93 protein-coding genes and 18 pseudogenes (1 of these 111 running past the window's edge) are annotated in these 115,343 nt (G+C 33.7%); 45 read left to right on the forward strand and 66 right to left on the reverse strand.

Going from position 1 to position 115,343, the window contains the following annotated elements; all coding sequences use genetic code 11:
* Positions 1-49: 49 nt before the first annotated feature.
* Entirely contained in the window at positions 50-553 is a 504-nt protein-coding gene (locus tag QRE67_RS26100) for a MepB family protein (protein ID WP_286125499.1), read from the reverse strand.
* A gap of 299 nt (positions 554-852) precedes the next feature.
* On the opposite strand from QRE67_RS26100, the gene QRE67_RS26105 reads away from it, so the two are divergent.
* Complete coding sequence (locus QRE67_RS26105; RefSeq protein WP_255258781.1) at positions 853-1,002, forward strand: hypothetical protein; 150 nt, start codon at positions 853-855, stop codon at positions 1,000-1,002.
* A gap of 347 nt (positions 1,003-1,349) precedes the next feature.
* On the opposite strand, the gene QRE67_RS26110 is transcribed toward QRE67_RS26105, so the two are convergent.
* From QRE67_RS26110 to QRE67_RS26120, 3 genes are all read right to left on the reverse strand, one after another.
* The gene (locus tag QRE67_RS26110) at positions 1,350-2,915 is read right to left on the reverse strand and encodes a thiol-activated cytolysin family protein (protein ID WP_286125501.1); all 1,566 of its coding nucleotides are present in this window, start codon (positions 2,913-2,915) and stop codon (positions 1,350-1,352) included.
* A 951-nt stretch (positions 2,916-3,866) separates the two neighbouring features.
* Positions 3,867-4,199: a DUF1904 family protein gene (locus QRE67_RS26115; protein ID WP_286125502.1), complete on the reverse strand. Its 333-nt coding sequence runs from the start codon at positions 4,197-4,199 to the stop codon at positions 3,867-3,869.
* Positions 4,200-4,551: 352 nt separating this feature from the next.
* Complete coding sequence (locus QRE67_RS26120; protein ID WP_286125503.1) at positions 4,552-5,112, reverse strand: recombinase family protein; 561 nt, start codon at positions 5,110-5,112, stop codon at positions 4,552-4,554.
* A 473-nt stretch (positions 5,113-5,585) separates the two neighbouring features.
* Here QRE67_RS26120 and QRE67_RS26125 point away from each other — a divergent pair, with 473 nt between their 5' ends.
* Both QRE67_RS26125 and QRE67_RS26130 read left to right on the forward strand, forming a co-directional pair.
* Positions 5,586-6,470, forward strand: a complete 885-nt coding sequence (locus QRE67_RS26125; RefSeq protein WP_286125504.1) for a WYL domain-containing protein — start codon at positions 5,586-5,588, stop codon at positions 6,468-6,470.
* Between the two features lie 471 nt (positions 6,471-6,941).
* Positions 6,942-7,946 (forward strand): J domain-containing protein, encoded by a 1,005-nt coding sequence (locus QRE67_RS26130; RefSeq protein WP_286125505.1) that lies wholly within the window; start codon positions 6,942-6,944, stop codon positions 7,944-7,946.
* A gap of 855 nt (positions 7,947-8,801) precedes the next feature.
* Here the strand turns inward: QRE67_RS26130 and QRE67_RS26135 are convergent.
* Positions 8,802-9,389: a GrpB family protein gene (locus QRE67_RS26135; protein WP_286125506.1), complete on the reverse strand. Its 588-nt coding sequence runs from the start codon at positions 9,387-9,389 to the stop codon at positions 8,802-8,804.
* A 658-nt stretch (positions 9,390-10,047) separates the two neighbouring features.
* Here QRE67_RS26135 and QRE67_RS26140 point away from each other — a divergent pair.
* A complete protein-coding gene (locus tag QRE67_RS26140; protein WP_286125507.1) occupies positions 10,048-10,203 on the forward strand; it encodes a Phr family secreted Rap phosphatase inhibitor in 156 nt (51 codons plus the stop codon).
* A gap of 160 nt (positions 10,204-10,363) precedes the next feature.
* On the opposite strand, the gene QRE67_RS26145 is transcribed toward QRE67_RS26140, so the two are convergent.
* From QRE67_RS26145 to QRE67_RS26185, 9 genes are all read right to left on the reverse strand, one after another.
* Positions 10,364-11,455, reverse strand: a complete 1,092-nt coding sequence (locus QRE67_RS26145; RefSeq protein WP_286125508.1) for an AcrVA2 family anti-CRISPR protein — start codon at positions 11,453-11,455, stop codon at positions 10,364-10,366.
* A 33-nt stretch (positions 11,456-11,488) separates the two neighbouring features.
* Positions 11,489-12,082, reverse strand: a complete 594-nt coding sequence (locus QRE67_RS26150) for a recombinase family protein (protein WP_286125509.1) — start codon at positions 12,080-12,082, stop codon at positions 11,489-11,491.
* A gap of 272 nt (positions 12,083-12,354) precedes the next feature.
* The gene (locus tag QRE67_RS26155; RefSeq protein WP_286125510.1) at positions 12,355-12,924 is read right to left on the reverse strand and encodes a dihydrofolate reductase family protein; all 570 of its coding nucleotides are present in this window, start codon (positions 12,922-12,924) and stop codon (positions 12,355-12,357) included.
* A 770-nt stretch (positions 12,925-13,694) separates the two neighbouring features.
* Complete coding sequence (locus QRE67_RS26160) at positions 13,695-14,225, reverse strand: YsnF/AvaK domain-containing protein (RefSeq protein WP_286125511.1); 531 nt, start codon at positions 14,223-14,225, stop codon at positions 13,695-13,697.
* Positions 14,226-14,301: 76 nt separating this feature from the next.
* Positions 14,302-14,778 (reverse strand): YsnF/AvaK domain-containing protein, encoded by a 477-nt coding sequence (locus tag QRE67_RS26165; RefSeq protein ID WP_002139618.1) that lies wholly within the window; start codon positions 14,776-14,778, stop codon positions 14,302-14,304.
* Positions 14,779-15,486: 708 nt separating this feature from the next.
* Positions 15,487-15,858, reverse strand: a complete 372-nt coding sequence (locus tag QRE67_RS26170; protein WP_286125512.1) for an ATP synthase subunit I — start codon at positions 15,856-15,858, stop codon at positions 15,487-15,489.
* 37 nt (positions 15,859-15,895) lie between these two features.
* A complete protein-coding gene (locus tag QRE67_RS26175; protein ID WP_286125513.1) occupies positions 15,896-16,351 on the reverse strand; it encodes a MarR family winged helix-turn-helix transcriptional regulator in 456 nt (151 codons plus the stop codon).
* Between the two features lie 151 nt (positions 16,352-16,502).
* Positions 16,503-18,032, reverse strand: coding sequence for a cardiolipin synthase (locus tag QRE67_RS26180; RefSeq protein ID WP_286125514.1), 1,530 nt, complete (start codon positions 18,030-18,032; stop codon positions 16,503-16,505).
* Between the two features lie 314 nt (positions 18,033-18,346).
* Complete coding sequence (locus QRE67_RS26185; RefSeq protein WP_286125515.1) at positions 18,347-19,531, reverse strand: YhgE/Pip domain-containing protein; 1,185 nt, start codon at positions 19,529-19,531, stop codon at positions 18,347-18,349.
* Between the two features lie 185 nt (positions 19,532-19,716).
* Here QRE67_RS26185 and QRE67_RS26190 point away from each other — a divergent pair, with 185 nt between their 5' ends.
* A complete protein-coding gene (locus tag QRE67_RS26190) occupies positions 19,717-20,331 on the forward strand; it encodes a TetR/AcrR family transcriptional regulator (protein WP_286125516.1) in 615 nt (204 codons plus the stop codon).
* A gap of 520 nt (positions 20,332-20,851) precedes the next feature.
* Here QRE67_RS26190 and QRE67_RS26195 read toward each other — a convergent pair.
* The gene (locus QRE67_RS26195) at positions 20,852-22,285 is read right to left on the reverse strand and encodes an IS4 family transposase (protein WP_286125517.1); all 1,434 of its coding nucleotides are present in this window, start codon (positions 22,283-22,285) and stop codon (positions 20,852-20,854) included.
* A 106-nt stretch (positions 22,286-22,391) separates the two neighbouring features.
* Here QRE67_RS26195 and QRE67_RS26200 point away from each other — a divergent pair.
* Positions 22,392-23,554, forward strand: a protein-coding gene (locus tag QRE67_RS26200) for an IS3 family transposase (protein WP_286125462.1) whose coding sequence is annotated in 2 segments (ribosomal slippage) — positions 22,392-22,659 and positions 22,659-23,554 — 1,164 coding nt in all. Because the reading frame shifts where the segments join, the coding sequence is not laid out codon by codon here.
* A gap of 108 nt (positions 23,555-23,662) precedes the next feature.
* Here QRE67_RS26200 and QRE67_RS26205 read toward each other — a convergent pair.
* A complete protein-coding gene (locus QRE67_RS26205) occupies positions 23,663-24,541 on the reverse strand; it encodes a hypothetical protein (protein WP_286125518.1) in 879 nt (292 codons plus the stop codon).
* Positions 24,542-24,836: 295 nt separating this feature from the next.
* On the opposite strand from QRE67_RS26205, the gene QRE67_RS26210 reads away from it, so the two are divergent.
* On the forward strand, positions 24,837-26,267 hold the full coding sequence (locus QRE67_RS26210) for an IS4 family transposase (protein WP_286121019.1): 1,431 nt from the start codon (positions 24,837-24,839) through the stop codon (positions 26,265-26,267).
* A 266-nt stretch (positions 26,268-26,533) separates the two neighbouring features.
* Here the strand turns inward: QRE67_RS26210 and QRE67_RS26215 are convergent, their stop codons facing one another.
* Entirely contained in the window at positions 26,534-27,964 is a 1,431-nt protein-coding gene (locus tag QRE67_RS26215; protein ID WP_286125519.1) for an IS4 family transposase, read from the reverse strand.
* 193 nt (positions 27,965-28,157) lie between these two features.
* Between QRE67_RS26215 and QRE67_RS26220 the strand changes: the two genes are divergently transcribed.
* Genes QRE67_RS26220 through QRE67_RS26230 form a run of 3 tightly spaced genes read left to right on the forward strand, consistent with a single transcriptional unit; the run spans position 28,158 to position 29,703 of the window.
* The gene (locus tag QRE67_RS26220; protein ID WP_286125520.1) at positions 28,158-28,610 is read left to right on the forward strand and encodes a helix-turn-helix transcriptional regulator; all 453 of its coding nucleotides are present in this window, start codon (positions 28,158-28,160) and stop codon (positions 28,608-28,610) included.
* A 24-nt stretch (positions 28,611-28,634) separates the two neighbouring features.
* Positions 28,635-28,952, forward strand: coding sequence for a hypothetical protein (locus QRE67_RS26225; RefSeq protein ID WP_286125521.1), 318 nt, complete (start codon positions 28,635-28,637; stop codon positions 28,950-28,952).
* Positions 28,953-28,995: 43 nt separating this feature from the next.
* Positions 28,996-29,703 (forward strand): hypothetical protein, encoded by a 708-nt coding sequence (locus QRE67_RS26230; protein WP_286125522.1) that lies wholly within the window; start codon positions 28,996-28,998, stop codon positions 29,701-29,703.
* A 347-nt stretch (positions 29,704-30,050) separates the two neighbouring features.
* On the opposite strand, the gene QRE67_RS26235 is transcribed toward QRE67_RS26230, so the two are convergent.
* Together QRE67_RS26235 and QRE67_RS26240 are read right to left on the reverse strand one after the other, a co-directional pair.
* The gene (locus tag QRE67_RS26235) at positions 30,051-30,650 is read right to left on the reverse strand and encodes an undecaprenyl-diphosphatase (protein ID WP_242274723.1); all 600 of its coding nucleotides are present in this window, start codon (positions 30,648-30,650) and stop codon (positions 30,051-30,053) included.
* A 444-nt stretch (positions 30,651-31,094) separates the two neighbouring features.
* Positions 31,095-31,262: a type 2 periplasmic-binding domain-containing protein gene (locus QRE67_RS26240; RefSeq protein WP_033708081.1), complete on the reverse strand. Its 168-nt coding sequence runs from the start codon at positions 31,260-31,262 to the stop codon at positions 31,095-31,097.
* 244 nt (positions 31,263-31,506) lie between these two features.
* Between QRE67_RS26240 and QRE67_RS26245 the strand changes: the two are divergent.
* Positions 31,507-31,593 (forward strand): annotated as a pseudogene (locus QRE67_RS26245) (DNA-binding protein); the annotation flags it as partial.
* A 541-nt stretch (positions 31,594-32,134) separates the two neighbouring features.
* Here the strand turns inward: QRE67_RS26245 and QRE67_RS26250 are convergent.
* The 11 genes and pseudogenes from QRE67_RS26250 to QRE67_RS26305 form a co-directional block, all read right to left on the reverse strand.
* Positions 32,135-32,842: an IS6 family transposase gene (locus QRE67_RS26250; protein ID WP_286125523.1), complete on the reverse strand. Its 708-nt coding sequence runs from the start codon at positions 32,840-32,842 to the stop codon at positions 32,135-32,137.
* Positions 32,843-32,933: 91 nt separating this feature from the next.
* Positions 32,934-34,026 (reverse strand): annotated as a pseudogene (locus tag QRE67_RS28750) (Tn3 family transposase); the annotation flags it as partial.
* Between the two features lie 54 nt (positions 34,027-34,080).
* On the reverse strand, positions 34,081-34,788 hold the full coding sequence (locus tag QRE67_RS26265) for an IS6 family transposase (protein WP_286125525.1): 708 nt from the start codon (positions 34,786-34,788) through the stop codon (positions 34,081-34,083).
* Between the two features lie 286 nt (positions 34,789-35,074).
* A complete protein-coding gene (locus QRE67_RS26270; RefSeq protein ID WP_286125526.1) occupies positions 35,075-36,748 on the reverse strand; it encodes a M4 family metallopeptidase in 1,674 nt (557 codons plus the stop codon).
* Between the two features lie 730 nt (positions 36,749-37,478).
* On the reverse strand, positions 37,479-37,619 hold the full coding sequence (locus QRE67_RS26275; protein WP_286125527.1) for a hypothetical protein: 141 nt from the start codon (positions 37,617-37,619) through the stop codon (positions 37,479-37,481).
* A 416-nt stretch (positions 37,620-38,035) separates the two neighbouring features.
* Positions 38,036-38,965, reverse strand: a complete 930-nt coding sequence (locus QRE67_RS28960) for a hypothetical protein (RefSeq protein ID WP_286125528.1) — start codon at positions 38,963-38,965, stop codon at positions 38,036-38,038.
* 824 nt (positions 38,966-39,789) lie between these two features.
* Complete coding sequence (locus tag QRE67_RS26285; protein WP_286125567.1) at positions 39,790-40,098, reverse strand: Tn3 family transposase; 309 nt, start codon at positions 40,096-40,098, stop codon at positions 39,790-39,792.
* A pseudogene (locus QRE67_RS26290) lies at positions 40,077-40,232 on the reverse strand (transposase); the annotation flags it as partial. The pseudogene QRE67_RS26290 and the gene QRE67_RS26285, both read right to left, overlap by 22 nt.
* Positions 40,233-40,554: 322 nt before the next feature.
* On the reverse strand, positions 40,555-41,955 hold the full coding sequence (locus QRE67_RS26295) for a zinc dependent phospholipase C family protein (protein WP_286125529.1): 1,401 nt from the start codon (positions 41,953-41,955) through the stop codon (positions 40,555-40,557).
* A 204-nt stretch (positions 41,956-42,159) separates the two neighbouring features.
* Entirely contained in the window at positions 42,160-42,297 is a 138-nt protein-coding gene (locus tag QRE67_RS26300) for a hypothetical protein (protein ID WP_286125530.1), read from the reverse strand.
* A 342-nt stretch (positions 42,298-42,639) separates the two neighbouring features.
* Entirely contained in the window at positions 42,640-43,200 is a 561-nt protein-coding gene (locus tag QRE67_RS26305; protein ID WP_258248402.1) for a recombinase family protein, read from the reverse strand.
* A gap of 247 nt (positions 43,201-43,447) precedes the next feature.
* Between QRE67_RS26305 and QRE67_RS26310 the strand changes: the two are divergent.
* Positions 43,448-44,017 (forward strand): annotated as a pseudogene (locus QRE67_RS26310) (IS6 family transposase); the annotation flags it as partial.
* Positions 44,018-44,211: 194 nt separating this feature from the next.
* On the opposite strand, the gene QRE67_RS26315 reads toward QRE67_RS26310, so the two are convergent.
* The 6 genes from QRE67_RS26315 to QRE67_RS26340 all read right to left on the reverse strand — a co-directional run bounded on the left by QRE67_RS26315 (position 44,212) and on the right by QRE67_RS26340 (position 49,142).
* Positions 44,212-44,424, reverse strand: a complete 213-nt coding sequence (locus QRE67_RS26315) for a hypothetical protein (protein WP_286125532.1) — start codon at positions 44,422-44,424, stop codon at positions 44,212-44,214.
* Between the two features lie 80 nt (positions 44,425-44,504).
* Positions 44,505-44,705: a helix-turn-helix transcriptional regulator gene (locus QRE67_RS26320; RefSeq protein WP_286125533.1), complete on the reverse strand. Its 201-nt coding sequence runs from the start codon at positions 44,703-44,705 to the stop codon at positions 44,505-44,507.
* A gap of 13 nt (positions 44,706-44,718) precedes the next feature.
* The gene (locus QRE67_RS26325) at positions 44,719-45,135 is read right to left on the reverse strand and encodes a DUF2178 domain-containing protein (protein WP_286125534.1); all 417 of its coding nucleotides are present in this window, start codon (positions 45,133-45,135) and stop codon (positions 44,719-44,721) included.
* Between the two features lie 201 nt (positions 45,136-45,336).
* The gene (locus QRE67_RS26330) at positions 45,337-46,023 is read right to left on the reverse strand and encodes an IS6 family transposase (RefSeq protein ID WP_098929416.1); all 687 of its coding nucleotides are present in this window, start codon (positions 46,021-46,023) and stop codon (positions 45,337-45,339) included.
* Positions 46,024-46,487: 464 nt separating this feature from the next.
* Positions 46,488-47,108 carry an IS6 family transposase gene (locus QRE67_RS26335; RefSeq protein WP_483298650.1) on the reverse strand — a complete coding sequence of 207 codons (621 nt, stop codon included), beginning with the start codon at positions 47,106-47,108 and terminating at the stop codon, positions 46,488-46,490.
* Positions 47,109-47,189: 81 nt separating this feature from the next.
* Positions 47,190-49,142: a bifunctional metallophosphatase/5'-nucleotidase gene (locus tag QRE67_RS26340; RefSeq protein WP_286125535.1), complete on the reverse strand. Its 1,953-nt coding sequence runs from the start codon at positions 49,140-49,142 to the stop codon at positions 47,190-47,192.
* 234 nt (positions 49,143-49,376) lie between these two features.
* Here QRE67_RS26340 and QRE67_RS26345 point away from each other — a divergent pair, with 234 nt between their 5' ends.
* Complete coding sequence (locus QRE67_RS26345; RefSeq protein ID WP_286125536.1) at positions 49,377-50,084, forward strand: IS6 family transposase; 708 nt, start codon at positions 49,377-49,379, stop codon at positions 50,082-50,084.
* 458 nt (positions 50,085-50,542) lie between these two features.
* Here QRE67_RS26345 and QRE67_RS26350 read toward each other — a convergent pair whose 3' ends face one another.
* On the reverse strand, positions 50,543-50,803 hold the full coding sequence (locus QRE67_RS26350) for an SEC-C metal-binding domain-containing protein (RefSeq protein WP_286123147.1): 261 nt from the start codon (positions 50,801-50,803) through the stop codon (positions 50,543-50,545).
* 97 nt (positions 50,804-50,900) lie between these two features.
* Between QRE67_RS26350 and QRE67_RS26355 the strand changes: the two are divergent.
* Together QRE67_RS26355 and QRE67_RS26360 are read left to right on the forward strand one after the other, a co-directional pair.
* Positions 50,901-51,908, forward strand: a pseudogene (locus tag QRE67_RS26355) (IS4 family transposase); the annotation flags it as partial.
* Between the two features lie 294 nt (positions 51,909-52,202).
* On the forward strand, positions 52,203-52,394 hold the full coding sequence (locus QRE67_RS26360) for a hypothetical protein (RefSeq protein ID WP_286125537.1): 192 nt from the start codon (positions 52,203-52,205) through the stop codon (positions 52,392-52,394).
* Between the two features lie 1,742 nt (positions 52,395-54,136).
* Here QRE67_RS26360 and QRE67_RS26365 read toward each other — a convergent pair.
* Complete coding sequence (locus QRE67_RS26365) at positions 54,137-54,832, reverse strand: IS6 family transposase (protein WP_286125538.1); 696 nt, start codon at positions 54,830-54,832, stop codon at positions 54,137-54,139.
* A 774-nt stretch (positions 54,833-55,606) separates the two neighbouring features.
* On the opposite strand from QRE67_RS26365, the gene QRE67_RS26370 reads away from it, so the two are divergent.
* From QRE67_RS26370 to QRE67_RS26385, 4 genes and pseudogenes are all read left to right on the forward strand, one after another.
* Positions 55,607-56,305, forward strand: coding sequence for a DUF4145 domain-containing protein (locus QRE67_RS26370; protein WP_286125539.1), 699 nt, complete (start codon positions 55,607-55,609; stop codon positions 56,303-56,305).
* 1,073 nt (positions 56,306-57,378) lie between these two features.
* On the forward strand, positions 57,379-57,909 hold the full coding sequence (locus QRE67_RS26375) for a DUF3967 domain-containing protein (RefSeq protein ID WP_286125540.1): 531 nt from the start codon (positions 57,379-57,381) through the stop codon (positions 57,907-57,909).
* A 311-nt stretch (positions 57,910-58,220) separates the two neighbouring features.
* Positions 58,221-59,087 (forward strand): annotated as a pseudogene (locus tag QRE67_RS26380) (Rpn family recombination-promoting nuclease/putative transposase).
* Positions 59,088-59,277: 190 nt separating this feature from the next.
* A complete protein-coding gene (locus tag QRE67_RS26385; protein WP_000625960.1) occupies positions 59,278-59,445 on the forward strand; it encodes a hypothetical protein in 168 nt (55 codons plus the stop codon).
* An 85-nt stretch (positions 59,446-59,530) separates the two neighbouring features.
* Here the strand turns inward: QRE67_RS26385 and QRE67_RS26390 are convergent, their stop codons facing one another.
* A complete protein-coding gene (locus QRE67_RS26390) occupies positions 59,531-60,691 on the reverse strand; it encodes a tyrosine-type recombinase/integrase (protein ID WP_286125568.1) in 1,161 nt (386 codons plus the stop codon).
* Between the two features lie 357 nt (positions 60,692-61,048).
* Here QRE67_RS26390 and QRE67_RS26395 point away from each other — a divergent pair, with 357 nt between their 5' ends.
* Positions 61,049-62,032, forward strand: a complete 984-nt coding sequence (locus tag QRE67_RS26395; RefSeq protein ID WP_286125541.1) for a DNA-binding protein — start codon at positions 61,049-61,051, stop codon at positions 62,030-62,032.
* A gap of 275 nt (positions 62,033-62,307) precedes the next feature.
* Here the strand turns inward: QRE67_RS26395 and QRE67_RS26400 are convergent, their stop codons facing one another.
* Positions 62,308-63,015 carry an IS6 family transposase gene (locus QRE67_RS26400; RefSeq protein ID WP_286125542.1) on the reverse strand — a complete coding sequence of 236 codons (708 nt, stop codon included), beginning with the start codon at positions 63,013-63,015 and terminating at the stop codon, positions 62,308-62,310.
* Between the two features lie 145 nt (positions 63,016-63,160).
* On the opposite strand from QRE67_RS26400, the gene QRE67_RS26405 reads away from it, so the two are divergent.
* Positions 63,161-63,472 carry a heavy metal-binding domain-containing protein gene (locus QRE67_RS26405; protein ID WP_286125543.1) on the forward strand — a complete coding sequence of 104 codons (312 nt, stop codon included), beginning with the start codon at positions 63,161-63,163 and terminating at the stop codon, positions 63,470-63,472.
* 150 nt (positions 63,473-63,622) lie between these two features.
* Here the strand turns inward: QRE67_RS26405 and QRE67_RS26410 are convergent.
* The 11 genes and pseudogenes from QRE67_RS26410 to QRE67_RS26455 all read right to left on the reverse strand — a co-directional run.
* Positions 63,623-63,784: pseudogene (locus tag QRE67_RS26410) on the reverse strand (helix-turn-helix domain-containing protein); the annotation flags it as partial.
* A gap of 134 nt (positions 63,785-63,918) precedes the next feature.
* The gene (locus QRE67_RS26415; protein WP_286125544.1) at positions 63,919-65,157 is read right to left on the reverse strand and encodes a YcaO-like family protein; all 1,239 of its coding nucleotides are present in this window, start codon (positions 65,155-65,157) and stop codon (positions 63,919-63,921) included.
* An 831-nt stretch (positions 65,158-65,988) separates the two neighbouring features.
* Positions 65,989-67,188, reverse strand: a complete 1,200-nt coding sequence (locus QRE67_RS26420; RefSeq protein ID WP_286125545.1) for an ABC transporter permease — start codon at positions 67,186-67,188, stop codon at positions 65,989-65,991.
* The gene (locus QRE67_RS26425; RefSeq protein ID WP_286125546.1) at positions 67,185-67,865 is read right to left on the reverse strand and encodes an ABC transporter ATP-binding protein; all 681 of its coding nucleotides are present in this window, start codon (positions 67,863-67,865) and stop codon (positions 67,185-67,187) included. The genes QRE67_RS26420 and QRE67_RS26425 overlap by 4 nt, the downstream gene beginning before the upstream one ends.
* Positions 67,862-69,052, reverse strand: a complete 1,191-nt coding sequence (locus QRE67_RS26430; protein ID WP_286125547.1) for an efflux RND transporter periplasmic adaptor subunit — start codon at positions 69,050-69,052, stop codon at positions 67,862-67,864. The genes QRE67_RS26425 and QRE67_RS26430 overlap by 4 nt, the downstream gene beginning before the upstream one ends.
* A 900-nt stretch (positions 69,053-69,952) precedes the next feature.
* Positions 69,953-71,383, reverse strand: coding sequence for an IS4 family transposase (locus QRE67_RS26435; protein ID WP_286121019.1), 1,431 nt, complete (start codon positions 71,381-71,383; stop codon positions 69,953-69,955).
* A gap of 163 nt (positions 71,384-71,546) precedes the next feature.
* Positions 71,547-72,815, reverse strand: a complete 1,269-nt coding sequence (locus QRE67_RS26440) for an ABC transporter permease (RefSeq protein WP_502874006.1) — start codon at positions 72,813-72,815, stop codon at positions 71,547-71,549.
* A 20-nt stretch (positions 72,816-72,835) separates the two neighbouring features.
* Positions 72,836-73,343, reverse strand: a pseudogene (locus QRE67_RS28965) (ABC transporter ATP-binding protein); the annotation flags it as partial.
* A complete protein-coding gene (locus QRE67_RS26445) occupies positions 73,343-75,301 on the reverse strand; it encodes an ABC transporter ATP-binding protein/permease (protein ID WP_286125550.1) in 1,959 nt (652 codons plus the stop codon). The pseudogene QRE67_RS28965 and the gene QRE67_RS26445, both read right to left, overlap by 1 nt.
* A 184-nt stretch (positions 75,302-75,485) precedes the next feature.
* Positions 75,486-75,920, reverse strand: a pseudogene (locus QRE67_RS26450) (sensor histidine kinase); the annotation flags it as partial.
* Between the two features lie 48 nt (positions 75,921-75,968).
* Positions 75,969-76,676 (reverse strand): IS6 family transposase, encoded by a 708-nt coding sequence (locus QRE67_RS26455; protein WP_286125551.1) that lies wholly within the window; start codon positions 76,674-76,676, stop codon positions 75,969-75,971.
* A 448-nt stretch (positions 76,677-77,124) separates the two neighbouring features.
* Here QRE67_RS26455 and QRE67_RS26460 point away from each other — a divergent pair, with 448 nt between their 5' ends.
* Entirely contained in the window at positions 77,125-77,313 is a 189-nt protein-coding gene (locus QRE67_RS26460) for a hypothetical protein (RefSeq protein WP_286125552.1), read from the forward strand.
* A 32-nt stretch (positions 77,314-77,345) separates the two neighbouring features.
* Complete coding sequence (locus tag QRE67_RS26465; RefSeq protein ID WP_286125569.1) at positions 77,346-78,281, forward strand: IS3 family transposase; 936 nt, start codon at positions 77,346-77,348, stop codon at positions 78,279-78,281.
* A gap of 187 nt (positions 78,282-78,468) precedes the next feature.
* Here QRE67_RS26465 and pgtP read toward each other — a convergent pair whose 3' ends face one another.
* Positions 78,469-79,827: a phosphoglycerate transporter PgtP gene (gene pgtP / locus QRE67_RS26470; RefSeq protein ID WP_286125553.1), complete on the reverse strand. Its 1,359-nt coding sequence runs from the start codon at positions 79,825-79,827 to the stop codon at positions 78,469-78,471.
* Between the two features lie 412 nt (positions 79,828-80,239).
* Here pgtP and QRE67_RS26475 point away from each other — a divergent pair, with 412 nt between their 5' ends.
* The 3 genes from QRE67_RS26475 to QRE67_RS26485 are packed head-to-tail and all read left to right on the forward strand — an operon-like array spanning position 80,240 to position 83,209.
* Entirely contained in the window at positions 80,240-81,130 is an 891-nt protein-coding gene (locus QRE67_RS26475) for a substrate-binding domain-containing protein (RefSeq protein WP_286125554.1), read from the forward strand.
* A complete protein-coding gene (locus tag QRE67_RS26480) occupies positions 81,127-82,590 on the forward strand; it encodes a HAMP domain-containing sensor histidine kinase (protein ID WP_286125555.1) in 1,464 nt (487 codons plus the stop codon). Before QRE67_RS26475 ends, QRE67_RS26480 begins: the two co-directional genes overlap by 4 nt.
* On the forward strand, positions 82,559-83,209 hold the full coding sequence (locus QRE67_RS26485; RefSeq protein WP_286125570.1) for a response regulator: 651 nt from the start codon (positions 82,559-82,561) through the stop codon (positions 83,207-83,209). The genes QRE67_RS26480 and QRE67_RS26485 overlap by 32 nt, the downstream gene beginning before the upstream one ends.
* A gap of 125 nt (positions 83,210-83,334) precedes the next feature.
* Here the strand turns inward: QRE67_RS26485 and QRE67_RS26490 are convergent.
* Positions 83,335-83,522, reverse strand: a pseudogene (locus QRE67_RS26490) (IS6 family transposase); the annotation flags it as partial.
* A gap of 208 nt (positions 83,523-83,730) precedes the next feature.
* On the opposite strand from QRE67_RS26490, the gene QRE67_RS26495 reads away from it, so the two are divergent.
* The 4 genes from QRE67_RS26495 to QRE67_RS26510 all read left to right on the forward strand — a co-directional run bounded on the left by QRE67_RS26495 (position 83,731) and on the right by QRE67_RS26510 (position 88,970).
* The gene (locus QRE67_RS26495) at positions 83,731-86,517 is read left to right on the forward strand and encodes an SH3 domain-containing protein (protein ID WP_286125557.1); all 2,787 of its coding nucleotides are present in this window, start codon (positions 83,731-83,733) and stop codon (positions 86,515-86,517) included.
* Between the two features lie 17 nt (positions 86,518-86,534).
* Positions 86,535-87,080 (forward strand): hypothetical protein, encoded by a 546-nt coding sequence (locus tag QRE67_RS26500; protein ID WP_286125558.1) that lies wholly within the window; start codon positions 86,535-86,537, stop codon positions 87,078-87,080.
* A gap of 533 nt (positions 87,081-87,613) precedes the next feature.
* Complete coding sequence (locus QRE67_RS26505; protein WP_286125559.1) at positions 87,614-88,564, forward strand: tyrosine-type recombinase/integrase; 951 nt, start codon at positions 87,614-87,616, stop codon at positions 88,562-88,564.
* 211 nt (positions 88,565-88,775) lie between these two features.
* Positions 88,776-88,970, forward strand: a complete 195-nt coding sequence (locus tag QRE67_RS26510; protein WP_003205237.1) for a hypothetical protein — start codon at positions 88,776-88,778, stop codon at positions 88,968-88,970.
* Positions 88,971-88,987: 17 nt separating this feature from the next.
* Here QRE67_RS26510 and QRE67_RS28970 read toward each other — a convergent pair.
* From QRE67_RS28970 to QRE67_RS26520, 3 genes and pseudogenes are all read right to left on the reverse strand, one after another.
* Positions 88,988-89,119: pseudogene (locus QRE67_RS28970) on the reverse strand (transposase); the annotation flags it as partial.
* A gap of 158 nt (positions 89,120-89,277) precedes the next feature.
* Positions 89,278-90,447 (reverse strand): serine hydrolase domain-containing protein, encoded by a 1,170-nt coding sequence (locus tag QRE67_RS26515; RefSeq protein ID WP_286125560.1) that lies wholly within the window; start codon positions 90,445-90,447, stop codon positions 89,278-89,280.
* Positions 90,448-91,154: 707 nt separating this feature from the next.
* Positions 91,155-91,346: a hypothetical protein gene (locus QRE67_RS26520; protein ID WP_286125537.1), complete on the reverse strand. Its 192-nt coding sequence runs from the start codon at positions 91,344-91,346 to the stop codon at positions 91,155-91,157.
* A gap of 378 nt (positions 91,347-91,724) precedes the next feature.
* On the opposite strand from QRE67_RS26520, the gene QRE67_RS26525 reads away from it, so the two are divergent.
* The 4 genes and pseudogenes from QRE67_RS26525 to QRE67_RS26540 all read left to right on the forward strand — a co-directional run bounded on the left by QRE67_RS26525 (position 91,725) and on the right by QRE67_RS26540 (position 94,767).
* On the forward strand, positions 91,725-92,591 hold the full coding sequence (locus QRE67_RS26525; protein ID WP_286125561.1) for a recombinase family protein: 867 nt from the start codon (positions 91,725-91,727) through the stop codon (positions 92,589-92,591).
* 74 nt (positions 92,592-92,665) lie between these two features.
* A complete protein-coding gene (locus QRE67_RS26530) occupies positions 92,666-93,580 on the forward strand; it encodes an Rpn family recombination-promoting nuclease/putative transposase (protein ID WP_286125562.1) in 915 nt (304 codons plus the stop codon).
* A 122-nt stretch (positions 93,581-93,702) separates the two neighbouring features.
* Positions 93,703-93,969: pseudogene (locus QRE67_RS26535) on the forward strand (DDE-type integrase/transposase/recombinase); the annotation flags it as partial.
* 306 nt (positions 93,970-94,275) lie between these two features.
* On the forward strand, positions 94,276-94,767 hold the full coding sequence (locus tag QRE67_RS26540) for a hypothetical protein (protein ID WP_286125563.1): 492 nt from the start codon (positions 94,276-94,278) through the stop codon (positions 94,765-94,767).
* 167 nt (positions 94,768-94,934) lie between these two features.
* Here the strand turns inward: QRE67_RS26540 and QRE67_RS26545 are convergent, their stop codons facing one another.
* On the reverse strand, positions 94,935-95,777 hold the full coding sequence (locus QRE67_RS26545; protein ID WP_286125564.1) for an NPP1 family protein: 843 nt from the start codon (positions 95,775-95,777) through the stop codon (positions 94,935-94,937).
* Positions 95,778-96,515: 738 nt separating this feature from the next.
* Here QRE67_RS26545 and QRE67_RS26550 point away from each other — a divergent pair.
* Together QRE67_RS26550 and QRE67_RS26555 are read left to right on the forward strand one after the other, a co-directional pair.
* Entirely contained in the window at positions 96,516-97,754 is a 1,239-nt protein-coding gene (locus QRE67_RS26550) for a YcaO-like family protein (protein WP_286125544.1), read from the forward strand.
* Between the two features lie 134 nt (positions 97,755-97,888).
* A pseudogene (locus QRE67_RS26555) lies at positions 97,889-98,050 on the forward strand (helix-turn-helix domain-containing protein); the annotation flags it as partial.
* 150 nt (positions 98,051-98,200) lie between these two features.
* Here the strand turns inward: QRE67_RS26555 and QRE67_RS26560 are convergent.
* Complete coding sequence (locus QRE67_RS26560) at positions 98,201-98,512, reverse strand: heavy metal-binding domain-containing protein (protein ID WP_286125543.1); 312 nt, start codon at positions 98,510-98,512, stop codon at positions 98,201-98,203.
* 1,380 nt (positions 98,513-99,892) lie between these two features.
* Between QRE67_RS26560 and QRE67_RS26565 the strand changes: the two genes are divergently transcribed.
* Positions 99,893-100,435 carry a stress protein gene (locus QRE67_RS26565; protein WP_286125565.1) on the forward strand — a complete coding sequence of 181 codons (543 nt, stop codon included), beginning with the start codon at positions 99,893-99,895 and terminating at the stop codon, positions 100,433-100,435.
* 396 nt (positions 100,436-100,831) lie between these two features.
* On the forward strand, positions 100,832-101,518 hold the full coding sequence (locus QRE67_RS26570; protein WP_098929416.1) for an IS6 family transposase: 687 nt from the start codon (positions 100,832-100,834) through the stop codon (positions 101,516-101,518).
* A 273-nt stretch (positions 101,519-101,791) separates the two neighbouring features.
* Here the strand turns inward: QRE67_RS26570 and QRE67_RS26575 are convergent, their stop codons facing one another.
* From QRE67_RS26575 to QRE67_RS26605, 7 genes and pseudogenes are all read right to left on the reverse strand, one after another.
* Positions 101,792-102,499, reverse strand: coding sequence for an IS6 family transposase (locus QRE67_RS26575; RefSeq protein ID WP_286125542.1), 708 nt, complete (start codon positions 102,497-102,499; stop codon positions 101,792-101,794).
* A 79-nt stretch (positions 102,500-102,578) separates the two neighbouring features.
* A pseudogene (locus QRE67_RS26580) lies at positions 102,579-102,728 on the reverse strand (IS4 family transposase); the annotation flags it as partial.
* 437 nt (positions 102,729-103,165) lie between these two features.
* Complete coding sequence (locus tag QRE67_RS26585) at positions 103,166-104,563, reverse strand: M60 family metallopeptidase (RefSeq protein WP_286125427.1); 1,398 nt, start codon at positions 104,561-104,563, stop codon at positions 103,166-103,168.
* 1,148 nt (positions 104,564-105,711) lie between these two features.
* Positions 105,712-106,314: pseudogene (locus QRE67_RS26590) on the reverse strand (transposase); the annotation flags it as partial.
* Positions 106,315-106,572: 258 nt separating this feature from the next.
* Positions 106,573-107,259: an IS6 family transposase gene (locus QRE67_RS26595; protein WP_098929416.1), complete on the reverse strand. Its 687-nt coding sequence runs from the start codon at positions 107,257-107,259 to the stop codon at positions 106,573-106,575.
* A gap of 56 nt (positions 107,260-107,315) precedes the next feature.
* Positions 107,316-107,714: pseudogene (locus tag QRE67_RS26600) on the reverse strand (DUF2953 domain-containing protein); the annotation flags it as partial.
* 381 nt (positions 107,715-108,095) lie between these two features.
* The gene (locus tag QRE67_RS26605) at positions 108,096-108,239 is read right to left on the reverse strand and encodes a hypothetical protein (RefSeq protein ID WP_286125428.1); all 144 of its coding nucleotides are present in this window, start codon (positions 108,237-108,239) and stop codon (positions 108,096-108,098) included.
* 261 nt (positions 108,240-108,500) lie between these two features.
* On the opposite strand from QRE67_RS26605, the gene QRE67_RS26610 reads away from it, so the two are divergent.
* The 3 genes from QRE67_RS26610 to QRE67_RS26620 all read left to right on the forward strand — a co-directional run bounded on the left by QRE67_RS26610 (position 108,501) and on the right by QRE67_RS26620 (position 111,689).
* Positions 108,501-109,118, forward strand: coding sequence for a DUF2238 domain-containing protein (locus tag QRE67_RS26610; RefSeq protein ID WP_286125429.1), 618 nt, complete (start codon positions 108,501-108,503; stop codon positions 109,116-109,118).
* A gap of 592 nt (positions 109,119-109,710) precedes the next feature.
* Entirely contained in the window at positions 109,711-110,022 is a 312-nt protein-coding gene (locus QRE67_RS26615) for a hypothetical protein (RefSeq protein ID WP_286125430.1), read from the forward strand.
* 230 nt (positions 110,023-110,252) lie between these two features.
* The gene (locus tag QRE67_RS26620) at positions 110,253-111,689 is read left to right on the forward strand and encodes an IS4 family transposase (RefSeq protein ID WP_286125407.1); all 1,437 of its coding nucleotides are present in this window, start codon (positions 110,253-110,255) and stop codon (positions 111,687-111,689) included.
* Positions 111,690-111,839: 150 nt separating this feature from the next.
* Here the strand turns inward: QRE67_RS26620 and QRE67_RS26625 are convergent, their stop codons facing one another.
* On the reverse strand, positions 111,840-112,487 hold the full coding sequence (locus tag QRE67_RS26625) for an SPL family radical SAM protein (RefSeq protein WP_286125431.1): 648 nt from the start codon (positions 112,485-112,487) through the stop codon (positions 111,840-111,842).
* A 52-nt stretch (positions 112,488-112,539) separates the two neighbouring features.
* Between QRE67_RS26625 and QRE67_RS26630 the strand changes: the two genes are divergently transcribed.
* The 4 genes and pseudogenes from QRE67_RS26630 to QRE67_RS26645 all read left to right on the forward strand — a co-directional run.
* The gene (locus QRE67_RS26630) at positions 112,540-113,226 is read left to right on the forward strand and encodes an IS6 family transposase (RefSeq protein ID WP_098929416.1); all 687 of its coding nucleotides are present in this window, start codon (positions 112,540-112,542) and stop codon (positions 113,224-113,226) included.
* Positions 113,227-113,285: 59 nt separating this feature from the next.
* Positions 113,286-113,540 (forward strand): annotated as a pseudogene (locus QRE67_RS26635) (DUF2953 domain-containing protein); the annotation flags it as partial.
* A gap of 438 nt (positions 113,541-113,978) precedes the next feature.
* Positions 113,979-114,548: a recombinase family protein gene (locus tag QRE67_RS26640; RefSeq protein WP_286125432.1), complete on the forward strand. Its 570-nt coding sequence runs from the start codon at positions 113,979-113,981 to the stop codon at positions 114,546-114,548.
* A gap of 132 nt (positions 114,549-114,680) precedes the next feature.
* Positions 114,681-115,343, forward strand: a pseudogene (locus tag QRE67_RS26645) (DUF4158 domain-containing protein) (its annotated part continues 790 nt past the right edge of the window); the annotation flags it as partial.

Raw genomic sequence — 115,343 nt, forward strand, 5'->3', positions numbered from 1 at the left:
AGCAACGATTCCTTCTTTTTGGAGCCACTTACAAAATTAAAACAAGAAGCTATGAATATAAGTTTAATAATTTATCTATGGATAAATTATTAGTATCACTTAAATTAACAAAATATTGAAGTTGCCACATTTGGCTCTTCTTTGCTTGATCACTAACAGGATTATCCCAAATAGGATAAATTCTCATAGCCATCTTTCCTTTTTGACTTTGAGTTTTCAATATTTTTTCTTTTAGAAGAATCTCTTTTGGGAAAATAAATTGTCCTAGTTTATTTTCATCAATACAAGTGATAACTAATAAGTCAGGAGCAGGGTCGTAAGAGAAGGATTGATTTTGCATGTTTTCATTTTTCTCCCAAAAAGAAACAAATTGTCCAATTTTATTAGGAGTAATTTTTGATACCCTAAAACGTATGGTTTTGTTATTTAACTGGAATATTCCTCCTGCATATTCTGAATTTTGTTTTTCTTCTTTTAGATTAGTGATCATTAAGTTATTAGGTTTATAAACTATTTTATCTAAATTTTTGATTATATTGTTAAAATTGTTCATGCGAATCCCCCTTTATTCATATCTTAGTTTATCACAAACATTAGTTCTCATATATCGTATAGTATACGATCTTTAAAAGCGATCAATCTCTTAACATACAATTTTCTTTTTTGGGTCGTGTCGGGCCTCTAGAAGTAGAATCCATTGACTTGATTCTCATGAAAAGAATCATAACTTAAGAAGAAGGTACTCAGGGTTTCACTATCTATCAGTCAGAAATAAAGGATAAGAATAAAGATCCATGGAGTGAACGAGATTTTGATGAAATTTAAGAATATCAGCTGAGGAATAACAAAGTTATGTTGGGTCAATTGAATGTCAGCAGTGTAAAAGGAATGAAGATGATTGTTTCGACAAAAGATGGGAAAAGCGCGTATCAAATTGTAATCTTCAGCAGTATTTTAAACAAAACTGAATTAGAAAAAATTATGCTCTCCATGCTGAATTAAAAAACAGAGTTCTTAAGATAAGCATCTTAAGAACTCTGTTTTTTTGAGAAGAGCTTCTATCTTGAACTGAAGAAACTTAGGATTTCTAAAATAACTGAGATCTAATTAACCATAGAGATATAAAATTTTCATTTTGGGGGTACTTCAGAATCTTAGCTTGATGGGCATGGCGTGCTACCCCAATATAAAAGTAAACCGCCTTTTTGGGCGTTTTTTCTTTACTTAAAATAGCATGTTGACTCTCCAATTAGATGAGTATGATATATTTAACAAAGCGCCGATATACTTGCGACCAAGTAAAAAAGCGCCCTGTAAACAGGGCGCTTCGGACATATATTAGGCTTTAATTAATGACTAATATTAGCACTTGGATATAATGTTGTTCCTCCAATTGAAACTTTCATTTCATTTGTTAATGGAACATTTTGTTCATTAATAATTGTTCTCCACCATTCCCATGCAAGACCTGTACATTCTCTTGCTACGACTTTTACATTTTTTGAATTCGGTGGAAGTGGTATGACTGTATTGAAATGAGCAGTTCTGTCTCTGCCGTTTCCTTCCCAAGTTTTATGGGTTAGTACTTCTTTGCCATTTTGATCATATGAGAATTCATCCCAAGATACATCAAATTGAGCAACATATCCACCAGTATGATCAAGCGTCATTTTAGCACTAGAATATTCTGTAGTTGTAGTCTCAATATAATCTGTATTGTTATGAACAGCAGCCGTTGCGTTATCTTTTAAGAAAGTGCTTGTATATGAAATTGGGTATGCTGGATTTTTAGGACTTAATTCTGCATTATCTTTAATGATATTTCGGATTTCATTAAAATCTTTTGTAACAACCTTGTTATGCTCTTTTGCATCTCCGCCTAATACTACAGCGGTAAAGGTACTGTCTTCAAAAATATCTTTGTACTGTCCACTCGCTTCAACGCCTTGACCCTTAATTAAGGCTTTAAAAGCAGCTTGTACATCTTTGCTCTTAGATGATGTTTCTAATTTCACATAAACTGTTCTACCATAAGCTACATTTGACACCATAACAGGCGGAGCCGCATTACTTATCCCTTTACGAGTTAACTCATCAAAAGTAACACTATTATCAAAAAGATCTGATGGATTGTTAGGTAGTTCTGCACTTACGGTATAAAAGATTTGCTTATATGCCGCAACCATTACTTTTTTCTCTCCATTTGCAACAGCATTAAAGTCAATATTCAGTGAATTGTCAAGGTATTTAGCGTTAACATTAAGAGCACTTGCGATTTGAGATTTACTATACACCATAGATTCTGTATACTGCATTCTTGCAGGTAACGTATGTGTTTTTGAATACTTTTCATTCCAAGTAGATACTAATTCATCTACTGCTCCAGACACATTACCATATGTAGGATTTTGGACAGTAATTGTATTGTCTTTTCTCATGCCAGGTAAGTCTATACTAATATTCAAAGGTTTTCTCTTAGCTACTAACAAACTAGGTTGATTATCTGCAAAAGCTTTATTTGCAAGTTGTACTGCTCCTGGATAAGTACGATTAGCCACAGAATCAATAATCGAAATATCGACTGGTGAAGTTGTAAGTGATTTTTTCTCATGTTCAACTACTACAAATTTACCATTTGAATTTGTACTTTCTTTCGGAACAAAACTCTCTACTTTATCACCATTTACTGCTAAAACCTCTTGATTATTATACTTAAGATTTGCTATGCCAGTATCAATGTTAATAGCTTTTTTTGTTGCATCAGCTGAATTACTTGTATGTGTTTCAGCGAAAGAAATAGAAGAATAATTAAAAGTGCATAAGCCAATTGATAAACATGCTAGTAATTTTATTCCTTTATTATTTTTCTGGATTTTCAAAAAACCAACCCCTTCCTTTTTTTTCGTATGATTCATGTTATCTCTTCCTTTCTTTCATCATTTCTATAAAATCACAAAAAATAGAATTGCACTGTACATGCTTATACTTTTACTTTGGAATAAAATCACTTTTGCTATATTTATCTTAGTTTAAGTATCTTTCAATACACTTTCATAAATGTTACAAAAGTCTTTCATTAATTTTATTTATAAATGCAATAATTTTGTGATTATAGACTGTTTTTGAGACTTTTATCATATTATTAATATAATACAATAAAAATAATGTTACTCATAACTTTACCGAACTTATATTAGCGTAATCTTTTCCTTCCTTAGTGGTCATACCAGTTATGTTTTTATTAAATCATTAAACTTCCAATGCGTAAATAGAAGAATTTTGTCGATTATATCAAAAAAATTCAATATTGTGCATTAACGAAAATGAAAATATTATACTACAAAAATTATCATTTGATTTTATATAAGTAACTATAAAAGTTACAACTTGATGTATAAGGTTAAAAAATAACTATTTTAATCTGCAAAAAATAGTTAATATAAATTAAATATTATTAATATAATTTAATTACACTCCGCATATCAATTCCCTTTATTTGGATATGTGAAATTGCATCAAGATATTGGTTTAAATAAGACGCGCTCTTATAAATAACTAGCTGTAGAGAAAGAAAAGTTTTGTTTAGGTCTACTTAAGGGGTTCTGGTGCGAAAACATCAAGATAATTGCAAGTAATCTCTAAATCTTGGACATATTGATACTATTACTCTAAAAAAGGTGCGTGATCAGTATGGGGTACCGCCACATCGCTATCAAGTTAAGAAATACAAATACCTCAAAACAAAAAAATTGACATCTTCATGTGAAAATGTACAATTTTTTTGTTTTGAGGTGTTATAAAATTCTTAGGTTGATGGGCATGTGGCGCTCCCCCTTATAAATGTTACAAAAATCTTTCAAATAGCTCTAACTTGCACAATGCTTCCCGTTAATATAATACGCTGATTCTGTGAAAACCGTAAATACAACCTCTACTTCTGGAAGTCCAAAATCCATTACATATGTAGTAATGGCCTTGGCACATCGATCACGAATTTCCTGTCCACGCTCGAACCATTTCACTTCAATAAGAGGAAACGCTTCTATTTCTTCTCCATTGAATATAAACGTAGAACTTGGTAGTTCCAACGTAAAATTATCCGTACCACACTCACAAATCTCTGCGAGCTCTTCTACTAATGGCTTGCTTATGCGTTTTAATTGTTCAGTAGTAATTCCACGAAACACAACATGCGGCATGTGAATCCCTCCGTTAGATAGCTTTATATTTGCTCACATCATAGCACAATTTATTTTGCTGCACTAGAATCTATTGGTACATTTCAATGACATTCTTAAGTTGATAGGCATGTATGGTGACCCCTAACAATATGTTTTTAAATTTATTTAGACAAAAGGAATGGAACTACAAGGGGCACTTAATTTTGATATGAAAACAAATATGAAGAGCATGTTTTGAGTAATTTTTTTCAAAACATGCTCTCATTTTTATTGTTTTAAAGGAGATCGAGGGAAGCCCTTCTGGGGTACGGAAACGATTCTGGGTATGAGGGGCCACTCTGGGATTTAATTACAAATATAAAAAAGAACTTTATTCAAGTTCTTTTAATCTACGATATAGAGCGGCCTGACTCACTCTTGTAATCTGGCATATTTCCTTTACTGTTTTATTGGTATGTTTTCGTAATTCAATTGCATGGTTCATGCCAGGATGTTTATCCGTGTATTTCTTCACTCTTCCTCTATATACGCCTTTTTGTTTTGCTAGCTTTATTCCCGCATGTTGTTTTTCCTTAATCATTTCACGATCTAACTCACTAAAGGCAGCCATGACAGTTAAGAAGAACTTGCCCGTTGGAGTTCTTGTATCAATTCCTAAATTTAAAATTGCAAAGTGAACATCCTTTTCCCGAAATTGTTCTACTAACTGTAACAGTTGAATGGTATTTCTACCTAAACGATCCATTCTAGTTACGACTAAGGTATCCCCAGTAGTTAGTTTTGAAAGTAACGTGTCTAACTCCGGCTTTTGTTTTGTTACTCCACTAATTTTCTCTTTTATGATTTCATCTACTCCATATTTTATAATTTGTTCAATTTGTGTATCTAAATTTTGATCTTGTGCACTTACACGTGCGTATCCATAGACCATTTACATCCCTCTTTTTGTACATATTTTTGATAAGTATTATTGAGAGTCTATGAGACTAATAATATCAAGGAAATGATTTCTTCTCAATAGGGTACACTCTATTGGGATGGCGGACTATTTATTGATTTTCCTAAGGTGAAAGTGTCTCAAATGACTTGTACCAAAAGTTAAATTGGAAAATTTTTCAGATGCGGCGGGTTATTCCTTGAATCGTTGCCGTATGCCATCTAAGGATTTTCTGAAGGGATTCTTTTAGATTCCTAGATACATTGAATACCGATAATGACGTGTTATGTTAACTTGACATGAATATGATATACAGAAATGGATGATTAATAATTATTGGTTATCCATAAATTATGCTTACTTAATAAAATAGCTAAATTATTACATTAAGTACTCGTATTAGTCTATGAAACACAATAAAATATTAATATAAAAAAGTATAACAGAGGAAAATAGAGGTGAGTAGATTGTCAACACGACAAAAAGTAGAAAGGGCAATATCCAATCGAAAAAAAGTGTATATGCACTATAATAATAAAAACCGTATTACAGAACCGATCCATTTATTTTCGTTTCACAGAAAAAATTACATGATTGCATACTGTTATTACCGTCGTGAATGGAGGATCTTTCGATTAAGTCGACTGGAGATTTGTAAAGTCTTAGATGAATCAGCAGAACAAATACCGATTGCATGGAGTCAAGTACCATTGGAAAAAATTAATCGTCAAGAAACTTCTCTTCTTTTATCCGCCACATCAAGCGTAAATTCCAATCAACAGCAATCATCATCAAGAAACGATTATCCCAAAATCATAAAACTAAGCAAAATGGAAAAAGAAGCCTATTGTCGAAGTCCCTTAGAGGAAAAGGTGTATCATACCATTAACCGTAGTCGAAATGTAGTAAAATTTGTTGTAGAACCATGTTCCATTCCTTATACATATTTCGGGAAATCACATTATTACGTTCCTGATGCTCTCGTTTACTATAAAGAGGATGTTACAGCATTAATTGAAGTAAAACTTTCGGGAGAAATGAATCTTTCAGTTAATCAAGCTAAATTTCAAGCAGCCAAAGCCTTTGCAGAAAAGAAAGGATGGAATTTTTTCGTTATGGGAATTGAATCCTTTTCATCTGATTCGGGATACGAATATCGTCACAGTTGGGGGTGGGGGGAACAACAAGAACAAGCAAAAGTGAAGAAATTTAATCCATTTGAGACTCCAAAGGAAACGGCAGCGTCAGCTAGTTCTAGTCGTTCCTCTTTCACCCAAGACAATGGGTCCTATACATGGATGTGGATTGTAACTATTATGGTTATCATTTGGTTTCTTGCTAATAGTTATTAATTTCTCCTAAACATAAAAAGAGTACCATCAACCCAATGATATAAAACTCATGTTAAGACAATTTTTAGGAATAAAAGGTCATTTCTTACTACGTGCTCTTAAACATCTTTATGTGTATCCATTGTGTTTTTGTAGTTGGGGTTCGACCGAGATACATGTAATTTTGAGTCATAGTCTGTATTTCATTTCCAATATCTATATTTTGTTGTAACAAAAAGGTCTAAAATCAATAATGTTACAAATTATTTTTGATACGGTATTTTGTTACATCTCACTTCTAACACCTCTTGCTATGATTGTATGGAAAAAATGATAAGAAAAAAGCTACTGCTCTTCCTTAAGTTTTGAAATATAGCAGAAACTTGCAGGAAATGTATGAGAGAACGGCCAAAAAGAATTTGTTTCCCAACTTCTGCATATCTAAGTACAATAAATAGTATATGACGTTTGGGGGATTAAAGGAGAGATAGTGTGGAAGATTTCATTGATTATTATGCGATATTGGGGATACCTTTTCAGGCGAGTACCGAAGAGGTGAAAACAGCCTATCGAAAACAGGCAAAACGACATCATCCTGATATGGGAGGGAGCCAGGGTGATTTCCTTTTAGTTAAGGAAGCGTATGATACATTACACGATCCCTACAAGAGAGGACAATACGATGTTCTTTGGTCCCTGTATTATGCGGAGATGGAAGAAATGAACGAAAGAGATACCAAACCGTATTCGTCACCGCGCACAACATCCACGAGTTCCGTTCCTATACGTTTTCGCTGGAAACCGTATGTTGTGATTCTTTGCATGACCTCCCTTGTCATCATTATGTTGAATATTGTAAATGCAACAAAGGATGAATCTGTAGGAGAAACAGAAACCACTATGCAAGACACACATGCTGTTTCGGATGAAACGAATGATGAAGAACCAACAGATGTCACTGCTACCCCTGACGAAGTGTCGGGGGCCAATGGAGAAGAGGAATATGGAGAAGAGGTATGGGGAGGTGATGGGTCACAGGATGTAGATTCCTATGGTTTCCCTCCTAATGGTATTCATACGGTGACCTATGATGAAACCTCACAAATCCCGAATGCAGACGGTCTACAAACGTTCGTGAAGTCAGTTGTTTTAACGAATGCTTCGAGGAATGAAGATATTGGCAGACATACGAACTTTCTAGGAAAACCAATGATAAAAGTTCGGCTTGAACTCCGCAACTACCGGGACACGATTGCACGGAGTAACATTGGTAAGGCTACACTTCATTTGAATAACGGAACAAGCGCACATAGTGAGTTAAAAACATCAACGTTCTACGGTACAGTTAGTCCAGGAAAGACAGAAGAGGTAGAGGTTCTCTTTTTCCCAGATGTACCAATTGATTTACAGGAAGTCAATCACGCAAAACTGACGTGGAGTGATCCTTTGGATAATGGACGGCGCTACTATGATGCGTACTATGTCTTCCATTTTTAAAAAAGGGATAGAGGAACAATAGACATTAGGGGTCCTGCCATCAAAACGCGGATAAAGGGGTAGCACGCACATTTTAACGTTTTTATACGCTAAGGTATTCTCAAAACTCAATAACATGATTTGAATTGAGATTTTGATTTAAAGACGGGTTTTGAGACATTATTTAAGCTGTTTTTGGCATCTTTTATATTGAAGGGGTCACCATATCAAAAAAAGAAAATTGTACGTTTAGACACAATTTGGATAATACATAATTGATATGTAAATATTCCCCTACATTAAATTGTATGAATATAAACTATAATAGTAAGTAATACTCTTATGTTATATATTTGTAATTCCCTGTTTAAGAATCCTTACTGTAATAGGATTCTTTTTTTGTTCCAAAAGGTATACCTTTTGGAACTACGCAAATTAATGCTAACATGGGGTTCAGCCGAGATACGTGTATTATCTTAACTAAGAAAATTAAAAAACGAATTTAAAAGGGCCCTTACGTTGAATACATGTACTCAACGTAAGGGCGGATTATGTAAAATGACAATAAAGTTATTTAATTTTAAAACCTAAAACACGTATAACCCCGTTCTGATTTTAAGACGGGGTTAAAATAAAGTTGTTTAATTTTTGATGTGAAATACTTCACTGCACTTAAAAATACAACAATAAAGTCGTTTAAATCTAAGTGTTATTGCACAATCGCGCCCGATTGCTGAAGATCAGAACTATAAAATTGTTATAAGAAATAGATTAGTCCTTCTTGAACTAACGCCTCCGTTACTTTAAGTACACCCTTTCACAATCTTTGATACATAAAATATAAATAATGTGCAATAAATTTACTCTAGATTATATTTATTTTTCGGGGTTGTATTTGTCAGCATATTCTTCTTTTGCTTTTTCTGTATGTTTCAAAATAAAATTAGATTTAGCATCTGTATATCCATCTCGGTCATGTTCATATTCTTCTATAAGTCCTAATTTAAGTTTACCATATTCTTTAGCAACTTCTTCATGTTCAATAAGGTAGTCTCTAAAGTACAATTCATTCCAGTTGTGGTAGTAACGAACATGTAGATGATACACCTTTTCTGCAAATCCTTCTTTTGTATATCCTTTATTAAATGCTATTTTCATGCATGGATTACTTTGGGATGACATCAATAACCAACCATTATGTAGTAAAGTATTTGTTAATTGTTCAATATTGCTTCCATTATCTATTTCCAATAAAATATCGACTATTGGCTTGGCAATTAGTCCTTCAACAGCTGTACTTCCTATATGACTAATGCGCATAATATTTTTTTCGTCAAGACAACTTAAAAGTTTCCGTTTTTCAATTTCATACCAATCTTTATAATCTGTATTATGTTCTTTCAAAATGATGGGGAATAACTCCCACAATTCTTCTAGCGTCATTTCTGACAATTCTTTTCCCATATATAGTATCTCTCCTTTACATATAATCTCTACTTCGCATTTTACTACGAATGTGAACTAACTAATGTAAAAATATTGTTGAACAATACTGCCCGGTAGTTCAATTAGCCTTACTCCAGAATTTGGCCCTTTAACGGAATAACATGACTGGCGTTTTTAAACATTTTTATTGTAAATATAACAATTTTATTTATAATTAAACAATTTTATTGTTACTCCAGTAAAATTCATTAATACCACATCCCCACCTTAAAATACTTTAAATAATTTGAAAAATCAATATAGTTATTCTTTATTTAAAGATAAATAAAAACCATAAACCTTACTTAAAGAACTATAAGGACTATGGTTTTATTTAGTATAGTTAATACACGTATCTCGGCTGAACCCCAACATAGCATTCCAAAACATCAAAAATATATTTTAGGAACGTTCTTAAAATATCAATACCTTTCGGTACATGCTTGCTTCTTCCTTAAAGAAATTAACCGTTTATAAAGGTATACCTTTAAGGACATAACTTGTATCCTTATAAAATTAAGGTTTATAGCGTTTATAAACATGTTATACAATATTTATAAACGTTTATTAAGTTTACGCAACCTTTATAAACCCCTTAACGTACAATTTTCTTAAAATGATATGGTGACCCCAAATAATGAAAAAATTCACAGGAATAATAATGGGATTATCTCTTTCAGCTATTTTGTCTCTTGGATTAACATTTCCTTCACAATCAGAACAAGCAACTCATGGTGATTTATCTAAAACAAGCCCTGTAATTGATCAATATAGTCACGCTGACACCTGGTAAACTAAAAATCATAAAAAACAGCAACATAAAATCTGTTGCTGTTTTTTTATGAGCTGAAATTTCGAATTTCAAAGACCCTTTATATATAAAACTAAAATTAAATGCCTTAAAATGCGTCTGATGGTATCGCGGTTTTTGAATATATATGTAAATTACGGTTCTATTTAACGATATATTCTATTTCTTCTAATTTACCGACACCTTTTACATAGGGTTCAATCCAAATTAATTTACGTTTTGACAGTCCTTCTCCATATGGCTGATTTCTCCAATGGCCTCTAACAATCCATTGTCCGTTAAATTCCTTCCTTTTTCTAGGTTGATCTTTAAGGTAATTAAACTCTCTATATACTTGTTTATGTTTATTATCAATAGTTACTTTTTTTCCAATACGAATATAAGAAGTTCTAAGCGATTTCTTATTTTGTTTCTCTTTCTTTTTTATTTTCCTGTTTTTATGATGTTCTGTAGACTCTCCTACATGGTCCAGGATTGCTTTATCAGATTGTAAGTATAACAGTGTATTTACAATTAAAATTGAAAATTGTTCAGCTATAGCTCTACTCTTTCTATTTAAATAGTAATCAGCAGCATCTACGGTAACAGAATTTTCAGGGAAGTATTCGTCTAAAACTGTAGTAAGTGAATCAAATATATTTTCATTATCCAATATAGGTAATCTAATCCATATTGATATCTCCCCATGATTAGGATTTCCAGTTTCCGTCTTTTGGACTTTTAGAAACATTGCAATCCACCAATGCATCATATTATCTTTTTTCACTTCTGATACATAAGCTCCTTGAGCTATTGTTTGGTAAAGGCATTCATCGTTATCATCAACAAATGAAATTCCGACTAAATCTTCAGGAACAGTAAAATATACAACCGGGAATGGTAATTTAAGAAAGGAAGAGTTAACTTTATGAATATCTGTTTGAACTAGTTTATTTGCAAGATCATCCTCAATATGAAAATGCTTTTTTCCTGATAACCAATATAAATACATTAATTTGAATTCATTTATTAAAATATCAAAAGGCTTACTATTATTATTACGTAAAAAGTTTACTTTTTTAATAACTTCAGTACTTTGCATGTTAATCCACTCATTAACATGTTCAGGCTCAATCGAATGAAAATCAACATTGTGAATCCCTTTATCCTGGACATAATTATGAAAGCGTTGAAAAGCATTTCTTCCAAACAATAATTCGAATCTCTTGTTTAAATCTTCAAAATGTATATTCATAAAAAACACTCCTCTCTTTACTTTTAGACAGAATTACTTTTTTTCTTTCTTCCTCTTAGCACGTTGCAAGGTGCTTACGCTAATTCCTGTTATTCTCTCCACTTTCCTATAAGATTCTGTTTTTAATAAATTAAGAGCGTGTTCCATTTGCTCTTTATTATATTTCTTTGGTCGCCCCTCTTTAAAATTAGGATTCAACTTAGCAATCGCTTTTCCTTCTTGTGTACGTTCTACAATCATATCTCTTTCAAATTCAGCGAATGCACTCATGATATTAAACATTAACCTACCCGTTGGTGTATCTTCCACTACCCCCATATTAATAACATGAACTTTAACCCCTTTTTCAAATAACATTTTAATCGTTTGGATTGCATTTTCAGCTGAACGTGCAAAACGATCTAATTTTGTTACAACAAGTGTGTCGCCATTTTCTAGTACAGAAAGTAGTTCTTGAAATTTTGGTCTGTCAAATTTTGTCCCTGTAAATTTTTCAGAGTAAATTCTTTCACAACCTTCTTTTTCTAACATTTGAATTTGAGATTCCAAATCCTGGTTTAACGTGTTCACCCTGGCGTATCCATATTTAACCAAAAAATCACCTTTTCTACGTTCACTTTTGACCATAAGTTTTGATGTAGGTCAATGTATTGATTGTCACTTTGACCGATAATTTGCGTATATTTTAAGTGTTATTTTGCATATCCAACTTTAAAAACCCAGCTACCTTCACATCAGAAGATTAGCTGGGTTTCTTAATTATTTACATCTAATTATTTATAGAACTATTCGGATCCGCCTAGTAAAAAAGCGACTGCTCATTGTTCCGCAATCGCGCCCGATTGCGGAACAAGTTACAATTACTATCGGGTATTTTATTTTTGGAATGCGCAATATTATTAATTCACATTCAAATGATAGATTAGTTGCACAACGCCCGAGGAGAACGTTCTTGTATTAACCATTTTTAAATTCAATCTCTGTTTTATATCAATAAACAATGGTTTTCCTTCTCCCAAAATAACAGGGTGAACAGATAATCTAAATTCATCAACAAGCCCTAAATTGATAAAAGTTGTAATAAGACTTGCTCCACCATATAGCCAGATGTCTTTACCAGGCTTATTCTTTAATTTATTTACTTCTTCAAGAATATTATCATTTATGAATATTACTTTATTATCGGTCCCTTTTTGCGTTCTGGAAAACACATATTTTTCTTTACTATGAACTAATTCCCAAATTTCTTTTTCAGTATCAATATCTTCAATTTCTGGAGTAAATTGTCCCCATAAATCGTAGCTTTTTCTTCCATATAAAATAGTATCAATTTGATTTAAGAAATTAATAAACCCCATCTCAGAGTCCATGATACACCAATCAACTTCCCCATTTTTCCCTTCAATAAAACCATCTAAAGAAACTGCTAAATCTAAAATTATTCTTCTTGGTCTTACGTTATTGGGCATAATTCTTCCTCCCTTTAATCATTTAGATATTGTTTCTCCCGCCAAGTTTTTTTTATATTTTCATTATTTACAGCACTTATTTCTGAATAAAGTTACTGATGATATTAAACTAACCTGCTCTTTAACTTAATAACAATTATCTCAATTTTCCATTATTTTCACAATTAGCTAATCAAGAATATGGCCCGATTGCTGAACAAAAGTAAAAAAGCAAACATTTCATAAATAAGTTATTATTTGTTCCAAAACTCGTTAGTGATTGGACATAATTAATGAAGAACCCCAGCTAAACTTCTAATGTGAAGGTAGCTGGGGTTAAAAGTTGGATGTGCAAATTATCACTTAAAACACGCGCAAAATATCTCCAAAAGTTACAGGTTTGTAAGCTATCAATAACACTTATCAAAATTAAAAAGAAAAACAGAGATACCAATTGGTGCTGGTTAGTCGACCTTAATAGCAATAACTATAAGGTTTTTAAAACCAACAAGTGGATATAGTACGTTTATTGGTTCATCTACTACTTATTCATGTAAAAAAATTCCTTAACGTACAAATTTCTTTTTTGGGTCGTGTGACCCCATGTAGAAAACTTTGCAACAGAACCATGAGTTACCTCCTCATTCGATTGTGATGCAGTTGACTGCAATAGTGTTATCAATGCAGCGCTGTTGATTGTTGGAGGCGAAGATGGTCTCGAAGGTTACGTAAAAGGAGCAGGGGTTGGTTAGCGCCTTCACCTATCCTACCCGAATAAAGCGGGAAATGGTTTAGTCCTTTGTTACAGAAGGCGGCTTTTTTATGACATCCGCATCATCACCTGTAACGTAAACTTGTGCTGTTTCTTTTTTCAGCTTTTCCTTTATTTGTTTTATTTCTTCTATTTGACGTTTTGTAACCAATACTTTATTTACTTGCACGGGGTGTTTGTTTATTTCAATTTCTTCTTCTTTCAGAGGAATTCGAAGTTCCTCCTCATTTCCTGCTTCTATTACTAATACTTCACGCTTAATAGGAACAGTGAACGTTTTCTGTTCTTCGACGACTTCTTTATGAACCTTTACCTCCCCCGTTTGTACTCGTTTTTTTTTTATTTCCAGCTGCTCTTCTCGTAATTGAAGCGTTTTTTCTTTAATTTCATTTGTTTTTTTAGTCGGTTTGTCGATGTTCCTTCTCGAATTCATTGTATAACTAATGCCGCCTACGATTGCTCCTATAACGAGTCCTGTTACGATTGTAAAACCTGTTACCCAACCGATTATGCTACCGATTATCGCACCAATAGTAATATACTTTCCCATAGGACCTCCTGAAGTTCTTTTTTATATATGAATGGAAAGAAACCTACTTAACTAGAAGTTAAGTAGGTAGGCACAATTAGTCCTCTTTGATAATATCTGTATTACCATGCGATTCAACATCTGCAACTTCTTTACGAAGTACGTCGCGTACTTGTTCTGTTTCCTGAACCGAACGTTTATGAGCAGAGACTTCACCAGTGACGACCGTATGCTTTTCTACATCAATTTTTTCAGCAGTTACTGGAATGTGAACCGTTTCTTCTTCTGTAATTGGTTCATCTGTTGGTTCGTGATCAACGGCTCTTTGTTCAATAACGACTTGATCATGTAAAACAGGGACATTCACTGATTGTTCTTCCTCAACAATGTCCTTATGAAGCGTCACATCACCAGTCTCCACACGGTGTTTGTCGATCTCCAATTCTTCAGCACGAAGATCAAGATGTACGTCTTCTGCTGCAAATTCTGTATCGGCAGTGCGATCTACTTCACGTACCTTTTTTCGAGTTTCCTTTTGAGTTCCTTCTTCGTTAAATAAATCAAAAAAGCCCATGATGAAAACCTCCTAAGGGATGTGTTTGGATCGTACAAGTACTAATGTTACCTGTGTGAGTGAAAATATGCGCTTGATTTGGTGCTTGTTTCTAAAAAGGCTTTACTTAGCCATTTGGTATTTACATCCAATTTTTTATTAGGGATATTTAAAAAACCTCAGAGTCGTTAGCCTTCATCCTCGATTAACGCGCCCTATCGTACTATAAGGTCAATCGCTAGACCAGTTCAAGTCATGTAGCATCTGAAAGGAAAAGCTATATTGGGGTTCAGCCGAGATACGTGTAAAAATGGGTCACAGGCTGTATTTTATTTCCATTATCAGATTTCGTTGTAACAAAAAGGCGTTTTATTAATAATGTTACGGATTATTTTTGATACAGTATTTTGTTACAACTAATCCAATGGTTAGAATATTTCATATTTTTAAATACAAAACGTAACAAAAACGGTCGTTTTAGTTACAATCCTTAGCTTACAAAAATCAAGGTTTTCACTTCCGAAAAATGTCTTAACGTGGTTTTTATGTCATTTGGCTGGCGGGATCCCAATAAAAAAATGAAACCAGTTAGGGTTTATTTGATATGCAGAATTTCCAATAATCTACACTGGTTTTTTAGAAAAAGAAAAAAGCCATTTTTGAAAATGACTTTTATTAACCTTAGCTTGATAGCAATGTGCTGTGCCCCCAAAAAAGTTTTATGCTAATCTATTTCTTCGTATCTTTCATGCTATAATACCCTAAATTAATCACAATTAAGAAATAACCACCCATAATTCCGGCAGCAAATGTCCACATGACACTATGGTGTTCAATCTCATACATAATAATCGCACCGAGTATCGCTGCTGCAAACCGATTAATCATACCAAGCGTCGGTGCTTTTGTTTTTTTTACAATGCTATCTCCAAACTTTTCAATACGCCTTCCTAAAATCCAAACACAATACATACTAACAAGCAAGCCAATGCTTGCACCTAAAAAATGGGGCGAAAAAGGCGTCATAATCCATCCTAATAACATCGCGCCTAGCAAATAATACATTTGTATTTTAAATGTCCTTAGTGCCATACGAATCATGCTGTACTCCTTTACCTTTCTCATTGAGACTTTATTACTATTTGGGCTCAAGGTTCTTCTTTTTTTCTTCCAGTATAATTTGATTTATTTTCATTAAGGTATCGGTCATTTGCTGCAAGGCTTCGATATCAATTTTAGAGAAGTATTTCTCAATAAGTAAATCATCTAGCTGAGACAATCGTTCTATATACTTGCTACCGTTAGGACCAAGTGTAAGGAAATACTCACGTTTATTGTTAGGATTTACGTGTTTCGAAATCATATTATGTTTCTCCAATTTAGATAAAACTTGGCTGACAGCACTTTTGGATATATTAAAAGTGGTCGCAATACTGTTAGCTGTAGTATTTTTATTTAAATTAATATAGATTATCATGTTCTCTTGCTGCCCTGTAAGACCAAACTCATTCTTTAACTCCTGAGATAATAAAATGTTTAATTCATTGTAGGCCCGGTTCATGTCGGTAATTACTTCTTTATAAGAACTAGTCATATTATTCTTCCTCCAATCATTCTGTTATTTCATTGTACGCCGTTTTTTCGTTTCGACATATAGTTAAGTTTAGTTAACTTAACTATATAATATCTTTATGTTAGTGTAAAGGAAAAAGTAAGCAAATTTGTTTTGATTACTTTTTTCGGAATTATAATAAAGGGGAAATCAGACGCATTAGGGATTCCAGTATTCGTTTTCGAATACTACGTTTTTGAAATGATTTCCATCGAATTTCAGACGAATGGTTAAAGTCCTCTTCAAAATCACGTTTAATATCAAGAACTGTCTTAGATTCATAAAGTACGCTAATGATTTCATAATTTAGTTCAAAGCTACGGACATCCATATTTGCTGTGCCAATTGTTGCAATTTCATCATCTACAAGTACAATTTTAGCGTGCACAAAACCATCTTTATAGCTATAAATTGAAGCACCGGCTTTTAGAAGTGGTGTGAAGTATGATTGAGATGCTAGATCACTAATGATTCTATCTCTCTTACCTGGATATAGAATACGGACATCTATTCCAGCCATTGCACTTAAACGTAGTAATGTTAATGTTTCTTGGTCTGGAATGAAATAGGGTGTTGCGATCCAAATTGATTTCTTAGCGGAACCTATAACAGCAAGTAAAGTATTACGAATGTTTGTATCATCTGAACTTGGTCCACTTGCTACAATTTGAATAGCACCTTCTGCATGAGAATTTTGTTTACCTGGAAAGTATTTTGTATTCATAAATGGATTCCAAGAATAAGTATTTAAACCATTAGTGGCATAGAGCCAATCCTCAAGGAATATCGCTTGTAATTTGTACAATGCTTTTCCTTCTATTCTTAAGTGGCTGTCACGCCAAATTGGGAATTTTTTAGAACGACCAAGATACTCATCGCCAATGTTGAGCCCACCTGTAAAACCAATCTCTCCATCTACAATGACAATTTTACGATGGTTACGATAATTTACTGTTTCAAGTGGCCATGACGAAAGAATAGGATCAAATGCCACAACCTCAATTCCTACATCTTTCATGGGTTGTAAGAAACGATTTCGTAATGAATTGCTTCCGATCCCATCATAAAGAAAGCGTACAATTACACCAGATTTTGCTTTCTTAATTAATGCATCGCGAATTTTTGTACCAATTTCATCTGCTCGATAAATAAAGTATTGAATATGTATATGATGTGTAGCACTTTCAATAGCTTGTATAATGTTTGTAAATGTTTGATCCCCATTTGTTAAGAGTTTTGTTGTAGTATTATTGGCAACAGGACCGCCACCGAATTTCTGTACAACCTGTGTTAAATAAGTAGAGCGCTCACTTAATGAGGAAGTGAATGATAAATCTAGGCGTTTTCCTTCTAAAATCTCACGGAATAATTTTCTTTGCTCTTCTGAACGATGTAGATGCTTCTTTCTTCTCCAACGACTTCGGCCAAAAAGAGAGTACAAAATTACACCAACAACAGGAAGAAGTGCTAATACTAAAAACCATGCTAAAGTACTTTGTGGGGAACGATTTTCGATAAAAATAATGAAGGCAATTCCTACTATTGTGATAAACCATAGTACGTCGACAAAGTTGTATAGTGAGATAATGGATGTATTCAACAGAAAGAGAACGATAGAGACAAGTGTAAATACAAATAATAATTGAACTTTAGGGTTTTTCATCTTTATAAAATTCACCTATTCTTTCTTAAATATAGGATTCATATATGGAAGCTGTACCCTAACATTTCTATTAGGGAGAATCACAGGATTGCTGCTCTAGTCCGTCATATCATTTACATAAAATATAATGGATTACTAAATTATGGAGTTTCTAAGACTCGTTTTTTCAAGTTTTCTCTAATGTATTGTCCGATAAATGGAATTTTGTGATATTCCATTTCCTTTTTAATGATGCTGAATAAAGTCGAGCTCATGAAAGCCAAAGAGATACAAGGGATTTCTCTTGTATCTCTTTGGCTTTAGATCTACTCTCTCTACACTGACTCAGTAGATAAAGAACCTTTTTGTTTATCTTTCCCTTTGAATACAGCCAGTACCATAATTATAAGAGATACAAGTCCAAGAAACCCCATCGTCTGAACATATGATCCTATCCCGTATCCTCCAAAGAAGAAGCTGTTACGAAATGCTTCTACACTGTACTTAAAAGGAGTCCAAGAATACAACCAGTGTTTTGTCACATCCGGAAGAAATTCGTGTGCCAGTGATAAGGTTGGCATAGAAAAGAAGAAGACTACCATTAATATTGGTACCCCGACACGGCCAATCCAGTTGAGAACTGCACTTTGCAAAAGGAAGAACATGAAGCCAAAGAAAAGTAACAATAAGAAAATTTCTCCTTGGTTCGGTATGTTTACATCGAGTATGGTATGAGCAATGAAAAGAGTTAAACTTGCAATTACTGTCACGAAAACAGAACCCGCAAGAATCTGTGATAGGACTGATTTTCCTGTAACGCGTCCGTTTGTAAACTTTTGGACAGCTATAAATAAGACTAAGGAGCTGATAAGAGTAGTAATCCATAAGATTTGTGTCAGCATTATAGGAATATTTCCATTACCTGTACGTGCTTGAACTGGATGAATCAACTCCGTTTTAGCAATAAATGGGTTTGCCAATAACTTTGCCTGTTCAGTTGTTAGTGTCATATTTCTTTGTGAAAGCTGATCAAGCAAGGTATTACGGATATTTTCGTTTATCCCTCCAATGAACTTATCAATCATTTGGCTTGAAACCATTGCGGCATTATAGTTCATCCCTTGATTCACCAAGACTTGTACCTCGGCTTGTTGTCCCTTAGATGTGGTCAGCGATACAAGTTGCTGGGATATTTCTGGTGGAAACACGATGGCAGCGTAGTACTTCTTATCCTTCATCCCTTGCAATACATCTTCTTGCGTTTGTAAGAACGTCCATTTAACTGGGCTTTGCTTATTTTGCAAAATTAGCTCTTTTATTTTATCTCCTAAATTTACACTTCCTTGTCCTGGTAAGTTCACACCTGTATCCTGTATTACCATAGCGATGGGCAAGTCTTTGGGTATAGGATTAACAGTTGAACCCATAAAAGCAAAACTAGCGATGATAACAGCAGCCATAATACCTAAAACGCCACCTAGAATCATCTTTTGTTTGAAAAATTGCTTTACTGTAAGCATTTTAAATTATTCCTCCTAGCATTCATCCAACAAAAAGATAGATAACGAACAACATGTTGTTTATAATGAAATTATATCGTTTTTACTACACATTGCAATTTACATTTAGGGCATAAATGTAAGATAAGAAACAACCGGATGAAATCTGTTGTTTATAATGATAATAACGAACAGGGAGGTATAAGATGTTGAAAAAGGCGGATCTGCGGATTATTCGGACAAAGAAATTTATATATGACGCTTTTATCAAACTGATAGCGGAAAAGGGATACGATGCTATTACCATTCAAGACATCACAGATGAGGCACTCATCAATCGAGCAACATTTTACTCGCATTACAGGGATAAACAAGATTTGTTAACAAAGCTTAGTGAGAATGTACTAGGAGAGTTGACAAGTAAGATGGTCCTATATGCCCATGTGCAGGGACATCAAATAGATTTTTCGGAATTCGAGGGGATTTTACAATCCATATTTGAGTGTATATTAAAACATGCAGACTTTTATAAAAGCATGCTTGGACCTCATGGCATTCATGATTTTAACCTAAAAATGCAGCAGACTATTATGGATAATCTTGAACAAAATTTCATTGAGCTTAAAATTGAAGACCATGACTTAGATATTCCAAAGGATATGGTATTCCATTTCATCACTTCCTGTGTTGTTGGGATGGCAATTTGGTGGCTTCAAAATGACATGAAATATTCACCGAAATATACTGCAAAACAATTAGTGAAGCTTATGACTAAAGGACCCTTGTGTGCAGTGGGTTTTACTTTGTTTAATGAGGGCTAGAAGGAGCAACTGTACAGGGAAGTGCAAGGTGGTTTCTAATAAATATATTAAAAAAGAAACACGAAGGTTTTTTACTTCTGTGTTTCTTCAAATTTTCGCTAATTGATTGCTCGATAAAGAGAACCTTACAAAGAAAGGAATAAAATATTCTCCTCGTAGTAAACAACTCAGTGGTATCAATGTATATATGGTGCCCTCTACTACCATAAGGAAGTTTCTTTTTTGAAAAATCTTAAGAAGATCTCTGGAGTGTTAGACGTTCTTTCATATTTAATTTGAATGTCCCATATGGATTTACGTGGGCATAGATAAGTGGTGTTAAAGCTCTAAAATCTTCTGGCACTAACTTTTGCAGTAAAGATTTATTTTTGTCTAAGAGGGGTCACCATACATGCCCATCAAGCTAAGGTTGGGTTTCCTATGAACTTCCGTTCATGTTGCCTACATGCTTGATATTTTGTTTATTTGTTTTTAAAAATACGCATACCAAATAAACCTTGATACGGTATATTTTTAAAGATTATGCAGTTTTCTGCTTTAGATTGGATACAGTACACTGATAAACGACACCTAAAATATCAAAGACTGTCTTTTTCTCATATCGATGCGATTTCCGTCCGTTTTTCTGTAAGAGGTCAAACAGACGAAGGAAAATTTTTGATACTTCTTGGGTGTCTTTTTGTATAGCTTCATATACTAAGTACAAATGATCTTGAATCATATAAATTGCTTTATATTCACTTAATTCTTTTTGTTTTTTCTGTAGTAACAGCTGTCGCATTTTGAACATAGTGGAAGAACAAAGAAAAATAGCGATTAACTGTCCATAAAGATGACATTCTAGACGCTCTCGCTTAATATTGTGACAATGATTAATACCAAAAAGAGATTTCCATGTTTTAAATACAATCTCTATTTGCCAACGTAGTGAGTAGATATCATGAACTTGTTCCATCGGAACAAGTTCCCATGGTATGTTGGTAATATAAACGTTAATTTCTGTTAATCGTTTACTTTTTTCAGAGTATGTAACTCCTTTTTTCTTTTCAACATAGGTTTGCTGTTTCCTACGTTTATGAGTTTGAGTTGATGTCAGTCTGTATATTACAACTCGTGAGGGTAATTTTTGTTGTCCAATATAGGCATTCCGGATTTCATAAGTATCTCCTGGTTTTATCTGATGCATAATATCTTCAAGGTTAAGTAAAACATATAGAGATTGCTTTTTTACTGTCCCATCCCGAAAGAATTCTGGAGAATCATTTTTTACATATACTCTATTATTTAATTTTAACCGTGAAACATAGAATACACCGCGTTGATCCATCTGGTCTAAATCTTTTAGAGAAAAGTATCCTAAATCTCGAATACATAAATCTCCTGGGCGTAAGGTATCTAAACAATCTGTACCAAAGGTTTTATCATTATTTTTACCTGGCTCCATTTGAAAATTGAGGAATTTTCCACTATGTAAATCATACTCTAGCTGAATTTTGATACCGGCTGTTTGTGCACATCCTCCTGAACCAGGATAAATAGGGGATAAATGATTGGGTACTTGAAAAATAGTAGCATCTAAAATACGTATACGTTGAAAATAAGAAGTATATTGGTTTTGGATTTGAGACGAATCATTTAGTTGGCTTTTGACTAAAAGAGAAAATATACGCTGTAGAAATAAAACAGCGCATCGGTTAAAACGTTGATTAAGTCCTTCTGGACTCATAAGTGTAGCTGTATTTGCATAAAGTTGACTACATAATCGAGTGAGGGAATCACTTGCTACGTGTTGACTAATCCAAATACATAAAGCGGCCAAATCTCGTGCGCCATACTTACTTTTACGTTTTACGAAACCCGTCTCCTGTGCAAGCTGTTGAAGGATGTTTGGAGATAGATATCGCTGTAGTTCTTCAGCGAATAAATGAAACTCATCTTGAATCGATAGAGTCATACAAAACGCCATCCTTTCTGTATGGAGTGAACCCTGAGAATGAGACGATAAAAAACACCTCTCTAAATCGTAAGTAAGTTATGATTTTAATGGAGGTGTTTTTCGCATGGGGAAAAAGACGCATTATCCCGCCGAAATAAAGTGGAAAGTAGTTGAAATGAAACACCAAGGATTCAAAAATAAAGAAATTATGGATGCCTTAGGAATTAAGCATGTGGCTCAAATTAAAACTTGGATGAAATGGTATCGTGAAGGTGAAACCTATCGGTTTGAACAATCTATTGGAAGACAATCTGCACATGGAAAAGGCTTAAAAAAGTTAACAGAACTTGAACAAAAAGAATTAGAAATACGTTATTTAAAGGCAAAGATTATATTGCTGGAAAAGTGCCAAGAAACCTTAAGGAGGTGGGAGGAAAAGAAGAAATAATGAAAATGATAAAGGAATGGCAATCAATTTTTACAATTGCAGAACTGTGTTCCATATTTAATATTTCGCGCGCTACTTATTATCGTTGGAAAAAGCACGAGAAAACAGTAACTAATCATGAAGAAAAAACCGTAATAGAAATATGTCAACATCATAAATATCGGTATGGATATCGTCGGGTTACAGCTTGTCTACGTAATCAATTTAACATTGTAATGAATCATAAAAAAGTATTACGTATCATGAGAAAATACAACGTATTATCTCGGGTTAGAAAAAAGAAGAAGATATTTGTGCTCGGTCATGAACCAGTGGTAGCTAAAAATAGAATACAACGGAGATTTAAAGCTACCAAGCCTAATGAAAAATGGTTCACTGATATCACGTATTTGATGTTCGGCAATAAGACTCTTTATTTTTCATCTATTATAGATGGGTTTAACAATGAAATTGTAAGTTATAAAATAGGTGAGACACAGGATGTTTCTCTTGTATTAGATACTCTAAAAGAGGCTTTAAGAAAGCGAAATGTGATTGATACGATTTTACATTCGGATCAAGGAAAAGTATATACATCAAAACAATTTCAAACATATGCCAAAGAAAAAGGCATTATCACAAGCATGTCTCGTACAGGAAACTGCCATGATAATGCCCTCATAGAATCCTTTCATTCTCATTTGAAATCCGAAGGATTCTATGCGCAAAATATAAAACAATCGAATAATGCTAGTATAATACAAACTGTGGATGAATACATCCACTACTATAATAATGAACGGATTCAGAGAAAATTAGATAACATGTCACCTATAGATTATAGGAAACATGTGGTCTAGGTGTTTTTTCTTTGTCTCACCAAATGGGGTCAGACCAATATATGCCTACAAAAAGTATAGCTTTTTTTTATATTAGATTAAATGAAATATTAAATTATATTAAGATCCTTATGTGTTGGGTGAACACTTATTTTCCTCATATAACGTATTAACATGCTGTTTTATATTTTTGATGAATAATAGAATCTCTTGACTAGACATTCTAGCATGTTGAAGATGAAATATGTTGCCTTTTCCGATTTCTAACTCGTTTGAATTCAATGTAATAGGGATATTCCTAAAGATATGCCATGGAAAATACAAGTGTACAAAAGTTTCTCTAAAATATATACCCGATTGACAAATTAATACGCCATCCGATCCTTTACTCAAATTACCAAGGACAGAGGTATCTAAAAAAGCAATGATTTCTTCTTCTTTTGAAACAATATATCGTGCCCAAATTTCCTTTAGCTTTTTATCTGAAATATGAGTGTCTACAAATAATCCATTATCAGGTTCTAATAATTCATCGTACGTCTCAAACAAAGAGCAGGTTGATTTTATCTCGTCAATTTTTATAACTGGATGTATATCATTTTGCTTTGAATTATGGAACGAATTTGTAAGAGCTATAAGTAATTCTTTAAATAACTGCGGTGGATAATCACTGCAGTTAATATTAAAACTTTTTTGTGCATCAAAAGATAAAAAACCATCTTTATCAATTTCGATTTGTTGTACTTCATTTAATTTATCCCATTTCATATTTCCTTTACCTAATAACCAATTTTCCCAATATAAACCCGAACTTGTAAAATAAACACCATATTTTCCTGAGCCAAATAAATTGCAACTTAAAAAAGCAATAATTCGATCATCCGTTGGTATAGAGAAACGTTTTTTTGCAATTGATAAGAAATCTTCAGGTATTCTAGTAACATAAAATCTAGACTGCTGATATTCTAAACAAATATCAGTTAAACGATTAGTATCTATATTCAGCATGATAATTCTCCGTTTCTTATATATTTTCGATATATAAATTATAATATTACCAGGTAAATATTAACACTTAAAATTCGCTTAAATTGAGAGGCACTCAATTGGATTCTAAAATAAATTTGTATTAAATTGAAAAATTTATTATATATTTTTATCGTTTTGGGGTAGTGTCTTCTTATTAGCTTGATGGCGATGGGGTAGTACCACACATCCATCAACTTAAGGATTTAGACTATTCTTGAAGTTAAAAGCACGTTACTATTCTCTTATGTTAATGAGAAAGGATGACGTGCTTTTTATGAATATGCATCAAAAACAAGAGTTGTCTTTATTTGCTGAAGAGTTATATCGATATATGTCTCCCGCTACACTTAATCAATTAGCTATAGAAGCAGGCGGAATGAAACGAAAACGGAAATGCCATGGGCACCATTTTTTATCTTTATGTGTATGGTTAAATCAACAAATCGCTACTACCTCTCTTACTCAACTTTGTAGTCAATTAGAAACTTCAACAGGAATTTTATTAAGTCCTGAGGGACTTAATCGACGATTTAACTCGGCTTCTGTAGCCTTCTTTCGAACTGTATTTACTACACTTCTACAAGCTAAAATTGGGGGATTATCTAAGATTTCTCATTCTCTTTCTGCTTACTTTGAGCGTATTCTTATCCTTGATTCTACAACATTTCAAGTGCCGGATCGATTTGTATCTACTTATCCTGGTGCCGGAGGATGTAGTCATAAAGCTGGTGTGAAAATTCAACTAGAGTATGACTTGTTGAGTGGAGAATTTTCTGATGTGAAAATTGAACCAGGAAAACGAAGTGATCAGGCGTATGGTGCGACTCGAACAGGCATGGCACAAAAGAATGAACTATATATTCGTGACTTAGGATATTTTCGTTTACAAGACTTTAAGTCTATTCAAGATAAGCAAGGATATTATTTATCACGTCTTAAGTTACCAACTAAGATATATAGAAAAGAATTCGAAACAGTCGTGTTTAAAACAAAACCCGCTCAACTGAGGCCGGTATATATACAAATTCATTTGGAAGACATCATGAACCAATTACAACCTGGCCAAGTGTATGAATTACATGATGTATATGTAGGGAGCAAAGACAAACTACCTACTCGCATTGTGGTTTATAAATGTACGGAGGAGCAAAAACAAAAACGCCTACGTGATCGAGCTATTCGTGAAAAGAAAAAAGGAATTACATATACAGAGCGTACGAAACTTTTACAAGGAATTACGGTATATATGACAAACATTCCTACGGAATGGGTACCAAAAGAGAAAATCTATGATTTATATTCACTACGTTGGCAAATTGAACTGTTATTTAAAATATGGAAATCCTGGTTTCAAATTCATCGTTGTAAATCTATTAAACAAGAGCGATTAGAATGTCATCTTTATGGACAACTCATTAGTATCCTATTATGTTCTTCTACAATGTTTAAGATGAGAGAACTCCTGTTACGTAAGAAACAGAAAGAGCTAAGTGAATATAAAGCGATGTACATAATTAAAGATTATTTTTCACTTTTTTACCAAGCATTACACAAAAACACCCAAGAGCTATCAAAGGTTCTCCTTCGTCTGTTTAACCTCCTACAGCGCAACGGACGAAAATCTCATCGATACGAGAAAAAGACAGTCTTTGATATTTTGGGTGTTGTGTATGAGTATACCACTTCTACTCATCAGGTAGCATAGTAAAAAAATTCAAACCCGTCAGGGTTTATTTGATATGCCTACTTTTATAACATCTATAAACGATAATAAAATACTACGTGAAAAAACCGCGTTTTGTATAAAAATATACCTTAAGTTGATGGATGTGGGGTAGTACCACATGCCCATCAAGCTAAGCTTATATTAGTTCAATTTCACGTGAGATTTTTTCTTTTTTCTAAAGATCCAGTGTAAGCTCTTTAAAGATTTGCACACCAAATAAACCCTATTGGGTTTCATTTTTTAGATTACGCTACATGATTATGAGACATAGAAAAGTGGTATACGACGCCTAAGATATCAAAAACTGTTTTCTTCTCATACCTATGGGATTTTCGTCCGTTTTTCTGTAAGAGATTGAACAGACGAAACAATATCTTTGTTAATTCTTGGGTGTCTTTTTGTAAGGATTGATAAATAAGTGGGAAATAATCTTTTATGATATAAATCGCTTTATATTCGCTTAATTCTCGTTTCTTCTTGATGAGGAGTAATTGGCGCATTTGGAACATGGTGGAGGAACAGAGAAGGATGCCAATTAATTGTCCATATAAATGACATTCTAGTCGTTCTAATTTCACAGAATTACAGTGATGAATACGAAAAAATGATTTCCATGTTTTAAAGATAAGTTCAATTTGCCATCGCAAGGAGTAAAAATCATATACTTGTTCCTTTGGCAGATATTCCAAAGGAATATTTGTAATGTAAAAGTTAATAGCACTAAGCCGCTTACTACGTTCCCTATACGTAATTTGCTTTTTATGTTCTTTAGATGCTAAATCCTTTTGTCTACGTTTCATTTGCGTTTCAGTTAATTTATACAGAATAAGTCTTGCAGGAAGCTTTTGATACATTCCAATATAAATCTCAGGAATTTCATATGTTTCACCTGACTTTAATTGGTCAATGAATTGCTCCATATCTAATTGGATGTATTCAGAGTGCTTTTTTATTGTTCCATTTTGAAAGTATTCAGGCTCTTTATTCTTTTGATAAATACGTGTATTGAGCTTTAATCTTGAAATATAATAAGCATCACACTCGCTTATAGTATGTAGGTCTTTTAAATCAAAGTATCCTAAATCACGTATACATACATCATGTGGTTGAAGAGACGTTAGGCAAGTAGAACCATAAGTTTTATCATTGTGTTTTCCCGATCCTACATGAACATGTAGAAACTGACCACTAAGTAAATCGTACTCTAGTTGAATTTTTACACCAGCATTTTGGCCACTCCCTCCTGAACCTTGAAATGTAGAATTAAATTTATCTGGAACCTGAAAATGTGTAGAATCCAATACACGAATACGCTGAAAATAGTTTGTATACAAAGTTGGAATCTTGCTAGAAGAACAAAATTGTTGATGAAGTAAATGTGCTAATAGTTGTTGTAAAAACTGAACAGCCTGAGAATTAAAACGTTGATTGAGTCCTTCTGGACTCATAGAAATACCTGTGTTAGCTTCTAATCGACTACATAATTGTGTCAATGAAGTATGAGCTATGTTTTGACTTAACCAAATACATAGAGCCACTAAATCTTGTGCGCGGTATTTACTTTTTCTTTTCACAAATCCTATATTTTTAGCTAATTGCTCTAAAGCATCAGGTGACATATATCGTTGCAACTCTTTAGAAAACAATTCTAGTTCGTCAGAAATCGATAAATTCATATCAAAAACGCCGTCCTTTCCTATGTTCCTATAGAAAGAATAGCGTATTTTTTCATTTAAGGGGGAATTTTGTTTTATTAGCTTGATAGTAATGTGGCGGGACCCAATATGCTTCCTATTTTCAAAAGGTAACTTATAGTGTAATATTACACTATAAGTTTAATTAAACACTAATTCATGGAAGTGATGTTATTTGAATAGAGAAACTGTAATTGATTTGATTTCTAAGAATGTTCGTCTGATTCGTCTTGAAAAAGGATATTCTCAAGAAAAAATGGCCACTGTTCTAGGAATTTCGAAAAAGACATTGGTTCAAGTTGAAAAAGAAAGAACATTAATTAGTTGGACGAATGCTGTCGCAGTTTGTGCCTTATTTAAGGATAGTCAAATCTTAAAACACATTTTAGGAGAAGAATCTTTTGAGGTAATCGAAACACTAGCCCACGATGGTATGAATACGCCAAAAGTAAAAACATTAGGCGGAAAAATGTTTTGGAATGAGATTGCGAAAAAAGGAAAATTTCGAGTACAACAAAATGTGATTAGTCAACATTTTCGTATTTTAGATGATAGTGATTATAGGTGGTATAGCACGTTTGAAGAGGAAGATGTTATAAATCGTTTTCACGAATTAACTAACGAGTAATTAAATTTTAGAGAAGAAATTACAATGGAGAAAAATAAGAAAGTCATTATATTAAACAGTATATTAGTAGGAACTATCATACTAAATCTATTTATCTTTACTTCACGTATGCGCTTTTTCCCTTGGTTTATTGAAGATGCATGGGGATATTTAGGAGTATTACTTACTACACCAATTTTAATAGTTATTTATTTCATACTAAGATATTTTCACAAGCAACAACTAGTCACAAATATAAATAAGACAATTCTAGTATTTTTAGCAGCAAATTTCCTAATCAATCAAAATGAAGGAAAAAACAATTACGGATTTAGAATATCTATTTATTTTATAAGCCCATAATAGTATTCGTGTATGATGAAGTAGAAATAAAAGGAGATGAAATATGAAAATAACATGTAGCATAATGTCTAGTTTATTACTATTAACATCATGTGATATATCGAATAAAGAAATTGAACAAAAAGCACAAAATTATACAAAATCGGAGTATGGTATTTCTGTTAAACTAAATCAAGTTGAAATACCTGACCAAAATAAGAATTGGCTGGGCCCAGACACGCGAATAGCTTCTGTACAGCAAGTAGATGAACCATATTTGCAATTTCAATTATATTTTCATGGACGAATCTCTCCAAAAGTAAATAATGATAACTATAAAATAAAAAAAGAAGCGAACGATTTACAAGAAAAATTCAATACATATTATGAAGGAAAAGGGAATAACAATATATTTACGCTTGACCAAGTGCAGACGGGAGAAGTTGTTTTCGATAAAAAGTATGAGAAAGAATTAGCAAAGAAACATCCGAAGTTTTATGCTACGGCAGTTTTTAGAAGTAATATTTTTTTGGATTTAAACAATCCTGCACATATGGAAAAATTAGCGGAGCTTGCAAATAGTATTCAGGAATTTAATAAAACAATTGAAAATAATAAGAGTAGTGTGGAAGACATAACGATTCAGCTGCCAAATGCTAATAAGGGTTTATTACAAAATATTGCAGTAGATTATGTATTAACTGCTGAAGAAGCGAAAAAGACCCTTGAGAAAAGGGATGATTATATGGAAGCTTTACAGCTTACAAAGTGAAAAAGGAAATCATTTCGATTTCCTTTTTTATATTCTATTCACGCACCAGAAGATCATTGATGAATGTTTAGTAGTAATGCTTCTAAAGGTAATGGAATTTGACGCTTACAAAAAAATTGTACATTTTTACCTGGAGATGCCAATTTTCTCGTTATGGGGGTATTTGCTTTTCTTAACTTGATGGCGATGGGGTAGTACCAACAAAACGCGAATTTCGTACGCTATGATTCTTTCAACATAAAGATTGTTGATAACTTGTACGTGTCAGAACAGCTGCAACATGAATACATTCCATATATAGGTCGTCAGCATCTGTATCTTTCACGCTAACTTTTATACTTGTATACTCAAAATCCCTTTGATTTGTTTTTGGATGGTAAAACATGTTTCTCTACTCTTTCATATAGAGTAAGCAATTGCTTGATAAAAGAAAATTTCGGTACTAACCAATACGAAAATAACGCTGAAACACATCCTATTAAAGCCCCTATTGCAACATCAAAAGGATAATGAACCCCTACCCAAATACGAGAGATCGCTACACAAAATGCAAGTATAAGCCATAACCATCCAGTCTTTTTACGAACAAGCCAAAACGAAAAACAAATCGAAAAAAAGAGAATCGTATGGTCACTAGGAAATGAATTATCTACAGCATGGTCGACAAGTTTATTAACATCAGGCAATACTGCAAACGGTTGATAATTCAAATGAAATTTCCCTGCTATTTTTCCAATCACCTCAGCAATCACAAAAGCAACCATCGCTTGAATAACCATCATCCTACTTTTTCTGGACCCGGTAAACCAATAAGCTATAATAATTAAACCAAAAATATATACCATATATTCTGCCAAAAATACCATGGCTGAGTTTAGGAATGAATATTGTTTACCTAAATCATTAATTGCTCGAAAAATATCAATATTGAATTGAGAAAAAGACATTTTCAAATCCCTCCTTTATAGTAAGGTGTTTAACTGATTGCCATATACCTTCATTACATGAATAGTTTTGATTATTGTACTCATCTAAAAATACCAACCTTCTTGTACGCTTATAATTTTATTATGGGAAAAAAGGTTTAAATGGGACTTAACTACTTCTTAACTATGTGAATGTACTGTTTCTTCCTCTAACATGACGTTTTCACTTAAAAAATAAGCGGCATACGTACGTATATTTCGACTAACGTTTTTAAACGCGAGCTGAGAAAACGTCATCTTCCTTCCCCTCCCACGCTTTTTTTACTTTCATAAAAATAGGTATCACCATGAGTATGACATCTCCTTCTTCTTTCTTCTTTTTCACTATAATAAAAAAAGAAAAAGGAAAACATCGAACTTTCTTACAAACATTCGTGCATTCTTACAGTTTTGTCATTTTTCTCGTCATTTTGTAAATGTGTTCATCGCCTTGCCTTTCGCTATTTTCAAAAACTCTTGTAACTCTGGGTTTATATTCGTCTTTCGGTATGCAACGGCTAGTTCCGCAACAATTTTAGAATCACATATTTCTTTGTAGACAACTTCTGATTGATATAATTTATTTGCAGACACCTATCCGCTGTTAATTAAATAAGGAAAATTATATGTTTCTAATACATGTTTTTGATCGAGCTTTAATTTAAACCTACAAAGAATTAAGGAAAGTACCCAAAACGACCATTTTAGAGACTTTTTTGTACTGGTTAGTCCAACTTTAAGGTCAATAACTATAAGGTTTCTAAGACAAACTAGTGAATCAAACCTATTTGTCGGTTCATCTAAACGTACGAAATCCGCGAAATGTTGGTGCTACCCCTTTTTGCACCCTGAAGGAAAGCGCAAGGAATGGATCATAAGCCGTCAGGCAATGTATGAATGGTTTGGAGAGCCAAAAAATAAGTAGAAGGGTGTTAGAAGTGAAAGAGGAAATATTTTCTTTGTGGGGAGGATTCAAGAATACACTCAGCTTGATTGTTTGGTTTTGGATCATAATGCTCTTTATATTTGGAGAAAGCTTGTTACAGTAGTATTGAGTCGAAGAACTTCAGGGAGCTCCCATAGGATTTAGATTCCAGGGAGCTTTTTCATTATAATACAAAATAATTTCACGTACCGTATTATTTTTAAAAACAATACACAACAACCAGTCAACATTATAGTTTTGAAATTCTATTTTCTTTGCGGTAGCACGCACATTTAAAGATTTTTATACGCTAAGAAATTCTAAAAACTCAATATTACTTATTTCAATGAGGTTTTGATGTAGAGATGAGTTTTGAGATAGATTGAAAGCTGTTTTCAGCATGTTATTCATTAATTTTCATTTGTCTTAACGTATGTTTTCCGCGATATGTTGGCGCTTCATCTTTATTTTTAAAATTGGTTCTGGTGCAAAGATAAAATAAAAGAGACTATAGCTCATATATTTCTAGCGGAATTCTATTTTATGCTGTAAGCCCAAACAATCGATGGATGAATTCTTTCTGGTTTTGGACAGACTGATCCCGTAAATCAATCTGTTCTTTTTTAATCATATGCATAGCTTCCACTCCTGCAAGAATGGATGTAGCTGTGCCAAAAGACTTGAACCCTAACATAGAACGAACACGTTTCTTAATAAAGCGATGATCTTGTTCCACTATGTTATTGAGATATCTAACTTGCCTTAGCTCTATGCCTTCAGGCATATGCTTTTCTTCTTTCAACGCTCGAATTGCTACAGGATAAGCGGGGTTCTTATCTACTGTTATCACGCGAGGTTTAGAAACATACGAAAAAGCCAAGGCTTTCTTGAAAAAGCGCTTGGCTGCTTGTTTATCTCTTGATTTACTAAGATAAAAATCAATGGTGTTCCCTTCGGAATCTACAGCACGATATAAATACATCCATTGACCTTTTACTTTGATATAGGTTTCATCAACTCTCCATGAGTCATTTGTTGATTTAAGATGATATCGTACTTTCTCTTCTAATTGAGGCCCATATTGATGAACCCAACGCATAATGGTTGTGTGAGCGATTGATACTCCTCGTTCTTCCATCATTTCCACCAGGTTACGAAAGCTTAAATTGTACCGCAGGTACCATCTTACTGTTAATAAGATTAGTTCAGGCTGATAGTGTTTCCACTTGAATAAGTTTTGCTTTTCCATACTAATCACGTCCTTTTTTAAAGTACTAGTATCAGTATGTCCAAGTTTCGAAGATTCGTTACATGAGCCTTATAGTTTTTGCACCAGAACCGGATAAGGCAAATACAGGTGTCGATTGTCCTTGTGTATCCGCATGAAGAGTATCTGGTTGAATATCAGATTTATTTTTTAATAGCCCATCAATAATATATACCGCTTCCCAAACACCACAGGGGATAAAATGACTAAAAAGAGCGATATAATTATCCGCAACATGATGATAGGCAAGCCCTCCATATCCGCCATAACGAATGTGGTATTCTGATACTAAATTTTCTATATACATATCATGTTTTGTTCCATCAGCTGAAGCTACTTTTCCCGTCCCCCATAGTTTTGGTAAACTAAATGTATTATATTGATTCAAAACATCCTGAAGTGCCGCATTTAATTTCGGAATATGAATATGTCTACGATTAACAAAAGAAAGCCTGTGAGCTGTAATCGTATTACGCATATGTTTGGCTGTTTGTGTTGGTCCTAAATTACATCCATATCCAAATGTAGTAACAATGTAACGTTCCGTTGGATTTTCTAATTTAGGATCAGATCCGGATAAAGGACCAAAATGTCTTGTCCAATGAGTCCAATGTTCTACATTACAAATGTATATCTAATACGGTTCGTTCTGGTAAACGTTGTATAATTTCTTTTTCTAACAATTTACTACTTGTAGACACATCTCTTCGTGCCAATCGTTTTAAAATAAGTTCTCCATCTTCTGTTATAATCACCTGGCCATTATTCGGATAATTTAAATCTACCGTATTGGCGACAGAAGTTAACTTGTGTTTCAGTTGTTTAACAAAATGAGTAGGAAATGAAGGGAAATTAAGTTCTTTACAATACTCCTTAACTAGCGGTTCGCACTCTTCCCAAGGTAATAACTGTTTCCTATAATCGGCGTATTTTTCAGAACCTTGTACACTTACGTCACCTGTCTTTAATTCGGAAGCTAAATAGGAAAATATACAGATTTCAAGACGTTTACGATACAATAAATTAGAATCCTTTCCAACTCGAAGAGTTTGCCTCCATTGCTCGTTTGCGAATGATAAATCAAGATTAGTAGGAAGGTGTTCTACTCTTCGATTTTCATTTAGCAATAAAAATTGTAAAGCTTTTATAAGAGAATCGGTTCTGGTGCAAATATTTGAAGAAGAACACGAATAATAGTAGATTCCTAGCGGAATCGTATTTTATGCTATAAGTCCAAACACTTGGTGAATGAACTCTTTTTGATTTTGGACAGACTGATTCCGTAGATCAATCTGTCCTTTTTTTATCATATGCATGACCTCCACACCACTCAATATAGAAGTTGCTGTTTTATACGACTTAAATCCCAACATAGAACGCACACGCTTCTTGATAAAACGATGATCTTGTTCCACTATATTATTAAGATATCTAACTTGCCTTAGTTGTATGCCTTCAGGCATATGGTTCTCTTCTTTCAACTCTTGCATCGCTACAGGATAGGCAGGGTTCTTATCTACTGTTATCACACGAGGTTTAGACACGTATGAAAAAGCCAAGGCTTTCTTGAAAAAGCGCTTGGCTGCTTGTTTATCTCTTGATTTACTTAGATAAAAATCGATTGTGTTTCCTTTCGAATCGACAGCACGGTACAGGTACATCCATTGACCTTTTACTTTGATATATGTTTCATCGACTCTCCACGAGTCATTTGTTTGCTTGAGGTGACGACGAATTCGTTTGTCCAATTCAGGACCATACTGATGAACCCAACGCATAATCGTTGTATGAGAAATGGATAAGCCCCGTTCCTCCATCATTTCCACCAAATCACGAAAGCTGAGATTATACCGTAGGTACCATCTCACTGTAAGAAGGATAATCTCAGGCTGGTAATGCTTCCATTTGAATACATTTTCCTTTTCCATACTGATCACACACCTTTTGTAGAGTAGTAATATCAGTATGTCCAAGTTTAAGAGATTTTTTGCACCAGAACCGATTATATTGCCGACCTATCACTTTTTTTACGAGACTTTAACACGGGTACAGCCGAGATACGTGTATATCTCGGCTGTACCCCTACTAGTATCAGTATGTCCAAGTTTACTAGATTTCTTGCACCAAAACCATCCCTAATACAGTGAAAAAGGACACCCTCGCCAGATACTCCTAGCAAGTGTTTCCTTTTACATTTTTCTATCAATGAAACTATTATTTTACTCCTACGTCATTCCAAGCTTTTTGTACAGCTTGATATGTCGTACTGTTAACACCGTAGTAATCAACAGTAGATTGTAATAAAGCAGCACGTGCCTTGCTGAAATCACTTGTTGGTGTAAGGTACGTTGTTAAAGCACGGTAATAGATTTTTTCTGCTTTTTCTTTACCAATAGCATTAATTGTTAAATAAGCAGCTTTATTTGGAATACCGCTATTGATATGTACGCCGCCATTGTCTCCTTCTTCTGTTGGTGGTAAATATTGATAATCATTCATATGAGTAGGTTGGCCATACTTTTCAGGATTTGATAAGCTGCGAAGTGCATCTCCTTTAACTCCAGGCGTATATACATCTTCTCCTAAATCCCAGTTGGCTGGATCAACGAAATATCCAAATACATCAGAAAAAGATTCATTTAGTGCCCCGGATTGATTTAGGTATTCAAGCTCAGCTGACTTTTCAGTTACCGCATGTGTTAGTTCGTGTGCAACAACATCAAGAGAACCTGACAGCGGTGTGAATTCAACACCATCGCCATCACCATAAATCATTTGTTGTCCATTCCAGAATGCATTATTGTAGTTGGTTCCGAAATTGATTCCAGAACGAATCGTTGCACCTTTTCCATCAAAACTGTTACGGTTATGAACATTTTTATAATAATCATATACTTTTCCTGCATTAAAATGAGCATCAACTGCAGGAGCTTGGTTCTTATCTACCCAAGCATTATCTGTATCAAATAGATAGTAATTTTTTATATTCTCGTAATCAGAGGTATGATTAACTGTAGCTGTCTCAATAAAGCCACCATTCATCGGCTTTGTTGTGTCTTTTAAATAGTAATTTCCAGATTGACTACTATAAGTTGTATTCAGGTTTTTTCGATCCCCAAATACGCCGATGCCATAGCCTTTTTGCGGAGTGTCCGCATCTGTAACTGCATTATATGAATCTACAATTGTTCCATCTTCTGCGTTTACATAGATTTTCCAGTTTGCTCCATAAGGTTTAATGAATTGTAATTGTACTTTATAAGTTAAGTAATAATTCCCGTCTTTTTCATAAACAACTAAATCTGCCTTTTCATTTGTAGATTTTGCGGTTTCTTTAATTTGTTCTAGCTGAGTTCCACTTGTTTCTACAAATGTATCTTTTTTTGCTAGATTAATATGTTTCCATGCATTTGAAAGGGCAGTTTCATTTGAGATCTTTGCCTTTGTATTTTCTTTCAAACGGTCAGCAGCAGCGGGATGTACGTCTCCGTTTACTGTTGTTACTTTTCCATCACGATTTGTATGAACAATGAAACGTGCTCCATCAACTGGAACTTTATTAATAGATTGAATGTACACATAATGTTTCATTCCTAAATCATCTGACTTTACTTCTTTCAGTGTTAAGTCAGTTTGTGGGTTGATTTTAAATAATTCTTTATTTTCTTCAAGGAACGCTTTTACTGCTTTTTCTGAATCCACTTTTCCATCAGATAATTCCCCTGAAAGGAAGGATGGATTTCCTTGTTCATCATTCCACTGTTTTTGAACGACTTCCATTTTGTTCAAAGCTTCTTGTTGCGATACTTGTTCTGCTGCAAAGGCACTTGAAAATGGAGCACCTAAAACCATTCCGGTTGCTAGTAATGTAACGACGGATTTCTTCATTTCTATCTCTCCTCTTAATACTACGTATAATAAAGATGCATCTTATTAGGGAGTATACAAAAAAAACATATTCTTGTAGTCATTAATGCAAAATTGCATATATTAAATTTTCGTATTATTCATATTTTTAGTGAATTTTCCTATTTCTTGTTGGGGTATGGAAATGATTCTGGGTATGAGGGGCCACTCTGGGATTTAATTACAAATTAAAAAAGAACTTTATTCAAGTTCTTTTAATCTACGATACAGGGCGGCCTGACTCAAACCTGTAATTAGGGTAGCGTTAGGAAAATGCGTATTTACAACGATAAGCATTTTGATACAAGCCTTTTGAGACATTGAGAAGCCATTTAAATGATGTTTTCATTATGTATCAATAGGATTTACCTAATTGGGATGGTATTTTTAAAGTGTTATTAAATTCTGTATTTATATGATTAATTACCATTTCACGGACATTTTATGGCGGCTAAGAACAGCTATACTGTCACTAGGCCTAGTTGCAAAGTACCGAAAAGAAGTGAAGCAAACGTCAAGCAACTCTAAAACCAACCTTTATTGTATATTTGGGAGTTACTTGACGTTTCTCCTTTTTCGAATCTGAACAACACTAGGAAAACAAAACCTATAATTGTTATAATTAAATAAATAATATATTTTAGGGAGAATTTTTTTAAAAAAAACATTCATTATTGAGGCATTATGTTTATCATTAGTGATTGTTTTTTTGTTAATACTCAAATGGCAAGATAGACATTAAATCCACCTCTTCAGTTTCTTCTTTAAAATTCGTTGCGACTTCGTTATGTTCAAAATACATACTCGTTAGTATTGCAAATGCTACTAAATTTGCTAAAAAAATTTTTTGCATCTTCTTCTCTCCTTACATTTCCTCCTTTTAAATATAGTAAGGAGGAATATTTGTATGAAAGGCGTACCGTCCACATTTTAACGAAAATATATGCTAAGCAATTTTCGACATCAAAAAACGTTGATTTTACTACTCTAAGCGAAGCATTTAATCTCAAAAACGTAGGTATTTGAGACAAAGGAACTTCAATATAAAAAGTGCTGAAAATAGCTTAAATAGTGTCTCAAAACTCATCTTTAAATCAAAATCACAATTCAAATTGTGTTATTGAGTTTTGAGAATCCCTTAGAGTATAAAAACATTAAAATATGCGTGCTACCCCATCAACAAAATCTATTTTTCACACTCTTAAATTATATTTGTAATTGATATATAGGTGAAATAATAAAAAAGCTAGCAAAATGCTAGCTTTTTTATTATTTCGAAGTAAGAGCAACTAAAACATCTACTGGATAATCAACTGATTTTTTCACTTTATATTCTACGGTATTTCCTTTTCCAAAAATGTTAGACATTTTATTGAACATATCTTCTGCAGTTCTATCAGACATCCATTTTTGTAATCCTGCTCCTGGAATAACTGAATAGTTAGCTACTTGTTGATATAATGCAGTTCTATATTGATCATATGCATAATCAGGTTTTGGATTAAAATCAAATGTCTTCGTAACTGTACTTTCTTCCGAAATTGTATGTTGATAACCAAAACTCCAAGTTAATGAAGCTGACATATTAACAAAACCTGCAATACCTACTTCCATCCCAATTGTTTGAGATAAACCTACAGATATATTATGAGAAATACCACTTGTAACAGCTTTGCTCCAGTGATAACCTGAATTTTTATCTACTACATTTGAATCAATTAATTTCCAATCTAGCTTTTTTTGTAATTTTGTATCTGCTACTATTGGATCTGTTTTAGGAATTGCTATTGAATATAGCACATCTCCTTTATTCCCAGATGGTGCATATTTTTCACCATCTTTAATCCAAGTACCATCAGGTTTTACATACTTGTAACCTGAAAACTTAATAATATCACTCATTGATATATTATCTTGTTGTGCAACAACATCTACATATACATAATCAATAATTTTTCCATCTTCTGTAGAAACATGCCATTGACCAGGGAATTCTTCATAAGGACCCGTAGGAATATATGGAAGTTGCGTACCATTTTGAGCAACTTGCTCGGCTGACATAGGTGCTTGTCCTTCTTGAGCGCTAATTACTACTGGAAGATTTCCTACATTTGTATCTGCTGAAGAAAATCCTGGTGCTACAAATAAAGCTGAACTTAACACAAATGCTGCTGGGATTACTTTTTTCATACGTTTCATGTTATTTCCCCTCTTCTTTTCATTATCTCTACAAGATTACAAAAGCTGAAATTATACTGTACATTGCTTATACTATTACTTCTGAATAAAACAAAATCACTTTTGTTATGTAGAAACTTAGAATGCTATTTTTACAGATATGATACTTTTGAGATTCTAGATGATCTCCACACCACGCCTATAAAGATTGAATATTTAGATAATTATTTTAGCATGATGTTACTGACAATTCCCCTCAACTTTTATTAGCTTGATTTCCTCTCCTTTTAGTGGTCATACCAATTACACCTTTATTAAAACATTAATATTTTAATGCGTAAATAGTAGAATTTTGTCGATTATATTCAACAATTCAATTATTACATATTAGTGTAGGTGGAAATGTTATACTATTATAATTACTTTTTAATTGCATTTAAGTGATTATAATAGTTATAACTTAATATATCTGGTGAAAAAACAACTATTTTAATCTACAAAGAAATAGTTTAATTCTGCTTAAATAGTAGTAAAATAATTTAATCACATTCTGTATAAAAGTTCCCTTTATTTGGATATGCATAATTGCATAAATTATAGATATACCAAGTATTATATATTATGTATTTTTAATAGATACTAATTTCATTATGTATATCTTTGTTTGTTATTCTATGTTATCGATTCATGTAGCATTGTAATAAGGTTTGATTATAAGGAACTAGCTAATCCTTATTCAAGAACAAACATCAAAAACTCCATTTTGAAAAAGTTCGACCAAAATGGAGTCTAGGTATACAGTACGCTTCTTTTGCGTCTTACCTTCTTTAACGATGGCTTTACGCTTACCTAATTACTACATCAAACGGGAGTTGGGGTGTTTTTCGGTTAGAATCAATACGATATTCTCCAAAACGATTTACATGTACGGTTATATAAGGGCTTAAATACGATATTAATTCTTCATCATATTCACACCCACTTTGTATGTAATTATGAAGAATACGAGATAAAGAAAATACATTATAAAAAATGAGGCAATTTGCAACTAAATGATTATATTTAATGATTTTCCGTTGCTTTTCTCGATCATTTTCTGTAGGATTAGGAAAATGAAAAAAGAACCTTAATTTTAAAGGTTCTTTTTTTCTAATGTTTTCTGCTCTTCATTATTAGATGTTTGTGCTTCCCATTCGCTTTCGATTTTTCGAAACCATTTACCGATTTTACTTAAATAATATCTCTTTACTTCCCCATATGGAATCCAAATTTCACGTTCCTCTATTCGGGGTTCAGCCGAGATACGTGTAAAACTAGGTCACAACCATACATTATTTACCAACATGTGTTTTTCGGTGATATTTGTAACATAAACGTTCGTTTTTGTTACGTTTTGTATTTGAAAATATGAAATATCCCAACCGTTGAACTAGCTGTAACAAAATACTGTATCAAAAATAATTCGTAACATTATTAGTAAAACACCCTTTTGTTACATCAAAACCTGATAATGGAAATAAAATACAGCCTATGACCCAAAATTACATGTATCTCGGCTGAACCCCAAAAAACACTCGTTCTGATTAAGAACGAGTGTTTTTCTTTTTAGGTTATCTAACAGGTATAAACTTCCATGAGCTAGGTTTTTGTTTTTTTTCACCTAGTACGATCCAATTTTTCTCTGCATTTATATTTTCATAATTTAATGGATAGTCATCTGTAAAAATATTATATTCTGTAGGATTATCCGGGTTAATTTTAATTTTAAAGTCAGCTAAACTATCAGATTTTTGAGCAAGGTGAATCCAACTAGAATAATTAGACCAATTTAAATATTGAAATTGATCGTAATTTGAGTGCTTCATGCGAAGATATATACTCTCCCCGTGGTGTAGCTTTGCATCATTTTCTTTGTAGAATTCAAATTCTATAGGTGTACCAGATAAAGCATTGTTTTCTTTATTTGCAAGTGAGACATAATCGTAACGGTTTGCTACATACCATTCAAATGTTAGACCTTGATAAGGAGATTCACTTGGTACGATATAATAGTTTTTCCCTGCTTCTATGACGTTACCTTCTATATCATAGATTAATGCAGTCTCTATACTTGGAGCTTTCACATTTTCAGTAAAAGTTTTAAACCAAAGATTTAAGAAACCTGCTGTATTGCGCTGAGCTTCTCCTAAGCTTCGCTGCACAGCTGGGGTAACCATTTCTTGCCACAATTGCGCCTTACCACTATTATAATACTTAAATGTTTTATCATTAGTAATATTTTGGATTTCAGGTTTAGCTACTCGGGCTGCATAATCAATCCATTCTTCAGGTGTGGATAGAGAGTCGTTATAATTCCCTCCAGTATTGACTGCAAATTGATCTTGAATGGTTGTAACATAATTTTCAAAGTAGCTATGATATTTTATAGCTCTCGTATCAATTGCGGTAAAATTTGCTGCATGCATAGGTTGGGTAGCATCTGTAAAGTAGTGCGTGGCTACTCCTAAGTAATAGAAAGCTTTTTCATAGTCTTTATTTCGTAAATGTTCTCCAGATTCATAAAAGTATTTCTTGCCTTGTGTAAGAGCCGTTGGATTTGTTTCTCCTCTATAATTTTCTTTAGTATCAGGATCATAAAAATGAGATTTCCATCCGCCTTTAAAAACGCCGCCTATTCCTGTTCCACCATCGTTAAACTCTGCATTATAATCTGCATCATATAATCCTTTAGAAAATAGATCTTTATATTGCGGATAATTTAAGAAGTCCACAGCCTGCTTATTTGTTTCAACATTAGATTCTGTTTTCATAATTTCAATAGCTTGTTTTGCAATCCATAAATGTGTACTTTTATCAGAATGATACGGAGCTTCTGCAGACCATCCTGCAGTAATAGGATCATTCTCAGTTAAATCAATTTGATCGAGATGAGCATAGCTACTTTGAGGAGATACTCCTAAAATAGTTAAAGTCACTCCAGCTATACATAGTGTTGATGCGAATTTTTTCATTTTTTATTCCTTTCTAAATATAAAGATTATTATGTAAATATTCATCATAATAACGTAATATCAACAGGTAAATATTTCTAATAAAAGAGCGGTTAGCAAAGGCTAACTGCTTAATTTTTCTCTTAAAGGGGTACCGCCACAAAAATGATAAAAACGAACTTTGTTGCTATAAAAGACATAAAACAATACACACGTACTTCATATTTATTTTTGTTGTGGACGATAAAAAGCATCTACCAATTGATTATACTCGCTTCTTGAAATTTCTTTATTATACAGTTTTATTAATAAATCTTTATGCGCCTTCGAAAACGCTATTTTATCAATGAATTTTGGATACATACGATCATTTTCTCCCCGTCTGATAAATTATTCTGTTGAATTTCGTCTATGACAACAACCCTTCATTTCTCCTATGAAGAGGGTGAAGCAAAAACATAAAATCATTATATTTAAAGTTTAATCTACATGAATCGACATGGAAAGACTTTTTTAGACGAAATCATACATAATTTTATGTAATTGTGCATATCCAAATAAAGTAAATAAATACATAAATCACGATTATGTTATATTGAAAACATTTTTTGGTAAGGGGTACCGCCACATCGCTATCAGGGGTACGGAAACGATTCTGGGTATGAGGGGCCACTCTGGGATTTAATTACAAATAAAAAAAGAACTTTATTCAAGTTCTTTTAATCTACGATACAGAGCGGCCTGACTCACTCCTGTAATTTGGCATATTTCCTTAACAGTTTTTTTGGTATGCTTCCTTAATTCAATCGCATGATTCATACCTGGGTGCTTATCCGTGTATTTCTTCAATCTTCCTCTATACACTCCTTTTTGTTTCGCTAACTTTATTCCCGCACGTTGTTTTTCTCTAATCATTTCTCGATCTAGTTCACTAAAGGCAGCCATGACAGTTAAAAAGAATTTTCCTGTTGGAGTTCTAGTATCTATTCCTAAATTTAAAATCGCAAAGTGAACATCCTTTTCCCGAAGTTGTTCTACTAATTGTAATAGCTGAATGGTATTTCGACCTAAACGATCCATTCTAGTTACGACCAAAGTATCCCCAGTAGTTAGTTTTGAAAGTATAGTGTCTAACTCTGGCTTTTGTTTTGTTACTCCACTTATTTTCTCTTTTATAATTTCATCTACTCCATATTTCATGAGCTGTTCGATCTGTGTATCTAGATTTTGATCTTGTGCACTTACACGAGCGTATCCATAGACCATTTTTACCCCTCTTTTTGCATGTATTTTTGATAAGTGTTATTGAGAGTCTCTGAGACTAATAATATCAAGGAAAGGATTTCGGTTCTGTTGCAAAGTTCTCTAAACCACGTTACATTTTAGAAAAAATGAGTAGAAGCACGACAAGATGAGATATTTGGTTCTGGTGCAAAAACTATAAGGCTCATGTAACGAATCTTCGAAACTTGGACATACTGATACTAGTACTTTAAAAAAGGACGTGATTAGTATGGAAAAGCAAAACTTATTCAAGTGGAAACACCATCAGCCTGAACTAATCTTATTAACAGTAAGATGGTACCTGCGGTACAATTTAAGCTTTCGTAACCTGGTGGAAATGATGGAAGAACGAGGAGTATCAATCGCTCACACAACCATTATGCGTTGGGTTCATCAATATGGGCCTCAATTAGAAGAGAAAGTACGATATCATCTTAAATCAACAAATGACTCATGGAGAGTTGATGAAACCTATATCAAAGTAAAAGGTCAATGGATGTATTTATATCGTGCTGTAGATTCCGAAGGGAACACCATTGATTTTTATCTTAGTAAATCAAGAGATAAACAAGCAGCCAAGCGCTTTTTCAAGAAAGCCTTGGCTTTTTCGTATGTTTCTAAACCTCGTGTGATAACAGTAGATAAGAACCCTGCCTACCCTGTAGCGATGCAAGAGTTGAAAAAAGAGAGCCATATGCCCGAAGGCATACAACTAAGACAAGTTAGATATCTTAATAATATAGTGGAACAAGATCATCGTTTTATCAAGAAACGTGTGCGTTCTATGTTGGGATTTAAGGGCTCTGGTGCAAACCTCGAATGCTGTCAAAATACACACAAAAATATGAGATTAATTACGAACATTCAATCTTTACAAAGTATAAAAATATGGATTTTTATACTAATTCCCGAACAACTCATTTACATAAAAATATAACATTCATGTTGGATTATCTACGTAATCGTTTTTGCACCAGAACCTAATTTTATCAATTACTTAATAATAAAAGATAAAATCCCTAAAATTATACACAATATTCCACCTAATAATTGTCCGAGTCCAGACGCCTCTCCAAAAATTAAGAGATTGAAAATGTTTTTTCTTGTTTGAGTTTTTCCTACAAATGCATCATCCGTTTTCATTCTATATCTCCCCCATAATACTAAGACTACTCCAAAAAGTATAATAAATAGTTTTAAAGCCATAATATATTTACCTCTATTCATTATTTGTATTTTACTGTATTGTTTAAATTTTTCTCATCAATTGTATTTGTATATTACTATTAGTCATCTTCTTCAAATATAAAAGCTTCTTCAATTGATAGGTTAAAAACCACAGATATTCTATATGCTAGTAAAACAGATGGATTATATTGTTGTTTTTCTAACGAAATAATCGTTCGTGAAGATACAAATACTTTATCAGCTAATTCTTGTTGTGTTATTCCATGTTTTAAACGCAACTCTTTTATTCTATTTTTCATAGAAATCTCCTAATTAAAGAAAAGAATTATAATATTTTTTAGCTAATATGTTAGTAATTAGGCAACATATTATTATGAGAAATAGCCCATTATTTGTTGGAATTGTAACCCATTTTGAAAGAAACATCATAATTAAAATCATAACCATTAAAATACTTATGGTAAATTGTGCAGCTTTTCCTTCTATTAAATCATCTCTTTCATCATATTCCTTTGATAGCTCTCTTTCTAACTGTTTGTGATTAGTATTATATTTAGTTTGAGAAACTATAGCGAAAATTAAAATCATTGCTCCTACAAGTACATTTAAATGACCCCAATAATATCCTTCTGAAAAATTAGCTTCAATATGATTGAAAATTATTTCAATAAAACCCATTGTAATAAATGCAAACGAGCATAAATAAAGATCTTTAAATTTATTTTTCAAACAAATCACTCCTAACATAATTCTATATGAAGTCAACTTCACGTGAAGCTGACTTCATATTACCCTATCTTGAAGAGGATGTCCAGAATTAATTTGTTTTAGATTCTTGTTTATGCTACAGTTTTTCATCATATTAATAATAGTGGTTCTGTTGCAAAGTTTCCGAAGACATAAAGAGATGGGGAATATTGCGGACCAGTTTTATGAAACTATTAATAATTCATGTAATGCGTTATACGTCGAAAAAACGAAGTTTGGTTGAAGACTTCGCTTTTGTTTGTATATGGCATGAACAGTTTCTATACCTTTAATAGTACGTGAGGCATGGCGAAGACTTTGAAAGCCTAAGGAACGGGAAAATCGACGTTTCACATGTCGATGATCTTGCTCGATGATATTATTGAGGTACTTTATTGTACGATGAAAGGTATTTTTGTAAAGACCTATCTCCTTTAATTTTTTGAATGCGGAAGCTAAAGAAGGAGCCTTATCTGTCGTCAGAACCGTTGGTTCTCCAAAAGTTCGAGCGAGTCTTTTCATAAAAGCATATGCTGCTTGTTTGTCTCGTTTTTGACGAAGTTGAATATCAAGTGTTTGTCCCTCTTTATCAATTGCTCGATATAAATAACACCACTTTCCTTTAATTTTGATATAGGTTTCATCCAAACGCCAAGATAACAATGTGTTTTTGTTTTTCTTCTTCCAAATTTGATAGATAAGATTTCCATATTCATGAACCCAGCGCATGATAGTTGTTGGATGAATAGAAATACCACGTTCTTTGAGAATTTCAGACACATCGCGATAGCTTAAAGAAAAACGACAATAGTAGCCAACGGCTACCAAGATAATATCTTTCTCGAACTGTTTTCCTTTAAAATATCCCATTTGTTACGCTCCTTGTTTGTTTTTTACAGAGTTTAGCTTACTTTAGAAAACTTTGCAACAGAACCTGAATTAGTATTAGGTGTATTTTTAACCATATATATGGCATTTAATTATTTAGTTGCTTAGATGAACATATAAAAAAGAATATCGCCTTTAAAGGTGATATTCTTTTTTATATTAATGAGATGTTTTTTTGTTTACAGATTTCTGGATCTCTTTATTTACAGTATTTTGAATGTATACTTTTGTTGTTAATTTTGAGGATATCAGGAAGTTTGGTGTGAAGTCAATGAACCCACGCTAATACATTTTTTGGAAGTTAAAACCTTAATTTTCATACGCTAAGGAGTTTTTGCCGTATCAAAAGATAGTAAGTAACCAAAATGTTCTGTATCAAAAATGTAATCAAATAGTTTTGATACAAATTGTTTTTGTTACGGTGCAAATAACCCTTAACGTGGGTTTTATGTTAGTACGTTGGCTGTACCCCATATAGAAGTTGCTGTTTTATACGACTTAAATCCCAACATAGAACGCACACGCTTCTTGATAAAACGATGATCTTGTTCCACTATATTATTAAGATATCTAACTTGCCTTAGTTGTATGCCTTCAGGCATATGGTTCTCTTCTTTCAACTCTTGCATCGCTACAGGATAGGCAGGGTTCTTATCTACTGTTATCACACGAGGTTTAGACACGTATGAAAAAGCCAAGGCTTTCTTGAAAAAGCGCTTGGCTGCTTGTTTATCTCTTGATTTACTTAGATAAAAATCGATTGTGTTTCCTTTCGAATCGACAGCACGGTACAGGTACATCCATTGACCTTTTACTTTGATATATGTTTCATCGACTCTCCACGAGTCATTTGTTTGCTTGAGGTGACGACGAATTCGTTTGTCCAATTCAGGACCATACTGATGAACCCAACGCATAATCGTTGTATGAGAAATGGATAAGCCCCGTTCCTCCATCATTTCCACCAAATCACGAAAGCTGAGATTATACCGTAGGTACCATCTCACTGTAAGAAGGATAATCTCAGGCTGGTAATGCTTCCATTTGAATACATTTTCCTTTTCCATACTGATCACACACCTTTTGTAGAGTAGTAATATCAGTATGTCCAAGTTTAAGAGATTTTTTGCACCAGAACCAGATTTTTCTTATATTTTTTTAATAATCCTATTAAGTTTTTTGTAAAATTCACCTTTTGTTTTTACATGATTAAACTGATTCGGATTAATATTAGCTTTTTGAGAGAGTGCTACAATCTCTTCTTTTGTAATTGAATCTTTAGTATTTATAGAAGCTATATTTGTATATTTTCCATCTTCTGTTTTTGGAATTTCTAAAATTCCTTTATTTACAAGATCCACTACAGCCTTATGCTCTGAAGAATGTGTATCTACACCAGTAATTTTCCAATTATACATAACTTTTGGCGTGTATACACCATTCTTTACCTCTTTTAAATATGTAATAGCAAGGTTACGAATGGTTCCACCTGTTTCTCCGAATGCATTCTCTTGTTTAGATGACCAAATTTGTTCAAACTTACGTCCCTCTAAAGCTCCCCCTTTTGCCTGAAGAGCCTCCATTCTATATGCATTCATTCCCAGCGTCATAACATCGCTCATTTTGATTGGTTTATTTGTACGAATAGATCGTAAATTTGTAATTCTACTTCCATATGGTTTTGTTAAGTCAATTTCGTATTTTACGCCTCCAAAGAAATCGTTCGTACTGTATTTAGACGCACGGCGGGTTTTATCAAAGCTAACTGTTACATCTCCGGCACGAGATGAGTTAAAATACCCTGCCGCCCATTCCATGTAGTCTTTTAAATCTTTCCCAGTTATCTTATATACTGTAATTTCTCCCAAAGCATATTGGTAATTATACGCAATATCTTTCTTCTTAATAGGACCTACATCCAAACGGGCATAATCGTTATCAATTTGATGGGCTACTACATCTGCTTTGCTGTAATAGAGCATGACTTCATGAAAAAAATCTGATAAAGGTGTCTCTTGAATTTGCACACTTGGAATACCCTTTATTTCATTTTCAGGAACAAGATTTCTACCCTTTAATTGAGCGACTACAACATTTGCATCTCCTCTCGCATACTCGTGAAAAGGTGTTAGTGTTGCTTCAAGTGTAGGATCAGATAATACCGTTGTTCCATCAGCATTTTTTACAGGTAAAGCGGTAGCTGTTTTATCTTTTAAAACCAGCTTCCCATCTTGCTTTGTAAAAGTAAGGTCAATACGTGAGATATGCGTTCCATATTTATCTGGTTCTGTAATAATAACACCATTTACAACTTCTTTTTTAACAAGTTTATGCATATGAGCTGCAAAAATAGCGCTTATTTCCGGACAAGCATTCGCAATATCTTGAACCCCAGTACCAGGGATTCCATTCTCATTTTCTAGTCCCATATGCATAACCCCTACCATTACATCTACTTTACCTTCTAATTCTTTAATTACCTTTTTTGTCTCTTCTACTGGATTTTTCACCACTAAACCAGCCAAATGATCTGTCCCTTTTTCAAAATCACTAATCATTGGTGTATTCATGCCAATAATCCCAACTTTAATTCCACCTTTTTCAACAATCGTATATGCAGGAAGAAAACGCTCTCCATTCTCCTTATAAATATTTCCTGCTAACGTCTTTCCCTTATATTGCTCACTAACTTTTTTCAATGTATCTAATCCAAAGTTGAATTCATGATTTCCAAATGCCCAAGCATCATATCCCATTGCATTCATCGCTACCATCATTGGAGATTGTGGCTTATCATTGAATAATTCTACTGAGTTTCCTTGAATTGTATCCCCGGCATCTAATAATATGGTATTTGGATTTTCTTGACGTACCTTCTTTATAACCGTATAAAGCTGCGTTAAACTTCCACTCATATTTGCACCATCAAGCGCATAATCCCAAGGCATAAATCTACCATGAATATCTGCAGTACCCAATAATGTAATATTAACATCAGATTCCTCAGCTTTAGAGATAGCTGGTTTGACTGTTACTGCTGTTCCAAGAAGTATAAGAATAACAAAATAACATACATAGTTCTTCCATTTCATTTTTGGCATAATAACAATATTTCTCCTCTTTTTGTACTGTCATAAAGTTGCTTGAACTTTAAAAATGTAACTTATTATTTGGAAAACTTCAACTACAAAAGATAATTTTGGAGGTTCTGGTGCAAAAAAATCTCTTAAACTTGGACATACTGATACTATTACTCTGGAAAGGGGGTTCTGGTGCAAAAAATACTGTCGTTGTGTACACTGGAAAATATTAATAAATAAAGGACGTGTATGACAATGACAAAACCAGTAGATTTTAAATGGAAGCGTTATGAGCCGGAGATGATTCTGTTAGCAGTTAGATGGTACCTCCGGTACAGTTTAAGTTATCGAGATTTGATAGAAATGATGGAAGAACGTGGTTTATCCATTGCTCATACAACGATTATGCGCTGGGTTCATCGATATGGATCGGAGCTAGATAAACGCGTTCGTCGTCATTTAAAGAAAACAAATGATTCTTGGCGTGTCGATGAAACCTATATCAAAGTGAAAGGAAAATGGATGTACTTATATCGTGCGGTGGATTCCGAAGGAAACACTGTTGATTTTTATTTAAGTAAAAATAGAAAAGCAAAATCAGCTAAACGCTTCTTCAAAAAAGCCTTAGCTTCTTGTCATACCTCAAAACCTCGTGTGCTCACAGTTGATAAAAATCCAGCCTATCCAAAAGCCGTGAAACAATCACAAAAAGAAGGAAACCTATCATTAGGAACCCAGTTACGACAAATAAAATATCTAAACAATATGGTCGAACAAGACCATCGGTTTATCAAAAAACGAATCCGGTATATGCTTGGATTTCAGTCTCTCCAAACCGCGTCAACGACGCTGGCTGGTATTGAAGCTATGCATATGATCAAGAAGGGACAAACTCTTCAAGGAAAGAAGTCTGTCCGAAATCAGATACAACTTATCAATACTCTCTTCGGTCTCATTGCATAACAGTGGATTCCTAACGGAATCTGTCGATCTCTTTTCAAATTTGATTATATTTGCACCAGAACCCTTACATTACTGCTTTTAAAAGCTCTCCTACGAATGGGATGATTCCACCTAAAAATTTTAAAACTGCCATTGCGATTGCCATATTATTTCCTCCTCTTATTTTGTATAGTAAGATGTTGTAAATCCTTATACCCTTATTATAGTAAGCGCTTACATATATATCAATACATTTTAATATGCAATATTACATAAGCTGGTTTTATTGCTATAAGGGGTCACTATACATGCCCATCAAGCTAATATTTTAAAGTATCCTCAAAACGAAAATTTTATCTCTTTATAGTTATCTATAGGAATTCAGTTCGTTTTTCTCGTTTTGGGGGTACGGAAACATCGCCATCAAGTTAACAAAATCAAGATACCCCCAAACCGAAAAAATGAAGGTATCTCGTTTTTTATATGTCCAACTCAACTTCTTTGTTCATGCAACAAAACTTGTATTTCTTCCCACTGTTACAAGGGCAATTCTCATAAATATTTGCTGGTCTGGAGCAATCTTTGATTGCTTTTTTTAAATCCGATATATCTTCGTTGAATTCTAGCCCAACTATGTAGTAAAAATTGTATGCCTCACAAATCGCAGCCACTTTCTCTGCTCTTGTTTGAGACGAAACCTTTACGATGATGGGATGTTCTTTCGAACCTAGTGGATACATGTCTGATTCCCTCTTTCCTTTTTCTTTCTATTGTATAAAATTTAAGAAAAAGTGGAGGAATATCTATGAAAAAATTTTCTAGTTCTCAAGTGTTTCTGCAGCGTCCTATCCTGGATCTGGAGGAAGCGGGAAGGCTTCGGGTGTGAAAATACAACTAGAATATGATTTGCTGAGTGGACAGTTTTTACATGTTGAAGTGGGACCTGGCAAACAAAATGATGTGAATTATGGAAAAGAAGTTCAACATACTGTTGATTTACAAGACCTATGCATACGAGATTTAGGTTATTTTAGTTTAATTGATTTAGATGCGATACAGCAAAAAGGGGCCTACTACTTATCTCGACTAAAAATGAATACCAAACTATTTCAAAAAAATGAGCATATCCTTGCTTTTAAAAACGGATCCATCAAGAAGAAATATCAATACACAATGATTGATTTAGAAGCCATTATGGATCAGCTACAGCCAGGTGAATGCTATGAAATTCCTGTTGTTTACATTGGTCGTGATTATGGACTTCCAGCACGCGCCGTGATTTACAAGCTAACTCCTGAGCAAGAAGCACAACGTAGAAAAGATCGTGCATATAAAGAGAAAAAGAAAAGGATAACTTTTAGCGATCGAATTAAAAAATTGCAAGGAATCAATGTGTATGTGACTAATATTCCATCGGAATATGTTTCAAAAGAAGCGATTCATGAATTCTACTCCCTTCGTTGGCAAATCGAAATCATTTTTAAAACATGGAAATCGATTTTTCGTATTCATCACAATACAAATATAAAAAAGGAACGGTTAGAGTGTCATATCTATGGAAAATTAATTGCGCTCTTATTATCTTCTACAGTGATGTTCCAGATGCGACAATTACTACTGGCTAAAAAACAAAAAGAACTGAGTGAATGGAAAGCCATGTATATGATTCATGATTACTTTCGAGTACTATATCAACAAATGCAACATCAATCGAATCAGTTAGCAAAAAGTTTTCTTCGCTTGTTTCATTTACTTGATAAAAATGGACAGAAGTCACATCGATATCGAAAGAAAACGGTGTTTGATATCTTAGGTATTGCATACGTACAACATCTATCAAAATAAAAATGAAATAGTTTTAAAAAATCTAGCCCTTAAGGGTTATTTAGCATGCCATTTTTTCTGTATACCTCTTTTTATTGAAGTGTTACAAAGAAAATTTTACATATTTCTGTATTATGTTTTCCTTAGCTTGATGGCGATGTTGCCGTACCCCTATTTCTTCCTAAAATATTAATATTGTCTTGGTCTATTGAAGAGGGATACGGAAACATTCAATATTCAAATAAAAGGATATTTATGTTAAAAAATAGAATTTTTACCTTTGGTGGGTAATTTAAACTAAGGGGTATAAATTCGATGCGAAGAGAAAAGGTTTTGTTAAAGCAATGGAAGGCGGATTTACAAGCTGTTCAAGAAGAGAAGCGGTTGAAGAAGAAGACTAAGAAAAAGAATAAGAAATATAGCATTCCTGGCAATACAGCTGACTTTATGAATGGCAAGAACACTTATCGTAAAGAGAATGGGGTATGGAAACAAAGAAATAAATAATGTGAGGATAAATGAGTTTGATTAAGTTTATAGCAATTATTGTAGGCGCTGCCGTTATCGGTTTAGCGTCTTATTTTATTTTGCGAAGGAAGTGATGGGATGACGTGGTTGAGCTTCTTTATTGGATATGGAGTAGGATTCGCCTTTTGCCTATTACTTATGATTCAGGTGGTTAAGGCGTAGGAAGTAAAAGAAACGGATGATATCGACAAGTCGGTGTTTAAGGAAATGGAACAGTTGAGGGCGATAAGAGAAGATAAGGGGTGAAAGCGGATGATGGGACTCAGTGAAGTAATTCTCGAAGCGATATTAAGGATCATCGGATTTGGATTTATTACTTTCTTAATCGGATTAGGAATAGGATGGCTTATATAGGGTAGCACCACATCGCTATCAACCTAATATTTTGAAGTACCCCAAAACAAAAATTTTATCTCACCACAGTTATCTATAAGAATTCAGTTCATTTTTTTGTTTTAGGGAACAATTAATTTCCAATACATGTCTTAATGCGAAAATGTGATATTTCGTGACTTTACCCTCCATATGCAATATTACATATGAAAATATATTGATATAATTATAAGCACTTACTATAATAAAAGCATAAAGATTCACCACATCTTAATACAAAAAAAGAGGAGGAAATAATATGGCAATCGCAATGGCAGTTTTAAAATTTTTAGGTGGAATCATTCCATTTGTACAAGAACTTTTAAAAGCAGTAATGTAAGTTCATTATTCAGCAATTATTTATAAAAATTAGCATATCTTAATACGAAAAAAGAGGAGGAAATAATATGGCAATCGCAATGGCAGTTTTAAAATTTTTAGGTGGAATCATTCCATTTGTACAAGAACTTTTAAAAGCAGTAATGTAAGTTCATTATTCAGCAATTATTTATAAAAATTAGCATATCTTAATACGAAAAAAGAGGAGGAAATAATATGGCAATCGCAATGGCAGTTTTAAAATTTTTAGGTGGAATCATTCCATTTGTACAAGAACTTTTAAAAGCAGTAATGTAAGTTCATTATTCAGCAATTATTTATAAAAATTAGCATATCTTAATACGAAAAAAGAGGAGGAAATAATATGGCAATCGCAATGGCAGTTTTAGCATTCTTAGGTGGAGTACTTCCATTAGTAACAACACTTATAAAAGCATTCATGTAATATAATTCTCTGCACTTATTTTTTAAAATTATCATACAAATGATCTGTATATCAAAGATGAATTGATGTACAGATCATTTGTGTGAGCAAAGTCCCTTTAGCATTATGAAGGGACTTTTTTAAATTTCTACATACTTGAGGTTCCGTCACATCAACATCAAGTTAAAGCACTTTTAAAACATTAAAAAGTGCTTTTTATTTTTTATAAATGCGAATGTAAACTTTCAAATATTAGTTTACTTTCAGTGATAGAGCTATTTCTATATAAAGTGAGAAGAGACAAGCATACCCAAATAGAAAATACCCAATAATATCAATCCTTTCAAGGTTTTTCGTATTTATCGTTTTAGTAAGTACAAAATTAATAAAAAAACCTACTAATTAAGTTTGATCGCTTTTAACACGAAAGAATTTTTTCTTGTATTACAAACTAAAAGTCCTATATATGAATGATTCTTTTTATATTTTCATTTGTGAAATCTTACAACACTGTCACCTTTATGTAAGGGGTTCTGTTGCAAAGTTTCTTAAAAGATAAACAAAGGCCTGAATATATGAAGAAATATTATGCGGCTACTAGTAATTGCTGTAATTCATGATACACCGAAAAGGCGGAGTCTATTTGAAGACTTCGCCTTTGTTTATACAGGGCATGAACGGTTTCGATTCCTTTTATCGTACGTGAAGCATGACGTAGATTTTGAAATCCGGAGGATTTGGCAAAACATCTCTTGACATGTCGATGGTCCTGTTCGATGAGATTGTTCAAATGTTTGATTGTACAATGAGTTGTATTTGAATAAAAACCTTGTTTTCTTAATTTATTAAATGCGCATAGTAATGCCGGCGCTTTGTCTGTTGTGAGAACCGTTGGTTCGCCAAATGTTTTCACTAACCTTTTCATAAAGGCATGGGCAGCCTGATAATCCCGTTTTTTACGAAGTTGAATATCCAATGTGTGCCCATCTTTATCTATTGCCCGATATAAATAACACCATTTTCCTTTGACTTTTATATAGGTTTCATCTAGCTTCCAAGATAATTGGACGTTTTTATTTTTCTTCTTCCAAATTTGATAAATAAGGTTTCCATATTCGTGAACCCAACGCATGATGGTTGTCGGGTGAACCGAAACACCACGTTCTTTCAGAATTTCAGAGACATCACGAAAGCTGAGATTATACCGTAGGTACCATCTCACTGTAAGAAGGATCATCTCAGGCTGGTAATGCTTCCATTTGAATACATTCTCCTTTTCCATACCAATCACGCACCCTTTCCAGAGTAATAGTATCAGTATGTCCAAGTTTAAGAGATTCTTTGCACCAAAACCACTTTCATAACGATCAATGTTTTATAAGAACTGTATAGAATGTCAATCTGATAGTAACTATCCTGTTACTATCACTCTCTAGAGTTTATATGAATATTTAAGACCCATTTCAAAATAGCCTTTGTGAATTAAACTGCAACAGGCTAGGGCGATTCAGCGTTCTAAGGCGGAGGGTATATTCCACTCACGTAAGGGTTAACCCTGGATATTATGTAACCATCCAGGCATTTTACATAGTTATTTAATCAAAAGCTATCTTATTCATGATAACTTTTTTATTGTTCCAAAATCCCTCTTGGTTTTTCTGTTTTAGCGCTACCCCTTGGTGTTAAAATGTGGGCATTTATGGTGATACTCTACTAGAAAAAACTATCATTTCCATATATTACAGATTGTAATTATGATTTTTAAAGTTATACTTTTTGTATAACTTTAAAAATTTTTATTATCAATTATATACTATATGGAAATAATAACTACTCAGCTATACCTTTAATTTAGGAGTTTCATAGGCGAAAATTCAGTCTATTTTTTTGCTACAACACAAACATGTGCGATACCACTACATCTTGTAATAAAACAGGTAAACATATTTGTTTAGTAAATTTTTCTAACTATCTTATATCTTCATGAGGTGACTGAATAGTTACCAGAAATATTTATATAAGTTACGTATTAGGGGTGAGTTTTTAGGAGGTTTAAATGAGAAAAATATTGCCAGGGGCCATTTTGTCTTATACCCAGTATGGATATTTAAAGGTTCCGAAAAATGTAAAAAGCGAGTGTCCTAAATGCGGTAAATCAGGTGAATTTACGTTAAAAACTAATTTTTACCATGTTACAAAAAGAGGATTATTCGCAGAAGGGCTTTGTTTTGAATGTAAAAAGCCATCAGAATTTGTGATTATGTTTAATGATTATATGGATCGAATAAATGAGGAAGTAGATGTTTATATTTATAGTCCTTCGGATTTAAGAGATCCTTTGGATCAGCTCGAACGCAATAAACATATCCCTATAGACCTTTTTAGGGCATATCGCTCTACTTTAAATGTCAGTCAGTCAAAAGATAACTCTGCTGCTGCAGTAATGTCAAAACGAGTTCTTGAAAGTGTCCTCAAACATTTTCTTGGAGAGAAAAATAATGGGCAGTCTCTTTCCCAGCAATTTGAGCAATTGCCAAAATATATCGATTTAACTAAACCGATTCAAGATGTTGGCCACCTCGTTCATCCGGACAGTCCTCTTTATGGGATGCTTGAATTGAAACAGGAAATTGATGATGAAACAGTAGCTTTATTAACAGAATTATTAGAAGTCCTTATCCAGTATTTATTTGTGTTGCCTGAAAAAATCGAATCAGTACATGATAAGATTGAACAGAAATTTAAAAAGGTGTAGCACGCACATTTTTAAATTTTTATACGCTAAGAGACTTTCAAAAACCAATAGCATAATTTCAATTGGGATTTTAATTTAAGATAAGTTTTGAGACACCATTTAAGCTATTTTTAGCTTATTTTACGTTGAAGTGCATTTGTCTCAAATACTTACCGACGTTTTTGAGATTAGGTGATTTTCTTAGATTAGTAAAATCAACGCTTTTTCATGCCGAATTTTGCTTAGCGTATATTTCCGTTAAAATGTGAGCGGTACGCCATACTCATTAACTTAAGAATTTTTCTATCCTCAAGTATAAAAAATGTTATTCTTTCTAAAATAACTAAATTATATTTCATAAAAATGTTTTAGACTGTAAAAGATATTTATAACCTGAAAAGGGATTTTCCATTCACATAATCATCGTTATCAGAAGTTGTTAAGTCCATTTTTTACAGGTGGTCCCAATATTTTGTGTTATGTATTCAAGCACCTTCACCAATAAAGATACCCCTTATCCTCATTATTCCCTGTAGAGAGCAGCAAACCCCTACGTCGTGCTACTGGGAGCACTATGATTTAGCCATATTCCTTTTCTTTTTCTCCAAAACAAATACAACGAATAAAGCAGTTAAGAAGAAAAGACCTGAGAGAACTTTGATTGATGTATGTGAAGCAAGTACTAGATCTTTAAGAAAACGGTTCTGGTGCAAATATATGAAGAAGAACGCGGATAATAGTAGATTCCTAGTGAAATCGTATTTTATGCTATAAGTCCAAACATTTGGTGGATGAACTCTTTCTGATTTTGGACAGACTGATTGGTCTTACCCCCGTCAAGTAGACAGCTGTAGAAAAAGACTATGCAGCCATAGAAAAAGAGATCTGTTTAAAATAAACGGATCTCTTTTTTTAAAATAAATTTCATATATCACATGGACCATTCGTATAAATTGTATGCAGGCTAGGTTGTACCCATGATACTACTTAAGATAACTAGATTATAAATAAATTGTTTATTTATAGGGGGTTTTGGCGAGGACAAGGAATCTCTTTCTAACATCACGAATGCTATAACGCGAGGTGATGGTGATATGGCTAATGAAGCAGGAAGCTCTCAGCTGGTGTATATTAGCAAGGACGTAGCGATGATGCTCAAGGTTCAAGAGTCAACTTTACGGAAGTACTGCATCATGCTAGAGGAAGCCGGATACCCATTCCATAAGAATGAGCATGGCCACAGGGGATTCCTAGATCAAGATGTTATCACGCTGAGACGGTTAATTGAGATTAAATCACATCCTGATATGACATTAAAACAGGCTTGTAACGCAGTAATGATATGGATAAAAGAGAAAGATGTATCAGAGGATGACACAAACGTTATAACAGAAGCCGAACAACATAACGAACGATATAATGAACTGAAAGAAATGATTCAGCAGCAAAACCATTTGCTAGAGAAACTGACACATAAATTAGATGCACAACAGCGGTATATTGATGAAAAGTTAGAGAAACGCGATCAGCAGTTTATGAGTGTGATAAGAGAGATACAAGAAGAAAAGAAAATATTATTAGAGACAGCCGCAACAAAGAAGAAACCATGGTGGAAATTATGGTAAATAGCTTTTTCTAAAAAGCAATTTTGTAATGTACCAAATATCTTTTGAACTACCCGACACATAATTCTCTTATGAGCTGTTTAAAATTGGGGATTGTTTCACGGAAATGGTGAGTAAAAGAGGAACTTTCACAAATTCATGTATACGCGAAGGGTTAGAAAGGACAGGTATCAGTTAAGATATACTTTACCAATGCATACGAAAAAATAACCACCCTGAAATACTGTACACACAGAAGAGGGATTTGCATACAAATCGATTTATCTTGTACAATAATACTAAGAAAAAGAAACGACAGGGAGAGGAAATCCATGTCCAATAAGTTAGTAAATTTACGAATTGATTTTGCGTTTAAACAATTATTTGGTACAAAAGGAAGTGAAGATATTCTCACTGGCTTTCTTAATGCCATTTTAGAAGAATCTTTAGATGTGCCGATTGTATCTTTACAATTGGAAGACCCACATCTCCACAAAGCATATGAAGATGATAAATTGTCCATTTTAGATTTACTCGCAACCCTTGATAATGGGACACAAATAAATGTAGAGATACAGCTCCGCAATACGCATGATATGATTAAACGTTCCCTCTATTATTGGTCTAAATTATATACCTCTCAAATGCAAGAAGGCATGCCTTATCGTTCGCTTCGAAAAACAATAACCATTAACCTATTAGATTTCAAGTTGTTTTCTAGTGAAGAAGCATTTCATACAACAGGGAAACTCTGGAATACAAGGACCCATCAAGTGTTGTGTGATGATATGGAAATCCATTTTGTAGAAATCCCAAAGTTAGTTAAACAGTGGCGCGAAGAAAAAGTGAACCCATGGGAAAATGCATTTGTTCGTTGGATGTTATTATTACCGGCACATGAAGATGAACATTTAACTCAAACACTGGAGGAGATTGCTATGAATCAAGATCCAATCTTACAAAAAGCGATGGATAAATGGGAAAATATGAGTCATGATTCTTCTTTCCGACTTGCATATGAAGCTCGTGAAAAGCTTTTACTTGATGAACAAGCGAAGCTGGCACATGCAGAACAAGAGGGTATGGAAAAAGGCAAAACTTAATTAATTCGTGGTATGCATAAGAGTGGTATGCCGTTAGCAGACATTGCGAAATTCACAGGTCTAAGTACAGAAGAAATCCGAAAGATATTATTATAATGCATGGAATTCAATGAATCGAGCAACTACATTCAAAGAGCCGCTCCTGTATCTATTCAGGAGCAGCTCTTTAGTTTTGGTGCAAAAACCCTTTCATACCACTTGTCTACTTACCTTATATCTTTTGAGAATATATCCACACCTGTCAGCGTATATATTAAATACAATAGATATGTGAAAGGGTGAGAGTATGATTTCATCATATTCAGTAAGATACATTTTAATAACGGGTAATACTTTTATAAAAAAAGTAATCACTGTATATGCATCTTCTGCGTTCTTTGCTATTGAAAAAATCAAAAAAGAATTAGAACGTCGCTTTTCTAATCCTACAAAAATTGAAGTCTATGCAGTATAAATATTTAAAACAATTCAAAAGGAAAGGTAAAACCGATATCGGTTTTACCTTTCCTTTTTTAAATTTATTGTGTATTAATTACATATTAAAATTCATCTTCACTAATTAAATTTCCTGCATCATTATCTTTAACCAGCCTTTGTTTTAAATAATTTTCTTTTGTCGTTCTATCATCTTTATGACCTACTGCGGCTGCGATAAGATGCGGTGGTAACTCTTTGTAATCGTACAAGTACTGTACATAAAAGTGTCTAAAGAAGTGAGGCGTTATTCTAATATCTTTCGTAAACGGTAGCTCCGTATCCTTAATAATCTTTGTAATGTACTGAGATAAATAATTTTCTCGATATGCTGTATGATTTTTGGTTTGAAAGATGGTACCACCATTTTTATTACCTATACTAATAGGAAGTCGTCGGCGTATACGAAAGGCAACAATACGATGAAAAATCTCCTTATTAATAGAAACAATTCTTTCACCATTACCCTTTGTATCTACAGTCAAGTAATACCGATCACGTATTGAATCAAATTCAAGATTTTCCCACTTCGCATGAGCAACTTCCGCGACACGTAACCCCGTTGTCGCAAGAATAGATAATAAAGCATAATTAATCTCGTTATCCTGATAATAGCGAAGTAACTGCTTTACTTCTTCATAGGATAAATCCCTCTTTGGTTTATGATGCTTGCCTACTGTGGTACTCAATACTTCTACATGAAGTGGCTCCTGAATATATCCGATTTCATATAACCATTTTAAATAGGATCGAATTACACCTAGCTTTCTACTTATTGTGGACGGTTTGTATTTCTCCTTGGATTGATAGGAAACTGCCTCCTCTGACAACCATCTCTGATAGTTACGGATATGACGTTTTCGTAGATTCCTCCATACACGACCATCTTCGTAATCTTTTACATCTTGCTGCAGAAACTCTTTGCTTTGTTTAATAAAAAAATAGAACTGACTTAGATCACGTGCATATAAAACACGTGAATTATCCTTTATCCGTTTTTCCTTATCAAAATGAGTTTGTCGGTTTAAATAGTAGTACAGTATCTCTTCATCAGAAAAACTATCATACGTTTGTTTATCTTCTCGTTCATTGTTTTCTTTTCTGTGCTCCGCTTGTTTTAGAATATCTTCATTCCAAATTGCAATTATATTTGCAAATTCTTGTTTTTGTTTTTCAATAATTTCTAAAGAACTATCCTTATGTAGTGTATTTATTTCAAATTTCATCATATATCAACTCCTAACGGAATTACAATATATTACTATTATAACCTATATACATGTAAAACTAGTTGTATAAAGAAATTAAACTTTAATTATTAGTAAATGAATAACAACTATAGAAAAACCCGCATTTTCTATGGTTGTAGTTAAATTATTTTTAAAAATTATCTTTTATATGTTTTCTAATTATAAAAAAGATAATTTAATTAGAAAATGAATTTATCTTTCACATATGTTTAAAAATAAATTAAGTGTTACTTGTGTTATAATTAATTTAAATCATATATTTTAGTAGCCTAACTTTACATAATAAAATTATAAATTTCACATAAAAGAAGATTACTCGTAGGAGGAAAGAGAATGTTTGAAATGCAAGAAATGAATATGAATACGAATGAAGTAAAGGCTTATTTAAAAATTAGTGGCTTCATTTTCAATACTCTTTTGAAGCAAGGTCAATTAAATCCAATTAATAGAGATACCTGGCGTTTAGATGGCAGTTTTTTATTTAAGCGAGAAGATATAGAAAAATTGAAAGAAGAACGTGAAACAGAAGGAATTACCTTATATCAGGCAACTAAAGATTATAATGTGAGTATGTATCAGCTTGAAAAGTGGATAGAAGAAGGGGATTTGACTTGTACTATACAGAAACATCGGAATCGTGAAACGAAATTTGTAAAAGAGGAAGAGATACACGGACTGGTACAGCAGTTGGATCAGACAAATACTCTCTATACATTCTCACAAAAGCATAATGTAGTATTGTTCCAAAAATTTATGGAGGGTAATAAATTAGCACGCATTATATCCATTCCGAAGCGTGGGGATATTTTGCTTATTGATGAGTTTGGAAACAATATGACACTAGAAGATGCAACTAAAATGGGGTATAAGCCCTCATATGTTCTATCCGATAAACCAAGAAGTCATCATCAAAAGTTTGTAAAATTTCGTTTTCCTAAATCAGATCAATTACGTAGTAACATTTTTCACTTAATTGATTTAGTACTACAGCATGTATCACCACGAAATATTAAGGTTTCTGAGGAAGATGGATTCTGGTATTTTGATGTTCGTCAATCTATTATTCAATTACCAATGCAAATGCAGGTAGAATGGATTGATTGTTTAACCCCGTATATAATAGAAGGAAAACTAACAAGACGTGTTAATAATAGCGTGTATTTAGATAGCAGCAGCGTGACTAAATCAGTAACGATCACAAGCAATGAATACCATTCAATTACAAAAATTGTACAAGAGACGAACAGTTCTATTGAAGAATTTATTGCAAGTGCAATCCGAGATAAAATTAATCAACATATGTTGTATAAACACTAAAATCTTCATCACATTAGAAAGATACCAATCAAAAAAGAACCACTGTACTTCTAGTGGTTCTTTTTTTGTTGCAATAATCTATAAATACTTTAGCAGTAAAGGTAGAAATTAATTAATTCGATAAATTATTAAATTAAAATCTAGCATGACTACAATCCTCTGAAATGCATGAAAATGTCCCATTAAAAAAATGTTTTAGACTATAGAAAAAAGGGTTCTGGTGCAAAAATAAATTATAAAAAAAGTAGGACCTGAATTTCCTACTAAATTACAGATTATGATGCGATACCAAACAATTTATCAATGAAATCTTTTTGATTTTGGGCAGACTTTACCCCTTGATGAAGTTGCTTCTTTTTCATCATATGCATCGCTTCTATGCCACTCAGTATGTAAGTGGCTGTACGAAATGACTTGAATCCTAACATCGAACGCACTCGCTTTTTAATAAATCGATGATCTTGTTCCACGATGTTATTGAGATATTTCACTCGCCTTATTTGGATGCCTACAGGCATCTTTTTTTCATTCTTCAACTCTTCAATTGCTATAGGATAGGCGGGATTCTTATCGATGGTTATCACACGAGGCTGTGAAACATGAAAAGACTGCAAAGCTTTCTTGAAGAAACGCTTTGCAGCCTTGTGATTTCTTGTTTTGCTTAGGTAGAAATCAATGGTGTTTCCTTCTGAATCAACTGCACGATATAAATACATCCACTTTCCTTTGACCTTAATATACGTCTCGTCTACTCGCCAAGAATCATTCGTTTTCTTAAGATGACGACGAACTCTCTTATCTAACTCAGGACCATATTGGTGAACCCAACGCATAATCGTTGTATGAGCAATGGATAAGCCCCGTTCCTCCATCATTTCGACTAAATCACGAAAACTGAGGTTGTACCGTAGGTACCATCTTACCGTTAATAAGATAACATCAGGCTGATAATGTTTCCACTTGAATACATGTTCCTTTGCCATACCGATCACACCTTTTCTAGAGTAATAGGATCAGTATGTCCAAGTGTTAGAGATTACTTACACGTATATTAAAGTTTTTGCACCAGAACCATAATAAATGTATAAGAAATAATAAATTTTTAGATATTATAGGAGAGTGCTAGTAATGATTGTAACAACAACTAATACTATTCAGGGTAAAGAAATTATTGAGTATGTAGACATCGTAAACGGTGAAGCAATTATGGGTGCAAATATCGTACGTGATATCTTCGCTTCTGTTCGTGACGTTGTCGGTGGCCGTTCTGGTGCATATGAAAGTAAATTGAAAGAAGCACGTGATATTGCAATGGAAGAAATGAAAGTTCTTGCGAAGCAAAAAGGTGCAAATGCAATTGTCGGTATTGATGTAGACTACGAAGTCGTTCGTGATGGAATGTTAATGGTGGCTGTAAGCGGTACAGCGGTACGTGTGTAACAATACATAAAAAAGGAAGAGAATTATAAAAATTCTCTTCCTTTTTTATGTGTTCATAGATTTAGTGATACAGAAAAAGGGGTACGGAAACGATTCGAAGAATAACCCACCACAACCGAAAATTTTTCCAATTTAGGCGGGTGTTTTTTCTTATATTTTATCTTGTAGTTTTCTATATAAAGCGGATCTTGAAACATTGGTAATTTCACAAATTTGTTTTACTGTCATATTTCCTTCCTCATAAAGTTTAAGGGCATAATGCATTCCAGCATGTTTTTCATGGTACTTTTTAACCCGTCCTTGATACATTCCGCATCTAATTTAAATTAGATGCTTTTTTGTTTTGTCGAAAATATATGAGGTACCATCAACAAACGTTAAAATGTTGATGGTACCTCATATAGGGCGGATTAGCATTTTTCTTAGTCCCCTTTATAGGGTGTTTTTTATAAACTGGACTGTAATTTAAGATTCTTTTTCATACCTCTTTCGGACGGGAACACCAATTGACCATTTGTAATCAATAAAAAACGCTCCATTTGTGGAATTAGTACATGTATGATTTTTATACCATTGGAAAACTCTTTGACTGGAGAATAATAGATAGAAAAATGTTGTTGGTGCAATCGTTCTTGCATTTCTTCGATGTAAAGTATTAAATTACGTTCTGAAAATCTCGGAAAATCCTCAAACGAAACATAAGTTGCTGGAAATTGATTAAATACGGAACACATATTCATTTCTGCACAAGCATAATGACGAGGATACGGCTGTAATTGATTCAAAAAATGCTCTCGATGTGCTAGCTCATCACCAATATTTGCAGAAGCGATATGATTCACTTGAACCAATTCTGTAATACTTCGCAAGATAGCATATTCAGGGTATAAAGATGTACCGAGCCCAAATATACCAGTATGCTTTTTATTTTTTGTAACAGCTAATATAGTTGGAATTGCAACTTCCGTTGTTATATTCAATAGTATAATTTCCTCTTGTAACTCCTCTTCTGCATGTACAATCGTTTCTTTTAGGGATGATGGAAGTGTATTTGGATGAATTATATTTAATGTATGATCTGGCATATCATAGTAGAAATGCCGAAGTAGGAATAAAGAAAAGGCATCCCTTTCAATGACTTCATTCGTTGCATGAATAATCGCTTCATGTAAAGTGGAACCAATAGCTGTTCCACTATTAGAACTGTATCGTTGTACTTTCTGATACTGATAAGTATCCGTTTCAATTGGATGTTGCATATAATGTGGATTGGCAATAAAAAATGGATACCATACATGTTGTTGTGTATTATTCAAAGCATAGTATTTTTTACAAAGTAATTGTTGATCTGGTTCTTCTACTATCAATTGCATAACACGCTCTCCGTTAAATATCGGGTTCTTCGCAATATGATGAGAAGAAAAATAATCACACTCTTTCATTGGCATGTTCTCCAGAGTATAATGCTCTAAGGCCTCAAACAATGCGCCTAATTCATTGTACTTCCCTTTTCCTACGCCGAATGATTCAATCTGTTGATTTAAATTAAATAATTCCACGTATGTGGTTTGTATTTTATCTCCAAAAGCTCTTTTTTTCACCGAAAAACTTAATTCTTTGAACGTATCCATAATACGTTGATGCGCAATTTCTTCTAAGGTTTCTCTTTCCCAAGAATATAGCATTCTAATAACCTCCAGTTAAATAAAATAAAGTAAATGAATACAATCTTTCATGGATTTATGTATAGATAAAGAGGACATCATAAGACTGTCCTCTTTATCTTCTTTATTTTTTTTCTTGTAGTTTCTGTAATTCTTTTGTTTCAGACACTGTTAATTTAGGTTCATGATTTTCACTTGTTACTATAATCCAACGTCCCATTATGAACTCCTCCTTCATTATATAATCATGTGGTACATCCAAATTATAGAGGGAAAATATTGGAAAAACAACCTATTTTTATGAAAATTCTAATTTCTCAATAAATTAAATTTCTATAATTACACTTTTGAGTGTAATTATAATTTTTATGTATTTAGTGATAAGGAGAACTCCCAATATTTCCATATAAGTATACCTTTTCGAGCAGTTTTTATTCTCATGCATCTAAACATAAAAGAGTTCTTGATACGTCTGCAAAAAAACATACCAAAAGGTATACTTTATCAATACAAGTTTTTTACCTCATATATTAAAATTAAAATACCCTTTCAAAATATGGCAACTCCTTTCACCAATCGTGGAAGGAGTTTTTTTCGTTCGTAAAGGTACACCTTTTTGTATTACGCAAAGTAATACAAACACAGCATTCCAAAATATCAAAAATATATTTTAGGAACGTTCTTAAAATATTAATACCTTTCGGTACATGCTTGCTTTTCCTCAAAGAAGCCGACCGTTTGTAAAGGTATACATTTGCAAACAAAAAAGAATCCCAAAAGGAACGAGGGATTCTTTTTTGTTTTATCTTTTTATCAGAACCACATTAAATAAAGAGCTTTCTACTAATAAACTTATTCATAACGAAGGGCTTCAATTGGATCTAATTTTGCTGCTTTGTTCGCTGGAATCAACCCGAAAATAATACCAAGTGTCATAGAGAATAACACACCGCCAACGACTACTTGCCATGAAACAAGTGGTGGCCATTTTGCAAATGTTGACACAATATATGCACCTCCATAACCAAGGCCAATTCCAATTAGTCCTCCAAGAAGCGTTAACATAACAGCTTCAATTAAGAACTGTAATAAGATTTTACTACGCGTTGCTCCAAGTGCTTTACGTACCCCAATCTCACGAGTACGCTCTGTTACAGATACAAGCATAATGTTCATAACACCGATACCACCAACGACTAGTGAGATACCAGCAATACCACCGATAATCATCGTCATGATATTTGTCATTTTAGAAATACCCTCTTGAATTTCTTTTAAGTTTAGTACCTCATATTTACCTGTAAACTCACTTGGCTTACGACTATTTAATACATCAGCTGCTTTCTTTCCAGCGGCATCTAAATTATCGACTTTTTTCGCTTGAACAGAAATACTTTGAATTTCATCTGTTCCATACAACGTTGGCCATAACGTTAATGAAATTAACGCCTCGGAATCTCCCATTCCCATAAATCCACCTGTAGCTTCATATACACCAATGATTTGCATTGGTTGGCCTTTCATTTCGATGATTTTTCCAATGGGATTCTCTTTTTCAAATATCTTTTTTTCTAAACCAGTGCTAATCATGACAACATTATTTCCTTGTTCAATATCTGTATCATTTAAAGAACGACCTTTTTTCACCTTAACTTTATTTACAGCAAAGTATTCACCGTCTAGCCCTTTTATATTTACCATCTCTTTTTTATCATTAACATCAAGTGTTTCCATATTTGAATTTGTCTTAATTACATGTGCAATCTCTGGAATCTTCTTAATTTCAAAAATATCTTCTTCCGTCAATTTTGGTTGTCCCATTGATTCCATACCGGATGGATCATTCATGTCAGCACTATAGTGAATAGAAATCACACTATTTCCAGAACCAACAAATTGTGATTTTAATGCGGCTTCCCCGCCCTGCCCAATCGCGACAACAATAATAATGGAACCGACGCCGATAATAATCCCGAGCATCGTAAGTGCTGAGCGCAGTTTATGAGCTAGAATAGAAGATAGGGCAATTTTTATACTATCTAGTAAACTCATACCGCACACCTTCTATCTTCTGTAATTTTCCCATCTCGTAGTACAATTCGGCGTGAAGAATACGCAGCAACTTCCTCTTCATGCGTAACCATAACAATTGTTGTACCTTCCGCATTTAACTTTGTAAAAATATCCATAACCTGTTCACCAGATTTCGTATCAAGTGCACCGGTTGGCTCATCAGCCATAATAAACGTCGGATCATTTGCAATTGCGCGAGCGATAGCTACACGCTGCTTTTGCCCACCTGATAGCTCACTTGGTAAATGACTTACTCGGTCTGACAATCCGACTTTTCCAAGTGCCTCAAGAGCCCGCTGGCGGCGCTCTGCTTTCTTTACGCCGCTGTATATAAGCGGAAGTTCGACATTTTCTACTGCTGAAAGACGTGGTAGTAAGTTAAAATGTTGAAAAACAAAGCCAATATATTCATTACGAATGAGGGCAAGTTTCTTCTCATCTGCTGTTAAGATATTTACATCATTCAACATATATTCACCTTCTGTTGGACGATCTAAACAACCGATAATATTCATGAGCGTCGATTTCCCTGAACCAGATGGTCCCATAATAGAAACAAACTCACCGCTTTGAATTGTTAAGCTAATACCGTGTAAAATCGGTACCGCAAGCTTCCCTTGATAATATGTTTTATAAATGTTATTTAACGTAATCATTTTTCTTTCACTTCCATTCCGTCATACACGTTGTCGGAAGGATTTTTGACCACCTTTTGCCCCACTGTTACGCCTTCAAGAACTTCTGTCCAGTCTCCATCAGTAGAACCTTTTTTCACACTTTGTTTACTAAGCTTTCCTTTTTCTTCTACATAAACAAATGCATCTTTGCCTTTTTCTACAATGCTCTTGCTAGGAACAGCAATCATATTCTTGTTTTCTAAATTGACTTGTAAGGATACATGATAGCCTGGAGACAATCCTTCTTGTCCATCTAAACTAGCTTTATATGTATACTGAGACATATTTTGTGTTGCTTCACCGCCTGCGCCGGCTGCTGTCATTTCTGCACTCGTTGGGAACTCACTTACTTCTATGATCTTCCCTGTCCACTTCTTCTTACTATTCGCTTTTGTAGTTACAGTGAATATTTGATCTTTTTGAATTTTTGATTTTTGAATTTCTGTTAATGTCCCTTGAATTTGGAATGGATCTTTAGAAGCAATTTGTAAGAATGCTTTTCCTTGTCCGCCCATTGCTCGCGCTGAGCTTTGTGCTGCATCTTTATCTAGCTTTTGTACAACACCCGAAAAATTACTATAAATAGTAAGTTCATTTTGTTTTTTCTTTAACTGCTCTGTTTGTAATTGACCTTTTTCTTTCTCTAGGTCAGTTGTTTTTTGCTGTACTTCTAATTGACTTACTTCCTCTTCTAACGGATCTGTTACTTCTTTCCCAGCACCGCTATCTTTCGCCTTCTTAATCTCTTTCTTTATGGAATCTATTTTCTTTTGCCCTTGATCATAACGCATAATAGCCATTTTTTGATCAAGTTCAGCTTGCTTCATCTGTGAATTAATTTCTTCATTATCATAAGAGAATAATTTCGTTCCTTTCTCTACTTCTTGCCCTTCTTTCACTTCAATATCCTTTACTTTTCCTTTTGTCGGATCTGCATAAAAGCTTTCAATATTCCCAGGTTTCACCTGCCCTGAAATCAATTTTGTATTATTAAGTTTACGCTCTGTTACTTTTTCGAAGCTAACAGCATCTGCCTTTGCCTCACCCTTCTTCTTGCCTTGCATGACAAAAATATTGATGGCTGCAACGATAACAATTAGTGTAATAACCCCACTGATAATCCATTTCTTCTTTTTGTTAAGTTTACGTGTTGTATTTGGTAACATAGTGTATCTCCTTTCATGATTATATACTTTTTAAGTATATTATAATTTTTAAACATAACATGAATAACATATGTAATATTATGCAATATTGCATATAAAAATGTATTGATATATATGTAAGCGCTTACTATTATAAGGGTATAAAGATTTACAACATACTATACAAAATAAGAGGAGGAAATAATATGGCAATCGCAATGGCAGTTTTAAAATTTTTAGGTGGAATCATCCCGTTCGTAGCAGAACTTTTAAAAGCAGTAATGTAAGTTCATTATCTTACTATACAAAATAGGAGGAGGAAATAATATGGCAATCGCAATGGCAGTTTTATCATTCTTAGGTGCAATAATCCCATTAGTAGGAGAGCTTTTAAAAGCAGTAATGTAAGTTCATTATTCCGCAATTGCAATTATATGTAAAAAAATATCATACAAATGATCTGTATATCAAGAATGAATTGATGTGCAGATCATTTGTGTGAGCAAACTTTAAACAAGAAAAAGAATCCCAGAAATCATAAGGGATTCTTTTTCTTTATGTAATTACGGTATTAACATTTTTGCTACAGATAATGATGTTTTATGTAAACTTCATATGTATAGGTTATTCATAGTTTAAATAGGGGTCACTATACATGCCCATCAACTTAAGAAATTGGTAGTTCCCCAAAACGAAGAAAATGAGTTGAATTCTCATAAATAACTATAAAATAATAAAATTTTCGTTTTGGGGACACTTCAAAATATTAGCTTGATGGGCATGTGGCTGTACCCCACATCCATCAACTTAAGGTATATTTTTATACAAAACGCGGTTTTTTCACGTAGTATTTTATTATCGTTTATAGATGTTATAAAAGTAGGCATATCAAATAAACCCTGACGGGTTTGAATTTTTTTACTATGCTACCTGATGAGTAGAAGTGGTATACTCATACACAACACCCAAAATATCAAAGACTGTCTTTTTCTCGTATCGATGAGATTTTCGTCCGTTGCGCTGTAGGAGGTTAAACAGACGAAGGAGAACCTTTGATAGCTCTTGGGTGTTTTTGTGTAATGCTTGGTAAAAAAGTGAAAAATAATCTTTAATTATGTACATCGCTTTATATTCACTTAGCTCTTTCTGTTTCTTACGTAACAGGAGTTCTCTCATCTTAAACATTGTAGAAGAACATAATAGGATACTAATGAGTTGTCCATAAAGATGACATTCTAATCGCTCTTGTTTAATAGATTTACAACGATGAATTTGAAACCAGGATTTCCATATTTTAAATAACAGTTCAATTTGCCAACGTAGTGAATATAAATCATAGATTTTCTCTTTTGGTACCCATTCCGTAGGAATGTTTGTCATATATACCGTAATTCCTTGTAAAAGTTTCGTACGCTCTGTATATGTAATTCCTTTTTTCTTTTCACGAATAGCTCGATCACGTAGGCGTTTTTGTTTTTGCTCCTCCGTACATTTATAAACCACAATGCGAGTAGGTAGTTTGTCTTTGCTCCCTACATATACATCATGTAATTCATACACTTGGCCAGGTTGTAATTGGTTCATGATGTCTTCCAAATGAATTTGTATATATACCGGCCTCAGTTGAGCGGGTTTTGTTTTAAACACGACTGTTTCGAATTCTTTTCTATATATCTTAGTTGGTAACTTAAGACGTGATAAATAATATCCTTGCTTATCTTGAATAGACTTAAAGTCTTGTAAACGAAAATATCCTAAGTCACGAATATATAGTTCATTCTTTTGTGCCATGCCTGTTCGAGTCGCACCATACGCCTGATCACTTCGTTTTCCTGGTTCAATTTTCACATCAGAAAATTCTCCACTCAACAAGTCATACTCTAGTTGAATTTTCACACCAGCTTTATGACTACATCCTCCGGCACCAGGATAAGTAGATACAAATCGATCCGGCACTTGAAATGTTGTAGAATCAAGGATAAGAATACGCTCAAAGTAAGCAGAAAGAGAATGAGAAATCTTAGATAATCCCCCAATTTTAGCTTGTAGAAGTGTAGTAAATACAGTTCGAAAGAAGGCTACAGAAGCCGAGTTAAATCGTCGATTAAGTCCCTCAGGACTTAATAAAATTCCTGTTGAAGTTTCTAATTGACTACAAAGTTGAGTAAGAGAGGTAGTAGCGATTTGTTGATTTAACCATACACATAAAGATAAAAAATGGTGCCCATGGCATTTCCGTTTTCGTTTCATTCCGCCTGCTTCTATAGCTAATTGATTAAGTGTAGCGGGAGACATATATCGATATAACTCTTCAGCAAATAAAGACAACTCTTGTTTTTGATGCATATTCATAAAAAGCACGTCATCCTTTCTCATTAACATAAGAGAATAGTAACGTGCTTTTAACTTCAAGAATAGTCTAAATCCTTAAGTTGATGGATGTGTGGCTGTACCCCTTGTAGTACAATCTCCATTTTTTTATTTGATAGGTAACCACATGTTTCGTTTGAGACATTTACTTTCTTAATGCAACAGCAGGCTCAGTATGAATAAGCCTATGGCTTGCAATTATGCTGATAACGATGACAACAATTGCTGTCACAAGAATGGAGAGAAACATTTGTTGGATCGTGATAACTAAACTAAATTCAAAAGCACCACTTACTACATAGATGCAACCAATTAGAACAGCATTAAAAACAGACGCCAATCCCGACAACAATATATTCTCGCAAATAATCATTCTTCGTATTGTACCTTTACTAAAACCTAGCGCAGATAATAGTCCCAATTCCCTAAATCTTGAATTTTGTAATTTAACAAGCATAATAATGCTGATAAAGAGACCAATTACTAAAATCAAACTAGATAATAGTAAGAACAAACGACTAAGACTATTAAAAGTGTTTTGCAAGGCTGCAACTTCGCTTGAAACATTTTTGCTTTTTACATCTTTTGCTTTCAGCATTTCGCTCACAGAAACAATATCATCGAAGTTTATCACATCATAGCTAATTGAATAACATTCTTTATCCTTGATATTCTTATAAAACTTCTGTTCAACATCAGAGGATACGATGAAATCATCATAGCCAGCGTTATATATACCGCTAACGGTCAACTTGTAAACTTTTCCGTCATACTTCAATGTGAGTCTTTGACCAATTAAACCTTTTATATCTTTATCGAATTTTTTCGCGAGGCTTGGCGTAAGGGATATTTCATTTGTCCCTTTCTTTGGCATAGTGCCATAAGACATACTTTCGGTAGCTTTTGGCATTGGATATTTCTCAATCATTGTTTCAGATTTATCTTCTAGGCTTAAAGACACATTATCAATTTTGTATTGATAATAAACATTTTCGATACGCTGATCGGATTTTAACAATTCAAAAACTGTTCCGTCATCTTCACCTTTGATGTATCCATTGTTAAAAGCAGTGTTTTTTTCCTTGAAATCAGCAATAGACTGTTCCATAATATTTCCCGATGATAAGGACAACATAAAGGCAAGGATGCCGATAGAAATCGCTAAACTAACCAAAATATATCGCATAAAATGCACCTTAAAATTCATAAGTCCTCGTTTAAAAGCTGAAACTCTTACAGTCTGATTATATATAACCTTTTTCTCGCTTTTTTTTACGCATTTTACCGCTGTATAGTCAGCGACAATTTTACCCTTTTCAATAGAGATTACCTCATCAGCGAAGTCACATATTTTTTGATCATGTGTGATGACTATGACTAAACAGTCTTTTGATATTTCTTTCAAAAGCTTCATTATTTCTGTTGAATTGCTTCGGTCTAGCGCTCCAGTCGGTTCATCCGCCAAAATAATAGACGGATTGCTACTTAATGCTCTCGCTATGGCAACTCTTTGTTTTTGACCACCTGAAAGATTTTCTATTTTTTCATTTGTCTTCGATGACAATCCAAGTTGATCTAACAGCTTCTGGGCATTATTGATATATTCTACTTTATCCCCTGGATATAACTCTGATGGAAGTAAGATGTTTTCACGTACGGTATATCCACGTAAAAGATGATAGTCTTGAAAAACAAAGCCAATATTATCCCTTCGATATGCACAAAGCTCATCTACTCTCATTCTACTAATTGATGTATCACCTACGGATACGTCACCTTCATAGTCGCTGTCAAAGCCAGCAAGTATATTAAGAAGCGTACTTTTACCGCTACCTGATGCACCTAAAAGACAGATCAATCCTTTGTTAGGAAAATCAAAACTCATATTGTCAAAAATAAGTGCTTTCTCATACTTTTTTGTAAGATTCTTTATCTGTATCATTATCGATCACCAGTTTTGAGTACAGCAGATACATTGAGTTTTACAAAAGTAGTGATCGTTACTCCAAATGCCACAACTGCAACTCCCATTAACATAAGTACACCTGTGAACAGCATTTTTGCACTTAAAATATTAACACTAAACTCGGCTTTAGTTACCAAATTAATGAGGGGGGAGGTAACAAGTAAGAAAAGGATTGCCGTAGCCGTTGTAATGAATATTTCAGTGAAAATGAGCAAGCTTAAATGCTTGTTATTATAACCGCTGATTTTATAAATTGCATATTCTCTCTTTCTCATAATGCCTGTAATAAGAAAGATTGCAATTACCATCACAACTGATAAAAGATTAATGCTAAGGCTTGCAGATTCAGTCTGTTCGGTCGTTTGTGCATTAAGTCTTACAATGTCCTCAACACGTTCAAAATCTCCAAGAGGAACAATACCTTTTGTATTTAACTCATCTTTAATAGAAATCATATCTGTTGGAGTTTTTGCACGAATTATAAAATTCATCTGTTCATTATTGATTTCCGCCTGTTTTCCCATTTCATCAAGTGCTGTTTTACTGAAAAAGAAAGCGTCATTAATATAATGATCCGTCGTTTTCCCGTTATATTCATATACTACCTTTGTATCAATTACACCAACAATCTTTGCTTTTATCGATACGTCTTTTAAAATAGGTTCTCCACTGTTCCCATTAGAGACCGAACCATTAAAGACCGAACCATTAAAGGTAATTTCTTTTCCAATTACTTGTTCATTCCCAATGCCTAATTTTTTTACAAAGCTTTCAGGAACAACTATCTCATTACTATTTCCCATAGGCATTTTTCCTGCTAATAATTTATTAATGTAAGGTGCGGAACCAGTTCTTTCAACTTCGTGTTCTTTTCCATCAACATCGATGCGTATATTATTAAAACTTTGTTCAAACAGGGTAAATTTCACGCGCTCATCATTTACATATTGTTCGTATAACCCTCCAATTTTTTGTGTTACATCAGCATTTGGCTTCTCATCCTTATTTCCATCTGAACCGCTTGCACTTGTAAAACTATCAACTACGGTAATGTTCAACATACCTTCACCATAAGTATCAAACAACTTGTCAAACTCCGCTTGACTCTCGTTATTAATTGCTCCATTCACTGTTGTAAGCAACAGTATAGCTGCTACCATAAAAGAGAGAGTAGCTACTACAAAACGGCCAAATTTATTTTTTATATTGGATTTTGCAAGTACCAAAGAATTTTTCAGCGATAAATTAGGACGACTTTGCATTTTTAGTGTTGGTGTTTTTGTAAATTGAATTTCTGACTTTGAAAAAAGCTCGCCCTTATCAAGTTCAAATATATGATCCTTTTCAGAAATTAAAGAAGTATCATGGGTTACAACAATAACCGTTCGATTTTTCGAAATAGCTCTTAAAATATCCATTGTTATTTTTGCGTTTTTTTCGTCTAAGGCACTTGTTGGTTCATCAGCAATAATGACCTGTGGATTTTTCATAAGTTCTCGTGCTATGGCAACACGCTGCTTTTGACCACCCGAAAGATCTTTCACCTTTTTCTGTGCGAAGTTAAAAATCTTCAAATCTTTAAGGATTTTTTCCGCATTCTCTTTATTTTGTGCCTCTTTTAGATACCCAGACAACAGTACATTTTCTAAAACGGTTGCTTCCTCAAGTAAGTTAAAATCCTGCCACACAAAGCCAAATATGTTATTGTAAAAATAACTTTTTTCATTGTTCGTTAAATCTTTGATATTTTTACCGCAATACAGAACCTCTCCATCAAAGTCTTGTTCCATACCGCTAATGATTTTCAGCAGTGTAGTTTTGCCACTGCCCGAAGCACCAACAATAAAGTTTAGTCCTTTGTTGATATTCATTGAAACATTGTATAAAGCAAATCCATTTTTATACTGCTTGTATACATTTTTAATTTGAAACATTAACTTTAGCCTCCATTAATCTATTTCTTCACAAGTGATAAAACTTCCCACTTGATTGGATAGCGTCATTTTATCGCAACTGATGTTAAATCCTTGTTAAGAAAATGCAGCTATGAACACAAAATACAGAGCTTTAAAATATGAGGATGACCCTCTATTTAAAGCTCTGTATTTATATGTTACTTTATTTCATTTTATTTAAAGTTACAGTAAAGCAGGTACCACCACTTTCGGTGTCATTTACAGTAATAGTGCCTTTATGCCTTTTAATGATGGTTTCTACAATAGAAAGGCCTAAGCCTGCTCCTCCCATTTCACGGGAACGAGATTTATCAACACGATAAAATGGTTCAAAAATATTTTTCTTATTGATTTCAGAAATACCAATACCTGTATCCTTTACAGAGATTAAAATCTTTTCGGCAGATTCAATCGACACTTCAATGGTGACACTTCCACCATTCACATTATATTTTATACCGTTTTCAACAAGGTTATAAAACGCACGGTAAAGTAAATCTGTATTCCCATAAATGACGCTGTTATCACCATTCAAAGACAATTGGACATTCTTTGCTTTTGCAATACCAGAAAGCTCGAAAATAAGGTTTTGGTGCAAAAATATTAGAGAGAAACATAGAGTAGCAATTTCCCCTACATTTCTATTTTATGAAGCTAAGCCAAACAATTTATGAATAAATTCTTTCTGGTTTTGGACAGATTTGTCCATTAAAACAAGTTGCCCTTTTTTCATCATATGCATGGCTTCAACACCACTCAATATAGAGATTGCTGTTTTAAATGACTTTAATCCTAACATAGAACGAACTCGTCTTTTAATAAACCGGTGGTCTTGTTCCACAATGTTATTCAGATATTTTACCTGCCTTATTTGGATGCCTACGGGCATCTTTTTCTCTTTCTTCAACTCTTCAATTGCCATAGGATAGGCTGGGTTCTTGTCTACTGTGATAACACGGGGCTTTGAAACATGAAAAGACCGCAAAGCTTTCTTGAAAAAGCGCTTTGCAGCCTTATGATCTCTTGTTTTACTTAAATAAAAATCAATCGTATTTCCTTTTGAATCAACGGAACGATATAGGTACATCCATTGACCTTTGACTTTCACATACGTCTCATCGACTCGCCAAGAATCATTGGTTGGCTTAAGATGACACCTTAATCGCTCATCTAATTCAGGGCCATATTGATGAACCCAGCGCATGATGGTTGTATGAGCAATAAATAGCCCGCGTTCTTCCATCATTTCGACTAAATCACGAAAACTGAGATTGTACCGTAGGTACCATCTTACGGTTAATAAAATAATATCAGGTTGATAATGTTTCCACTTGAATAGATTTTGCTTTTTCATACTGATCACGTCCTTTTTAGAGTACTAGTATCAGTATGTCCAAGTTTGGGAGATTACTTCCAGATATTTTGAATTTTTTGCACCAGAACCATAATTCCTGTAATTCGGGTTCTGGTGCAAATATTTGAAGAAGAACACGAATAATAGTAGATTCCTAGCGGAATCGTATTTTATGCTATAAGTCCAAACACTTGGTGGATGAACTCTTTTTGATTTTGGACAGACTGATTGATATTATCCCCTTAAGGTAGACAGTGTAAAAAGACCATGAATAGACATGGGTGTTACACTTTTACTTGGAGGGGATTTTATTATGGTTAAAAAAGTAGATACATTTCAAACGTATTCAAATGAATTAAAGATACAAGTTGTAAAAAGTTATTTAAATGGTGAGGGTAGCCAATAAGCTATAGCTAAGAAATATAAGCTGAAAAGTAGAACACAGTTAATGAATTGGGTTCGGAAATATCAAGAAACAGGCGACATTTCAGATTTACGAAGAAACAACGGTGGTAATAGTGGTTTAAAAACCCCCTTGAAAGGTCGTCTTCGTACGAAATTCAATAGTGTTGAAGAGGAATTAGAATATTACAAGGCTCAGGTAGCGTATTTAAAAAAGCGGTATCCAAATCTATAGGAGGTGTTCTTGCCCAAACAGCTAAGTATGAGATTATTGAAGAACTACGTTCTCAATATAAAGTAACATGGCTTGTCATCATTGCGCAGTTAAATCGCTCTAGTTACTATAAGTGGCGCTCAACATGTATACAAAGACAATTACGCCTTTCAAAAGATTATACACTGCGTGAACAGATTCAGGCCATTCATATAAAACACAAGGAATACGGTTATCCTCGCATGAAAGTTGCCTTGCGAGATGCTGGATTTTTAGTGAGCCACAAAAAGGTATACAGACTTATGCGAGAACTCCAAATTCAATCAATCATCCGTAAAAAGCGACGCTTTTTCAAAGGTAAATCCTCAAAGGTTTTTCCAAATGTAGTAGAACAACAATTCCGAAATCGAAAGCCAAATGAGGTACTTGTTACAGATATCACTTATTTGTCATTCAAAGATAAATTTCTCTATTTATCAGTCGTTCAAGACATTTATAACAATGAAATCGTAGCTTGGAAACTCTCGCATCGCAATGATTTACAACTTGTTCTAAAAACATTAGGTTTAGCAGCACAAAAAAGAGATGTGTATGGAACCATCATCCACTCAGATCAAGGATTCCAATATACATCTCGTGCTTATTATCATGCGCTTCAACAACTAGGTGCCATCGGCAGCCACTCTCGCAAAGGAAACTGCCATATAATGCTTGCATTGAATCATTCTTCTCTCATTTTAAATCTGAAATGTTTAATCTTAATTCTTATCAAAACGAGAAAGAACTCATTCAAACAATTGAAACCTACATCTATCACTATAATTACAAACGATTTCAAAAAAGACTCAACCATCGAGCTCCAATTGAATATCGAATTTCGATGGCGGCATAGTCTTTTTTACAGTTGTCTACTTGACGGGGGTAAGACCAATCAGTCTGTCCAAAATCAAAAAGAGTTCATCCACCAAGTGTTTGGACTTATAGCATAAAATACGATTCAGCTAGAAATCTACTATTATCCGTGTTCTTCTTCATATATTTGCACCAGAACCCTCGATTCCCGTTCGAGAAAAAACCGTCCTCCTTTATATCTGCATCGACACCAAATTGGTTACGTTGAGCAGCACACTGACTTTGAGTATTGTATAATGGAAATATCCTCAGAATATAGTTGTTTCAGGATTGAAGTACCTGTTTTTTGTTGAATTCTTTTGCTCCTCGATGGGTCAATATGCAGCATATGATGCAACATACAGTTGCCGCTAGTAATACATAGAAACCACCATTCCATCCTACCTTGTCAACCATTACACCAAAGAGGGTAGTACCTAAAGATGCACCTAGAATGTAACTCATAAAACCTCGCAAACCAACTGCAGAACCAACGGCGAAAGGTGGAACCACCTCCATAGTTTGTACTGAAGCCAGAAACTGCGGAATGTAAATCAAGCATCCAATAATAGCAGCGAAAATAGTGACCCAATGTAAAGATGTACTTTGCCAGTAACCAATGATACAGATGAATATCAATGTCATAGCAATGATTGCTGGCGGCATGCGGTGCCCTTTGAATAACTTGTCTGATAGATAACCGGCTAGAAGAGTAGAAGGAATGGCTGCCCATTCAAAGAATAAAAAGGCAACACTCATCTCTTCTTTAGTGAAATGTTTTACATTCAACAAATAAATGGGCAACCAGCTTATAATGCCGAAACGAACCATGTAAACAAAAACATCCACCAAGGAAACGAACCATGCATTTTTGTTAAATAAAACATAATTCCTAAAAATCTGCCAAGCATTCATGTCTACTGGCGGTTTGGAATCAGCCCTTTGTTGCATTTTCGAATCGGGTTCATCCTTGATGATTTCGCTTAACAGAGGCAAGCCCTCGCTTACCGGTGAGCCTTTAATAAGGGTTAGTATCACCATTGCAATAACAATAGCTACTGCAGCCGGAACCTGGTAGTTTGCTGCTTGCCAGTGATTGGAGCCTAACATAGCAAAACTGACACCAACGATAGGCGCTACGATGCCTCCACCTATATTGTGCGAAATATTCCATATGGCACCGACAGTTCCTCTTTCCTTACGCGGGAACCAGTTTGCAATAGTAATAAAGCTAGGTCCAACTCCCATTCCCTGAAAAAATCCATTGAGAACAACGAGAACTGCAAACATCCAGAATGCCGTGCTGAAGCCCATCATAATATTGACCATAGCGCACAGAAGCAAACCAAGCACCATATACCTTTTAGGATTAGCTTTGTCTGCTATACTACTCATTAAACCCTTACTAATTCCATAAGCGATAAGCATGGAACTGCTTAATAATCCTACTTCTGTAGCACTAAGATTGAGTTGTTCCTTCAGATAAGGAGTAGATAAGGCAAAATTGTTACGTACTATATAGTAAGCTATATAACCGAAGAACACGCCTAATAAAGATTGTAGCCGGAAAAGCCTATAGGTTTTTTGAACCTGGTCTGATGCTATTTTTGTAGTAGCGATTTTAGGTTTCAAAAATGAGAACATACTATCTACCTCGATTTCTTTACTTTGATTTACGGAAAAAACTTAGATTGGCATAAAATTTAGTATTTCAATAGAGACCAACTTGTCGGAAACGTTTTCAAAAATACTTGTGTTATATCATCCCTCCTTTGTTAAATTATCTTATATGTCAACTCGTTAAACTATCAGCAAATATCTGATTTTATGTAAGATAATATCCTACATAAAAACATTTATGGCTATTTGCTGTCACAACTTCGACATGAATAGTAGTTTTGTATACAATCTTCCATAGATTTCGTGGATCGTTCTGAAGTAATATATAAATATGAATTTTGAAAACCCTGAATCGAGTAGGATTCGGTAAATCGGATTCAATTAGGGTATTTTCACATAATACATAAATCCCTCGCCTGCAAGAATGGAGGAAAGTATGATAAACTGGTTGAGGCTTTTTTTTATATTGCTTATTACTTTACTTTCAATAGGATGTCAGCATGAGCGTTCAAGCCCTCAAATTATTTTCTCCGAATCTGACACCATGCCTGTTGGTTCACAAGATGACAAGCCCTCTCCTGTACGGATCGCAATTTCAAGTGTGTTATCACCGACTGATACAATTATGTACTATAGGAAAATAGCTAACTATATTGGAGAGAAGCTTCATAGACCTGTAATTCTAATTCAGCGCAAGAGTTATAATGAAATTAGTATGTTGATGATGAATGGAGGTGCTGATATAGCCATACTTTCAACAGGAGCATATATTACCTACAGACATGTTGAAGGACTTGAAGCAATTGCCATGCAAGAGCGAATGGGAGTTCCATATTATTATGGTTATGTCGTCGTAAACCGCAAAAATGAACTATCCAGTATACATGATTTAAGAGGGAAAAACGTTGCTTTTAGCGATCCAACCAGTTATTCCGGATATATTTTTGTGAGGAAAAAATTAGCTGAATTAAGTGAAACGCCCGAGCATTTCTTTGGTCGTTATGTTTTTACATATAATCATGAAAGCTCCCTAAGCGCTGTGATAAATGGTGTTGTTGACGCTGCAGCTGTTGATAGCTTAGTCTTTGAGCGTACCAAACTTAAAAATCCAGAACTGATTAAGGATTTGAAAATTATTGAAAAAACGGAACCGATTGGTACCGGTCCTGTTGTCATCAGCAGTAATTTACCTAATGAAGAGAAGCGAATTATCAAGGAAAGTTTCATTTCTATGCACGAACAAGAAATAATAAAACCAGCGTTTCAGGGACTGTTCATTGATCGTTTTGTTCCATTTGAACCCCAATTATATGAGGGTCACCTATGAAATGGATGAATAAATTACAAATAAACCAAAAGATATTTGGAGCTATATTCGTTTCGCTACTCTTTCTCGCTCTAGTATTGGGATGTATCATTTGGGAATCACTCACAAAAATCATGACAGAGGACCTTAAAAAACGTGGTGTAAATATTGCTGAAAATATTGCGGCATTGTCTTCGGATTACATTCTGACTGATGACTACTATTCGATTCATCTTCTCATTACCCGGGCACAGGAAGCTAACAAAGACGTTCGTTATATACTGGTCATTAACAATAATAATGTTCTTGTCGGAAATACATTCTCCAAACACTTACCGAAAGGAATATTAAACGCACATAAGCCTGATGATATCAATACTGGAAATTACGCTATACTAACTTCAGATGAAGGAAATATCCATGACATACTGGTTCCAATCGAAGAGGGAGATGTAGGATTTGTTAGAGTTGGAATGGCAGAAAAACAGGCGAAAAGCTATATTTTTACTAAAATAATAGAATTGGTTGTTGCTACATTTTTGGTCTGTATGGGGGCTGCAGGTATAGCTTATTATGTGACTCGTATCATTACTCGACCAATCAATAGTTTAGTTGATACAGCAACAGGCATATCAGCCGGTAATTTATCCTTAAGGGCTAAAGCAGAGGGTGACGATGAAGTTGGAAAATTAGCACGGGCTTTTAATGAAATGGCTGACAACCTAATTAGTTCCAGCACTGCAGTAGAAAAATTATTGAAGGAACTTCAAGAAAAGGATGCCCTTCGAGATACGTTGATTTTGAAACTATTATCCGCTCATGAGGAGGAGAGAAAAAGAATTTCTCGTGAACTTCATGATGAAACAAGCCAAGCCCTTACTTTTCTAATGGTTACAATGCGGATTTTGGCTAATGAAGCTAAAGATATCGAGCAACAGGAGCTACTTAATGTAAGCCGAGAAACTGCGGCAAGTATTTTGCGAGAAATTAGAGATTTAGCGGTAGAATTAAGACCACCCATCCTTGATGATATAGGTTTAATTCCGGCATTAAGGAAACATGCAAGAAAGTTTGAAGAAAAGTTCGCTCTTACTGTAATTCTACACGTTCCCGATGATGACATTGCTGCCATAGATAGTCATACTGCTGTAGCGCTATACCGACTTGTTCAAGAAAGTCTTACCAATGTAGTGAAACATACAGTAGCAACTGAGATTGTGATTAACATGGAAATCAAGGATTGTTCTATCGAGTTGAGCATCCATGATAACGGTCACGGTATACGTGAGACCGATTTTGAAAAAGCTCGCCAGCAAAATCGGATCGGAATATATGGAATGAAGGAAAGAGCCGAATTACTGGGTGGTTCATTTTTTATCAAAACTCACAATATCGGTGGGACCGAAGTTATGGTGTCTATCCCATTAAAACAGAGAGAAGGGTGTCATGATGAAAAAGACAATCAACATAATGCTAGTTGATGACCACGCCTTGATGAGATCAGGTTTAAAACTACTATTGCAAAAAAGACCGTCCTTAAAAGTTGTAGGTGAAGCCTCTGATGGACTTGAAGCACTCCGGCTTTACGATATTTTAAGGCCCGATATTCTGATATTGGATATATCTTTGCCGCGCTTAGATGGAATCCAAGTTCTCACAAAGATTAAATTACGTTATGAACAAGCGAAAGTCATAGTGCTCACCATGCACGAAGACGAAGACTATATAACATTAATCATGAACGCGGGAGCTTCAGGTTACGTCCCTAAAGCAGCCGTAGATGAAGAATTATACACTGCTATTGATTCCGTTATGGATGGATACCTATACCTTCGCCCAAAGGAAATTTCAACGATGCTAAAAAGATTGCAAAACGAAACAGAGTCTCGAAATCCTTATGTAATTCTAAGCCCACGTGAACGGGAGGTATTGCAGTTTCTTGTTAAAGGATTTTCATTGTCTGAAATTGCTCAAGAATTAACTATCAGTATAAAAACGGTTGATACTCATAAGACGAGAATGTTGAACAAACTTAATCTTTCTAAAAAAAGTGAACTTGTTCAATATGCCATAAAGTATAATTTAATAAACATGATATAACGGGGTAATGTATGTTATAAAAGATCTTATCTCTTCCGACATCCTTATCATATAGCTTTTTTATAATAGGATAGCGTCACATCGCTATCAAGCTAAGGTTAGGAAAGTTCAGTTTCAGAAGAAATTTCCTTCTTTTTCTTCTTCCATATTTGATAGATCAAGTTACCATATTCATGAACCCAGCGCATGATGGTTGTTGGGTAAACAGACACCCCACGGTCCTTCAGTATTTCAGTTACATCGCGATAGCTTAAAGAAAAACGACAATAGTAGCCGACGGCTACTATTGTCGTTTTTCTTTAAAATATCCCATTTGTTACGCTCCCGTTCATCTTTTTCCAAAGTGTACTTGAGTTTCGAAAACTTTGCAACAGAACCCACAAGTGTATCCCAATAGAGTACACCCTATTGAAGCGATGGACACGATTTAATATTATTAAATTTATATATTTTAAAATAAAGAAATATTATATATAATTGTAAGGCTATAACAATTATATATTTCAAAAGGAGATGAATAAATGAGGAAGCTTACAGGTATTATACTTTCGTTATTTTTATTATGTTCTACATTTGCTCCCTCTCTTGCATTCGCAGCAGAGAACTTTGATTCAAACAAGATTGGCTGGGTACAAGAAGGAAATGAAAAGTACTACTTCGATAAACCAGGCGTCAAACATACTGGCTGGTTAGAGCTTGAGGGGAAAAACTATTACATTGATAGTAGTGGAAAATCACTCTTTTCTTATCAAATCATTAATGGGAAAACACATTATTTGGATGATTCAGGAACAGCAAGAACTGGCTGGATGGATACAGTAGATGATAAGTTTTATTTAAGTACTAATGGAGAAATTAAAACAGGACCTCTGACATATAAGGGAAAAGAATTTCATTTTAATAAGTACGGGGAAATGGATAGAGGATGGATCATCTTACAATCTTTTATTAAGAGAGTATATCCTAAACCAGAGACTAAATTTATTGTAGAATCTAAGCGTGTTAAAGATGGCGAAGTACTTGAGGTAATTGAAAAGTATGGTATGTGGTATAAAGTTAAGTATCAGGGGGAAGTGGGATATGTTAGAACAACAGATTCTCTCATATTTGATCAAAAAGCACCCAATTCAATAGAATTATCGAGAAACAAAGCCCTTTTTACTCATTCTTTTCTAAATTTATATCAAAAAAATCAAGAACTAGTATTTCCTCCTAACCAACTAAAAAATTTGAAGGAAGCAATAAATCTTTATTCAGAACTATTTTCTAAAGGAGCAGACTTTATATTTAAGATTGAATCCATGACTAAGTTAGATAACAAAAGAGGATGGGTTCAGGAAAATAACAACTGGTATTATTACAATAAAGATGGGACTCATGTAACTGGTTTTCAAATAATTGATGATAAAAAGTATTATTTTGATACAAACGGAGCTATGCATAAAGGATGGCTTGAAGATGAAAATACTCGCTATTATTTTAGCGAATCAGGTATGATGCAAAAAGGATTACAACAAATTAGTGGGAAATACTATTATTTTAATGAAGCTGGCCAATTATCTGTTGGATATCAAACCATAGATGGCAAGCCTTATTATATTGAAGGCTCAGGAGAAATGACTGCTGGATGGATTAAAAAGGACTATGAATGGTATTTTTCTCATCCTACAGGAGCATTGCAGACAGGAGATTTTACATATAAAGACAAAGGGTTTTACTTTAACCAAAAGGGAGAAATGGAAAGAGGTTGGATTACATTAGAATCTCTTGTAAAAAAAGTCTATCCAGAACCAGATTTAAAACGTGTTTTGAGAGCCCAGAACGTAAAAGGTGGAGAAGTCATTGAAGTCACAGGAAAATACGGTTCATGGTATGTCGTAAATTATCAAGGACAAAAAGGATATGTTCGAATACATGATGCTATTATTTTTGATCAAGAGAAGAAAAAACCTTTAGTCAGTTTAATTGAAAAGGGAACTGTTTTAAAATTTCTTGTGGAGTATAATAAAAGTGATCAAACCTTTGTTGCAGATACGTTAAAAGCTATAGAAGATTCTGGACATACTGCAGAAGACTTTAATACATTTACTACTGAAGTATCGGATAATATACAAGCGGAACTTCCAAAAATAAAAGCGACAGCAAAGGAGCTAAAAAAATCTGCACAAGAGTTAAAACAACAACTTCTTGCGGGTGGTATCACAATTACAGATGCAGTTGCAGAAGAGATTCTTAATACATGGGATGCTACAAATGATATACTAACCCAGCTGTATAATAATGAACATAAAAAGATGGAATACTTAAAAACCACTATGCCTAGGGTGCAAACAGACTGGGATGCATTAACTGATGCTTACTTTAGATATAAGTATAAAATTGATTATAAACAAACCGCCCAAGAGATTAAAGTCATTAAGCAAGACGCAGAAAAGTTCCAATCTTCTCTTCATCAACTTAAAACAGAACTAGTTCCATTGGTACAACAAACGAAAGAATTCAAGACTCAGGTATATAAGAATTATGAAAAAATACAACAATTAGCACCAGGGATTTATGCAGATGCGAATGCAGGTTTAGATAGCGTAAGTAACTTAATGGATTCGGCAAATAGAATTGCGAGTCATAAGGTAGATATTCCAGCTGCAGCACATAATATTGGAAATATTGATTTAACGAATAATTTACGTGATTTGGGTGTCCCACCAGAAAGATATAATAAGTTTATAGAAGAGCAAAAGGCAACCAATAAATTGATGTCCACCACACTTGATATTTATCCTGGTATTAATGTAGCTAAAGAAGCTATTCAAATGTATCAAGGAAAAGAGCTTGGCACGGATAGGAAATATGAGCCTTCTGATTATGCTTTTGGGGTATTAAATGTTACGTCAGGCGGCGTTACGAAAACTCTGGGCAAGGTAGTTGGTACAGTCGGTGATCTTGAGAAAAAAGCGAAAAACCTAGAGAAGGCTGCTAAAAACGTTTCTAACAGTGGTTTTGCTGTTGCAGAGTTTGATAAAAAAATAGCTAAAATGAATGTAAATGAAAAAATAGCTTTAATAAAATCAACATCAGTGGATATCGCCAAACAAAATAGCTGGAAAAAAGATTCTAAACTTACTAGAATAAATAACAGGGATGTGTATTTTGATTCTAACACAAAGAATTATTATGCTTTAGATACACAACATGGAAGATTTGAAGTTGTTAATAAAAAAGGTAAACATCAAGGTGAAGTAGATTTTAATTTAAATTCAACAAAACCCGCTGATAAATCAGGTGGACACGATTTAAAAATGAGCTAGCCAAATAGGAGTCATATATGAATGAATTGTTAAAAAGTACAATACAAAAGTACTATGAAAAAAAAGATGTAGAAAATTATTTATTAAAGTGTGGAGAAATATTGCAATTGCCATCAGAATTAAATGTGTATTTAAATAAAAATGAAATAGATATTACAGATTTGAATAGTGAAGATATATGGCCATCTACAAAATTCATATTTGAATTTCGAGCATTTAAAAAAGGCGGATTTACAATGAGATATAGTAGTACATTACTAATATCTAAATTACTACCTATTTTTTACTTGCAACATGAATTTGAGATTGAAAGTCCTGATGAAAACCTACTTATGCCAGTACTGAATGGATATGATGGACAGCCCTATACTATTCAACAACAAAAATTAGAACAAGTCATAAATAAAACCTTATTACTAGAGGGGTACATGTCTCTTTCTTATGCTGAAATAAATGAGGTTATTGAAGAAATTCAATTTCAAAAAGATGTGTCCTTTTTTGGTCCTCAAGTAACTGTAGAGTATGCCCTTTTTCATGATGTTTTGGATGCTTGTCCAGATTAATGAAGTTTTAAATTGCAATTAATAATTAGCCAGTTTTAATAATAAAAATCGTAGGACTTATTAATTCCTACGATTTTTATTATTGGGTTCTGGTGCAAAAATCATTTAATAGAGACATAGAGAACCTACACAATCTGTTCAATTCCAGATTATGATACAATTCCCTTATTTTCATCACTGTTTACAGGTGTTCTGTAAACAAACCTTGTCAAATTCATCTAAAAAGGTTAACGGAATTACAGTTCTATTAACTTAAAATGGCGAGTGGCCCCAAAAAGCAGTAATCGTTGCCGTGCCCATTTAAGTGAATGTAAACTGTTTACATTAAAAAAGAAAGGCACTCATTAGAGTGCCTTTCTTCGACTTGAACCACTTTACTTTTAATAATATGAGTGCTGGACTCCCATCCACTTACCATTTTACCATATTTATCTATATTGTATATTGAGAAAATGGGAATACACTAAATCGACACTTCTAATGTATGTATTAAAATTTGATATACTAAAAGAAAAAATTAGGATGATAAGGGTATGCCAACAAAAGAATTTCAAGATACAATACAAAATTTTTCTTCATTTTTATTGAATAAAGGTCGAAAACCTTCCACAATTAAACGATACGTCTATGATCTTGAAGATTTTGGTCATTGGTTGCAAAAATCTAAAAAACTCCCTACACGCAATATATGGACGACGCTTGGTACAAAGGATTATGAAGCGTATTTCTATGATTTAAAACAGCAACGACAGTACTCTGATAAAACAATGCATCGTATCTATATTGTCTTAAATAGAATGTATCAGTATTTACAACTGCCAAATCCGTTAGAAGAGATGCAATTTAGTATTCAACCCAATCGTGCGTCACGTGATGGAGACTTTATCTCAAAAGAGGAAGAAAAAAGGTTAAAGTATATTTTAACTTCATTAGAAGAATTAACGGAAAAACAACGTTCTGTTCGTCCAGTACTTATGGATCGCAACATTTCTATTGTACATTTACTCATCAATAATGGATTATCCTTACAGGAACTTGTAAGTTTACAGATGAAGCACGTTCATTTTGAAAACAATACAATCTCAGTACCAAAAATAGTGGGTATAGAAAGAACAATCCTTTTAACTGATGATGATAAAAAACGATTGTTTAACTATTATAAAATCATTCCTGAACCTGTTCGTCCTAAATATCATAGTAATGATCCCTTATTCGTAGCCTTCGATTTTACTCGGAATACTTATCGTTGGTCATATGAAAACGATGCACCGAAAGCCCTAACAGAGATTGCTGTTCAAAAGATGATTCGACTTGAAGTTGCTCGAGCAAATTTACGTAAAGGGATCTCAGCGCAACACTTACGGAACACGTTCATTTTAAGACTTATTGAGCATCATGTTTCAGAGGAAGAAATTATAAAACAAGTAGGCTTTAAATCTAAACTTTCGTTAAAAAGATATTGTGATTACATCAATCAAAAATAACGGAGGAAGACAACGTGGAAAGAAATGAGAAACAGGAAATACAGTACATAAGAGTGTACACATTAAAGGATAAAAGTACAAAATCCATTAAAGTTGCGTCCTGGCGAACTTTTAAAGATGAAATGAGAGTTCTAGGTATAAAGGAATCAGATATTTTTCAAATTCAGTTAATAGAAAAGCAATAAGAGAAAAATGAAGGGAGTATGTTGCAATGAATAAAGGAGATGCTATTTTACGGTTACTTATGGAAATGAAGTTTGAAATAAAAGAAGTAAAAGAACAAATGGAACAGATGCAAAAATCTCTGGAAAACATAGAGAAACAAAGCCTAACTAAACAAAGTGAAACCTCTTCGACTGTTTCTAAAGGAAATCGTGATTGGAAATATCCTTCTAAAATGAAATGAAAAGAAGAACCTTAATTTTAAGGGTTCTTCTTTTCAAGTTTTTCTTCTAATGTTTTTTTGTCTTCATTATTGGATGTTTGTACGTCCCATGTGCTTTCTATTTTTCGAAACCATTTACCGATTTTGCTTAAATAAAGTCTTTTTACTTCCCTATATGTGGTTCTCATTTTCTTCGTTTTGGGGAACTACCAATTTCTTAAGTTGATGGGCATGCGGCTGTACCCCAATTCCAAAAAGCCCCAAATTTATTTTTAATTATAAAAACTATGACAAAATTTATCCGTTTTTTTCCGTTTTTCCTTTTTGCCTACTTGCTAAATTCAGCAAGTAAAATATTTTTAAAAGGATTAGGACTGTCAGCTCTACCCAAACTGTTCCAATTGACGACCAACGTATGCTTGCCTCCAAGTGTACCTCCAACAAGAGTAGTAAACCCTAGAATGCCACCTGTGTGTCCCCATATCGAGACACCGTTCGGAAGCTTAGTTTCATAGATTCCAAGACCATATCCATCGATTCCTTCTCTTCCTGTAGGAACTGTAGTAAGCATTTGTTTTAGTTGTTGTTCTTTCAGTAATTTGCCACCGAGCAAGTAAGAGAAGAATTTGTTTACGTCGTCAGCAGTAGAAATCATATCTCCAGCAGAGCTACCTGCACTTGGGTTATAATAAGTAACGTCTTTTAGCTCACTTGCTCCGTCTGGTTGGACATATCCACGGGCATGGTTGGTGCCTGGAATAACGCTTGAATTGCCAGGTAGGAATGTATTCGACAATTCAAGTGGTTCAATAATCCGATTTTCAATCTCTTCCGCATAGCTGTTTCTGGTTACTTTTTCAATAAGAATACCCAGTAATACGTATCCTGTGTTTGAATAAGACCAGCCCTTTCCTGGGGCAAAGTCTGGGGGCAGAGAAATCCCCATCTTCACTAACTCTTCAGCCGTATACGATTTTTTTGTATCCGTAAAATCAGCGTCTTTTGACCTTGAGTATTCAGCGATACCACTTGTATGGTTCAATATCTGCCGGATAGTAATCTGGTTACCATCATATCCATTTCCTTGAATGGCACCAGGCAACCATTTTTCGATGGAGTCGTCTAGATTCAGGCGGTTCTCTCCAGCTAATTGAAGTACAACTGTTGCGGTGAACGTCTTCGTCACACTGCCAATGCGAAAGCGAAAATCTGTTTTCATTGGTTTCTTGGTTCTCAGATCCGCTATCCCAGCGGCATAACCCCACGTTTTTCCACCCTCAGAAGTTTTAGCAAGTATCCCCGGGTATCCAAGTTGCAATGTATCCCGCATTGCTTGCTTGACGGAATTACGATCTCGTTGAGTGCTTGTGTGTGACGAACTAGATACATTTTGAGTGGGCTCTGCTTTTACAATTGAGATTGGTGTTGTGTATAACAGAGAACTTCCAGCTATTAAAAGGGCCAGACTTGCAAATGTAATTTGACTACGTATTTTCATAAGGCATTCCTCTCCTCTATTCATATTGTATAGGTGGCTGTTTACTGTTCCTTACCTCCTAGGCTTAGGGAAAAGGCCCTCACTCATATAGATTAAAGCCCCAGTACAAAGGTATCTATCAATATCAACAATTTGAGCCATTTAAATCTCCATCCCTTCTATAACAAAATTATTTAAGGGTATGAAAGCATATTATGTATCCTTAGTTATTGTTAGGATTAACACAACATGAGACATACCCTCAGCCCATATTTTACTTTATTTATCCATAATATGTATTGAGAAAGAATGTAAATTCGAATCATTTCCGTACCCCAACTATTGATCGTCTTTTTCATCTATTATCATTAGATATTTAGAATTTCATTATAAAAAACAACCAATCCCTTAACGTACAGGAAGCGGTTGAAAAATGTATCTAAGGCCCACGGTAACATCGCTATCAAGCTAAAATTTTATAGCCCCCCAGAACGAAATTTTGTGCTAATTTGTAACAAAAAAGCTCGTTTTTTCGTTTTGGGGTAATTCTGAATTCTTAAGTTGATGGGCATGGGGTCCCGTCCACATTTGTTAAAATGTGCGTGTTCTCCCTAATAGGCCTTCAATAATTCCATCTCCATTAAATGTAAAAACATAATTATATAACTGTCCTCTAGTGAGTGGCTCAAAAAAGAAGGAATTCTTGCCGTGCCCCATTTATCCTCACATTATTTATTTCTTTGTTTCCATACCCCATTCTCTTTACGATAAGTGTTCTTGCCATTCATAAAGTCAGCTGTATTGCCAGGAATGCTATATTTCTTATTCTTTTTCTTAGTCTTCTTCTTCAACCGCTTCTCTTCTTGAACAGCTTGTAAATCCGCCTTCCATTGCTTTAACAAAACCTTTTCTCTTCGCATCGAATTTATACCCCTTAGTTTAAATTACCCACCAAAGGTAAAAATTCTATTTTTTAACATAAATATCCTTTTATTTGAATATTGAATGTTTCCGTATCCCTCTTCAATAGACCAAGACAATATTAATATTTTAGGAAGGAGTACCGCCCACATTTTCACGAAAATATACGCTAAGCAAAATTCGACATAAAAAAACGTTGAATTTAATACTCTAAGCGATATCACTAATCTCAAAAACGATGGTTTTTGATAATGCGAAAAAAGCCAAAATTTTGATCGTATAAATCGCTTAACTTCGTTATCAAAACTATTGTCAAAATCAAATTAACTTTAACCACCCTTTATGATAAAATTATCATGTAAAGGGTAGGTGATTTTATGAATTCATACATTTATGGTTATGCACGGGTAAGTACCCAACAACAAGATTTAATTCGTCAAATAGATATGCTTCAAAATTATAACTGTACTGAAATTTTGACTGAAAAAATGACAGGTACGAAAAGTGATCGTCCAGAACTTATTCGATTGAAAGATAAAATTAGACCTGGTGACACGTTAGTAGTAGAAAGCTTTTCTAGATTAGGCAGAAGTACCAAAGATTTAATTGAACTTGTTGATTTTTTTGAGAATAAGGGAGTTAAGCTAATTAGTATCAAAGAACAATTTGATACCAATACACCTCAAGGGAAATTGATGTTAACAGTATTTCAGGCATTTAGCCAATTTGAAAGAGACTTGATCGCCCAACGAACACAAGAAGGTCTTGTAAGCGCAAGAGCCAGAGGAAGAGTTGGTGGGCGTCCTCGTGTTAAAGATACCTATATTCAAAAGGCATTAAACTTATATAAATCAGAGCAATATAGCATACAAGAAATTGTAAACATGACAGGTATTAGTCAAGCTACGCTCTACCGATACATACGAGAAAACAAACAAGTACAAAAGAATGAGGAAACAGAAGAAAAAACAGCAACTATCCGTATGTTGTTACGTGTAGAAAATAATAATAAATTTGTACGAGGAAAGGGGAAAGTTCGAAGGAATATCGAATCCTTTCTCATATCACAATACAATATGGAACAACATTCGGGAGAGTACATATTCTATGTTCCTTACACCACAATTTCAGATTTAGAAAAAAAGGTAGACAGCATAATTCATGAAATTGATTTTGAAGCGGATTTACAAAACTGTTTTACTGAATTAGATGTGTACTGTGATGAATTGGAGCTACAATGGTAAGGTAAACATTTGCTTATATAACAAGTTATCTTATAAAATAATAAGAAGAAAAGAAAGACAGGGAGAGGAAACCCATGTCCACAAAATTAGTAAATTTACGAATTGATTTTGCTTTTAAACAGTTATTCGGAACGAAAGGGAACGAAGAGATCTTAACTGGTTTCTTGAATGCTATTTTAGAGGAATCTTTAGAGGCACCTATTACATCTCTACAATTGGAAGACCCACATCTTCATAAGGCTTATGAAGATGATAAGTTATCCATTTTAGATTTATTAGCAACATTAGACAACGGAACGCAAGTGAATATCGAGATACAGCTTCGCAATACACACGATATGGTGAAGCGATCTTTATATTACTGGAGTAAACTCTATACATCCCAAATGCAAGAAGGGATGCCGTATCGTTCACTTCGGAAAACAATTACCATTAACTTATTAGATTTTATATTATTCTCCCAGGATGATTCATTTCACACCATAGGACAATTATGGAATCCCAAAAAGCAACAGATACTAAGTGATGATATTGAAATTCATTTTGTAGAAATTCCAAAATTGGTCAAACAATGGCATGAAGAAAAAGTAAATCCATGGGAAAATGCATTTGTTCGTTGGATGTTATTACTACCAGCACATGAAGATGAACATTTAACTCAAACATTGGAGGAGATTGCGATGAATCAAGATCCAATTTTACAAAAGGCAATGAATAAATGGGAAAATATGAGCCATGACTCCTCATTCCGAACAGCTTATGAAGCTCGTGAGAAGTTACTTCTAGATGAGCAAGCTAAGTTGGCACACGCTCGTGAAGAAGGATTAGAGGAAGGTTTAGAAAAAGGGGTCCAAAAAGGAAGAGAAGAAGGAATTGAGCAAGGAAAAATCCAATTAATCCGTGGTATGCATAAGAATGGTATGCCATTAGAAGACATTGCAAAATTCACAGGTCTAACTACGGAAGAAATACGAAAATTATTATTATAATACATGTAATTAAAAAAGCTTTGCGAAAAATCACGCAAGGCTTTTTATTATTAATAGGATTCACTATACATTGCCATCAAGCTTAGGGTTTGAATTACTACCTAAATGAAAATTTGTGCTCTCAACAGTTGAAAGAAGAGAAATATATGCCTGAAGGCATACAACTAAGGCAAGTTAGATATCTCAATAATATAGTGGAACAAGATCATCGTTTTATTAAGAAACGTGTGCGCTCTATGTTAGGGTTCAAGTCATTTAAAACAGCAACCTCTATATTGAATGGTGTTGAAGCCATGCATATGATAAAAAAGTAACAGATTGATTTACGGAATCAGTCTGTCCAAAATCAGAAAGAGTTTATCCACCAAGTGTTTGGACTTATAGCATAAAATACGATTTCACTAGGAATCTACTATTATCCGCGTTCTTCTTCATATATTTGCACCAGAACCGGAAATACATATATTTTATTATTATAATATATCCTATATGTTGATAAATTTTTACATATATTACAATTTGTTCTATATAACTGTATGATTAACTTGCAAGTTATTTTTATTAAGGAGTAATAATGTTGAAACGTGTCATTGATATGCGCTCTACAGGTTTAGTAACTTGTGCAATATTATTGGATTTATCAAGCCTGTAGGCACATGCAATTAGAAGAAAATGAAAAAAATGGAGGTTTTACAATGAAGAAAAAAATACTTGTAAGCACATTATGTTCTTTAGCAATTTTATCAGGGGGTACAACAATGGCTGGTGCTCAAACAACTAGCGGAAAGGTAAGTTCTACAGATACAATTAATACAGCGAATCCAGCCTCTGTTATTCAAACAAACTACAACACTCAAGGAAAATCATTAATAGCATCAGAAACATTAGTAGCTTCAGTCACTTCCTCACCAACTCCAATGGGCGGACAAAAAAATCGTTCAAGTGGAAATTTCAGTATTCAAAATTTACCAGAGAACACATATGCATTAAAATGGGTTATTGCTGGTGCATCAGACGGGATTCGTTTTAATGTTATGAGAGATGTTTCTGCTGGTAAAGACCCAGTTATTTGGAACAATATTTATAGCGGGAATTCTACAGATGTTAAAACACACAGATCTTTTTATATCTCAAATCCATCCGGAGCGAATGGAAACTTTACTGTTAATGTTTACGCAATACATTAAATCTAGAATATGAATCACTTTATAAAAATAAACCTCTTGTAAAGAGGTTTATTTTTATAAAATCATCATAACATCAGAATAGAAGTCTATTACTTTGATTCTACTATACTTTTATGAAGTTAAAACATTTATAAAACATACTGTTCTTATAAAGAAGATTATATTCTTTATGGAAGTGGAGGGTTATTCCATTCAGATCTCTTCCAAGGAGCATCTCTAGGATCACCATATTCATTAGGATTCAATTTATATTCTGGATCACCATAATAGAAAATATCTGGTTGATTCAAATATGGTATTACACCTTTTAAAGTATCATTACTATAGATAATCCATGGCTGAATAGAATTATTCCCTTCATCTAAACGTCCATTATTTTTGGAAATTTCTCCATTATAACGAATCTGCACACCATCTTCTGATTGCCATTTCATTGCATGTGAACCGCCATCTACTCCAATAAGAGGATGACCATTATCTTTAGGGATATCTGACCAAGGCTTTATTTTATAGCTATTATGATTAGATATGAGTAAATGTGTGGGTTCTCCATTTTTTAAATACACAAAATACTTTTCCCAATCATGTTCATGATCATTAATCCAATCATTGTCTGCATAATATAACCAATACTCATATACTTCATATTCACCTTTTGTAACACTATGAAAGTATACAGCAGGTCTTTGATCATTTGGACCTCTATTTTCCCATCCTGTTGAACCGGTTCCAAATATTGATTCTCCAATTTTAAATCTGATTAGATTTTCCTTGTTGTGCTCAATATTTTCATCATAAGATTGAAACTTAAAAGCTTGCGGGAAATTTTGTTCTCCGGAATCGAACCAATCTGTTCCATCAAATTGTAAAGTCGCTAAAAAATTTGATGGATTTTGATTTGTTTGTACCGAAAAAGGTTTAGTAACGTTTTCAGCATATGCTATCGTATTACTACTCGTTAACGCAGCTAAAGAACAAAATATACTTAAGTATATTTTTTTATTCATCATAAAACCTCCTATAAAAAGTATTCTCAGCGTCGAATTGTGTTTCTTGAAAATTTTTCATTTTAATAGTTTGTGAAAGAAAATTCTGAATCCCGAATGGTGAAAGCTTCTCGTACAATTGGGAAAGGGGATTAGTTGTATTATATATTATTCATTATTGATTTTTAATATCAAGATGCAATAATTATCCTGAAAAATCGATATTTCGCCTTGAGAAAATTTTTGTTCCAAAAGGTATACTTTATCAATACAAGTTTTTTACCTTATATATTAAAATGAAAATACCCTTTCAAAATATGGCAACTCCTTTCACCAATCGTGGAAGGAGTTTTTTTCGTTCGTAAAGGTACACTTATATGGAAATATTGGGAGTTCTCCTTATCACTAAATACATAAAAATTATAATTACACTCAAAAGTGTAATTATAGAAATTTAATTTATTGAGAAATTAGAATTTTCATAAAAATAGGTTGTTTTTCCAATATTTTCCCTCTATAATTTGGATGTACCACATGATTATATAATGAAGGAGGAGTTCATAATGGGACGTTGGATTATAGTAACAAGTGAAAATCATGAACCTAAATTAACAGTGTCTGAAACAAAAGAATTACAGAAACTACAAGAAAAAAAATAAAGAAGATAAAGAGGACAGTCTTATGATGTCCTCTTTATCTATACATAAATCCATGAAAGATTGTATTCATTTACTTTATTTTATTTAACTGGAGGTTATTAGAATGCTATATTCTTGGGAAAGAGAAACCTTAGAAGAAATTGCGCATCAACGTATTATGGATACGTTCAAAGAATTAAGTTTTTCGGTGAAAAAAAGAGCTTTTGGAGATAAAATACAAACCACATACGTGGAATTATTTAATTTAAATCAACAGATTGAATCATTCGGCGTAGGAAAAGGGAAGTACAATGAATTAGGCGCATTGTTTGAGGCCTTAGAGCATTATACTCTGGAGAACATGCCAATGAAAGAGTGTGATTATTTTTCTTCTCATCATATTGCGAAGAACCCGATATTTAACGGAGAGCGTGTTATGCAATTGATAGTAGAAGAACCAGATCAACAATTACTTTGTAAAAAATACTATGCTTTGAATAATACACAACAACATGTATGGTATCCATTTTTTATTGCCAATCCACATTATATGCAACATCCAATTGAAACGGATACTTATCAGTATCAGAAAGTACAACGATACAGTTCTAATAGTGGAACAGCTATTGGTTCCACTTTACATGAAGCGATTATTCATGCAACGAATGAAGTCATTGAAAGGGATGCCTTTTCTTTATTCCTACTTCGGCATTTCTACTATGATATGCCAGATCATACATTAAATATAATTCATCCAAATACACTTCCATCATCCCTAAAAGAAACGATTGTACATGCAGAAGAGGAGTTACAAGAGGAAATTATACTATTGAATATAACAACGGAAGTTGCAATTCCAACTATATTAGCTGTTACAAAAAATAAAAAGCATACTGGTATATTTGGGCTCGGTACATCTTTATACCCTGAATATGCTATCTTGCGAAGTATTACAGAATTGGTTCAAGTGAATCATATCGCTTCTGCAAATATTGGTGATGAGCTAGCACATCGAGAGCATTTTTTGAATCAATTACAGCCGTATCCTCGTCATTATGCTTGTGCAGAAATGAATATGTGTTCCGTATTTAATCAATTTCCAGCAACTTATGTTTCGTTTGAGGATTTTCCGAGATTTTCAGAACGTAATTTAATACTTTACATCGAAGAAATGCAAGAACGATTGCACCAACAACATTTTTCTATCTATTATTCTCCAGTCAAAGAGTTTTCCAATGGTATAAAAATCATACATGTACTAATTCCACAAATGGAGCGTTTTTTATTGATTACAAATGGTCAATTGGTGTTCCCGTCCGAAAGAGGTATGAAAAAGAATCTTAAATTACAGTCCAGTTTATAAAAAACACCCTATAAAGGGGACTAAGAAAAATGCTAATCCGCCCTATATGAGGTACCATCAACATTTTAACGTTTGTTGATGGTACCTCATATATTTTCGACAAAACAAAAAAGCATCTAATTTAAATTAGATGCGGAATGTATCAAGGACGGGTTAAAAAGTACCATGAAAAACATGCTGGAATGCATTATGCCCTTAAACTTTATGAGGAAGGAAATATGACAGTAAAACAAATTTGTGAAATTACCAATGTTTCAAGATCCGCTTTATATAGAAAACTACAAGATAAAATATAAGAAAAAACACCCGCCTAAATTGGAAAAATTTTCGGTTGTGGTGGGTTATTCTTCGAATCGTTTCCGTACCCCTTTTTCTGTATCACTAAATCTATGAACACATAAAAAAGGAAGAGAATTTTTATAATTCTCTTCCTTTTTTATGTATTGTTACACACGTACCGCTGTACCGCTTACAGCCACCATTAACATTCCATCACGAACGACTTCGTAGTCTACATCAATACCGACAATTGCATTTGCACCTTTTTGCTTCGCAAGAACTTTCATTTCTTCCATTGCAATATCACGTGCTTCTTTCAATTTACTTTCATATGCACCAGAACGGCCACCGACAACGTCACGAACAGAAGCGAAGATATCACGTACGATATTTGCACCCATAATTGCTTCACCGTTTACGATGTCTACATACTCAATAATTTCTTTACCCTGAATAGTATTAGTTGTTGTTACAATCATTACTAGCACTCTCCTATAATATCTAAAAATTTATTATTTCTTATACATTTATTATCACATTGAAATTGTAAATGAACTATCTAATTACCTTACATAAAGATGACACTTTTGTAAGATTTCATAAGTGAAAAAAATGAAAGTAAGTTTTATATGGTAGTTTAAATTGGTGAATTTATTTAAAAATTAACAGTTCATTGAGAATATAGGAATCTAAAATTTTTTAATTACACGAATAATGACATAGAATACATATTCTATGTCATTATATAAGGGGGATTCAAAAGATGAAATTATACCGTACATTGCCTATACTTGTTACTTCGTACTAAAATAAAATCACTTTCGATATATTTATCTTATTATATATATCTTTCAATTTTCTTTCATAAATGTTACAAAAGTCTTTCAAAGGTCTGATGTATTTGCAGATGAAACTAACAAACAAAAAAGAAAACCCGCATGTTCATTAGCTTTATAGTGAATCTTTTTAATTAAATATATAAATTATTTATATTCAATATTACATATCGAAATGTATTAATAATATTATAAGCGCTTACTATTATAAGAGTATAAAGATCCATAATATCTTAATATTAAAAAGGAGGAAATGATTATGGCGATTGCAACAGCAGTTTTAACATTCTTAGGTGGAGTACTTCCATTAGTAACAACACTTATAAAAACATTCATGTAATATAATTCTCTGCACTTATTTTTTAAAATTATTATACAAATGATCTGTATATGGGGTCTGTGTAGTAATGGAACCGAATCACGCAATAAGCATTAGCGGACATTATAAGCAATAAAAATGCCGCTTTTTCATGTTAAGATGTGGTGATTTTTAATTTCACAAGCCATTTTTAGAAAATATTCAAAGACATATCTCATGTGGAATGTCCTATAAGTACTATTAGTGGACATCACATCGTTAAAAAACGTCCTTTTATGCCCACTAATATACGAAATAACCCCCAAAATGAATGTCCGCTAATGCTTGTTGCGTAAAAAAGTTCCATTACTACATAGACCCCATGATAAAGAGAAATAGTTTTAAATTTACATTTCATGTTTTTAAAATAAATTTAAAGTGGATTCTATTGAGTAATAATGGATATCCAAGATATTAAAATCAACAAAAGTTTTTCATTTTTTAACAAAATATTCAGTTAATAATTTTTTATTCCTATAAATGTATATTCACCTTACATCTAGTTTCAAATATACATAAAATATATTATTTGTGTATATTTATTCTTTTTCGACTTTTAACAATTAAATGTATCTCTAATTAAATTGTTTACCTCCTCTGTATAGAAATATATACTTTGGAATGTAAGGGTAATATCTTATAAAAATATAAAGGAGGTTTTTTAAATGAAAAAAATGAAAAAGTTGACGAACATTGCTTTAGCTGGAGCTATCGGTTTAGGAGGATTAGGAGCGTTTGCACCAACAGATGCAAGTGCGGCCGAGATCTCTCCTTCTACAACAAATGTTCCTACTAACCTATCTACTGAATTACCTATTAATTTTGTTGAATCTCAATTACCAAAAGAAGCGAAAGCTAGTGCAAATTTAAGTGTAAATGTAGACGTATTGGGTATTGCTAATATGATTAGAGATTCTATCAATACTCAAACTAATCGTTCAGGATTTGTAAAAGGCGTAATGGAATCAGCATTTTATGCTGCAGGTCAACGCTATAATGTTATGGTTTTTAATTTAAATCAAAACTATGATGATCATTTTAACGGTGTTAAATTCTTCGGCACAACGGTATATGATGGAATCACTTTTGGAATTTGGGTATTTGAAGATGGGGAATTTACGAATCAAGGTGATGGCGGATGGATTAACTGGGCGTTTAGAGGTTGGTTCGATCGTAATGGTAGCCATGTTAAATTTTATCGTGGATAAAAACAAACCACAAAATCAGCCAATTTTGCGGTTTGTTAAATAAAAACTTTATTAAACCTAGGAGAATATACTCTAAACTCAACTCCTAGTAAACAGTATAGATGATATTTATTAAAAAGAAAAGCACTCTGAGGAGTGTTTTTCTTTTTTTGATTAAAAGTAAATTATTACATATGAATCTTTTCATTCGAAATATCCATTACCTACTAATATTAATGCTTCCAATTGTTTTCGGACTTAAAATTCAACGAGAAAATAAGTATATTATATGGTAGTAAAGGGGGTGATTCGTATGATACCATTTCATCCATGGTTTGTATATTTAAATTTAGGTTCTGTTGCAAAGTTTTCTAAAGTAAGCTAAACTCTGTAAAAAACAAACAAGGAGCGTAACAAATGGGATATTTTAAAGGAAAACAGTTCGAGAAAGATATTATCTTGGTAGCCGTTGGCTACTATTGTCGTTTTTCTTTAAGCTATCGCGATGTGTCTGAAATTCTCAAAGAACGTGGTATTTCTATTCATCCAACAACTATCATGCGCTGGGTTCATGAATATGGAAATCTTATCTATCAAATTTGGAAGAAGAAAAACAAAAACACATTGTTATCTTGGCGTTTGGATGAAACCTATATCAAAATTAAAGGAAAGTGGTGTTATTTATATCGAGCAATTGATAAAGAGGGACAAACACTTGATATTCAACTTCGTCAAAAACGAGACAAACAAGCAGCATATGCTTTTATGAAAAGACTCGCTCGAACTTTTGGAGAACCAACGGTTCTGACGACAGATAAGGCTCCTTCTTTAGCTTCCGCATTCAAAAAATTAAAGGAGATAGGTCTTTACAAAAATACCTTTCATCGTACAATAAAGTACCTCAATAATATCATCGAGCAAGATCATCGACATGTGAAACGTCGATTTTCCCGTTCCTTAGGCTTTCAAAGTCTTCGCCATGCCTCACGTACTATTAAAGGTATAGAAACTGTTCATGCCATATACAAACAAAAGCGAAGTCTTCAACCAAACTTCGTTTTTTCGACGTATAACGCATTACATGAATTATTAATAGTTTCATAAAAATGGTCCGCAATATTCCCCATCTCTTTATGTCTTCGGAAACTTTGCAACAGAACCTTCTCAATGAACTGTTAATTTTTAAATAAATTCACCAATTTAAACTACCATATAAAACTTACTTTCATTTTTTTCACTTATGAAATCTTACAAAAGTGTCATCTTTATGTAAGGTAATTAGATAGTTCATTTACAATTTCAATGTGATAATAAAGGTTCTGGTGCAAAAATAAATTATAAAAAAAGTAGGACCTGAATTTCCTACTAAATTACAGATTATGATGCGATACCAAACAATTTATCAATGAAATCTTTTTGATTTTGGGCAGACTTTACCCCTTGATGAAGTTGCTTCTTTTTCATCATATGCATCGCTTCTATGCCACTCAGTATGTAAGTGGCTGTACGAAATGACTTGAATCCTAACATCGAACGCACTCGCTTTTTAATAAATCGATGATCTTGTTCCACGATGTTATTGAGATATTTCACTCGCCTTATTTGGATGCCTACAGGCATCTTTTTTTCATTCTTCAACTCTTCAATTGCTATAGGATAGGCGGGATTCTTATCGATGGTTATCACACGAGGCTGTGAAACATGAAAAGACTGCAAAGCTTTCTTGAAGAAACGCTTTGCAGCCTTGTGATTTCTTGTTTTGCTTAGGTAGAAATCAATGGTGTTTCCTTCTGAATCAACTGCACGATATAAATACATCCACTTTCCTTTGACCTTAATATACGTCTCGTCTACTCGCCAAGAATCATTCGTTTTCTTAAGATGACGACGAACTCTCTTATCTAACTCAGGACCATATTGGTGAACCCAACGCATAATCGTTGTATGAGCAATGGATAAGCCCCGTTCCTCCATCATTTCGACTAAATCACGAAAACTGAGGTTGTACCGTAGGTACCATCTTACCGTTAATAAGATAACATCAGGCTGATAATGTTTCCACTTGAATACATGTTCCTTTGCCATACCGATCACACCTTTTCTAGAGTAATAGGATCAGTATGTCCAAGTGTTAGAGATTACTTACACGTATATTAAAGTTTTTGCACCAGAACCATAAATCTTTGGCTTGGTACTTACTTGTTCGTTGTACAAAGCCAACATCTCTAGCAAGATTTCGTAAGATATTAGGGGATAAAAAGCTTTGGATTTCTTGAGCAAATAGTTGTAATTCATCAGATACAGAAATTGACATACAAAAACGCCATCCTTTCCTATGATTCTACAGAAAGAATAGCGTATTTTTTCATTTTAGGGGAATTTTGTTTTGTTAGCTTGATAGCAATGGAGGCTACCCTACAGTTTAACCCGAAGTAGCCCCTTTTCCAAATAATCAGTAGTGAATAATAGAATAAAATTATCATAATACCTTTTTCTAAAAAAGATATATAGGTATCACTGATTCACAGATCTTCTAATCTGCACAATCCTGCCAACCGGCACACGCGCATGTATAACTGTCAATGATTTAGAAAAATGCTGGCTAAATTCCCATCTATACCATATTTCTCTATGTACTTACGTAATCTCCCTTGTTTATAAGGAATTATATGATGTGCTCCATTAGCTATGCCAAATTGTATTTGGATTGTCATCGATTGCATTACTAGCTAGATCACACACTTGCTTTCATTATTTTCTTGGACCATACGCGGCAATTGGTTTAACAGGTTTCGCATCCGTCGCTTCCCATATAGGGGCAGTTAATGTTGGATAGTTCAAAGCTTCTACTTTTTTTCTTGTTTCTTGTGATGCTTTTAGTCCCCATTGATCAAAAAATGGAAGTAAATTTTGTTTCGCTACCTTCGATGTATTGTAAATAAATGCTTGTATTTCATCTTCATCAGTTTCTGGAAGTTTATCCTTTGGTAACTCTCGATATAGTTTGTGAAGATTCGGATAAAAATCTTCCCCATATGCTAAATGAAGTTGCCAAAACATAACAAGTTTCACAAACAAGTCATCAATATTTTTATACTCTTTATCTGTTTGTTTTAAGTATTTAAAGGCTCTATCGTAATCCCCCTCTTTTTCTAAACGTGTTGGTTGATTCGGGAATAATTGTTTTTGTGCAGCTAAAGAATATATATTAACAGTGACTTCAGTCATTCCATTCGAAGCCCACGTCCAAGGGTATTGTTGCCTTGTGTGTCCTGCTTCATGCATTTGTCCCCATCCAAATTCATTTATATTTAAAGCACTTTTAATTGCGTCATAAGCAGTAGTAAATACGACTCCATCCCGACCTGCATACATGTACATGCCCGGTGGGTTGTTAGGGTTCTCTACAAAAGCCCAAAGGCGGCGAGTTGAACGATGTAACGGATTAGAACTTGTTTCAGATAGTCCCGATATTTTGTCTTGCGCTAGAATCATTTCATCATATTTTTTTAATAGGGGAACAGGATCTTGATCCACAATATATTTCTTGGCACTTTCCTGAGTAACGGTAAGTACTGCTTTCTTTGACTTTAATTGAACGGCATGCGCATCTGGATACTTGTCCATCATAGCAATCCAGTCTTCTTTCGTATGCTTCCCTAATTCAAAGAATGGAACAGGGCTCCCGCCTTGTGTTACTTTCACCTTAACAGTTCCTTTCCCTTCAGAGTTATCAAGTCCTAATAAACCACCGTTTGGAGAGGAGATGGTGTTAGAACCAGGAGAAAGACGAAATGCTTTTCCCCCTTCTTTATCATATTCATTTGTCCCAATAGTTGCTCCAAGCTTTTCTAATCCTGATAGTCCCGATACTTCAATTGTGACTTGTTCATTCGGTTTTACATAAATTCCTGTTGGCACATAGTTTCGTTGCTGACTTCTTCTTTCTCTTTCTGCTTCACCCATATAATGTCCTGTACTTGGAAGTTCAAACTTCCTCTCTTCATATTGCGCCTGGGTTTGTGTAGTTTCAGCATGAATGTTCAAACTATTTACAGTCATAGATGTAAATAATGTCGTTGTCAAAACAGCAGATGTCATAAGTACTTTCATTGGTTTTTGTAATCTATGATTCTTTCTTCTACTCATATAAATCAGTCCTTTCATTTAAATCCATTCTAACGTTCATACGAAACGCTGATTTCCTCACTATCACTTTATATCCTTTTATTACGTTAACTCAATAAATATTCCTCTTACTATGACTACTTCTTAAATTTACTTATCCCCCCTCTCTTATTTCATACACGTAAAAATTATACCTATATATAATTTTGAAGGGGAGTATCTGGCCGCGTATAGAAACGGTCATGACTTTTTCCCACCACATCAAAAGGAGAAAGCAAGAGCATGTCATGTTTTGTTCTGCATAGCAGCGACTTATATGTTGAAAAGTTAAAATGGATTTATATAAATTAAACATTTTAAATGATTAATTTAAAAATGTTTGCAAAATAATAACATAGTATTCTACATACCATTACCTAATACGCAAATAGGGGTCACCATACATCGCCATCAACCTAAGAAATCAATCACCCCCCAAAACGAAAAAAACGAGTTGAATTCACATAAATAACTGTAGAAAAGTAAAAATTTCGTTTAGGGGGTACTTCAAGACCTTAGCTTGATGGGCATGTGTCACTACCCCATTTACGAGAAATTTCATGTTCATTAGCTGTTTAGTTCATCGAAAAATGCTGTAGAATTTATCTATTCTATTATAACAGTATAAAACATGATTTTAAGATGTAATATTTCATATTAAAATATATTGATATTAATACATGTGCTTACTATAATGAGAGTATAAAGATTCATAACATCTTAATATTAAAAAGGAGGAAATGATTATGGCAATCGCAATGGCAGTTTTAACATTCTTAGGTGGAGTATTTCCATTAGTAACAACACTTATAAAAGCATTCATGTAATATAATTCTCTGCACTTATTTTTTAAAATTATTATACAAATGATCTGTATATCAACTGATAGTTAGTTGATATACAGATCATTTGTGTGAGCAAACTTTAAACAAGAAAAAGAATCCCAGAAATGAAGTGACCCCATAAAGTTAGACAAGTTATTTCGTTAGGCGGCTTGTTGGGCATGAATTCGGTAATGTACGAAGTCACTGAAAAACTTGCGTTTTTTATAAATAAATTCATTATAGAGAAAAATAGGGCGCTTCTTGTTCAATTTTGAACAGGAAACGCCCTATTTTTTTGTCTATTTATTACTCTTTTTCATTCAGAAGCTTCATGATTCTTTTTAGATTGACAGCGAATATCGTCGTTGCTCCCTGAATTTGCATGCCAAATAAACCCGCAGCCGATGCTTGATCGTACCCGTGTTTATTTTTTAACTCACTATTTTTCGCTTCGATTTTATAGCGTTCTCGAGCTAAGCGTTTAAATTCTTCTGTTTCTTGAAAAGCTTGTTGGTCTAAATGTTCCTCTGATTTAATGGCGACAGAATAGGTTTTATTTTTTGCACTTTCTTTAAAACATCCTTCTCGGAGTGGACAGACCTTACATTTTTCAACGTCAAAAAAATAAACCATTCTTGCACTTGCTCCTGGATGTGAATCTGGTTTTTTACTTTTTCTTTTTGCTAAATGTCCTGCTGGACATACAAATAAACCTGCATCTTTATTAAAGTCAAATTCTTTTCCGTTTGCTCGCCCATTTTGAGTAATCATTGGATTTAACTTAGAAATCAGTTGAATGCTTTGTTCTTTTGTATAAAGTAAATTGTTTTTCCCTGAATAAGCCGTGTCAGCGATGACTGTTTCAACTTCCATTCCTGTTACTTTACTTTTTTCAATCAGTTCTTGTAGGGGTACAGACCGCAAATCGGAAAAAACCCACGTTAAGCAAATTTCGACTTAAAATGATATGAGTTTTGCCACGTTAAGGATATTTTTAATACAACACAACATCATTTGTGTTGCATTAGAAGAGTAAAAGAGATCTATTTACCGCTCTAACGCAACACAATTTATTTTAAATGTACAGTTTTTGAATGCAACACAATTAAAGGTTCTGTTGCAAAGTTTCCGAAGACATAAAGAGATGGGGAATATTGCGGACCAGTTTTATGAAACTATTAATAATTCATGTAATGCGTTATACGTCGAAAAAACGAAGTTTGGTTGAAGACTTCGCTTTTGTTTGTATATGGCATGAACAGTTTCTATACCTTTAATAGTACGTGAGGCATGGCGAAGACTTTGAAAGCCTAAGGAACGGGAAAATCGACGTTTCACATGTCGATGATCTTGCTCGATGATATTATTGAGGTACTTTATTGTACGATGAAAGGTATTTTTGTAAAGACCTATCTCCTTTAATTTTTTGAATGCGGAAGCTAAAGAAGGAGCCTTATCTGTCGTCAGAACCGTTGGTTCTCCAAAAGTTCGAGCGAGTCTTTTCATAAAAGCATATGCTGCTTGTTTGTCTCGTTTTTGACGAAGTTGAATATCAAGTGTTTGTCCCTCTTTATCAATTGCTCGATATAAATAACACCACTTTCCTTTAATTTTGATATAGGTTTCATCCAAACGCCAAGATAACAATGTGTTTTTGTTTTTCTTCTTCCAAATTTGATAGATAAGATTTCCATATTCATGAACCCAGCGCATGATAGTTGTTGGATGAATAGAAATACCACGTTCTTTGAGAATTTCAGACACATCGCGATAGCTTAAAGAAAAACGACAATAGTAGCCAACGGCTACCAAGATAATATCTTTCTCGAACTGTTTTCCTTTAAAATATCCCATTTGTTACGCTCCTTGTTTGTTTTTTACAGAGTTTAGCTTACTTTAGAAAACTTTGCAACAGAACCACTAGCTGCGTCCCCTGTTCCAATTTGTGAATGCCATCTCCATTGATTGATTTTAACTTTTTTCAGATTTTTTTTAATTATAGAATGAATCTCTTGCAACTTTTTTACTATCTCTCCAATGCTATCGAGCTGTGCCATTACTTTATTTTCAATACCGCCCTCTTCTTCTGCTTTTTCAATTTTTTGTCCAGTCTTTTTTTTCTGTTTTTCCATTCTTTCTAACACATCAAACGTATATTTAATGTTCCATATTTTCACTTGTAGTAAACACTGTTTTTCCATTTCTGAATATAAAAAAGTAACTTTCAAGGATATTTTCAAAAACAATATAAACAAAATAAGCAATAGAACAATCCCAATTCCGATTACAAGCCACTTCATGCCTATCATCCTTTCATTCCATATCCATTATCGACATGTTCAAGGAATATTATACAAATTCAGAAAATTATGCATCAGTGTATTTTTCCAATCGAAGAAAGTTGTGTGGCGTTCTATATAAAAATTTTTTTGTTGTACAATCAAGATACTTAGGTAAATAGCATGGTTAAAATGATAATTGTTACAAAGAACAAAAAACTGCACGAGTTTTGAGATGCCCCCATAAACAAAAACACCTCCATATATTCGTATCTAATTAAATACGATATAAGAGGTGTTTTTTGGCTTGTCCTATTCTATTGGATCACTCTTTATATTGCTCTACTCCAATTAGGCTGTTTTATATTTATGAATTAACAGTATGCTAATGATAATACTTACATTATCCTGTTATTGATTATTGTTTTCTTGAATTTCCTCAGAAGGTTCTTCAGTTGGATCTGGTTCATCTTCATCAACGCCATTGCAACCACACAAAAAACCTACAGATAAAATAGTAGACATAAGAGCAAATAAATATTTTCTTTTCTTCACGTGATTATTGCTCCTTTCAGGTAAATATTTATGCTATTATCATCTACTTTTAAAAAAAGAATATGCTTAAGTTTTTTCAGCATTTTTTTCCTGTATATCAAATTAGAATCAAATCCAATTATTAAAAAACTGGAATTACTTAGATATCTGTAAGTTTACTGTAAAATGCAAACTAAGGTTAACAGCCCTAATTATTCTGTATACGAAATTGTGTTTTTTCAAATACTTTAAGCAAAAAACCTTTCAATAGGAGTGAAAAAAGTGATAAGAAACAAAAGTACAGTGATTCACCTATTTTTATTATTGGTTGTTACCGCAGTTTTTATATGGTCTGTTATTAAGCCTGCAGGATACTTGACATGGGCAGCGGAGGCTATTCCAGCCGTTCTCGGTCTAATCATTATAATTGCAACGTACAATAAGTTTCGTCTCACCACTCTCTCTTATATCATTATTGCATTACTAGCCATAATAATGTTTGTCGGCGGTCATTACACATACTCAAAGGTTCCTCTTTTTAATTGGATAAAAGATGTTTTTGATTTGAATCGAAATCACTACGATCGATTTGGACATTTGATAAAAGGCTTGTTTACAATTGTGATAAGAGAAATATTGTTACGGAAAACGCAACTAACCGAAGGCCCTTGGTTAGTTACGATTAGTATAAGCATTTCGCTTGCTGTTGCTGCATTATACGAAATCATCGAATGGTTAGCTTTTAAAATAGCAAAGGGAGGAAAAGCAGCAAAAGGCTTTTTAGGTATGCAAGGCGATATATGGGATGCACAATGGGATATGTCACTTGCCTTAGTGGGTTCGATTCTTGCGTTACTCACCCTTTCAACATTACATAACCGACTATTAAAAAAGAATTAATAAAAGAGTGAATTTAGAGGAATCTATGTAACAATGGAACTAAATTATGCTTTAAGCCTTAATGGACATTAAAAGACTACTTTCATTTCAATATTTTTTATTAATAATACTTATAGAAGCTCTTCTCCATCCTCATCAAGCTAAGGTTGGTTTATCCTCATAAAGAAAAAGCACCATTCTTTATGTTATAACAAAGAGAATAGCTTCTTTTGCATAATATGGACATAAATTTCATCTTAGCTCTTAATATGAATAGAGATTAAAAAGTACTAATCTTGTTTGTCTTTTACTCACACTTTCATGTGAGTTTCATTATGAATATAAGTTAAACGAGTGAATTTAGAATATACTGAATCAATAAAGTTCCAAACCAATAATACATAACTTTTCATTTCCTTTTTGAATTTTTCATAAAACTATTTTGCATATTTCAGCAAAAAACATTTGGGTAATATTAGAATTTTTAGTGAAAAAATCAAGAAGTATTAGTATAAGTTGGCATCATAAGTTTCTATAAAATATCGCAACATAAATCATGTGGAATTGAACCTAGTGTTTCTTTTTCCGAATTTATTTTTACAGGGGGCAAAAAATGAATATTCTTAACTTCTTGATGTCATTATTCAATTCTGGAAGAAGAACTCAGCAAATGTTTAAATTGTTTAGAAATAGACGGAATAATAATAGAGGATGGATTTGGGCTTCTTTACTAGGGTTAGGAACAGTTTTTGGTGTATTAGCAACACGTAATTCAAATATGATGAAACCTATCCAACGTATGTTCCAAGGTTTTCAAAATACAACAAGAACATTTATTCCATCCAAAGTAAACTTGGCAAATATGGAGTTTGCCGATGAAATTACGCCTAACAACCAAAAGAAACAAGGTAACCAAAACCAATAACTATCACCATTACAAGACAAAAATTCCATCAAAAAGCAGTAAAATAGATAGCCGGTTCCTTAACGTACAGGAAACCGGCTAATTTGTGTCTAAAATGTGTCTAAACGTACAATTTTCTTTTTTTGATATGGTGACCCCATGCCCATCAACTTAAAAATCTTCACTACCTTCAAGTGTAAAAAAACGTTATTCTTTCTAAACAAGCTGATTGAGAAAGGATGACGTTTTTTATGAATCTCTCGATTCAAGATGAATTACAACTATTTGCTGAAGAGCTTCATCAACATTTAACACCTTCTATTTTGGAAGAACTCGCGAGAGAATTGGGTTTTGTGAAAAGAAAACGAAAGTTTTCAGGGAATGAATTAGCTACAATTTGTATTTGGGTGAGTCAACGGATAGCGAGCGATTCTCTCGTTCGATTATGTAGCCAATTACATGCAGCCACAGGAATCCTCATGAGTCCTGAAGGACTCAATAAGCGCTTTAATAAAAAAGCTGTTAAGTTTTTAAAACATATTTTTTCTGCATTATGGCAAAGTAAAGTTTGCGAAACATCAGTAATTTCAAGCTCATCATTAACCTATTTTCAACGAATTCGTATTTTAGATGCAACGATTTTCCAAGTGCCGAAACATTTAGCTAGCGTGTATCCTGGATCGGGTGGTTGTGCCCAAACAGCCGGTATAAAGATTCAATTAGAATATGATTTACATAGTGGACAGTTTTTAAATTTTCAAGTTGAACCAGGGAAAAATAATGATAAGACCTTTGGAACAGAATGTTTAACGACTTTGCGGCCAGGGGATCTCTGTATTCGAGATTTAGGCTATTATTCACTGGAAGATTTAGATCAAATGGACCAACGTGGTGTGTATTATATATCACGGCTTAAATTAAACAATATGGTATATATCAAAAATGAGTTTCCTGAATACTTTCGAAATGGGACAGTTAAAAAACAGTCTCAACACATCAAAGTCGATTTAGAACACATTATGAATACCTTACAACCAGGGCAAGTTTATGAAATGAAAAATGCTTACATTGGAAGGGATAAAAAATTATTCACACGAGTTATCATCTATCGTTTAACCGAAAAACAACTTCATGAACGTAGAAAAAAGCAAGTGTATACCGAGAGTAAGAAGGGAATTACGTATTCTGAAAAGAGCAAACGATTAACTGGAATTAACATATATATTACCAATACACCTTGGGAAATTGTTCCGATGGAACAAGTACATGATTATTATACGCTCCGTTGGCAAATTGAGATTATCTTTAAAACTTGGAAATCATTATTTCAAATCCACCATTGGCACGATATCAAACAAGAACGATTAGAATGCCATGTTTATGGAAAATTGATTGCCATTTTTCTTTGTTCCTCTACAATGTTTAAAATGCGGCAACTAATTCTACAAAAAAAACAAAAAGAATTGAGTGAATATAAAGCGATTGGAATGATCCAAGATCATTTATACATTTTGTATCAAGCTATACGAGAAAACACCCAAAGAATAACAAAGATCCTAGTTCGCCTGTTTACCCTACTACAGAAAAACGGGCGGAAATCTCATCGATATGAGAAGAAAACAGTCTTTGATATTCTGGGTGTTGTCTATGAGTATAATCGATTGGAAAAACAAAAGAAAGCAGCATAATTTTTGAAACTATACCTACCAAGGTTTATTTGGCATGCTCATTTTTAAGGACAAAAAGTATTTTAAGAGTTTTTTAGTTCATTTGAACGAAAGTTTATTTTGTTTCCATCCTTAAGTTGATGGGCATGTATGGTGACCCCTATTATAACGTTAGGGCTCGAAACCCTTCTGGCTAATGAAAAGTTCATCTTCCGAAAAATACTGCCGCATTCGTTTATAAACCAATTGATAGACGGATGGATGATACCATTCTTCCATTTCTAGATTTCTATATAACGCTTGTAAGCCCATCCTGTGTGTTCGTTTACCACCGCTGCCGTCCCCCATAAAATAATCGTCAATACATACTCGGTTAACCAAGGGACGCAATATTTCAGCAAATCCCTCGCTACTTGGTAATACGGGTGCGATGGCAACCTGTGCAGGAATACCGAATTCAGCAAGCAGTTGGAGTGTTTTAAGTCTTGCTGGAATAGGGGGAGCGTAGGGCGTAAAATGCTTGCGAATATCTTCCCTATCGGTCTCTACTGTCATACTTACCCGAACTTTGGTTCCCAACTGTTGCAGCATCTTCATGTCCCTGCGGACAAGCGGGCTTCGTGTTTGAACAAGCAAGAAGTCCGGGGGATTGTCCACCATAATTTCCAGTAAAGACTGCGTAATTTTCTCCTTGTGTTCGATTGGTTGATAAGGGTCCGTACTGGATGACATGAAAATGGTGACCGGGCCTTTGGCCTTAGCTCTAAGTAATTCTTTTTGGAATGTGAGTGCAGCATCTTTTTTAAGGTTCTGTTGCAAAGTTTTCTAAAGTAAGCTAAACTCTGTAAAAAACAAACAAGGAGCGTAACAAATGGGATATTTTAAAGGAAAACAGTTCGAGAAAGATATTATCTTGGTAGCCGTTGGCTACTATTGTCGTTTTTCTTTAAGCTATCGCGATGTGTCTGAAATTCTCAAAGAACGTGGTATTTCTATTCATCCAACAACTATCATGCGCTGGGTTCATGAATATGGAAATCTTATCTATCAAATTTGGAAGAAGAAAAACAAAAACACATTGTTATCTTGGCGTTTGGATGAAACCTATATCAAAATTAAAGGAAAGTGGTGTTATTTATATCGAGCAATTGATAAAGAGGGACAAACACTTGATATTCAACTTCGTCAAAAACGAGACAAACAAGCAGCATATGCTTTTATGAAAAGACTCGCTCGAACTTTTGGAGAACCAACGGTTCTGACGACAGATAAGGCTCCTTCTTTAGCTTCCGCATTCAAAAAATTAAAGGAGATAGGTCTTTACAAAAATACCTTTCATCGTACAATAAAGTACCTCAATAATATCATCGAGCAAGATCATCGACATGTGAAACGTCGATTTTCCCGTTCCTTAGGCTTTCAAAGTCTTCGCCATGCCTCACGTACTATTAAAGGTATAGAAACTGTTCATGCCATATACAAACAAAAGCGAAGTCTTCAACCAAACTTCGTTTTTTCGACGTATAACGCATTACATGAATTATTAATAGTTTCATAAAACTGGTCCGCAATATTCCCCATCTCTTTATGTCTTCGGAAACTTTGCAACAGAACCCAGCTAGTACTGGAATCGTAACAGGATTTGCGTGGTCAACAAAAGGAATGGTTGTCGGAGTTGTTGGAGAATATATGCATATTATTGATATACCAGAGCTTGAAATTACGCCTGTATTTCAAGGGAAAGGTTTTGCATCTAGGTGTGAATTAACAGTGTCATTTCATATTTATCGTTCGATAATAACTGCATTTATGTTACTTATGTTCATGAGGAAACAACGATCTGTTAGCACAGAAAAATCTGTTCAAACATAAGGGGTGACAATGAAAAAAGAGAATTTTACTTATTTCGTTCACTCTCAGAAACTTTTTAAGTGCTTCTGTTTAATGAAGTGCTTTTTATTTTTGATGTCAAAAGAAGGTACAATGTAAGCGACGCACCTATTCAGTCTCAAAAACATAAGGTTTTTGAAACTTTTTATGTTTCATTTGAAGACAGCACTTTATAGGGGTATATGAAAGATTCGGTGAATGAACCGCCACATCTAAAAATTTTTCCAAATTCATAAAAAACAATTATAATCTCTTTACCAAAAACCATAATTTTTGTAACGTCTCCCATCTCATTCATATTTCCTTATTTATAAAGGTTTTTAAGTTACAAAAAATAGTTACCAAAAGTATTACAAAATACCTTTACAATAAATGAACCTTCGGTACAATGAAATTATATGATTGTACAGGAGGAAACAGATGATTATTGGTTATGCCCGTGTGTCTACTTTTGATCAAAGCCTAGACCGTCAGGTTCATTTACTTACTGAATACGGATGCGAAAAAATCATTCAAGAAAAATTTACTGGAACAATTCGAGAAAGACAGGGTCTTACAAAATTGTTTGATGTGATAAGAAAAGGAGATACTGTTGTAGTTGAAAGTATTTCACGTTTAGGGCGCAAAACACTAGACATCTTAAGTATTATTCAACAATTCGAAGAAACAGGGATTCAATTCCTATCATTGAAGGAGAATATGGATACAGGAACGCCTACAGGTAAAGCCATGTTGCAAATGATGTGTGTTATCGCAGAATTAGAAAGAAACTTAATTGCAGAACGGGTCAAAGAAGGATTGGAAGCAAGTAAAAAGCGTGGCAAAAAGTTAGGTAGGCCAAAATTAGAAAAAGAAAAGCTCTCGATTGCATTACGTATGTATGATAGTAAAGAATATTCCATTAAAGAAATTGTAGAAGGAACTGAAATATCCCAAGGTTCTCTCTATCGAGCAATCAATCAAAGAAAACTAGAAGAAACACAGAAGTAACAAATCTCTGTGTTTCTTCTTTTTAAATATATTTATTCAATCCAGCTTTTTCACTTCCTGATACGCCTTCTACCTTTTTAGATGCTTAGCCTTGTATTCTATAAAAAATAATGTAGAAAAGGGGATAAAAAATTGAAAACAAGAGAACTTCTTACTACATCACAAAGAGAAAGCTTCTATGGAATTCCTGAATATATGGACGAGAGAGAAATTTTACGCTATTACACAATATCTGATGAAGAATTACAAATTATAAATAAACAACGTGGAGCCGCTAATAGATTAGGTTTTGCAATACAAATCGCTTATTTACGTTTTCCAGGACGTCCCTTATCTGCAAATGAAAAAGTTCCAAATTTTATTGTACATACAATTGCTATACAACTAGGAATTTCACCTTCAGCTATAAAAAATTACGCACGCGGGCGGGATACAACTCGTCAAGAACATCTAATTAAAATTAGAAGTGCATTAGGATTTCGGACATTTACTTTGAAAGACTATCGAGAATTAGCACGTTGGCTTCTTCCTATTGCAATGAAAACGGATAAAGGGCACCTTTTGGTGGAAGCTCTTATTATAGAAATGAGAAAAAGAAAAATTATTCTTCCAGCGGTATATGCAGTTGAACATTTAGCATGGGCTGTACGTGAACGAGCACATAGAAGGATTTTCAAACAATTAACAAGAAATCTTACTTCTTCTCAATGTAAGCAACTAGACAAGTTATTAAGTGTAGGAAAAGGATACAAGTATTCGTATTTATCATGGCTCCGACAACCTCCAGGTGTTGTT

The sequence above is a fragment of the Bacillus sp. DX3.1 genome (assembly GCF_030292155.1).
Classification (GTDB): domain Bacteria; phylum Bacillota; class Bacilli; order Bacillales; family Bacillaceae_G; genus Bacillus_A.

Coding starts and splice junctions, on each gene's coding strand:
- QRE67_RS26595 (WP_098929416.1), bottom strand. CDS start 107,259: ATGGGATATTTTAAAGGAAAACAGTTCGAGAAAGATATTATCTTGGTA.
- QRE67_RS26570 (WP_098929416.1), top strand. CDS start 100,832: ATGGGATATTTTAAAGGAAAACAGTTCGAGAAAGATATTATCTTGGTA.
- QRE67_RS26320 (WP_286125533.1), bottom strand. CDS start 44,705: ATGAAAAATAGAATAAAAGAGTTGCGTTTAAAACATGGAATAACACAA.
- QRE67_RS26115 (WP_286125502.1), bottom strand. CDS start 4,199: ATGCCGCATGTTGTGTTTCGTGGAATTACTACTGAACAATTAAAACGC.
- QRE67_RS26435 (WP_286121019.1), bottom strand. CDS start 71,383: ATGAATATGCATCAAAAACAAGAGTTGTCTTTATTTGCTGAAGAGTTA.
- QRE67_RS26370 (WP_286125539.1), top strand. CDS start 55,607: ATGAGAAAAATATTGCCAGGGGCCATTTTGTCTTATACCCAGTATGGA.
- QRE67_RS26365 (WP_286125538.1), bottom strand. CDS start 54,832: ATGGAAAAGGAGAATGTATTCAAATGGAAGCATTACCAGCCTGAGATG.
- QRE67_RS26170 (WP_286125512.1), bottom strand. CDS start 15,858: ATGATTCGTATGGCACTAAGGACATTTAAAATACAAATGTATTATTTG.
- QRE67_RS26445 (WP_286125550.1), bottom strand. CDS start 75,301: ATGTTTCAAATTAAAAATGTATACAAGCAGTATAAAAATGGATTTGCT.
- QRE67_RS26630 (WP_098929416.1), top strand. CDS start 112,540: ATGGGATATTTTAAAGGAAAACAGTTCGAGAAAGATATTATCTTGGTA.
- QRE67_RS26440 (WP_502874006.1), bottom strand. CDS start 72,815: ATGAAGCTTTTGAAAGAAATATCAAAAGACTGTTTAGTCATAGTCATC.
- QRE67_RS26210 (WP_286121019.1), top strand. CDS start 24,837: ATGAATATGCATCAAAAACAAGAGTTGTCTTTATTTGCTGAAGAGTTA.
- QRE67_RS26510 (WP_003205237.1), top strand. CDS start 88,776: ATGAATAAAGGAGATGCTATTTTACGGTTACTTATGGAAATGAAGTTT.
- QRE67_RS26620 (WP_286125407.1), top strand. CDS start 110,253: ATGAATCTCTCGATTCAAGATGAATTACAACTATTTGCTGAAGAGCTT.
- QRE67_RS26615 (WP_286125430.1), top strand. CDS start 109,711: ATGAATATTCTTAACTTCTTGATGTCATTATTCAATTCTGGAAGAAGA.
- QRE67_RS26190 (WP_286125516.1), top strand. CDS start 19,717: ATGTTGAAAAAGGCGGATCTGCGGATTATTCGGACAAAGAAATTTATA.
- QRE67_RS26180 (WP_286125514.1), bottom strand. CDS start 18,032: ATGAAAAACCCTAAAGTTCAATTATTATTTGTATTTACACTTGTCTCT.
- QRE67_RS26395 (WP_286125541.1), top strand. CDS start 61,049: ATGTTTGAAATGCAAGAAATGAATATGAATACGAATGAAGTAAAGGCT.
- QRE67_RS26460 (WP_286125552.1), top strand. CDS start 77,125: ATGAATTGGGTTCGGAAATATCAAGAAACAGGCGACATTTCAGATTTA.
- QRE67_RS26250 (WP_286125523.1), bottom strand. CDS start 32,842: ATGGAAAAGCAAAACTTATTCAAGTGGAAACACTATCAGCCTGAACTA.
- QRE67_RS26550 (WP_286125544.1), top strand. CDS start 96,516: ATGCTATATTCTTGGGAAAGAGAAACCTTAGAAGAAATTGCGCATCAA.
- QRE67_RS26385 (WP_000625960.1), top strand. CDS start 59,278: ATGATTTCATCATATTCAGTAAGATACATTTTAATAACGGGTAATACT.
- QRE67_RS26415 (WP_286125544.1), bottom strand. CDS start 65,157: ATGCTATATTCTTGGGAAAGAGAAACCTTAGAAGAAATTGCGCATCAA.
- QRE67_RS26100 (WP_286125499.1), bottom strand. CDS start 553: ATGAACAATTTTAACAATATAATCAAAAATTTAGATAAAATAGTTTAT.
- QRE67_RS26540 (WP_286125563.1), top strand. CDS start 94,276: ATGAAGAAAAAAATACTTGTAAGCACATTATGTTCTTTAGCAATTTTA.
- QRE67_RS26430 (WP_286125547.1), bottom strand. CDS start 69,052: ATGTTACCAAATACAACACGTAAACTTAACAAAAAGAAGAAATGGATT.
- QRE67_RS26295 (WP_286125529.1), bottom strand. CDS start 41,955: ATGAAAAAATTCGCATCAACACTATGTATAGCTGGAGTGACTTTAACT.
- QRE67_RS26545 (WP_286125564.1), bottom strand. CDS start 95,777: ATGATGAATAAAAAAATATACTTAAGTATATTTTGTTCTTTAGCTGCG.
- QRE67_RS26480 (WP_286125555.1), top strand. CDS start 81,127: ATGAAATGGATGAATAAATTACAAATAAACCAAAAGATATTTGGAGCT.
- QRE67_RS26160 (WP_286125511.1), bottom strand. CDS start 14,225: ATGGGAAAGTATATTACTATTGGTGCGATAATCGGTAGCATAATCGGT.
- QRE67_RS26495 (WP_286125557.1), top strand. CDS start 83,731: ATGAGGAAGCTTACAGGTATTATACTTTCGTTATTTTTATTATGTTCT.
- QRE67_RS26185 (WP_286125515.1), bottom strand. CDS start 19,531: ATGCTTACAGTAAAGCAATTTTTCAAACAAAAGATGATTCTAGGTGGC.
- QRE67_RS26195 (WP_286125517.1), bottom strand. CDS start 22,285: ATGACTCTATCGATTCAAGATGAGTTTCATTTATTCGCTGAAGAACTA.
- QRE67_RS26175 (WP_286125513.1), bottom strand. CDS start 16,351: ATGACTAGTTCTTATAAAGAAGTAATTACCGACATGAACCGGGCCTAC.
- QRE67_RS26530 (WP_286125562.1), top strand. CDS start 92,666: ATGTCCACAAAATTAGTAAATTTACGAATTGATTTTGCTTTTAAACAG.
- QRE67_RS26110 (WP_286125501.1), bottom strand. CDS start 2,915: ATGAATCATACGAAAAAAAAGGAAGGGGTTGGTTTTTTGAAAATCCAG.
- QRE67_RS26560 (WP_286125543.1), bottom strand. CDS start 98,512: ATGATTGTAACAACAACTAATACTATTCAGGGTAAAGAAATTATTGAG.
- pgtP (WP_286125553.1), bottom strand. CDS start 79,827: ATGTTCTCATTTTTGAAACCTAAAATCGCTACTACAAAAATAGCATCA.
- QRE67_RS26475 (WP_286125554.1), top strand. CDS start 80,240: ATGATAAACTGGTTGAGGCTTTTTTTTATATTGCTTATTACTTTACTT.
- QRE67_RS26345 (WP_286125536.1), top strand. CDS start 49,377: ATGACAAAACCAGTAGATTTTAAATGGAAGCGTTATGAGCCGGAGATG.
- QRE67_RS26360 (WP_286125537.1), top strand. CDS start 52,203: ATGCGAAGAGAAAAGGTTTTGTTAAAGCAATGGAAGGCGGATTTACAA.
- QRE67_RS26155 (WP_286125510.1), bottom strand. CDS start 12,924: ATGCCCAATAACGTAAGACCAAGAAGAATAATTTTAGATTTAGCAGTT.
- QRE67_RS26225 (WP_286125521.1), top strand. CDS start 28,635: ATGGAGAAAAATAAGAAAGTCATTATATTAAACAGTATATTAGTAGGA.
- QRE67_RS26145 (WP_286125508.1), bottom strand. CDS start 11,455: ATGAATATACATTTTGAAGATTTAAACAAGAGATTCGAATTATTGTTT.
- QRE67_RS26300 (WP_286125530.1), bottom strand. CDS start 42,297: ATGTATCCAAAATTCATTGATAAAATAGCGTTTTCGAAGGCGCATAAA.
- QRE67_RS26405 (WP_286125543.1), top strand. CDS start 63,161: ATGATTGTAACAACAACTAATACTATTCAGGGTAAAGAAATTATTGAG.
- QRE67_RS26205 (WP_286125518.1), bottom strand. CDS start 24,541: ATGCTGAATATAGATACTAATCGTTTAACTGATATTTGTTTAGAATAT.
- QRE67_RS26165 (WP_002139618.1), bottom strand. CDS start 14,778: ATGGGCTTTTTTGATTTATTTAACGAAGAAGGAACTCAAAAGGAAACT.
- QRE67_RS28960 (WP_286125528.1), bottom strand. CDS start 38,965: ATGAAACGTATGAAAAAAGTAATCCCAGCAGCATTTGTGTTAAGTTCA.
- QRE67_RS26505 (WP_286125559.1), top strand. CDS start 87,614: ATGCCAACAAAAGAATTTCAAGATACAATACAAAATTTTTCTTCATTT.
- QRE67_RS26305 (WP_258248402.1), bottom strand. CDS start 43,200: ATGGTCTATGGATACGCTCGTGTAAGTGCACAAGATCAAAATCTAGAT.
- QRE67_RS26140 (WP_286125507.1), top strand. CDS start 10,048: ATGAAAAAATTCACAGGAATAATAATGGGATTATCTCTTTCAGCTATT.
- QRE67_RS26390 (WP_286125568.1), bottom strand. CDS start 60,691: ATGAAATTTGAAATAAATACACTACATAAGGATAGTTCTTTAGAAATT.
- QRE67_RS26265 (WP_286125525.1), bottom strand. CDS start 34,788: ATGGAAAAGGAAAATGTATTCAAATGGAAGCATTACCAGCCTGAGATT.
- QRE67_RS26270 (WP_286125526.1), bottom strand. CDS start 36,748: ATGAAGAAATCCGTCGTTACATTACTAGCAACCGGAATGGTTTTAGGT.
- QRE67_RS26400 (WP_286125542.1), bottom strand. CDS start 63,015: ATGGCAAAGGAACATGTATTCAAGTGGAAACATTATCAGCCTGATGTT.
- QRE67_RS26455 (WP_286125551.1), bottom strand. CDS start 76,676: ATGAAAAAGCAAAATCTATTCAAGTGGAAACATTATCAACCTGATATT.
- QRE67_RS26350 (WP_286123147.1), bottom strand. CDS start 50,803: ATGTATCCACTAGGTTCGAAAGAACATCCCATCATCGTAAAGGTTTCG.
- QRE67_RS26235 (WP_242274723.1), bottom strand. CDS start 30,650: ATGTCTTTTTCTCAATTCAATATTGATATTTTTCGAGCAATTAATGAT.
- QRE67_RS26520 (WP_286125537.1), bottom strand. CDS start 91,346: ATGCGAAGAGAAAAGGTTTTGTTAAAGCAATGGAAGGCGGATTTACAA.
- QRE67_RS26330 (WP_098929416.1), bottom strand. CDS start 46,023: ATGGGATATTTTAAAGGAAAACAGTTCGAGAAAGATATTATCTTGGTA.
- QRE67_RS26565 (WP_286125565.1), top strand. CDS start 99,893: ATGAAAAAAATGAAAAAGTTGACGAACATTGCTTTAGCTGGAGCTATC.
- QRE67_RS26420 (WP_286125545.1), bottom strand. CDS start 67,188: ATGAGTTTACTAGATAGTATAAAAATTGCCCTATCTTCTATTCTAGCT.
- QRE67_RS26525 (WP_286125561.1), top strand. CDS start 91,725: ATGAATTCATACATTTATGGTTATGCACGGGTAAGTACCCAACAACAA.
- QRE67_RS26150 (WP_286125509.1), bottom strand. CDS start 12,082: ATGGTCAAAAGTGAACGTAGAAAAGGTGATTTTTTGGTTAAATATGGA.
- QRE67_RS26500 (WP_286125558.1), top strand. CDS start 86,535: ATGAATGAATTGTTAAAAAGTACAATACAAAAGTACTATGAAAAAAAA.
- QRE67_RS26135 (WP_286125506.1), bottom strand. CDS start 9,389: ATGGGAAAAGAATTGTCAGAAATGACGCTAGAAGAATTGTGGGAGTTA.
- QRE67_RS26640 (WP_286125432.1), top strand. CDS start 113,979: ATGATTATTGGTTATGCCCGTGTGTCTACTTTTGATCAAAGCCTAGAC.
- QRE67_RS26105 (WP_255258781.1), top strand. CDS start 853: ATGTTGGGTCAATTGAATGTCAGCAGTGTAAAAGGAATGAAGATGATT.
- QRE67_RS26275 (WP_286125527.1), bottom strand. CDS start 37,619: ATGCAAAAAATTTTTTTAGCAAATTTAGTAGCATTTGCAATACTAACG.
- QRE67_RS26485 (WP_286125570.1), top strand. CDS start 82,559: ATGAAAAAGACAATCAACATAATGCTAGTTGATGACCACGCCTTGATG.
- QRE67_RS26575 (WP_286125542.1), bottom strand. CDS start 102,499: ATGGCAAAGGAACATGTATTCAAGTGGAAACATTATCAGCCTGATGTT.
- QRE67_RS26375 (WP_286125540.1), top strand. CDS start 57,379: ATGGCTAATGAAGCAGGAAGCTCTCAGCTGGTGTATATTAGCAAGGAC.
- QRE67_RS26585 (WP_286125427.1), bottom strand. CDS start 104,563: ATGAGTAGAAGAAAGAATCATAGATTACAAAAACCAATGAAAGTACTT.
- QRE67_RS26315 (WP_286125532.1), bottom strand. CDS start 44,424: ATGGCTTTAAAACTATTTATTATACTTTTTGGAGTAGTCTTAGTATTA.
- QRE67_RS26120 (WP_286125503.1), bottom strand. CDS start 5,112: ATGGTCTATGGATACGCACGTGTAAGTGCACAAGATCAAAATTTAGAT.
- QRE67_RS26425 (WP_286125546.1), bottom strand. CDS start 67,865: ATGATTACGTTAAATAACATTTATAAAACATATTATCAAGGGAAGCTT.
- QRE67_RS26340 (WP_286125535.1), bottom strand. CDS start 49,142: ATGCCAAAAATGAAATGGAAGAACTATGTATGTTATTTTGTTATTCTT.
- QRE67_RS26230 (WP_286125522.1), top strand. CDS start 28,996: ATGAAAATAACATGTAGCATAATGTCTAGTTTATTACTATTAACATCA.
- QRE67_RS26515 (WP_286125560.1), bottom strand. CDS start 90,447: ATGAAAATACGTAGTCAAATTACATTTGCAAGTCTGGCCCTTTTAATA.
- QRE67_RS26335 (WP_483298650.1), bottom strand. CDS start 47,108: ATGGAAAAGGAAAATGTATTCAAATGGAAGCATTACCAGCCTGAGATT.
- QRE67_RS26215 (WP_286125519.1), bottom strand. CDS start 27,964: ATGAATTTATCGATTTCTGACGAACTAGAATTGTTTTCTAAAGAGTTG.